Source organism: Pseudomonas sp. UMAB-08 (assembly GCF_900095225.1).
In the GTDB taxonomy this organism is placed as follows: Bacteria; Pseudomonadota; Gammaproteobacteria; order Pseudomonadales; family Pseudomonadaceae; genus Aquipseudomonas.
The window spans coordinates 82823-167990 of the sequence record NZ_LT607423.1; the positions used below are offsets into that span (position 1 = coordinate 82823).

General features: G+C 59.3%; 74 protein-coding genes and 1 pseudogene. 45 read left to right on the forward strand and 30 right to left on the reverse strand.

Features of this window, described 5'->3' with window-relative positions:
• The coding region (locus K0F75_RS17310) for a peptidoglycan binding protein CsiV (protein ID WP_257604420.1) at window positions 1–444 on the forward strand (444 nt) is incomplete at its 5' end.
• 67 nt (window positions 445–511) lie between these two features.
• Window positions 512–3211, forward strand: coding sequence for a DEAD/DEAH box helicase (locus tag K0F75_RS17315; RefSeq protein WP_219063177.1), 2700 nt, complete (start codon window positions 512–514; stop codon window positions 3209–3211).
• A gap of 104 nt (window positions 3212–3315) precedes the next feature.
• Here K0F75_RS17315 and K0F75_RS17320 read toward each other — a convergent pair whose 3' ends face one another.
• From K0F75_RS17320 to K0F75_RS17330, 3 genes are all read right to left on the reverse strand, one after another.
• Entirely contained in the window at window positions 3316–4056 is a 741-nt protein-coding gene (locus tag K0F75_RS17320) for an S-methyl-5'-thioinosine phosphorylase (RefSeq protein WP_219063178.1), read from the reverse strand.
• 11 nt (window positions 4057–4067) lie between these two features.
• Window positions 4068–5066 carry a beta-N-acetylhexosaminidase gene (gene nagZ, locus K0F75_RS17325; protein WP_219063248.1) on the reverse strand — a complete coding sequence of 333 codons (999 nt, stop codon included), beginning with the start codon at window positions 5064–5066 and terminating at the stop codon, window positions 4068–4070.
• A 212-nt stretch (window positions 5067–5278) separates the two neighbouring features.
• Complete coding sequence (locus K0F75_RS17330) at window positions 5279–5986, reverse strand: TetR/AcrR family transcriptional regulator (protein ID WP_219063179.1); 708 nt, start codon at window positions 5984–5986, stop codon at window positions 5279–5281.
• Window positions 5987–6250: 264 nt separating this feature from the next.
• On the opposite strand from K0F75_RS17330, the gene lexA reads away from it, so the two are divergent.
• Both lexA and sulA read left to right on the forward strand, forming a co-directional pair.
• Window positions 6251–6859, forward strand: coding sequence for a transcriptional repressor LexA (lexA, locus tag K0F75_RS17335; RefSeq protein ID WP_219063180.1), 609 nt, complete (start codon window positions 6251–6253; stop codon window positions 6857–6859).
• A gap of 10 nt (window positions 6860–6869) precedes the next feature.
• Window positions 6870–7343 (forward strand): SOS-induced cell division inhibitor SulA, encoded by a 474-nt coding sequence (sulA, locus tag K0F75_RS17340; protein WP_219063181.1) that lies wholly within the window; start codon window positions 6870–6872, stop codon window positions 7341–7343.
• A 14-nt stretch (window positions 7344–7357) separates the two neighbouring features.
• Here sulA and K0F75_RS17345 read toward each other — a convergent pair whose 3' ends face one another.
• From K0F75_RS17345 to K0F75_RS17375, 7 genes are all read right to left on the reverse strand, one after another.
• Window positions 7358–7591, reverse strand: a complete 234-nt coding sequence (locus K0F75_RS17345) for a hypothetical protein (RefSeq protein ID WP_219063182.1) — start codon at window positions 7589–7591, stop codon at window positions 7358–7360.
• Between the two features lie 69 nt (window positions 7592–7660).
• Window positions 7661–8182 carry a DUF6586 family protein gene (locus tag K0F75_RS17350; protein WP_219063183.1) on the reverse strand — a complete coding sequence of 174 codons (522 nt, stop codon included), beginning with the start codon at window positions 8180–8182 and terminating at the stop codon, window positions 7661–7663.
• Between the two features lie 140 nt (window positions 8183–8322).
• A complete protein-coding gene (gene topA, locus K0F75_RS17355) occupies window positions 8323–10935 on the reverse strand; it encodes a type I DNA topoisomerase (RefSeq protein WP_219063184.1) in 2613 nt (870 codons plus the stop codon).
• 113 nt (window positions 10936–11048) lie between these two features.
• Window positions 11049–11285 (reverse strand): DUF1653 domain-containing protein, encoded by a 237-nt coding sequence (locus K0F75_RS17360; protein WP_219063249.1) that lies wholly within the window; start codon window positions 11283–11285, stop codon window positions 11049–11051.
• A 105-nt stretch (window positions 11286–11390) separates the two neighbouring features.
• Complete coding sequence (fadA, locus tag K0F75_RS17365) at window positions 11391–12566, reverse strand: acetyl-CoA C-acyltransferase FadA (protein WP_219063185.1); 1176 nt, start codon at window positions 12564–12566, stop codon at window positions 11391–11393.
• A 24-nt stretch (window positions 12567–12590) separates the two neighbouring features.
• Window positions 12591–14738, reverse strand: coding sequence for a fatty acid oxidation complex subunit alpha FadB (fadB, locus tag K0F75_RS17370; protein WP_219063186.1), 2148 nt, complete (start codon window positions 14736–14738; stop codon window positions 12591–12593).
• 631 nt (window positions 14739–15369) lie between these two features.
• Entirely contained in the window at window positions 15370–15807 is a 438-nt protein-coding gene (locus K0F75_RS17375) for a hypothetical protein (protein ID WP_219063187.1), read from the reverse strand.
• Window positions 15808–15908: 101 nt separating this feature from the next.
• Here K0F75_RS17375 and K0F75_RS17380 point away from each other — a divergent pair, with 101 nt between their 5' ends.
• Complete coding sequence (locus K0F75_RS17380) at window positions 15909–16349, forward strand: universal stress protein (protein ID WP_219063188.1); 441 nt, start codon at window positions 15909–15911, stop codon at window positions 16347–16349.
• A gap of 104 nt (window positions 16350–16453) precedes the next feature.
• Here K0F75_RS17380 and K0F75_RS17385 read toward each other — a convergent pair whose 3' ends face one another.
• Entirely contained in the window at window positions 16454–18364 is a 1911-nt protein-coding gene (locus K0F75_RS17385) for an ATP-binding cassette domain-containing protein (protein ID WP_219063189.1), read from the reverse strand.
• A 228-nt stretch (window positions 18365–18592) separates the two neighbouring features.
• Between K0F75_RS17385 and K0F75_RS17390 the strand changes: the two genes are divergently transcribed.
• The gene (locus K0F75_RS17390) at window positions 18593–20521 is read left to right on the forward strand and encodes a transglycosylase SLT domain-containing protein (RefSeq protein ID WP_219063190.1); all 1929 of its coding nucleotides are present in this window, start codon (window positions 18593–18595) and stop codon (window positions 20519–20521) included.
• 92 nt (window positions 20522–20613) lie between these two features.
• Here K0F75_RS17390 and K0F75_RS17395 read toward each other — a convergent pair whose 3' ends face one another.
• Complete coding sequence (locus K0F75_RS17395; protein WP_219063191.1) at window positions 20614–21423, reverse strand: MOSC domain-containing protein; 810 nt, start codon at window positions 21421–21423, stop codon at window positions 20614–20616.
• 87 nt (window positions 21424–21510) lie between these two features.
• Window positions 21511–22440: a chemotaxis protein CheV gene (locus K0F75_RS17400; RefSeq protein ID WP_219063192.1), complete on the reverse strand. Its 930-nt coding sequence runs from the start codon at window positions 22438–22440 to the stop codon at window positions 21511–21513.
• Between the two features lie 347 nt (window positions 22441–22787).
• On the opposite strand from K0F75_RS17400, the gene K0F75_RS17405 reads away from it, so the two are divergent.
• A complete protein-coding gene (locus tag K0F75_RS17405) occupies window positions 22788–23255 on the forward strand; it encodes a hypothetical protein (protein ID WP_219063193.1) in 468 nt (155 codons plus the stop codon).
• Between the two features lie 49 nt (window positions 23256–23304).
• On the opposite strand, the gene yegS is transcribed toward K0F75_RS17405, so the two are convergent.
• Entirely contained in the window at window positions 23305–24228 is a 924-nt protein-coding gene (gene yegS, locus K0F75_RS17410; protein ID WP_219063194.1) for a lipid kinase YegS, read from the reverse strand.
• 399 nt (window positions 24229–24627) lie between these two features.
• Here yegS and K0F75_RS17415 point away from each other — a divergent pair, with 399 nt between their 5' ends.
• Complete coding sequence (locus K0F75_RS17415) at window positions 24628–26064, forward strand: undecaprenyl-phosphate glucose phosphotransferase (protein ID WP_219063195.1); 1437 nt, start codon at window positions 24628–24630, stop codon at window positions 26062–26064.
• A complete protein-coding gene (locus tag K0F75_RS17420; protein ID WP_219063196.1) occupies window positions 26064–27527 on the forward strand; it encodes a mannose-1-phosphate guanylyltransferase/mannose-6-phosphate isomerase in 1464 nt (487 codons plus the stop codon). Before K0F75_RS17415 ends, K0F75_RS17420 begins: the two co-directional genes overlap by 1 nt.
• Window positions 27528–27580: 53 nt before the next feature.
• On the opposite strand, the gene K0F75_RS17425 is transcribed toward K0F75_RS17420, so the two are convergent.
• The 3 genes from K0F75_RS17425 to K0F75_RS17435 all read right to left on the reverse strand — a co-directional run bounded on the left by K0F75_RS17425 (window position 27581) and on the right by K0F75_RS17435 (window position 30010).
• Window positions 27581–27958, reverse strand: a complete 378-nt coding sequence (locus K0F75_RS17425; protein ID WP_219063197.1) for a VOC family protein — start codon at window positions 27956–27958, stop codon at window positions 27581–27583.
• A 125-nt stretch (window positions 27959–28083) separates the two neighbouring features.
• On the reverse strand, window positions 28084–29097 hold the full coding sequence (locus K0F75_RS17430; protein ID WP_219063198.1) for a Fic family protein: 1014 nt from the start codon (window positions 29095–29097) through the stop codon (window positions 28084–28086).
• Between the two features lie 28 nt (window positions 29098–29125).
• On the reverse strand, window positions 29126–30010 hold the full coding sequence (locus K0F75_RS17435; protein WP_219063199.1) for a LysR family transcriptional regulator: 885 nt from the start codon (window positions 30008–30010) through the stop codon (window positions 29126–29128).
• 119 nt (window positions 30011–30129) lie between these two features.
• On the opposite strand from K0F75_RS17435, the gene K0F75_RS17440 reads away from it, so the two are divergent.
• Window positions 30130–31686 carry an MFS transporter gene (locus K0F75_RS17440; RefSeq protein WP_219063200.1) on the forward strand — a complete coding sequence of 519 codons (1557 nt, stop codon included), beginning with the start codon at window positions 30130–30132 and terminating at the stop codon, window positions 31684–31686.
• An 82-nt stretch (window positions 31687–31768) separates the two neighbouring features.
• Window positions 31769–32236, forward strand: a complete 468-nt coding sequence (locus K0F75_RS17445) for a GyrI-like domain-containing protein (RefSeq protein ID WP_219063201.1) — start codon at window positions 31769–31771, stop codon at window positions 32234–32236.
• A 512-nt stretch (window positions 32237–32748) separates the two neighbouring features.
• Here K0F75_RS17445 and K0F75_RS17450 read toward each other — a convergent pair.
• From K0F75_RS17450 to K0F75_RS17460, 3 genes are all read right to left on the reverse strand, one after another.
• On the reverse strand, window positions 32749–33906 hold the full coding sequence (locus tag K0F75_RS17450) for a glycerate kinase (RefSeq protein WP_219063202.1): 1158 nt from the start codon (window positions 33904–33906) through the stop codon (window positions 32749–32751).
• Window positions 33907–34024: 118 nt separating this feature from the next.
• Window positions 34025–35128, reverse strand: a complete 1104-nt coding sequence (locus K0F75_RS17455; protein ID WP_219063203.1) for a sugar diacid recognition domain-containing protein — start codon at window positions 35126–35128, stop codon at window positions 34025–34027.
• A gap of 85 nt (window positions 35129–35213) precedes the next feature.
• On the reverse strand, window positions 35214–35927 hold the full coding sequence (locus K0F75_RS17460) for a FadR/GntR family transcriptional regulator (protein WP_219063250.1): 714 nt from the start codon (window positions 35925–35927) through the stop codon (window positions 35214–35216).
• A 319-nt stretch (window positions 35928–36246) separates the two neighbouring features.
• On the opposite strand from K0F75_RS17460, the gene K0F75_RS17465 reads away from it, so the two are divergent.
• The 4 genes from K0F75_RS17465 (at window position 36247) to K0F75_RS17480 (ending at window position 40880) form a co-directional block, all read left to right on the forward strand.
• Window positions 36247–37593, forward strand: a complete 1347-nt coding sequence (locus K0F75_RS17465; protein ID WP_219063204.1) for an MFS transporter — start codon at window positions 36247–36249, stop codon at window positions 37591–37593.
• Window positions 37594–37680: 87 nt separating this feature from the next.
• Window positions 37681–39033: a glucarate dehydratase gene (gene gudD, locus K0F75_RS17470; protein ID WP_219063205.1), complete on the forward strand. Its 1353-nt coding sequence runs from the start codon at window positions 37681–37683 to the stop codon at window positions 39031–39033.
• Window positions 39034–39173: 140 nt separating this feature from the next.
• Entirely contained in the window at window positions 39174–39827 is a 654-nt protein-coding gene (locus tag K0F75_RS17475) for a DUF1345 domain-containing protein (RefSeq protein WP_219063206.1), read from the forward strand.
• An 87-nt stretch (window positions 39828–39914) separates the two neighbouring features.
• Entirely contained in the window at window positions 39915–40880 is a 966-nt protein-coding gene (locus tag K0F75_RS17480; RefSeq protein WP_219063207.1) for a D-2-hydroxyacid dehydrogenase family protein, read from the forward strand.
• A gap of 31 nt (window positions 40881–40911) precedes the next feature.
• On the opposite strand, the gene K0F75_RS17485 is transcribed toward K0F75_RS17480, so the two are convergent.
• Entirely contained in the window at window positions 40912–41394 is a 483-nt protein-coding gene (locus K0F75_RS17485) for a GNAT family N-acetyltransferase (RefSeq protein WP_219063208.1), read from the reverse strand.
• 151 nt (window positions 41395–41545) lie between these two features.
• On the opposite strand from K0F75_RS17485, the gene K0F75_RS17490 reads away from it, so the two are divergent.
• Entirely contained in the window at window positions 41546–42448 is a 903-nt protein-coding gene (locus K0F75_RS17490) for a formate/nitrite transporter family protein (RefSeq protein ID WP_219063209.1), read from the forward strand.
• Between the two features lie 324 nt (window positions 42449–42772).
• Window positions 42773–43990 (forward strand): MFS transporter, encoded by a 1218-nt coding sequence (locus K0F75_RS17495; RefSeq protein ID WP_257604421.1) that lies wholly within the window; start codon window positions 42773–42775, stop codon window positions 43988–43990.
• 96 nt (window positions 43991–44086) lie between these two features.
• Here the strand turns inward: K0F75_RS17495 and lpdA are convergent, their stop codons facing one another.
• Genes lpdA through K0F75_RS17515 form a run of 4 tightly spaced genes read right to left on the reverse strand, consistent with a single transcriptional unit; the run spans window position 44087 to window position 49063 of the window.
• On the reverse strand, window positions 44087–45478 hold the full coding sequence (lpdA, locus tag K0F75_RS17500; protein ID WP_219063210.1) for a dihydrolipoyl dehydrogenase: 1392 nt from the start codon (window positions 45476–45478) through the stop codon (window positions 44087–44089).
• A gap of 2 nt (window positions 45479–45480) precedes the next feature.
• On the reverse strand, window positions 45481–46770 hold the full coding sequence (locus tag K0F75_RS17505) for a dihydrolipoamide acetyltransferase family protein (protein ID WP_219063211.1): 1290 nt from the start codon (window positions 46768–46770) through the stop codon (window positions 45481–45483).
• Window positions 46771–47829 carry an alpha-ketoacid dehydrogenase subunit beta gene (locus K0F75_RS17510; protein ID WP_219063212.1) on the reverse strand — a complete coding sequence of 353 codons (1059 nt, stop codon included), beginning with the start codon at window positions 47827–47829 and terminating at the stop codon, window positions 46771–46773.
• Between the two features lies 1 nt (window position 47830).
• Window positions 47831–49063, reverse strand: coding sequence for a 3-methyl-2-oxobutanoate dehydrogenase (2-methylpropanoyl-transferring) subunit alpha (locus K0F75_RS17515; RefSeq protein ID WP_219063213.1), 1233 nt, complete (start codon window positions 49061–49063; stop codon window positions 47831–47833).
• A gap of 209 nt (window positions 49064–49272) precedes the next feature.
• Here K0F75_RS17515 and bkdR point away from each other — a divergent pair, with 209 nt between their 5' ends.
• The 25 genes from bkdR to K0F75_RS17640 all read left to right on the forward strand — a co-directional run bounded on the left by bkdR (window position 49273) and on the right by K0F75_RS17640 (window position 73805).
• Window positions 49273–49761 carry a Bkd operon transcriptional regulator BkdR gene (gene bkdR / locus K0F75_RS17520; protein WP_219063214.1) on the forward strand — a complete coding sequence of 163 codons (489 nt, stop codon included), beginning with the start codon at window positions 49273–49275 and terminating at the stop codon, window positions 49759–49761.
• 106 nt (window positions 49762–49867) lie between these two features.
• On the forward strand, window positions 49868–51331 hold the full coding sequence (locus tag K0F75_RS17525) for a sigma-54 dependent transcriptional regulator (RefSeq protein ID WP_219063215.1): 1464 nt from the start codon (window positions 49868–49870) through the stop codon (window positions 51329–51331).
• The gene (locus K0F75_RS17530) at window positions 51331–52338 is read left to right on the forward strand and encodes a HupU protein (RefSeq protein ID WP_219063216.1); all 1008 of its coding nucleotides are present in this window, start codon (window positions 51331–51333) and stop codon (window positions 52336–52338) included. Before K0F75_RS17525 ends, K0F75_RS17530 begins: the two co-directional genes overlap by 1 nt.
• A 9-nt stretch (window positions 52339–52347) precedes the next feature.
• Window positions 52348–53805 carry a nickel-dependent hydrogenase large subunit gene (locus K0F75_RS17535; RefSeq protein WP_219063217.1) on the forward strand — a complete coding sequence of 486 codons (1458 nt, stop codon included), beginning with the start codon at window positions 52348–52350 and terminating at the stop codon, window positions 53803–53805.
• Between the two features lie 14 nt (window positions 53806–53819).
• Window positions 53820–55145: an ATP-binding protein gene (locus tag K0F75_RS17540; RefSeq protein ID WP_219063218.1), complete on the forward strand. Its 1326-nt coding sequence runs from the start codon at window positions 53820–53822 to the stop codon at window positions 55143–55145.
• 180 nt (window positions 55146–55325) lie between these two features.
• A complete protein-coding gene (locus K0F75_RS17545) occupies window positions 55326–56396 on the forward strand; it encodes a HoxN/HupN/NixA family nickel/cobalt transporter (protein ID WP_219063219.1) in 1071 nt (356 codons plus the stop codon).
• 317 nt (window positions 56397–56713) lie between these two features.
• A complete protein-coding gene (locus tag K0F75_RS17550) occupies window positions 56714–57817 on the forward strand; it encodes a hydrogenase small subunit (protein WP_257604422.1) in 1104 nt (367 codons plus the stop codon).
• A 6-nt stretch (window positions 57818–57823) separates the two neighbouring features.
• The gene (locus K0F75_RS17555; protein WP_219063220.1) at window positions 57824–59680 is read left to right on the forward strand and encodes a nickel-dependent hydrogenase large subunit; all 1857 of its coding nucleotides are present in this window, start codon (window positions 57824–57826) and stop codon (window positions 59678–59680) included.
• A 56-nt stretch (window positions 59681–59736) separates the two neighbouring features.
• Window positions 59737–60420 carry a Ni/Fe-hydrogenase, b-type cytochrome subunit gene (gene cybH / locus K0F75_RS17560; protein ID WP_219063221.1) on the forward strand — a complete coding sequence of 228 codons (684 nt, stop codon included), beginning with the start codon at window positions 59737–59739 and terminating at the stop codon, window positions 60418–60420.
• Between the two features lie 20 nt (window positions 60421–60440).
• Window positions 60441–61076, forward strand: coding sequence for a HyaD/HybD family hydrogenase maturation endopeptidase (locus tag K0F75_RS17565; protein ID WP_219063222.1), 636 nt, complete (start codon window positions 60441–60443; stop codon window positions 61074–61076).
• A 1-nt stretch (window position 61077) separates the two neighbouring features.
• Window positions 61078–61437 (forward strand): HypC/HybG/HupF family hydrogenase formation chaperone, encoded by a 360-nt coding sequence (locus tag K0F75_RS17570; RefSeq protein ID WP_219063223.1) that lies wholly within the window; start codon window positions 61078–61080, stop codon window positions 61435–61437.
• Window positions 61434–61916, forward strand: a complete 483-nt coding sequence (locus tag K0F75_RS17575) for a hydrogenase (protein ID WP_219063224.1) — start codon at window positions 61434–61436, stop codon at window positions 61914–61916. The genes K0F75_RS17570 and K0F75_RS17575 overlap by 4 nt, the downstream gene beginning before the upstream one ends.
• Before the next feature lie 14 nt (window positions 61917–61930).
• Window positions 61931–62773, forward strand: coding sequence for a hydrogenase expression/formation protein (locus tag K0F75_RS17580; RefSeq protein ID WP_219063225.1), 843 nt, complete (start codon window positions 61931–61933; stop codon window positions 62771–62773).
• Window position 62774: 1 nt separating this feature from the next.
• Window positions 62775–63005, forward strand: a complete 231-nt coding sequence (locus K0F75_RS17585; RefSeq protein WP_219063226.1) for a rubredoxin — start codon at window positions 62775–62777, stop codon at window positions 63003–63005.
• Window positions 62992–63498 (forward strand): [NiFe]-hydrogenase assembly chaperone HybE, encoded by a 507-nt coding sequence (gene hybE / locus K0F75_RS17590; RefSeq protein ID WP_219063227.1) that lies wholly within the window; start codon window positions 62992–62994, stop codon window positions 63496–63498. Before K0F75_RS17585 ends, hybE begins: the two co-directional genes overlap by 14 nt.
• Window positions 63495–64604, forward strand: a complete 1110-nt coding sequence (locus K0F75_RS17595) for a HoxV (protein WP_219063228.1) — start codon at window positions 63495–63497, stop codon at window positions 64602–64604. Before hybE ends, K0F75_RS17595 begins: the two co-directional genes overlap by 4 nt.
• Complete coding sequence (locus K0F75_RS17600) at window positions 64597–64944, forward strand: hydrogenase maturation nickel metallochaperone HypA (protein ID WP_219063229.1); 348 nt, start codon at window positions 64597–64599, stop codon at window positions 64942–64944. The genes K0F75_RS17595 and K0F75_RS17600 overlap by 8 nt, the downstream gene beginning before the upstream one ends.
• Window positions 64945–64979: 35 nt before the next feature.
• Window positions 64980–65975: a hydrogenase nickel incorporation protein HypB gene (gene hypB, locus K0F75_RS17605; RefSeq protein WP_219063230.1), complete on the forward strand. Its 996-nt coding sequence runs from the start codon at window positions 64980–64982 to the stop codon at window positions 65973–65975.
• Window position 65976: 1 nt separating this feature from the next.
• Window positions 65977–67140 carry a carbamoyltransferase HypF gene (locus K0F75_RS17610; protein ID WP_219063231.1) on the forward strand — a complete coding sequence of 388 codons (1164 nt, stop codon included), beginning with the start codon at window positions 65977–65979 and terminating at the stop codon, window positions 67138–67140.
• Entirely contained in the window at window positions 67131–67364 is a 234-nt protein-coding gene (locus K0F75_RS17615) for a HypC/HybG/HupF family hydrogenase formation chaperone (RefSeq protein ID WP_219063232.1), read from the forward strand. The genes K0F75_RS17610 and K0F75_RS17615 overlap by 10 nt, the downstream gene beginning before the upstream one ends.
• Window positions 67361–68500, forward strand: coding sequence for a hydrogenase formation protein HypD (hypD, locus tag K0F75_RS17620; protein ID WP_219063233.1), 1140 nt, complete (start codon window positions 67361–67363; stop codon window positions 68498–68500). Before K0F75_RS17615 ends, hypD begins: the two co-directional genes overlap by 4 nt.
• A complete protein-coding gene (gene hypE, locus K0F75_RS17625) occupies window positions 68497–69564 on the forward strand; it encodes a hydrogenase expression/formation protein HypE (protein WP_219063234.1) in 1068 nt (355 codons plus the stop codon). Before hypD ends, hypE begins: the two co-directional genes overlap by 4 nt.
• A 74-nt stretch (window positions 69565–69638) precedes the next feature.
• A complete protein-coding gene (locus K0F75_RS17630; RefSeq protein ID WP_219063235.1) occupies window positions 69639–70718 on the forward strand; it encodes an FUSC family protein in 1080 nt (359 codons plus the stop codon).
• A 196-nt stretch (window positions 70719–70914) separates the two neighbouring features.
• Window positions 70915–73119: a M66 family metalloprotease gene (locus K0F75_RS17635; RefSeq protein WP_219063236.1), complete on the forward strand. Its 2205-nt coding sequence runs from the start codon at window positions 70915–70917 to the stop codon at window positions 73117–73119.
• Window positions 73120–73265: 146 nt separating this feature from the next.
• Complete coding sequence (locus K0F75_RS17640) at window positions 73266–73805, forward strand: DUF3087 domain-containing protein (RefSeq protein WP_219063237.1); 540 nt, start codon at window positions 73266–73268, stop codon at window positions 73803–73805.
• A gap of 140 nt (window positions 73806–73945) precedes the next feature.
• Here the strand turns inward: K0F75_RS17640 and ppnN are convergent, their stop codons facing one another.
• Complete coding sequence (gene ppnN / locus K0F75_RS17645) at window positions 73946–75319, reverse strand: nucleotide 5'-monophosphate nucleosidase PpnN (RefSeq protein WP_219063238.1); 1374 nt, start codon at window positions 75317–75319, stop codon at window positions 73946–73948.
• 481 nt (window positions 75320–75800) lie between these two features.
• Between ppnN and K0F75_RS17650 the strand changes: the two genes are divergently transcribed.
• Window positions 75801–76913 (forward strand): hypothetical protein, encoded by a 1113-nt coding sequence (locus K0F75_RS17650; RefSeq protein ID WP_257604423.1) that lies wholly within the window; start codon window positions 75801–75803, stop codon window positions 76911–76913.
• 41 nt (window positions 76914–76954) lie between these two features.
• On the opposite strand, the gene K0F75_RS17655 is transcribed toward K0F75_RS17650, so the two are convergent.
• The 4 genes and pseudogenes from K0F75_RS17655 to K0F75_RS17675 all read right to left on the reverse strand — a co-directional run bounded on the left by K0F75_RS17655 (window position 76955) and on the right by K0F75_RS17675 (window position 82632).
• On the reverse strand, window positions 76955–77647 hold the full coding sequence (locus tag K0F75_RS17655) for a sensor histidine kinase KdpD (protein WP_219063239.1): 693 nt from the start codon (window positions 77645–77647) through the stop codon (window positions 76955–76957).
• The gene (locus tag K0F75_RS17660; RefSeq protein WP_219063240.1) at window positions 77644–79248 is read right to left on the reverse strand and encodes a response regulator; all 1605 of its coding nucleotides are present in this window, start codon (window positions 79246–79248) and stop codon (window positions 77644–77646) included. The genes K0F75_RS17655 and K0F75_RS17660 overlap by 4 nt, the downstream gene beginning before the upstream one ends.
• Before the next feature lie 599 nt (window positions 79249–79847).
• Window positions 79848–81595: pseudogene (locus K0F75_RS17670) on the reverse strand (diguanylate cyclase domain-containing protein).
• Window positions 81592–82632: a PotD/PotF family extracellular solute-binding protein gene (locus tag K0F75_RS17675; protein ID WP_219063242.1), complete on the reverse strand. Its 1041-nt coding sequence runs from the start codon at window positions 82630–82632 to the stop codon at window positions 81592–81594. Before K0F75_RS17675 ends, K0F75_RS17670 begins: the two are co-directional and overlap by 4 nt.
• Before the next feature lie 1199 nt (window positions 82633–83831).
• On the opposite strand from K0F75_RS17675, the gene K0F75_RS26285 reads away from it, so the two are divergent.
• On the forward strand, window positions 83832–84398 hold the full coding sequence (locus K0F75_RS26285) for a methyl-accepting chemotaxis protein (protein ID WP_374028857.1): 567 nt from the start codon (window positions 83832–83834) through the stop codon (window positions 84396–84398).
• Window positions 84395–85027 (forward strand): hypothetical protein, encoded by a 633-nt coding sequence (locus K0F75_RS17685; RefSeq protein ID WP_257604425.1) that lies wholly within the window; start codon window positions 84395–84397, stop codon window positions 85025–85027. The genes K0F75_RS26285 and K0F75_RS17685 overlap by 4 nt, the downstream gene beginning before the upstream one ends.
• The last annotated feature ends 141 nt before the right edge of the window (window positions 85028–85168 follow it).

An 85168-nucleotide genomic window follows, 5' to 3' on the forward strand; every position in this document is an offset into this window, starting at 1 on the left:
ATGATCCTGTTCCGGCAGATTGGCCAACCCGCCACGACCAACCAGCCCTCCCCCGAAGCCTGGGCCGCCGGGGCACAGAAAATCAGCCCCGAGAATGAACGCAGCCCGGCGCTGACCGGAATGGCCGGTAAGCTGGACGCCAGCGGCAACTACAACGTGCTGCTGCATCGGGCCTGGCAGCAGAATCTGAGCGCTGACCCGAGCAAAATGGCGGTCAGCAGTGGTCAGGAGCAGTTCGGTCACTTTCCCATTGAGGGCACCGTCACCTTGAGCCTGGCGCGGTTTACCGATATCACGGCAGACTTTTGGGTCAATCAGCTCGATGCCTATGGCGTAGTGCGCACCAGCGAGCGAATGACCCAGACGACCCGGGTGAAGAATGGCGAATTGACCTATATGGACAATGGCAGCCTGGCCATGCTGATCAAGGTTTCACCTCTTTAAGCATCCAGGGAGCGCGTTGCGCTCCTTGCCCTTTGAGCATCGCTGCGGCGTCGGGCTGTACTGAACTGTGTCGTCCATTCTTGAAAAAGTTCTAGCCTCTTCGTGGGCACAAGTCTTCAAAGCTCAAAGCCTTGAGCGAGGGCGCGACTATGCCCAGCAGCAACGCATCAAGTTGCAGCACCTGAGTCCCGAGCTGGTCAGGACGGTGTGCAGAGGCTCGAGTCTGGAAATCTACACGCAAACCCTCACTTTCAAGGACCCGGCCGAGCATAAGCAATTCGTGGTGTGTAAATGCACCTGCCCCGTGCGCAACAATTGCAAACATTGCGCCGCTGCTCTTTTCTTTCTGCAGGACCCGGAAAACAAGGCCTCGATCCTCGCCGCGCTGGGTGCGCCAGACCGTACGCCTGCGCCAGCACGAGCCGAGCCCAAGCCCAAGCCCGCATTGCCTGAACGCTTGATAGACACCCAACCTGTGCCTCGGCTGATTCTTGCCAGCTTCGAGTTCAGCGCTTACGAACCCCGCAATGGCCGTATGCAACGTCATATCCAGCATCGCGCCGCGCTGGCGTTTGGCTACGGCGAGCATTACGCGACAGGGAGCAAAACCACCGACGTCCTGGAACACTTCGACACTGAAGCCGTGCGCATACGCCGCTATCCGGAGGCAGAAAAGCACTGGCGACAGGTTATTCAGGACCTCGGTTTCAGGCTGGCGACCCGGCAAAGCAAGGCCTTGCCCGACAGCGCCGGGGACATGTTCGAACTGCCGAGCGACAAGGCCTGGCTGAACTTCATGACCAACGACTTGCCACAGCTGCGTGAGCAAGGCTGGGAGATCGACGTCGCGGAAGATTTCGCGTTTGACGTCACGCCTGTAGACGACTGGTACGCGGTCATCAATGAGCAGCCAGAGCGCGACTGGTTCGACCTGGAACTGGGCATCATCGTCAATGGTGAGCGCCTGAGCCTGCTGCCGATTCTGATCAATCTACTGCGCAGCCACCCCGAACTGATGAGCCCGGCCGGGATCGCCAAGCGCCGGGACGATGAGCAACTCTTGGTCCAGCTCAATCACTTCACCCAGCGAGGTGGCGGCCCGATCCAGGTCGCCCTGCCCTACGGCCGTCTAAAACCCGTGCTGGCAACCCTGGGTGACTTCTATTGGCGCGACGACGGCAATAACGCCCTGCGCCTCAATACCGCAGACGCCGCACGCCTGACCCAACTGGACGATATGCCGCTGACCTGGGAAGGCGGCGAACGCCTGCGTCAATTCGGCGAGCGCCTGGCGGACATCAAAAATTTTTCAGTGACCGTACCCGACGGTTTGAATGCAACCCTGCGACCCTATCAGCTCGAAGGTTTGAGCTGGATGCAATCGCTGCGCGAGCTGGAAGTTGGCGGCATCCTGGCCGATGACATGGGCCTGGGCAAAACCCTGCAAACCCTGGCCCACCTGCTAGTGGAAAAGCAGGCCGGTCGCCTTGATCGCCCGTCCCTGGCCGTGATGCCCACCAGCCTGATTCCCAACTGGATGGATGAAGCCGAACGTTTCACCCCTCAACTACGTGTATTGGCGTTGTATGGGCCAGGCAGGCGCCAGGATTTCGCCAACCTGCAGGATTACGACCTGATCCTCACCACCTATGCGCTGCTGCCGCGTGACGTCGAGTTGTTGGCGCAGCAGCCGCTGCATGTGCTGATCCTCGACGAAGCGCAGTACATCAAGAACCCCAACAGCAAGGCCGCTGAGGCCGCGCGCAGCCTAAACGCCCGTCAGCGCCTGTGCCTGAGCGGTACGCCGTTGGAAAACCATCTGGGCGAACTCTGGTCGCTGTTCCACTTCCTGATGCCAGGCTGGCTGGGCGACAGCAAGCAGTTCAACAGCAACTACCGCACCGCCATCGAGAAGCTGGGCAACGAAGAACGCTTGCAGCACTTGAATGCGCGGATCAAGCCCTTCCTCCTGCGTCGCACCAAAGAGCAGGTCGCCACCGAACTGCCGCCCAAGACCGAAATCATCCATTGGGTCGAGCTCAACGACGCCCAGCGCGACGTGTATGAGACGGTACGCCTGGCCATGGACAAGAAGGTACGCGACGAAATCGCCCGCAAAGGCGTTGGTCGCAGTCAAATCATCGTTCTGGAAGCGTTGCTCAAACTGCGTCAGGTCTGCTGTGATTTACGGCTGGTCAACAGCGCACCTGCAACGGGGCGCCATGGCAGCTCGGCCAAGCTGCACAGCCTGATGGAAATGTTTGAAGAGTTGCTGGCCGAAGGTCGAAAAATCCTGTTGTTCTCGCAGTTCACCTCGATGCTGACCCTGATCGAAGCCGAGCTGAAACAGCGCGGCATCGAATACGCGCTGCTCACCGGGGCAACCAGAGACCGCCGGACACCGGTACAGGACTTCCAGAGTGGCAAGCTTCCGGTTTTCCTGATCAGCCTCAAGGCCGGCGGCACCGGCCTGAACCTGACCGCAGCCGACACGGTGATCCATTACGATCCCTGGTGGAACCCGGCAGCCGAAAATCAGGCCACCGACCGTGCGTACCGCATCGGCCAGGAGAAACCGGTCTTCGTCTACAAGATGATCGCGCGCGGCACGGTGGAAGAGAAAATCCAGCGTTTGCAGCAGGAAAAATCAGCGCTGGCGTCAGGCGTACTGGATGGCAGGACCGCAGGTGACTGGAAGTTGGGAAGCGAAGACATCGCCGCCCTGTTCGCGCCATTGCCAGCGCCGGTCAAAAAAATAAAGCATTGAGTCAGACACCCTAATGAAATGGTTGCCCCCAGGTACGCGGGGTAACCATTGATGCAGGAGCGGGCTTGCCCGCGATGGCTGCATGTCCGACTCAATCGCATTTTTCAGCCCGAAACAAGCACCCGCGCCAAAGTCGCCTTCACCTTGCCCATCCCGTCATGCAGTGCCTGTTCAATTTCGGCCATGGTAATCACTGCCGACGACTTGCCTGCCGCAGGGTTGACCACCAGCGCCAGACAGGCGTAATCCAGTTCTATTTCGCGGGCCAGTGCCGCTTCAGGCATACCGGTCATGCCGACGATATCGCAACCATCACGCTCCAGGCGAATGATCTCCGCCACGGTTTCAAGGCGCGGGCCCTGAGTGCAGGCATACACGCCCTGGTCGCTGTAAGCACAACCTTCAGCCGCCAGCGCTGCAATAAGTCGCGTGCGCAGCGCTTCGCTGTAGGGATAGCTGAAGTCGATGTGGGTCACCTGCTCCAGATCATCGGCAAAGTAGGTGTGCTCGCGACCGCTGGTGTAGTCGATCAACTGGTGCGGCACGCAGAAATGCCCGGTGCCCATGGCCGGATGAATCCCACCCACAGCATTCACGGCCAGGATCGCCTCGGCCCCGGCCTGCTTCAATGCCCACAGATTAGCCCGGTAGTTGACCTGATGTGGCGGTAGGCGATGGGGGTGACCGTGGCGCGCCAGAAACAGCACCTCACGCCCTGCATACTCGCCAATCTGAATCTCGGCCGACGGCGCACCATAAGGCGTATTCATCGGCAGGGACTGACGAATATTCAAGCCATCAAGTTGGGTCAGGCCAGTGCCGCCGATAATCGCATAAACAGTCATTAATACATCCTTCAGTCGATCAGTTGGGCGGCACGCAGTGCATCAAGGGCCGCCAGCCAGCGTGGGTGCTGACGATATTCAGTAGTGGCGTATGCCTGGCCTCGCATCCGCGCAATGCGTGGCGATGGTTTTACCTTCAGCCGTTGCGCGGCACTGAGTGCCAGCTCGGCAGCAGCCCGGTCGTTGCACACCAGGCCCATGTCACACCCGGCGCTCAAAGCAGCCTCGATACGACTTGCGGCATCACCGACCACATGGGCGCCGGCCATGGACAGGTCATCGCTGAAAATCACGCCATCGAACCGCAACTCGCCGCGCAGGATATCTTGCAGCCAACGCCGGGAGAAACCGGCAGGCTGGGCATCGACTTGCGGATAAATGACGTGGGCTGGCATCACGGCTGCCAGTTGCTTGCTCAGGCGAGCGAACGGCACAAGGTCCTTGGCGCGGATTTCGTCGAGGCTGCGCTCGTCTGTCGGAATCGCGACATGAGAATCGGCTTCAGCCCAGCCATGGCCAGGAAAATGTTTGCCGGTTGCCGCCATGCCTGCGGCGTTCATGCCACGAATAAAGGCACCCGCCAGCAACGCCGCACGTTCGGGATCACCCTCAAAAGCCCGGCTGCCGACCACCGCACTGCGCTGATAATCCAGGTCGAGAACCGGTGCGAAACTCAAATCCAGCCCGACCGCCAACACTTCAGTGGCCATCAGCCATCCGCAATGTTCAGCCAGCGATTCGGCATTCAGGTTGTCGGCAATCGCCCGCATCGCCGGTAATCGGACGAATCCCTGACGCAGACGCTGTACCCGCCCGCCCTCCTGATCCACCGCCAACAGCAACTCAGGTCGTATCGCACGGACAGCGGCACTGAGTTCACGAACCTGGCGCGGATGCTCAATATTGCGGGCGAAAATGATCAGACCACCGACTTCGGGCTGACGCAAAAACTGGCGGTCCTCAGCGGTCAGCCAAGTACCGGCGACATCCACCATCAACGAGCCTTGCAGGCCAGAACTCATATGCAATTCCTTAACTCAACGCAGCCGACACCCGATCCGGGCGTGGCATCAAAGCGCAGTGAAGACAGCCAGACGCACACACCGCTGCCGATCGGCGGAGCCGGACAAATACGGAGTGGCGTGGGAGACATGAATAAATCGAGGGTACGCATGGGCGGCTAGCTTAGCCGATGAAAGCTGCCACGCCCACCCATCAACGATCAAACCTTGGCGACGGCGACCGTACTTTTGCTGCGCGGTTTGAGTTGTGCAGAGACCATGGCCGCGTCGGTCACGCCGGTTTCGGCGCGCATGCCGGCTGCCAGGAACGGCACCATCAGACGCATCACCTGCTCAATGGAGGTATTGACCCCGAAATCAGTCTCGGCAATCGCCCGCAACGCTTTGATCCCGGACATGCTGAACGCTGCGGCGCCGAGCATGAAATGCACGCGCCAGAACAGTTCGATCGGTGGAATATTCGGGGCTGCTTCATTGACCAGTAACATGTAGCGGCGAAACACCTTGCCGTACATGTCTTCCAGGTAACGACGCAGGTGTCCTTGGCTCTGACTGAACGCCAAGCCCAGCAAGCGCATGAAAATCGACAGGTCGTTACCGCTCCGCGGCTGCACCACCAACGCTTGCTCGACGAGGATTTCCAGCAGCTCTTCAAGTGTCGGCTTGTGTTCAGGCTTGGCCTGACGGCGCTCCAGCTCTCGATCGAGGCTGATACAGAACGGACCGAGGAAGCGCGAGAAAACCGCCTGAATCAGGGCCTTCTTCGAACCAAAGTGATAATTCACCGCGGCCAGGTTGACCGAGGCTTTGCTGGTGATCAACCGCAACGATGTTTCGGCAAAGCCTTTTTCCGCGAACAACTGCTCAGCAGCATCGAGGATACGTTCAACTGTTTCCGACTGGGCCATGATTCTTCTGCCTGACAAACACTTGTTTGAAACATACGTTTCAGCCGGGCTATTTGTCAAGTCTGCCCGTTCGTTTTCTGGCTGACCAGTCATGCATTTAATCATATAACCCGGGGCCTGTAGCCACCGCGTGACTTATCGCCTCGGATCACCTGCCAGCAGCCCCCTGCACACCGTCCAGCGGCCTGAGTAAAAAGGACGATTGCCAAGACGCAATCACTGTATATAATCCCAGTCACTGTATAAAAAGACAGAGCGATCATCATGATAAAACTGACGCCACGCCAAGCTGAGATTCTGGGCTTCATCAAACGCTGCCTTGAAGACAACGGCTACCCACCGACCCGTGCGGAAATCGCTCAGGAACTGGGCTTCAAGTCGCCCAATGCGGCGGAAGAACACCTCAAGGCTCTGGCGCGCAAAGGCGCTATCGAAATGACGCCGGGCGCCTCGCGGGGTATTCGTATTCCTGGCTTCGAAGCCAAGTCCGAAGAACGCAGCCTGCCAATCATCGGTCGCGTCGCCGCTGGCGCACCGATTCTGGCGCAGCAACATGTCGAAGAGTCCTGCAACATCAACCCGTCTTTCTTCCATCCGAGCGCAGACTATTTGTTGCGCGTGCATGGCATGAGCATGAAGGACGTCGGCATCCTCGATGGCGACTTGATTGCCGTCCATACCTGCCGCGAAGCCCGCAATGGCCAGATCGTCGTGGCGCGAATTGGTGATGAAGTCACGGTTAAGCGCTTCAAGCGTGAAGGCAGCAAGGTTTGGCTACTTGCCGAGAACCCGGATTTCGCCCCTATTGAAGTGAACCTCAAAGATCAGGAATTGGTGATCGAAGGCTTGAGTGTCGGCGTCATTCGCCGCTAAAGGAGACGTTATGCAGTTCCCCCAAACACCACAGCAAGCACAACTACCACTGTTCGAGGCATTCATGGCACAGCCCATCGCCCCGCTCCTCAAAGAAGTAGTCGAAACGCCCTGGAACACAGCGCCAGACGCTTTTAGTGAACTGTCATTGCGCGGCGCAGCCGGGAACTGCCTGAACCTTCTGGCGCCGATTTTGCGGGAGCTGAGTCAGGACCAGGACGCACGCTGGCTGACATTGATCGCGCCACCTGCAAGTCTGACTCAGACCTGGTTGCGTGATGCGGGGCTTAATCGTGAACGGATTCTTCTATTGCAACCACGCGGTACACAAAGCGCGTTGCAATTGACCTGCGAGGCTCTGCGGCTGGGTCGCAGCCACACGGTTGTCAGCTGGCTCAACCCGATCAATGCCGGGGCACGCCAACAGCTAATCAGCGCTGCCAGGACGGGTGATGCGCAGAGTTTGAATATTCGGCTGGGCTGAAGATCAGCCCGTGATCAATGAAGAACGCGCGGGCCATCGTGTTTATCAAAGTCGCCTTCCGCAAGGCGCCCAGCCATCTGAACGCCGACGCTCAGCATGGCTTTAGCGATTTCTACGTGCTGACCTTGCAAAAAGGCTTTGGCATCAGCAGAAAAATCCAGGGTAACCAAGGAGCCCTCGTCCTCAGCACGGCGCAGTTCGATGCGGCCGTCGGGCAGCTCGACAATTTCTAAAAAGGACGTTGGCATAGGATCTGTTCTCCACGAAAGGGCAGCATTGTATCAGCCCGTCGACTCAGCCCCTAGCCCATCGATCAATCAGCACTCGCTCAGCCCTTCGCGAAAACGAATCGTCAGGCTCTTGAGCTGCTGACGCCAACTTTCCATTTCCTCACGGCCCAACTCAGGCTCAGGCTCGTCATCCAGGCTGACAGCAATAATCATTGGCTGCGTAACGTCGCCCTTGGCTTTCCTTGGCGCACGCGGCGGCAGGAACAACGCGTTGTAGGCCGCCAGCAACTGCGCCAGCCAGGTTTCCCGGTTCTGCGCGAGCTCGATCAGCTCGGCCATTTCCGGGATCGCGATAGCGTCCAGCACCTCTTTGGTCAACAGCAGTTCTGCGCGCGGCGCATTGGCCTGGGGCAAACGGTAAAACCCTGCGATCTCATGGCACAAACCGAGCAACGCGCCATACAGGTGAAACAGGACGGACTCACGCTCAGCCTGAACCAGCGCGATAGCATTCATCGCCCGGCTTTCCTGAGCCTTACCCAGCGCCTCAAGAGCGAGCCCTGCAAAATAAATCTTCTGGTTGGTACGGGTATAGAGTTCATGGGCCATGGTGGCACTCTCCATCACAAACAAAAAAGAACGGCTCTACTCAAAGCAAATCTGGCTCGCGCAACGCGCTTTGGGCGCACCGGGCGAGCCAGCATCAGACAACCGATGGGCGCCTGACGGGTGACGTCAGGCGCAATGTATCAACGTTTGTCTTCGACCTTCCAGGCCTTGCCATCGTAGAACGCGCGCCAGCCTGTCGGCTTGCCTTCCACTTCGGTCTGCACATATTGCTCTTTGGTTTTGCGGCTGTAACGAATCACCGCAGGGTGCCCGTCTGGATCTTTCTTCGGTGCTTCGCAGAGGAAGTGGTACTTCGGATCGATTTCGTCTTTGTGCGGCACAATCTCGATCACCAGCGGAGCACGGGTCTCGCGGTTTTTCGGGAACTGACTGGCCGCCAGAAACAACCCAGAGGCACCATCACGCAGGATGTACGTGTCGGTGACCTTCTCGCATTTGAGTTCGGGCATCTTCACCGGGTCCATTTTCGGCCCCGCCGCTTCACCGCTTTTCAGCAGCTTTCGGGTGTTCTTGCAGTCAGGGTTGGTGCAACCGAAGAACTTGCCGAAACGACCGGTCTTGAGCTGCATCTCGGAGCCACACTTGTCGCACTCCAGGCTCGGACCTTCATAACCCTTGATCCGGTAGGTGCCCTCTTCGATCTCATAACCCACGCAATCGGGGTTATTGCCGCAGATGTGCAGCTTATGCTTCTCGTCCAGCAAGTACGCATCCATGGCCGTACTGCAAATATGGCAACGGTGCTTGCCACGCAATACGCGTGACTCGGACTCACCCTCATCATCCTCGGCAATTTCGTCGCCGGGCGTGAGGTTGACGGTCGCCTTGCAGCGTTCTTTAGGCGGCAGGCTGTACCCGGAGCAACCGAGAAACACCCCGGTCGACGCCGTACGAATCTGCATCGGGCGACCGCAGAGCTTGCACGGGATGTCCGTCATCACCGGCTGGTTGGAACGCATGCCGCTGTCTGGCGCTTCGGCTACTTCGAGTTTCTTCTTGAAGTCACCGTAGAACTCGTCGAGCACGTTTTTCCAGTCGCGCTGACCTTGAGCGACGTCATCGAGATTCTCTTCCATACCGGCGGTGAAGCCGTAGTCCATCAGGTTCGAGAAGCTTTCGGACAAGCGCCCTGTAACGATATCGCCCATTTTTTCAGAGTAGAAACGGCGGTTATGCAGCGCGACGTAACCACGATCCTGAATGGTCGAAATAATCGCGGCGTACGTCGATGGACGACCAATACCGCGTTTTTCCATTTCCTTGACCAGGCTCGCTTCGGAGTAGCGCGCAGGCGGCTTGGTGAAGTGCTGGCTTGGATCAAGTTTGTTCAGCTTCAGGTTGTCGCCCTGAGCCATGTCCGGCAACACATCGTCGTCGCCCGGCTTGGCCATCTGCGGCATGACACGGGTGTAGCCGTCGAACTTGAGGATGCGGCCTTTGGCACGCAGCTCAAAGGTGCCAGCAGCGACGCTGACGGTGGTCGACAGGTATTGCGCCGGTGGCATCTGGCACGCGACGAATTGGCGCCAGATCAGCTCGTAGAGGCGCTCAGCGTCACGTTCCATACCCGTCAGCTTGCTCGGGTGGGTGTTGACATCGGACGGACGAATCGCTTCGTGCGCCTCTTGTGCACCTTCTTTGCTGCTGTAGACGTTTGGCGATTCAGGCAGGTACTTCTTGCCGAACTCGGTTTCGATGTAGCTGCGCGCCATGGTGACCGCGTCGACTGACAGGTTAGTCGAGTCGGTACGCATGTACGTGATGTAGCCCGCTTCATACAAACGCTGGGCCATCATCATGGTTTTTTTCACGCCAAAGCCCAGGCGGTTGCTTCCCGCCTGTTGCAGGGTCGACGTGATGAACGGCGCAGAAGGCTTGCTGCTGGTCGGCTTGTCTTCACGCTTGACGATGCTATAGCTGGAAGCTTTGAGCTTCTCCAGCGCAGCCATCGCGTGGGTTTCATTCAACGGTTTAAAGGCTTCGCCGTTTTCGCGAGCCACTTCAAAGCGTACGTTGGCGCCTTTGGTGGTGCCCAGATCAGCGTGAATTTCCCAATATTCTTCGGGGTTGAACGCACGAATCTCGCGCTCACGCTCCACCACCAGCTTCACGGCAACCGATTGCACACGGCCTGCAGACAAACCACGGGCGACCTTCTGCCAGAGCAGCGGTGACACCATGTAGCCAACGACACGATCGAGGAAGCGACGTGCCTGCTGGGCATTGACCCGATTAATATCCAGCTCGCCTGGCTTGGAGAAAGCTTCCTGAATCGCTTTCTTGGTGATTTCGTTGAACACCACGCGCTTGTAGCGGCTGTCGTCACCACCAATGGCTTCGCGCAGGTGCCAGGCAATGGCTTCCCCTTCGCGGTCCAAGTCGGTTGCGAGATAGATGATGTCAGCATCCTTGGCGAGCCGGCGCAGCTCCTCGACCACCTTCTCTTTACCGGGAAGGATTTCGTACTTGGCTTTCCAGCCGTGATCAGGATCGACACCCATGCGCGAGACGAGCTGGCGCTTGGCTTTTTCCTTCGGCGTAAGCACAGGCGCATCACCAGCGGCAGCCTTGCCACGCTTGGCAGCGGGCTCTTTGCTGGCGCTAGCGGAACCGCTAGTGGGCAAGTCTCGGATATGGCCGATACTCGACTTCACCACGTATTGGTTACCCAAGTACTTGTTGATGGTCTTGGCCTTAGCCGGGGATTCCACAATGACCAGCGATTTGCCCATGGATCAGAAAATTCCTGAATTCTAGAAATGAAAGGCGGTTGGTGCCTGTCGAGGCCCGCTATATATAGTGGCAATCAGGTGAGGTCAAGCACAGGTTACTGCGCGATCTCAGCTCAAGGCCTTGAAAACAGACTGGGTTCAACCTGAACCAAAGCAAAGCGAGGCACCTGTTCACCGTCAACTTCGACGGATTCAAGGAACATGCTCAAAGGGCGCACCCACAGGCCATAATCGCCATAGAGCGCTTGGTAGAACACCACTTCTTCTTCGGTTTCAGAATGTCGGGCAACGCTGAATACACGGTACTCAGGGCCCTTGTAATGGCGATAGAGTCCTGGCTGTAACTGCATGCTGCTGCCCTCGTAAAATAAATCCGAAATAAAAGGTTTCAAAAACAATTCTTCAGAAAAACAAAAGCCGGGGCACAAGGCCCCGGCGTCCATCACTCGAACCTTTTAGACGCGTTCGAAGACGGTGGCAATGCCCTGACCGAGGCCGATGCACATGGTAGCAACCCCAAGGTTACCGCCATTTTGCTTCATGACGTTCAGCAACGTGCCGGAGATACGCGCGCCAGAACACCCAAATGGATGACCCAGAGCGATCGCGCCGCCGTGCAGGTTAACCTTCTCGTTCATCTTGTCGAGAACTTTCAAATCTTTCAGCACTGGCAGGGCCTGTGCAGCGAAAGCTTCGTTGAGCTCGAAGAAGTCGATATCGGCAATACTCAGGCCGGCACGTTTCAACGCTTTTTGCGTTGCCGGCACTGGACCATAGCCCATGATCGCCGGGTCAACACCTGCCACTGCCATCGAGCGGATAACCGCCATAGGCTGGATGCCAAGGTCTTGAGCGCGCTGTGCGGACATGACAATCATGCACGATGCACCGTCGGTAATTTGCGAGGAAGTCCCCGCCGTCACGGTGCCGCCTTTCGGGTTGAAAGCAGGCTTCAAGGCGGCCAGGCTTTCCAATGTCGTTTCTGGACGAATGGTCTCGTCGTAGTCGAACATTTTCAGGAAGCCGTTCTCGTCATACCCTTGCATCGGGATGATTTCGTCCTTGAACTTGCCTTCAATCGTGGCCTTGTGTGCCAGCTGATGCGAGCGCACACCGAAAGCGTCTTGCGCTTCGCGGGTGATGCCGTGCATTTTGCCGAGCATTTCTGCAGTCAGGCCCATCATGCCGGAAGCCTTGGCCGCGTGCAGTGACATATGCGGGTTCGGATCCACGCCATGCATCATGCTGACGTGGCCCATGTGCTCGACACCACCGATCACGAACACATCACCGTTGCCGGTCATGATCGCTTGCGCAGCAGTGTGCAAAGCGCTCATGGACGAACCACACAGGCGGCTGACCGTCTGTGCTGCCGAGGTGTGCGGGATCGGCGTCAGCAGCGACACCATGCGAGCGATGTTCCAGCCCTGCTCCAGGGTCTGGTTCACACACCCCCAGATTACGTCTTCCACTTCCGCAGGATCGACCTTGACGTTACGTTCCAGCAGCTTGGTGATCAGGTGCGCGGACATATCTTCAGCGCGGGTATTGCGGTGCATGCCACCCTTGGAGCGGCCCATCGGAGTGCGACCGAAGTCAACAATCACGACATCTCTCGGATTCAAGCTCATAAATTCCTCTCAATCGTTGGGCGCTTAACCGAAGAAGCTCTGGCCATTCTTGGCCATCTCACGCAGCTTCGCGGTGGGTTGGTACAAGGCGCCCAGATCAGCGTATTTGTCAGCCAGCGCGACGAATTCAGCGACACCTACGGAGTCGATGTAACGCAGCGCACCGCCACGGAATGGAGGGAAACCGATGCCGTAGATCAAGCCCATATCAGCTTCAGCGGCTGTTTCAACAATGCCGTCTTCCAGGCAGCGTACGGTTTCCAGGCACAACGGAATCATCAACCAGTTAATGATGTCGTCGTCGGACACTTCGCGCTGCTCGTAGACAATCGGCTTGAGTACTTCAAGCACGGCGGCATCGGCGACTTTCTTCGGCTTGCCTTTCTTGTCCATTTCGTAGGCGTAGAAGCCCTTGCCGTTCTTCTGACCCAGACGATTGGCTTCGTAAAGCACGTCCACAGCCGAACGACGATCGTCCTTCATGCGATCCGGGAAACCTTCAGCCATCACGTCGCGGCCATGGTGGCCAGTGTCGATACCGACCACGTCCATCAGGTAGGCCGGGCCCATTGGCCAACCGAATTTTTCCATGACCTTGTCGATGCGAACGAAGTCCACACCCGCGCTGACCAATTTGGCAAAACCGCCGAAGTACGGGAACAGGACACGGTTGACCAGGAAGCCCGGGCAGTCATTGACCACGATCGGGTTCTTGCCGATTTTCTTGGCGTAAGCCACAGCCGTCGCAACCGCGACTTCACTGGACTTCTCACCACGAATGACTTCGACCAGCGGCATCATGTGCACAGGGTTGAAGAAGTGCATACCCACGAAGTCTTCCGGACGCTTGAGGGCCTTGGCCAACAAACTGATGGAAATGGTCGAGGTGTTGGACGCCAGAATGGTGCCTTCCTTGACCTGACCTTCGACTTCAGCAAGCACAGCCTGCTTGACCTTAGGGTTTTCGACCACGGCTTCGACGACGAAGTCGACGGTGCCGAAATCACCATAGGACAGGGTTGGACGAATTGCGTTGAGGGCCACAGCCATCTTCGCCGACGTCAGGCGACCTTTGTCGACACGGTTGCCCAGTAGCTTGGACGCTTCGTTAAGACCCAATTGAATGGCGTCTTCGCGGATGTCCTTCATCAGGATCGGCGTGCCTTTGACAGCCGACTGATAGGCAATGCCGCCGCCCATGATGCCTGCGCCGAGTACCGCCGCCTGCTTCACGTCTTTCGCGACTTCATCGTAGATCTTGGCTTTTTTCTTCAGTTCCTGATCGTTCAGAAACAGACCGATCAGACTATGCGCAGCCGAGGTTTTGGCCATTTTGACGAAACCGGCAGCTTCGATTTCAAGCGCTTTGTCCCGACCAAAGTTGGCGGCTTTCTGGATGGTCTTGATCGCTTCGACCGGCGCCGGGTAGTTCGGGCCAGCCTGGCCTGCAACGAAGCCCTTGGCGGTTTCGAATGCCATCATCTGTTCGATGGCATTGAGCTTGAGCTTGTCCAGTTTCGGTTGACGCTTGACCTTGAAATCGAACTCGCCGGAAATGGCGCGCTTGATCAGGTCCAGCGCTGCTTCACGCAGTTTTTCAGGGGCAACCACCGCATCGACAGCACCGACTTTCAGGGCATCTTCAGCACGGTTTTCCTTGCCCGATGCGATCCACTCGATGGCGTTGTCGGCACCGATGATGCGTGGCAGACGCACGGTGCCGCCGAAACCAGGGTAGAGGCCCAGTTTGACTTCAGGCAGACCGACCTTGGCGCTGCTGGACATCACGCGGAAATCCGCTGCCAGGCACATCTCGAAACCACCGCCCAGGGCGATGCCATTGATGGCCACGACGGTTGGAACGCTGAGGTCTTCAAAATCGCTGAAGATTTTGTTGGCTTCGAGGTTACCCGCCACCAGCTCTGCATCCGGCAACTTGAAGTTGTCGACGAACTCGGTGATGTCGGCGCCGACGATGAAGACGTCCTTGCCGCTGGTGACAATCACGCCCTTGATCGAACCATCTGCCTTGATGGTGTCAACGGCCTGACGCAGGTCGTTGAGGGTTAGACGGTTGAACTTGTTGACGGACTCACCCTTGAGATCGAAATTCAATTCGACGATGCCACTTTCAAGAGCCTTAACCGTGATGGCTTTACCTTCGTAAATCATCAACTGATCTCCACGATATGGAAGCTGAACAATACACGTCGGACACTGGAGGCCGGCGTGACTACGACGTTTCGTCAATGCTAACGCCAAACCGCCAGACACATCCGCCGACGTGTTAGCCGGGATTCTGTAGGAGCCTTCTGACAATGCAAACGCTCAATTCATACGACCGTTTGATTTGGGTAACACACCTTCACGGAAATCCTGGCAATTGTCAAATCAACAAAACGCCAATAAAAGCGGCGAATTATGGGGGTGCATGATCATTCATCAGCACCCATCACAGGTTTGATACACGATTGATGGGGAAGTATTCATGCACGTTATGACGAACAGACAGACGCAAAGTGTCAGGCAAACCCTGCACGGTTGAGGTGACGGGCAGCTTTTGCGAATAAAATGATGGGCGCGACAGCGACAAACGCTTCGGGAGCGACTACATTCAGCGCACTGAATGTTTCAGGCCGAACACGTCCGGCCGAAACATCGCGCAGCACAGTGCCTTCCCAGTCTCGTCACAGGGATCGCTACAAATTATCGGCCTGCCTGGCCACCCCGGCCCGATGTTGTTGTCGGGCTTTTTATTGCCTGGATTTTGAGGTGTGGCTGATTGCCAACACCGTCAGAATCGTCAAGCCAGCGCTTTAAGGACGGCGGAGATGCGTTGCAATATTTCGGGTTCGCCGCGCTCGCCCCAGTACAAGGCGATCATTTGCTGAGCTGCCTCGACCTTGAACACATTGGCTGGAAGCGTACTGAACTGGGCCATCAGTTGCGCATCCTCGCAGGGCTCGCGCCATTGGTTGAGCCAGACGCCCGGAGTGGTTTGCCAATAGACCCAGCACACGGCCCGTTCGCTACGGCGCGGTCGATGGTATTGCGCGCAGGGGCTTGGCGGCTCTTCTGGCAGCCAGTGCGGCCATTCCTGAGGCGCCAGTTGCATGCCAAGTCCAATACGCCGTGCTTCCATGCGCAGGGCCATCTTGCCGCTCTGGTGGCGCGAAGGTCGCAGCCACGCCAAAGGACTCAGGACCAGCGCAAGGATTGACAACACTATCCAGACCGTCATATTTCTTATTCCCAGAAGTAATTATCAATTTAACCGCGCACCCAGCCCTGGGTGAAAAGAGCCATACTTACAGCTATCGCAATCCTAAAGAGGAGCTCCTCATGCCATACGAACACATTTTGGTCGCTATAGACCTCACTGAAGAGTGCGATCCTGTTATCCGCCGCGCTCGCGAACTCGCCGTCAGCAATGGTGCCAAATTGTCCCTGGTGCATATCGTTGAACCCATGGCCATGGCCTTTGGTGGCGATGTACCGATGGATCTCTCCCAATTGCAACAGCAGCAGTTCGACCAGGCCAAAGAGAAACTCGAAGCCTTGAAGCTGAAATACCCGGAAGTCCGGATCGGCGACAGCCACCTCACCTATGGTCAGCCCCGACAGGAAATCCATCAACTGGCCAAGGCGCAGGGCTGCGACCTGATCGTTGTCGGCAGCCATGGCCGGCATGGCTTGGCGTTGCTGCTCGGTTCGACTGCCAACGACGTCCTCCACGGTGCGCCGTGCGACGTTCTTGCCGTGCGCCTGAAGCGCCCTGAGTAACCGGGATATAAATTGAAGGCAGGTGCGACCCGCCTTCAGTAAAAAGCCCGGGCCATTTGCAAATGGCCCGGGCTTTTTTATTCAGCTCAGCAAAGCAAAACGCATTACGCGTCCAGCTCGGCCCAGCGCTCCAACAATGCATCGAGTTGCGCTTGCTGGCTTTCCATTTGCGCCAGCACTGCAGCAGTCTGCTCGGCTGGGCGCTGATAGAAACCGGCATGAGCCATTTCAGCCGTCAGAGCAGCCATCTGCGCCTCGACATCGTCGATTTGTGCAGGCAGCCCTTCCAGCTCGCGTTGCAGCTTGTAGCTGAGCTTCTTCTTGGCCACTGGCATTTCCTGAGCCGCCACAGGCGTCGCAGCAACAACCGCAGTCGCCAGTTCGGCTTTACCGGATTTATTCTCGGTCACACCCAGCAGGCGCGGCGAGCCGCCCTGGCGCAGCCAGTCCTGATAACCACCGACGTATTCACGAACCTTGCCTTCGCCTTCAAACACCAAGGTGCTGGTCACAACGTTATCGAGGAATGCCCGGTCGTGACTGACCATCAACACGGTGCCTTTGAAGGTCAACAGCACTTCTTCAAGCAACTCGAGGGTTTCCACATCGAGGTCGTTGGTAGGTTCGTCGAGTACCAGCAGGTTGGCTGGCTTGCTGAACAGTTTGGCCAGCAACAGACGCGCACGCTCGCCACCGGACAATGCCTTCACTGGCGTACGAGCACGCTGCGGGCTGAACAGGAAGTCGCCCAGATAGCTCAGTACATGCCGGCTCTGACCGTCGATATCGATGAAATCCCGACCTTCGGCCACGTTGTCGATAACGGTTTTTTCCAGATCGAGCTGGTGACGCAACTGGTCGAAATAGGCCACTTCCAGACGCGTACCCACTTCCACGGTGCCGCTGGAGGGTTGCAGGTTATCAAGCATCAGCTTGAGCAAGGTGGTCTTGCCGGTACCGTTGGCGCCCAACAGACCGATACGGTCCTCGCGCTGCAGGACCATGGAGAAATCCTTGATCAGGAACGGACCGCCCGGGTGAGCGAAGCTGACGTTGTCCAGAACCATCACTTGCTTGCCCGACTTGTCGGATGTATCCAGCTGAATGTTGGCCTTGCCTGTGCGCTCACGACGCTCGCCACGCTCCACACGCAACTCTTTCAAGGCGCGTACGCGACCTTCGTTACGGGTACGACGAGCCTTGATGCCCTGACGAATCCAGACTTCTTCTTGCGCGAGGCGCTTGTCGAACAGCGCGTTGGCGGTTTCTTCCGCGGACAACTGGGCTTCTTTGTGGACCAGGAAGCTGGCGTAGTCGCCATCCCAGTCGATCAGACCGCCACGGTCCAGCTCAAGAATGCGGGTGGCCAGGTTCTGCAGAAAGGACCGGTCGTGGGTAATGAACAGAACCGCGCCCTGGAAGCCCATCAAGGCCTCTTCGAGCCAAGCGATCGCGCCGATATCCAAGTGGTTGGTCGGTTCGTCGAGCAGCAGCAGATCGGGCTCGGAGACCAACGCCTGGGCCAGCAAGACCCGACGACGCCAGCCACCGGACAGCTCAGCCAGGGTTTTGTCGGCCGGCAATTGCAGGCGGCTCAAGGTGCTGTCAACCAATTGCTGCAGACGCCAGCCGTCGCGGGACTCAAGGTCGTGCTGAACATGCATCAGCTTGTCCAGATCCTCGGCGGTGACGATGTTCTGGCTCAGGTGGTGGTACTCGGCAAGCAATGCGCCGACGCCATCCAGGCCTTCAGCGACCACGTCGAACACTGTCCGATCGTCGGCCACCGGTAATTCCTGCGGCAGCTCGCCGATTTTCAGGCCCGGGGCACGCCACACAGAACCGTCGTCAGGCTTTTGTACGCCCTTGACGAGTTTCAACATACTGGACTTGCCAGTGCCATTGCGGCCGATGATGCACACCCGCTCACCACGGGCGATCTGCCAGGACACCTTGTCCAACAACGGCATAGCGCCGAAAGCAAGGGACACATCGCTGAATTTGAGCAGGGTCATGAGTTTCTCCAAAAACTGGGCGCGCATTCTACCTGAGATACCCAGGCTATGTCGGCATTCAATGACGAACAACCCGCCGCGACTGAACGCAAATCCCTGATTTGCTCCCCATAAAAGAGGCGGATGAATATTTCTGTCACACGTCGCATAGTCGGCAATGCTTTCACCCGGAGCTGGCAAAGGGCTAAGCTAGTAGTACCTTTCACGGTTCATCTGCACGGAAGTCTCATGCGCAGTCGTTTGTTCAGTTTTTTATCCTGCCTGCTTCTCTCTGCGACCGCTGCGCAGTCGGCACAAGCAGCAGATCTCACCCTTCAGCGTCAGTATTACGACGAGGCAAAGCGCGCACTGGCCAAAGGTGATTCCGGCCCCTACGTGCGTTATAGCCAGGCGCTCGCCGATTATCCGCTGGAACCTTATCTGGCCTACGACGAACTGACCGCACGACTCAAGACCGCGACCAATCCGGAAATCGAACGGTTTCTCTCGGCTCACGGCGACCTGCCTCAGGCTAACTGGATGAAGCTGCGCTGGTTGCGCTGGCTGGCCGAACGTGGCGACTGGCAGACATTCGCCCAGTATTACGACCCCAAGCTCAACTTCACCGAACTCGACTGCCTCTACGGCCAATACCAGCTGAGCCACAACCTGCGCGCACAAGGCTATGCCAACGCCGAGAAGTTGTGGATGACCGGCAAAACTCAGCCTGCCGCGTGCGATGCTTTATTTTCGAGCTGGGCGGCCGAGGGCCAGTTACCGGAAGAGAAACGCTGGCAACGTGCCAAGCTGGCCGCACAAGCACGCAATTACAACCTGGCCAATTCCCTGGTCGACAGCCTCGTTACGCTGGCCCCGCAAGGCAAGCTGCTGATCGCGGTCGCGCAGAAACCTGAACTGCTCAACGACCCTTCGCGCTTCGCGCCGGTCGATGAAGCCATGTCCGACGTGGTCGGTCTTGGCCTGCGACGCCTGGCCAAGCTGGACCCGCAGAAAGCCATGGACATGCTCGACAGCTACTCGGCGAGAATGCATTTTTCACGCGATGAGCAAGTGGAAATCGCCAAGGAGATCGGCCTGACGCTGGCCCGCCGCTTCGATGGTCGAGCGCTGGAGGTCATGACCAAATATGACCCGGACTTGCGCGACAACACGGTCACCGAATGGCGTTTGCGCCTGCTGCTGCGCTTGGGCCGTTGGGACGACGCGTACCAGTTGACCCGCAAACTGCCGCAGGACCTGGCGATCACCAATCGCTGGCGCTACTGGCAAGCGCGCTCTCTGGAGCTGTCCCAACCGACTAGCCCGTTGGTGCCAACGCTCTACAAAGCGGTCGCCAAAGAGCGCGATTTCTATGGTTTCCTTGCCGCCGATCGTACGCAGACCGCTTATCAGCTGAACAACAAGCCGCTGATGCTCAGTCAGCAACTCATCAACAAGGTCCGCACCACGCCAGGCGTACGTCGGGCACTGGAGTTTCACGATCGTGGCCAGGTGGTGGACGGTCGGCGCGAGTGGTACCACGTCAGCCGCCTGTTCAGCCGCGATGAGATGGTCGCTCAGGCCAAACTGGCCTACGACATGCACTGGTACTTTCCGGCCATCCGCACCATCAGTCAGGCGCAATACTGGGACGACCTGGATATCCGTTTCCCGATGGCCCACCGCGATACGTTGGTACGTGAAGCCAATGTCCGTGGCCTGCACTCCAGCTGGGTGTTTGCCATTACGCGCCAGGAAAGCGCCTTCATGGACGACGCGCGTTCCGGCGTCGGTGCCAGTGGCCTGATGCAATTAATGCCGACCACTGCCAAGGAGACCGCTCGCAAATTCAGCATTCCGCTGGCATCGCCCCAGCAAGTGCTCGACCCGGATAAAAACATCCAGCTGGGCGCTGCCTACCTGAGCCAGGTACACAGCCAGTTCAACGGCAACCGCGTACTCGCATCGGCCGCCTATAACGCTGGCCCCGCCCGCGTTCGCCAATGGCTCAAGGGCGCGAACCACCTGGCATTCGATGTGTGGGTTGAAAGCATCCCCTTCGACGAAACACGTCAGTATGTGCAGAACGTACTGTCTTATTCGGTGATCTACGGCGAAAAACTCAACTCACCGCAGCCTCTGGTGGATTGGCACGAGCGGTTTTTCGACGACCAGTGAGGACTGAAGGTGTCAGGCAGCTCTTCGCTGCCTGACACCTTGCCTTATCGCGACTGAACTCGCTGACAGTCGATGTGTGTACCCGCTGCGACCTACTCCAGCACCGTCACCGGCATCCCGACGTCGAGAATGCCCGGGCCGTCGCTGACCATGTTTTGTCCAAACCAGACTTCCCCTTCGCGCTCGCGATAGGTCTTGAGGGTGGTCAATGGTTCGCGATCCTGGGTACGCTCACCGGTCTTTGGGTCGATGGTCGTGAGTATGCAGCGCGAGCAGCCCTTGAGCAGACGAAACTCGATGTCGCCGATACGGATGCGCTTCCAGCCGTCCTCGGCGAATGCTTCGCTGCCCTCGACCACCAGATTGGGCCTGAACCGGAGCATCTCCAGCGGCCAGCCGACCTTTGCCGACAAATCATCCAGCGAAGCCTGACCGATCAGCAGCAAGGGGAAGCCGTCGGCAAAACCCACCTTGTCTTCAACCGTGCCGTAACCGCTGGGCAACCAGCGAGCACGGTTGTCGGGCACATGAACCATGCGTGTCGGTTTACCCATGAACTCGCTGAGCCACTGCGCCGCCTCATCTCCCGCATCGGGTACACGCAGGGTGTCGCGCCACACGGTCACACCACGCAGCGACGCTTCAGTGTCTTCGGGCAGGGGCACATCGAGGGCCTGGAAGCCGGGGGCATTGAGGGTCACCCCGCCGCCGGCATTCCACAACACCGACAACTGTGACATGTGCGGCATGGCTCGCTGTGTGAAGAAGCGCCCGGAAGCCTCTTCCACCAACATCCAGCGTCGATCTCCAGCCAAGCCCAGCCCATCGAACCGGGCCTGCTGCAGAGGTTCGGCCATGCCAGATTTGAGTGGAAATCGATAAAGCGCGCTGAGACGCAACATGGTCAGCTCCGTAATGGGCAAAGCGTCAATCTATACGAATTACTACTCCGTACGACACCCCAAACCCACCCCGAAACCAAAAATCCGTCAGGCCTGATCCAGCATCAGACGCTCACGCACCACGTCGACCAATTTGTCCGGCTGGAACTTGGAGAGGAAGTTGTCGCAGCCGACCTTCTTCACCATTGATTCGTTGAAGCTGCCCGACAACGAGGTATGCAGCACCACATACAGACCGCGCAAGCGGGGATCGTTGCGGATCTCGGTGGTCAGGCGATAACCATCCATCTCCGGCATCTCGGCGTCGGTGAACACCATCAACAGCTTGTCAGTCATGACTTCGCCGGTATCAGCCCATGCCTTGAGCATATTCAACGCCTTGAGCCCGTCACGGGCGATGTGCATCTTCACCCCAAGCTGAGACAAGGTGTCACGCAGTTGCGCCAACGCCACATTCGAATCATCCACCAACAGCACTTCGCGACCACGGGCAAGTTCCAGGACGGGATCCTGAAGTTTTTCACGGGAGACTTTGGCGTTGTAGGGCACGATTTCAGCGAGGACTTTTTCGACGTCGATAATCTCCACCAACTGATCATCGACTTTGCTGATGGCGGTCAGGTAATGCTGGCGGCCAGCACTGACAGGCGGTGGCAGAATCGCTTCCCAGTTCATGTTGACGATGCGATCCACCCCCCCAACCAAAAACGCCTGCACCGACCGATTGTACTCGGTGACGATGATCGTACTGGTGGGCCCCGGTATCAGCGGACGCATACCAATCGCCTGGGAAAGATCGATGACCGGGAGCGTCTGACCACGCAGGTTGACCACACCACAGACAAAGGGATGACGTTGTGGCATCAGGGTCAGCTTGGGCAGCTGCAAAACCTCCTGAACCTTGAAAACGTTGATCGCGAACAGTTGTCGCCCGGCCAGGCGAAACATCAGAATTTCCAGGCGATTCTCACCCACCAGCTGCGTGCGTTGATCTACCGTGTCGAGAATGCCAGCCATTAATGACTCCTGGGGGATAGTTCGTATTGAGAGCGCTCAACCCGTTATCGGCCGAAGTGAGCGGGACCTTAATCGCAACAAAATGCCACGTAACGCCCTTGATGTCACATCAACATCACTGTTTGGGTCATTTGCCTTTCCGAAAATAGCCTCTGCCCGTTACGACGCGAAAGAGATTCGCCAAGCACATTGCAGAGCAGATGCAAATAGACGCTATGGACTCGCCGAGTGAACCCGAAAAAACATTCGGAAACGGACTACAGACATCCGTTTGATTTCAACATTAACTTGGAGCCACTCGCCGAGTGCGACCTACGATCGCTGTCCATGAGTTGCGGAGATAAAACATGTTGAACAGCAATGAGTGGCAACATTCGCTCCCTGATTTTCTGACTAAATCGCAAACACTTCTCGCCAAGGCGGAAGAGTGCCTGAGTCATCTGGAATGGTTCATCAACGACAGGGACGCCATCGAGTGCCTGCTCGATGCCCTGTCGACCATCACCGACGAGGCGGATGCCCTGTCGCTTGAGAGCATCGCTGATTTCTCCCGCCATATTCGTCACCTACTGGAGCTTGCCCATCCCCAGACTTGCCTTCAGGGCGATGCGCTGTCCAGCCTCAAGCGCTGCTTCATCCTCCTTGCCTGGCAGCTTGAACTGGTCGATACCGGCACGGGAATGCTGTTGCTTGATGACTGCGAGCAACAGGAGCTGCTGAACGCGTTCGCGGCCATCGTCGGACTTGAAAATCAACGCTCGCGGTTTATGCCCGACAAGCGTTGGTCGACCGCCCCGAATCACTCAAACATCTAGGCAAGATCGCCGCCCCTGCTGCCCCGTGCGCGAGCGCGACTCATCAACCTCAATCACCGACCTGCTCACCGGTGCCGAGCAGTGGCGAATGCGCGGGTAAATGCACGCGCAAGGCCGCAGGACGGACGACGAAGCGCATGCTTTCGCCAGCCATGGGTTCACCGTCGAGATTGATGTCCAGCCCCTGCGCCGACTTGATTTCGACCCAGGGCAGCCGTGCGCGTACAAACATGTTATCGATCCCCAGCCCCCCTTCAAGCAATCCCTTTAGCGTGCTCACTACGTCTTGCGGCGCAGGCAGAATACTGATGTCGAGCAGGCCGTCATCGGCCAAGGCTGTCGGGCACAGGACATGCCCGCCTCCGGCTTGACGACCGTTACCAATCCCCAAGGCCAGCAGATCGCCGCGCCAATGGAAGTCTGGCCCGGTCAGTTCACCGTAGGCTGCACTTAATTCACTAAAGCGCGACAGGCCTGTGAAGAGATAAGCCGCCCCCCCGAGGATTTTTTTCAAATCCTCTGACGTACTGGCTGTTACCTGACTGCCGAAGCCACCGGTGGCCATGTTCAAAAAAAGTTGGCCGCCGACTTCACCCATATCGACCCTGCGGGGTGGCACATCAAGCAAGTCCAGCGCCTCTTTCATTGTTAACGGGACGCCTGCAGCGCGCGCAAAATCATTGGCGGTCCCCATTGGTAACAACACCAGGCTGGCCTCATCGCTCAGTGGGTGACCGGCCAATGCCAGCGCCTCGGCGATTTCACGCAGCGTTCCGTCTCCACCGCCGGCGATAATTTTCCGATGACCCGCCGCCAGCGCTTCGGCGACCAGACGCTGAGCATCGCCAGCCTCCCACGTCACTCTCACTTCCAGCTGCCACCCCTCGTCACGCTTGGCGCCCACGGCCGAACGAACCTCTTCATTGAGGGCCTGCTTGCCGTGCAAAATCAAAAATGCCTTGCGCAGTGTCATTGCTGTCTTCTCCCTCTCGAAACTCAATACCAATGCGGCTTGTGAAGACTATTGACCATCCGGCAGGCAAAAAGACCCCATCAACCAGAAAAAATGATTACCCCCTTAACTCCACCACAAAACGACACCCTCTGTTTCACCTGACTCACACCACAAAATCAATTCAGTTGGATTGATCTCGGAGGTAAAAACAGAAAGGCCAGAAATATTTTGTAGAAAAAAACTGCCCAGCTGCAAATTGCCATTGAAATGCAATCAGGGCCTGTGTTTAATTCGACAGAATATTGGCTATCTCGAAAAATGAATGCGCATAAGTCATTTTATTGACTTTGCTAATGAATATCCGTCTCAGTACCGCGGGATTTGGCACTGAATTCATGGCTTGAGGGATGGACAGTTATGCGCCTGCAACCTGTTGACAGTCTTCTGCTTACGCGCTCCAGCCTGGTCGAATACTTTTTGTTCGGTATTCGCCTCGTGCACGGCGTGACCTGCATTCTCCCGGGATTATTGATTCTGGCGTTCTGGCAAACTGACCACCCCATTGCACTGAAGAGCTATTTAGCGGTGCTGATGTTCTTTGGTTTCATCAGCGTATTGATCTTTCAGGCCATCGGGGTCTATTCGGAATCCATCTTCAGCAACCTGTTGCGCTTTCGCCTGACCCTGTTCGCCTGGTCTTCGGCGTTCTGCCTGCTGCTGTTCATGCATCAGGCATTGTCTCTGTTCAACTACATCTCCGATGTGCAACTGATCCTCTGGTTCACGACTAGCTTTGTGCTGTTCGGCGTCGAGCGTCTTTTCCTGCTGATGATGTTCCAGCGCCTCATGCAAAAAGGCTTCTTCCTGCAGAACGCGATCATTCTCGGTGCAACTGAAAACGGTCAGCGCCTGGCCGAGTACCTGGAGCAGAACCAGGACATCCGTTCCGGGGTTTCCGGGTTTATCGACGACCGTATCGGGCGCATGCCTAAAACCGTGGCCAATCTGTCAGTGCTGGGCAACTCCGGCGATCTGGAAAGGCTGATTCGCGAAGAGAAGGTCACTCAGGTGCTGGTCGCCCTGCCCTGGACCGCAGAAAACCGTATGGATTACATCATTCGCGAGCTGCGCAGGTTGCCCGTCAACGTGCTGCTGGTCCCAGACATGGTTGCGTTCCGGCATGCTCACAACCGCCTCACCGAAGTGGCTAACCTGCCGATGTTCAACGCATCCGAAGTACCGCTGCGCGGTTGGTCGCCTTTTTTCAAACGACTGGAGGACATGGTGCTGGCAAGCTTTGCCCTGCTCCTGCTGTTACCGGTGATGGTGCTGGTCGCCATTGCGATCAAGCTCGACTCCCCAGGCCCGGTGCTGTTCAGGCAAAAGCGCTACGGCTACAACAACCGGCTGATCGAAGTCTGCAAATTCCGTTCGATGTACCAGCATCAAGCCGATGCGACCGCCGAGACGCAAACCACTCGCGGTGACGCCAGGATCACCCGGATTGGACGCTTTATCCGCAAGACCAGCCTTGACGAGTTGCCACAACTGTTCAACGTCTTCGCCGGCAGTATGTCCATGGTCGGGCCGCGTCCGCACGCCACTGCAACCAAGGCCGCAGGCATTCTTTTTGAAGAAGCGGTCAAAGAATACACGGCTCGCCATCGGGTCAAACCGGGCATTACTGGCCTTGCGCAAATCAACGGCTATCGTGGTGAAACGGACACGTTGGAAAAAATCGAAAAGCGCGTCGAATTCGACCTCGAATACATAGAAAACTGGTCGGTCTGGTTTGATCTGTACATCCTTTTCCGCACTGTTCCTGCAGTGCTATTCACTCGTGAGGCCTATTGATGAGCACTCTCATCCCTTGCATTATCGCTGGCGGCGCCGGCACCCGACTGTGGCCGGTTTCCCGCGAAGCCATGCCCAAGCCCTTCATGCGTCTTCCCGATGGCGAAAGCCTGCTGCAAAAAACCTTCGTTCGGGCCGTCGGATTGGCCGACGTCGACCGAATCCTGACCGTGACCAACCGTGACGTGTATTTCCGTACGGTGGACGACTACCGCCAACTCAATAAGGGCCACGTGAGCCTGGACTTCATCCTTGAACCGTTCGGGCGCAATACGGCCCCGGCCATCGCGGCGGCGGCGCTGCATGTCGCTCGTTTGTACGGCGACGATGCTCACTTGCTAATTCTTCCAGCCGATCATTTGATCAAGGATGTAGAGGCGTTCGCTCAAGCCGTGAACGCGGCTCGAACACTGGCTGACCAAGGCTGGATGGTGACATTTGGCATCGTACCGACCAAGGCTGAAACCGGGTTTGGTTATATCGAAAAAGGTCAGGCCTTGAATTCGACAGCCACAGCCTATCAAGTGGCCCGTTTTGTCGAAAAACCAGACGCTGACACCGCCCAGGGTTACCTCGACGGTGGATTGCACCTGTGGAACGGCGGCATGTTCTGCATGCGCGCCGACACGATCTTGCGCGAGCTGGAAGAGCACGCACCGCAAGTATTGGCCTCGGTCAAAGCTTGCCTGGAGCAAAGCACGAGCAAGGAAGGCAATCACGAATTGCAGCTGGAACTGGACAGTGAACTGTTCGCTCTGGCCCCGGACATTTCCATCGACTACGCCGTGATGGAGCCCTCGCAAAAAGTCGCGGTGGTGCCGTGCCAGCTAGGCTGGAGCGACATCGGCTCATGGCAGGCCATGCGTGAACTGAGCCCGGCCGATACCGATGGCAACCAATGCAACGGCCAGACCGTCTTGCATGACGTGACCAATTGCTACATCGACTCGCCACGACGACTGGTGGGCGGCGTCGGCCTGGATAACCTGATCATCATCGATACCCCCGACGCGCTGCTGATTGCCGACGCGAATCGTAGCCAGGACGTCAGAATCATTGCCAAGGAACTCAAGCGCCAGGGCCATGATGCTTATCGCCTGCACCGTACCGTCACCCGCCCGTGGGGGACCTACACCGTGCTTGAAGAAGGCAAGCGCTTCAAGATCAAACGCATCATGGTCCGCCCTCAGGCATCGTTGTCACTGCAAATGCACCATCACCGCAGCGAACACTGGATTGTGGTCAGCGGCATGGCGCGGGTAACCAACGGCGACAGTGAATTTCTACTCGACACCAATGAGTCGACGTTTATCAAACCTGGCCGCACTCATCGCCTGATCAACCCCGGCGTGGTCGATCTGGTCATGATTGAAGTACAGAGCGGCGAATACCTGGGTGAAGACGACATTGTTCGCTTCACCGACGTTTATGGTCGCGTGCCCGTGGAAACGCTCAAGGCCTAGCAGGTCGCATCACCCTCGAGAGAACAGCAGGCAGTAGCGGCAGCTGTACCCGCTCAGACCTGCTCGGAAATTTCGATCAGGTTCAGGTCCGGGTCGCGCACGTACACCGAGCGAATGGGCCCGGTGGCGCCCGTGCGCATGATCGGGCCTTCGACAATTGGCCAGCGGGCCTCAGCCAGGCGCTCAATCACCTGCTCCAGCGGAATCGACGCAATAAAGCACAGGTCCAGCGCGCCCGGAACCGGCAGATGCGCCTTGGGCTCGAATTCGTGCCCGCGTATGTGCAGGTTGATTTTCTGGTTGCCAAACGTGAACGCCATACGTCCGGCACCAAAGGTCTCCAGTTGCATGCCGAGCACGCGGGTATAGAAATCCCGAGTGGCATCGGCATTGCTGGCGGTCAGGACCAAATGGTCAAGATGGTCGATCATGGGTTGAGCTCCTTGAACAAGGTCGAAGGCACTTGCTGGTGCATTTTAATGACACGGAATGGAATTGGGTGCCCGAGCACAATGACCCGAATGCCTTGCAGAGGCTGACGAAGTCGACTGAGGCTTTAGGGATGTTTAAGCATTGAATGGCCACGCTCAGTCAACCGATACATCTGCACAGGGCTGCGGGGTGAGTCGGGATCGGTCATTTCTACCAGCCCTGCCGCCAATGCCGGGTTGAGGTACGTGCGACGAAATGATTGCCGATGCACGAGGCCCAATTGCTCCATCAGCTCGCCGGACTTGAACGAAGGATGGCTTGCGAGAACCTTGAGTAGTTTTTTTACCGGGTCGGTTACTTGTGCGGTTACTTGTGCGGTCTGATCCACGTCGCTCAGAGCCTGCTTCAAGGCACCCAACATGAACTCAACGAAAGGCGTCGCTTCGGCTAACTGATCTGCCGCGGATAGCGCACCGTAATACGCGTCCTGCTGATCACGAATGACCGTTTCTACCGGCAGATACGCCAGCACTGGACGCCACTGACTCAGGATCAGGGTTTGCCAGAGTCGACCCATTCGTCCATTGCCGTCCGCAAAGGGGTGGATGAATTCAAACTCGTAATGGAACACGCAACTGGCGATCAACGGGTGCAAATCGCCCCCCTCCAGCCAACCCAGCAAGTCATCCATGAGTGCCGCGACGCGACTGGCCGGAGGAGCCATATGCAGGAATCGGTCACCGCGATAAATCCCCACCCCGCCCCGACGAAACCGACCGGCGTCATCTATCAAGCCGTGCATCAATAGCGCGTGAGCCTGCAACAGGTCAGAGCGGACATCGGCTTTCCATCCGGGCATAGCTTCGTAAGTAGCGAAGGCATTGCGCACTTCCTGAATCTCACGAGGCAGACCAAGCACTCGCTGCCCGTCCAGCACCGCAGTCACCTGTTCCAGGCTCAACGTGTTGTTCTCGATAGCCAGCGACGCCTGAATGGTACGAATGCGATTGCCACGCCTCAGCATTGGGGTCTGCGTCGTTTCCCGCAACGACGACAAGCGACCGACCTGTTCGCTGATATCTGCGACGAGGGCGAGCATCCGTGGGGTCAGTGTCAACGGTGGCTGGTATTTCTTCATTTACTAAAGTCCATGATCAATCTTCATGTTACAGAGTGGGTCTCTCACTGAAATCCTTTACGTGTTCGATAAAACGCGCCACCGCCGGAGCCTTTTCAAAACGTCGATAGACCAGCGACAAGAATGACGAAGGTTGGCAGTCTTGAATACGCCGGTACACCACATTGGGCAACTTGATGTGGTCCACCATCGACTCCGGCACCACGGCCACACCCTGGCCGAGGGACACCAGCGCCACAACAGCGACCAACCCACCCGGTTGAGGCCCAAGCGTTGGCGCATAGCCGCCTTGCGCAGCGACCTGCAAGGTGCCGGATATCTGCTCGGGGAGAATGAAGATTTCATTCTGCAAATGCGCCGCATTGATTTCTTTCAGACGACACAGCCATGAGCTGCCTGGCAGCGCCAGCGCAAAGCCTTCTACCAACAGACTGATGGTGCTCAGGGCTTCGGGTAAATGCATGGGCGAGCGGATGTAACCGACATCCAACCGCCCTTCCTCGATCAATCCTGGCAAAACCGGCATCAGGTTCTCGCTGATGGTGAAGCCAATGTCCGGATAACGCAGGCGAAAGCTGCTGACCTGTTTTTGCAGCACCCCGGAAAACACCGCCGAAGCCACATAACCCAGCTCAATGTGGCCGGTCTCACCGCGCCCCGCTCGCTGCGCATTGAGCTGCGCGGCTTCGAACTGACGCACGGTCAGCTCCGCCTCTGCCTGCAAGGCCCTGCCCGCATCCGTCAGGCTGACCTCGCGTTGCAGGCGCAGGAACAAGCGCGTGCCCAAGGCGCTTTCCATGTCCTGAATCTGTCGCGTAAGCGTCGGCGGAGCAATGCCCAGTTGTGCTGCGGCACGGCTGAAATTCCTGTGCTTGGCGACGGCCAGAAAGTAACGAAAGTGGCGTATTTCCATGACTGCATTAGCTCAAAGGTAATGAAGTGCTCAAGCCCAGGTAACAAAGCGCCTAAGGCAGCGCAATAAGCTTGCTGGCACGTTACCCATAAAGCAATCGTGTATCTGCGAGGAATGACATGAAAACGCCCAGCCCGCGCATGACCCTGTTGACCGCCTCGGCGGTCTGCTCGCTTATCGTTCTGGACACCAATATTGTCGCCGTGACCTTGCCCAGTATTGCCCGTGACCTGGGGGCTAATTTCGCCGACATCGAATGGGTGGTCAGCGCCTACATGCTGGCCTTCGCCGCACTGCTATTGCCCGCCGGCAGCATTGCCGATCGTTTTGGCCGGAAGAAGACCCTGCTCTGCGGCCTGGCGCTGTTCATTCTGGCCTCACTGGGCTGTGGCGCGGCGCCAAACATCCTCTTCCTCGACATTGCCCGAGCGATCAAAGGTGTAGGGGCCGCGCTGTTGTTGACCTCGGCACTGGCGACTATCGGCCATGCGTTCCACGACGAGACTGAACGGGCCAAAGCCTGGGCGTTCTGGGGGGCCTGCATGGGCGTAGCCATGACCGCCGCGCCCACCGTGGGTGGTCTGATTGCCTCATTCGTGGGCTGGCGCTGGATTTTCTACCTGAACCTGCCGCTGGGCTTGCTGCTGGTGAGCATGGTATGGCGCAACATCGACGAGTCGCGCAACGAACAATCGGCGCGGCTCGACCCATGGGGCAGCCTGGCGTTTAGCAGCAGTCTGCTGTGTCTTATCTGGGGCCTGATCGAGGCCAATCGCATTGGCTGGGACAATTCATTGACCACCCTGCGCTTGCTGGCCGGCGTACTGTTGATGGTCCTGTTCGTGGTGGTTGAGCGGCTACAGCTTCGGCCTATGGTCGATCTGCAATTGTTCAAACACCCGCGGTTCGTTGGTGCGCTCCTGGGCATGTTCGCTTACGCAGGTTGTGCCCAAGTAATGATGACGCTACTACCGTTCTACTTGCAGAATGGCCTGGGGTTCACTGCCATCGCCTCCGGGCTGGGCATGTTGCCGTTCGCCCTGACCATGCTCATCTTCCCGAAGATCGGCACGCGGTTGTCTCGTCGGTTATCGCCAGCCAGCATGATGGCCCTCGGGCTGACTCTGGTCGGTTGCGGCAACCTGCTCAGCGCCTGGGCGGTGTCTATGGGCGGCTACCTGAGCGTTGCCTGCGCCATCGCCGTCACCGGGGCTGGCGCCGGACTACTCAATGGCGATACCCAGAAGAACATCATGGCGTGCGTACCGCGTGACCGTGCAGGCATGGCGTCCGGCATGAGCACCACGATGCGTTTCAGCGCGATCATGCTCGCCATCGGTGTGTTCGGCGCCTTGTTGGCCAGCCACTCGCAACAGGCCTTGACCCGTAGCCTGCGACTCAATGCTCCCGGCTGGCTGGCTCAGACTGATCACATCGTGTCCCGCGTGGTGGCCGGTGACATGGTCGCGGCGATGCAGCCGCTGACGGAGAATGCGCGGCTGATCGTCCAGCCGCTGGCGCAACAGGCATTTGTTTCAGGCTTCAGCACGGTCCTGTGGGTGGCCGGACTGATGGCGCTGCTTGGCGCCCTGCTGGTGGGCACCCTGATGCGCAACCCGATACCGGCGGTCGAGTCGTGGCGATCACCGCCCAACCGGCCATGGCCGAGTTCGTGAGTTTCACTCAAGCTCAGGACGTCAAACGGCTGTGGGCGACCTGATCTATCATCAGCCATCCAGCGAGATGAAGGAGATCACCATGGACGTCACGATCAAACAATTGCCGCCCGCACGGGTCGCCTACATGCGCCTTACGGGTCCGTACGGCCCGGCTATCGGCGTATTCTGGCGTGAAGTGTTCGGTGTTTGGATGGAGCAGAATGGCCTATTGCAACGCGTTCGCTATGGCATCGGCCTTGACGATCCCACCATCACGCCGCCCGCTGAATGCCGCTACGACGCCTGTGTCGAAGTACCTGAAACCTTCGACGCTACCTCGCAAGTCCTGGTTCGCACCCTGCCCGGCGGTCAGTTTTCCTGTACAAGATTCGTCGGTACCGGCGCGGAAATCGGTGAGGCCTGGAACCGACTCTTCCGTGAACTGCCCACCCTCGGCATGCGAGCGGACGGTGGACCTTATTTCGAACGCTACGCGCAAGACTCCCACTACGACCCGCTGACCGGGGTGATGGAGTGTGAGCTGTGCATTCCGGTCCAGCCGCTGTAGTTCATGTTGGCGTTACACAGAATCCCTGTAGGAGGCCTCGCCGCGTCTTCGACGCTGCGCTGTCGCGCAGCAAACCAGGTTGTGATTTGTGTGTCGTAATCAGTGGTGGCGTGTCAGATGAGACGCCTTCGCGAATAAATTCGCTCTCACCGGGATCTTGATTTGCCTTTGGTTTTTGAGTGAATTGACTGCCGAATTACGGCGAGGCCCCGTTTCCAGAAGGCCGAGCGCAGGCGTTGCGCAGGGGGTGACGAGGCAAGGACGCCGAGTAAGCCGCACGGGGCCAGGGACGGCCCCTTGCGGCGCCCCCCGGAGCAACGCCGGAGCGAGGGTAGTCGGAGCCATGGCGAGGACCCGTATGGAGGGGCAAGCGTTTTCGGTTACCTTTTAGTGGTCCGGCATTCCGGCGTTTGTAAAAGGTGACACGCTGTAAGAGCGGAACCGTAATTCCAGCACACCCAAATGCCGGATATACACATCAAGACCAGCGCCAACTCATTGTTTTTAAATAATTAAAAATTAGTTTGATGAGAGCGCGACGCAGCCAACCGCCAGACCCGCGCCAGATCACGGGCTCGATCATGCAACAAGCTCGCGGCGTTGCGACAGGCATAACCGAGCGTCATTGGACCGCTGGTCAACGCAAACGCCGCACTGATGCCATGCGCGTACAGGTCGGCATAGCCCTCCCCCAACGTCCCGGCCAACACGATCACTGGCACCCCCTTGCGTTGGGCAATGCGGGCGACACCGAACGGGGTTTTACCCCGCAGCGTCTGGGCATCAAAACAGCCTTCGCCGGTGATCACCAAATCGGCACCGTCCAGCGCGTAGGCCAGGCCCACAAGATCGGCCACCACTTCTACGCCTGGGCGGAAGGTCGCATTCAGGTAAGCCTTCGCAGCGAAGCCCATACCTCCTGCCGCCCCGCAACCGGGTTGGTCGCGCACGTCATGACCCAGCACCTGGGCCGAATGATCGGCGAAATGCTCCAGCGCGGCATCCAGTTCCAGCACTTGCTGGGGGGATGCCCCTTTTTGTGGGCCAAAAATATGAGAGGCACCCTGCGGACCGCACAGAGGGTTGTCGACATCCGCAGCAACCTCGAAGCACACGTCGCGCAAACGTGCATCAAGACCGTCCAGTTCGATCCGTTGTACCTGCGCCAAAGCCTGACCACTCGGTGTCAGCGGCTGATCATTACCGTCGAGAAAACGCGCACCCAACGCCGACAGCATGCCACTGCCCGCATCATTGGTCGCGCTGCCGCCAATCGCCAGGATGATCCGTTGCGCGCCAGCGTCCAGCGCCGCACGAATCAACTCGCCCGTGCCATGCGTGCTACTCAGGCAAGCGTCCCTTTGCTCTAGGGTCAGTAACTGCAAGCCGCTGGCCATGGCCATTTCAATGATTGCGGTCCGGGTCTGCTCCAGCCAGCCCCACTGTGCCTCGACCGCAACACCCAGCGGTCCACTCACAGAGGTGCTCATCCACTGCCCATCACAGGCGGCCAGAACCGCTTCGATGGTGCCCTCACCCCCATCAGCCATCGGGCATTGAACCAACTCGGCGTCAGGCCAGACTTCTGCCAGGCCCCCGGCAATAGCATTGGCGACAGCCTGAGCACTCAGGCTGTCCTTGAAAGAGTCGGGTGCGATGACGATTTTCATGGGGGTCTCCTATCCGTAATGAGTGGATGTTCTCACCCTCGCCGAGGTTTTCCGCCTGACCTTCGCACAAGGAACGTCGGCGGTTATTGGTCATTGGACCAAAACGCCGTACTGGATTTTAGTCCGTGACGATTCGAGGCGTCATTTGCACGCCCAGATACAAGCGCAACAAATCGTCGGTTTTGTAGGGATCGCAGCCGCTGAGTTCAGCAACCTTTTCCAGTCGATAGCGCAGGCTGTTGCGGTGAATACCCAGCGCGTCTGCACAGGCCTGACTTTCACCGCTGTAGTCGAACCAACTGCGCAGGGTTTCCAGCAACTGCCCGCTGTTGCTTTTTTGCAGCCGGATAATCGGGTCGGCCACGCCTTGGGCGAGCCAATCGTTGCGATAACGCCAGAACAACACGGCCAGAAGATGAACGGCCAGGCGTAATAGCCGCTGCTGCGGATGGACATGCCGGGCATAGTCGAGCAAATCACGCCCCGCGGCACAGGCCTGGCGCAACGTCACCAGATCAGCCGATTGCTCGACCGTGACCATTCGCACCACGGGCCAGCCCTGCTCGTCGAACTGCTCCAGCAGCAGCGTATCGTCGCGTTCGTTACCTGCGGCGCGGCACCAGTGCAACAATGTCGGCTCGCGCACCACACACCAACTGTGGGCATAACGGGCGTTCAACCAAGTGGCAATCTGGTTGGCCGCAGGCGTTTGCGCAGGCAGCTCGATCAATACCGACTGACGCGGCAATTGCGGTTGCAGCCCCAGATGCTCGGCTTCGTCGACCTGGCTGTCAGGGCAGTCGACCAGCAACAACCGCGACAGCAGGTCCTCGCTGCGCTGATGCCGCCACTGTTGATCCGCCTGCTGGCGACGGTGCTCCATGAGCATCTCGGCAGTCATTTTCACCAGTTCGCCATAGACCCGGACCTCGTCCGGCTCACCGGTAATCCCCAGTACGCCCACCAGTTTCTGGTCAAGCATCAACGGCAGATTGACCCCCGGACGCACACCATTCAGATGCTTGGCCGTGTGCGAATCAATCTCCACCACCCGGCAGTTGGCCAACACCAACTGCGCGCCTTCATGCCGTGTATACAACCGATCGGCCTCGCCACTGCCGATGATGATACCCAGATAGTCCATCACATTGACGTTGCACGGCAGAATCGCCATGGCACGGTCGACGATGTCCTGCGCAAGGTCGTGATCAAGAGCGAACATGGCGAGCTCCGGGGAGAGTGGGGTTGTGAAGAGCCTGCCTGAGATACCGCATTCGCGAATGGACCAACGCGACATCTCATCCCGCCTACTCAATCGGCGCCAGACGTTCGCGACTGTTGGTCAAGTGGGTCCACATGGCGGCGCGGGCGGCGTCCGGGTCCTGGCGGCGAATCGCGTTCAGTAGCGCTTCATGTTCGAGGTTGGCCAGATAACCATGGTGAGCGAGGGTGTTACCGGCACGTTCGCTCGACGCAATACGGCTGCGCGGAATCATGGCACTGCCCAGGTGCTGCATGATCTCAATGAAGCACGGATTGCCAGTCGCTTCGGCGATCAACAGGTGAAAACGTCTGTCCGCCTCGACGCAGCTGTCGTCCTTGGCCAACAGGTCCTGATAATCATCCAGAGCCTGACGCATGGCGACCAGTTGCTCATCCGTACGGCGCCGGGCAGCCAGCGCCACCGCCTGAGTTTCCAGACCGATGCGCAGTTCGATGATGTCACGCACGCTGGCGGCGGTTTCCACTTTCAGACGCAAACCGGTCTGACCTTGATGCTCAAGCACAAAGGTGCCGATGCCATGGCGGGTTTCAACCAGCCCTGACGCCTGCAACTTGGAAATCGCCTCACGAACCACGGTGCGACTGACGCCGTGCTCGCGCACAATTTCATTTTCCGAAGGCAGTTTTTCCCCCGGATTGATCTTGCCCAGCAGGATGCGCTGGCTCAGTTGCGTCACCAGATCGGTGGCCAGGCTGTGCGAACGCTGTTTGGGGGCGACACGGATTGGGTCGTGCATGCGGATGATGTCCAGATAAAACGTTGAACGCTGCGATAGCGGGATCATACCACCAGCCAAGGGGGCAAGAACCTGCAACAGAAAGCGCCGTCCACTCGCGAAAAACCTCACGCCAGCTTGTATGACAACCTGTTAAATACTTCCTGAATCTCTATCCACCCCCTTAAAGCACGACCCCTGGAAAAGCGCATAAAACAGCGCAATTACTCACCAACAACCTCTTGCAGAGTAAAATTTTACTTGTATGATGACTTCCAACCAGGCGCATGACCTTGGTGCAACTCAACCCGCATAAAAATAACGAGTGGGAGATCCAACTGTGACTACATCCAATTCCAGGGTGAACGAGGGCGCGAGCTCGGCGCTGCTTTCGGCCGTGTCGAAAGTGAAGCGCCATGTACTGCCGCTGTTCGTCATCATGTTCATCGTCAACTACATCGACCGAGTCAATATCGGCTTCGTTCGCACCTACATGGAACACGACCTGGGCATCGGCGCTGCCGCCTACGGTTTGGGCGCCGGCTTGTTCTTTATCGGCTACGCGCTGTTTGAAGTCCCCTCCAACATTCTGCTGCAAAAGGTCGGCGCGCGAATCTGGCTGACCCGCATCATGCTGACCTGGGGCCTGGTGGCTGCGGGAATGGCGTTTATCCAGAACGAAACCCACTTCTACATCCTGCGTTTTCTGCTCGGCGTCGCTGAAGCCGGCTTCTTCCCTGGCGTCATCTACTACTTCACCCGCTGGCTACCAGGGGTCGAGCGTGGCAAGGCCATTGCTATTTTCCTCAGCGGTTCGGCGATTGCATCCCTGATCTCTGGCCCGCTGTCGGGTGCGCTGCTCCAGGTGAGTGGCTTGGGTTTGCATGGTTGGCAGTGGATGTACTTCATTGAAGGCATGGTCTCGGTCTGCCTGTGCTTCTTCGTCTGGTTCTGGCTGGACTCCAAGCCCCACGATGCCAAGTGGCTGAGCCGCGACGAGCAAGATGCGCTGGTCAATGCCATCGACGCAGAGCAACTGGAGCGCGAAGCCGCCACACCGATCAAGCCGTCGCTGACCACCTTGCTCAAGGATCGGCAGATCATCCTCTTCTGTGTGATCTACTTCTTTATCCAGCTGACCATCTACGCCGCCACCTTCTGGCTGCCCAGCATCATCAAGAAGATGGGCGACCTCAGCGACATGCAGGTGGGGCTGTTCAACTCCATCCCGTGGTTGCTGTCGATTATCGGCATGTACGCCTTCGCCTCGTTCTCGGCGAAATGGAAACACCAGCAAGCGTGGGTTGCCGTAGCCCTACTGATCGCCGCTGCCGGGATGTTCATGTCCACCACTGGCGGGCCGGTCCTCGCCTTCGTCGCGATCTGCTTTGCGGCACTGGGTTTCAAATCGGCATCGTCGCTGTTCTGGCCCATTCCGCAGGCCTATCTGGATGCGCGGATCGCTGCCGGGGTCATCGCACTGATCAACTCGGTCGGCAACCTCGGCGGGTTCGTCGCCCCGACAACCTTCGGCTGGCTTGAAGAACACACAGGTTCAATTCAGGGCGGCCTGTACGGCCTGGCCGGGACCTCGATCATTGCCGCGATCATCGTTTTCGCCGCACGCAACACACCCAAGGGAGCACCCGCCACGATTGCAGGAAAAACGGCGCCGACCCACTCCTGATGCTAATGGCAGCGCGTCGAGACTGATCGATTCAGTGCTCGGCGCCGCCCCGAAACGACCGAATACCTATTTTTACAGGATCACACCATGACCACCTTGAACTCCGAAGTTGTGGGCAAAGCCCCCGTCATCACCAGCATGCAGATCGTTCCCGTGGCCGGCCACGACGGAATGCTCCTGAACCTGAGCGGCGCTCATGGGCCGTTTTTCACCCGCAACATCGTGATCCTCAAGGACAACGCAGGGCATACCGGCGTCGGCGAAGTACCGGGCGGCGAACGCATCCGCCAGACCCTGGAAGACGCCCGCTCGTTGGTCGTCGGCAACCCGATTGGCACGTACCAAAAGATTCTCAATCAGGTACGCCAGACGTTCGCCGAGCGTGACTCCGGCGGCCGAGGCCTGCAAACGTTCGACTTGCGCATCACCATCCATGCCGTCACTGGCCTGGAAGCCGCCATGCTGGACTTGCTCGGCCAGCACCTGGACGTGCCCGTCGCAGCCCTGCTTGGCGAAGGCCAGCAGCGCGACGAAGTGAAGATGCTTGGCTATCTGTTCTACGTTGGTGACCGCAACAAGACCGACCTGGCCTACCGCAGCGAACCTGACGCCGACAACGATTGGTTTCGCGTGCGCCATGAACACGCCATGACGGCTGAAGCCGTGGTGCGCCTGGCTGAAGCGGCCCACGCAAAATATGGCTTCAAAGACTTCAAACTCAAGGGCGGCGTGTTGCGCGGCGAAGAGGAGATCGAAGCGGTTACCGCCCTCGCCGAACGCTTCCCGGACGCACGCATCACCCTGGACCCCAACGGCGCCTGGTCGCTGAAAGAGGCGATCCGTCTATGCCGCGACCAGCATCATGTGCTGGCCTACGCCGAAGACCCCTGCGGCGCGGAAAACGGTTTTTCCGGTCGCGAAGTCATGGCCGAGTTTCGTCGCGCCACGGGCATGAAGACCGCCACCAACATGATCGCCACCGATTGGCGCGAAATGGGCCATGCGATCCAGTTGCAGTCAGTCGACATCCCGCTGGCCGACCCGCATTTCTGGACCATGCAAGGTTCCGTCCGCGTGGCGCAGATGTGCAACGAATGGGGCCTGACCTGGGGCTCGCATTCGAATAACCACTTCGACATCTCCCTGGCAATGTTCACCCACGTCGCAGCGGCGGCACCGGGCGACATCACTGCCATCGACACCCACTGGATCTGGCAGGACGGGCAACGCCTGACCAAAGCCCCGCTGCAGATCGTCGACGGCTGCGTGCAAGTACCGAAAAAACCGGGGCTGGGCGTTGAGTTGGACATGGACCAGCTCGCTCAGGCTCACGAGCTGTACAAGGGCATGGGGCTGGGCGCGAGGGATGACAGCGTGGCCATGCAGTTTCTGATTCCAGGCTGGTCGTTCAATAACAAGCGTCCGTGCCTTGTTCGTTAAGTTGCAGAGGCGATAAGTTGCACGTGCGGTAAGGCTATTGCCAACGTGGCGAACGGCGCGGAATCACTTCCGCGCCGTTTTTTCTTCTGGCGCAGAGGCCGTGCTAAGGTTCGCGCAGACCCTGACTGCGATGCCCTCCGATGCCCCATCTCGTCCATACCCACCCTCGCCTGACCGCTGCGGCACTGCTCGGTTGTGTCGGTGGTTTTCTTTCCAGCTACGTTGTTCCCGACCTCGCGCCCACCACTCAAATATTGATTGGCTGGAACGCTGGGGTCTGGACCTATCTGATCCTGATGATCTGGCTGACGTTTCGCGCACAGGCAGAGGATGTCAAACGCTTCGCTATTATTGAGGACGAAAATGCCGGGCTGGTGCTGGCGACGGTATGCGTGGCAGCGATTGCCAGCCTTGCCGCCATCGCTCTGGAGCTGGTCGGCAGCAAGGACTTGAGTGCCCATGACAAGGCTCTGCACTACGGTTTTACTGGCTTGACCGTCGTCGGCTCCTGGTTGCTCACCGGCGTGATTTTCAGCCTGCATTACGCGCGCCTATTCTACACCGCCACCACCAAGGAACCCCCTCTGCGCTTTGCCGATGGCGAGAAAAAACCGGACTATTGGGACTTTCTCTACTTCTCGTTCACCATCAGCGTCGCCGTACAAACAGCAGACGTTGGCGTCGCAAGCAGAGACATGCGCAAAACCGTGCTGGCTCAGTCACTGATCGGCTTTTTGTTCAACACCGCTATTCTGGGGTTCTCGATCAACATCGCAGCAGGGCTGTTTGGTTGAGTGGAGCCCTGTTTCGATCGCAGGCTACCCGGCGGCACGGCTAGTCCCGCGAATAATCCCACTGTGTTTTTGACGAGGAAAACCTCAATGACTGAACATTCCCTCTTACAGATCGCCGTGCTCGATGACTGGCAATCGGTGGCGAATAACGTGGTGGACTGGACCGTTCTCGACGCCATCGGCAAAGTCCGTTTCCTGCATGAGTTCCCGGCAGATACCGCCAGCATGGTGGCGCGCCTGGAGTCGTTTGACGTGGTGTGTGTCATGCGTGAACGCACCCTGTTCAACGAAGCCTTGTTGAGCCAGTTGCCGCGCCTGAAATTATTGGTCACTGGCGGCATGCGCAATGCCGCCATCGACCTCCCGGCGGCCGCACGATTGGGCATTCAGGTGTGTGGCACTGACAGCTACAAGAACGCCGCCCCGGAAATGACCTGGGCCCTGATCATGGGAATTACCCGCAACCTGGTGGGCGAAGCCAATTCGTTGCGCGAGGGCGGCTGGCAGATCGGCCTGGGCGGCGATTTGTACGGCAAAACCTTGGGGATTCTCGGCCTCGGCAGCATCGGCAAATGGATTGCACGCTATGGCCAGGCCTTTGGCATGCGGGTTATCGCCTGGAGCGAAAACCTCACGGCCGAGCGCGCAGCGGAATCGGGCGTGACGTACGTCAGCAAGCAAGCGCTGTTTGAACAGGCGGATGTATTGTCGGTGCACCTGGTGCTCAGCGACCGCAGTCGTGGGATAGTCGATGCACAGGCGCTGAGCTGGATGAAACCCACCGCGTACCTGATCAACACCGCACGCGGACCGATCATCGACGAAGCGGCATTGATCAACGCGCTGCAACACCGCCGAATCGCCGGGGCAGCGCTGGATGTGTATGAACCGGAACCCCTGCCCGCCGACCATCCATTCCGGCACATGGACAACGTGCTGGCGACCCCGCACATCGGCTATGTCACCGAGAACAATTACCGGACCTTCTTCAGTCAAATGATCGAAGACATCCAGGCCTGGCACGGTGGCAAACCGATTCGGGTGTTTGATTGATCATGACGGTCGGGACAAGCGTGCGCAGCACCTACTCGCCCAACGCAAAACTCTTCAGGGTTTCGCCATCCAGCCGGTAGCGAACCCACTCATCCTGCGATGCGGCGCCGATGGCTTTATAAAAATCGATAGCCGGCGTGTTCCAGTCCAGCACGCTCCATTCGAAACGACCACAACCGCTGTCGTACGCCAGTTTCGCCAGATACCGGAGCATTTTTTTGCCCGCCCCGCCACCACGATGGCTGGCCGAGATGAACAGGTCTTCCAGGTACAAGCCCTTGCGCCCCTGCCAAGTGGAATAGCTCAAGAAGTACACGGCGAAACCAATCGGCTGATCGTCTGACAGGCAGATCAAAGCCCGTGCTGGCGACGGCTCATCGAACAGGCTGCGCTCGATGTCCGCCACACTGGCCAATACTTCGTGCTCGGCCTTCTCGTAGATCGCCAGTTCAGTGATAAAACCCAGAATAACCCCGGCATCGGCCCTGGTCGCTTCGCGGATATGGATGCTCACGGTCACGCTCCTGAATTGAAAGGTTCTACTTAACGAAATGCTCTTACCCCGAAGGGCGAACGCTCAGCAGCGGATTGTGTCTTAACCCTCAGTGCCGTGCAGCATTCGATGCACGACTTAGCGATGTTATTGAACTCGACCCGAGGCGCTTATGGACCGTAAAGAAGATGGCAAGACCCCAGGTCTGTCCGCTGAAGAAGAAAGAGAGGTCGACAAGAACCAGCCCCCGCGTGCCGCCGTGCTGCACGAAACCATTCGCCTCCAGGGTGATCAGGAGCTGGAACGCAGCATCGCCGCCCTTTGGTGGTCGGCCCTTGCCGCCGGTCTGACCATGGGTTTGTCACTGATGGCCATGGGGCTGTTCAATGCACGGCTGCCCGCCAGCGAGGCCAGCAAAGTGATCGCCAGCCTGGGGTATTCGGCGGGGTTTCTTGCGGTAATTCTGGCGCGTCAGCAGTTGTTCACCGAAAACACCCTGACCGCCGTGCTCCCGGTGATGACCAAGCCAACACTGGGCAACTTCGGTCGGCTCTTGCGTTTGTGGGGCGTGGTGCTGGTCGGCAACCTGACCGGTACCCTGCTGGTGGCCTACGTCATGCTGCACTTGCCGATTTTCGATGCAAAAACCGATGCAGCGTTTCTCGATATTGGCCGCAAGGTCATGGAAAACAGCGCGAGCCAGATGTTTTCCAAAGGCATCATTTCCGGCTGGATGATCGCCACCATGGTCTGGATGATCCCGTCCATGGAGAGCGCGAAAATCTGGATCATCATCCTCATCACCTACCTGATGGCCTTGGGCGATTTCACCCACATCGTCGTCGGTTCGGCCGAGGTTTCATACCTGGTGTTCGCCGGTCAACTGCCGTGGAAAGACTTCTGGCTGATCTTTGCCGGGCCGACCCTGGCCGGCAACATTATCGGCGGCAGCTTTATTTTCGCCCTGATCAGCCATGCCCAAATCCGCAGTGAAAGCGGTCCGCCCAAACAACAAGGAAGCAAGGACCGGGGTCAGCCTGACAAACACAAGAATGAAGAGATCAAGCGCGGATAAGAACGCGCGCCTATCTGGAAACGGAACGTCGCGCCTCAACGCTGCTAACGGCAAATTGTTAGGCAAAGGCGGCGCGACCGAGCTGTTGGGGCTTAAACCGACGACATTGGCTTCGCGGTTAAAGCGGTTGGTTATTGAGTTGGAAAACGGAAATAAAGGGCAAGTACCCCATCATTATTTTCAGGAATAGTCGCTATCACCCTCGCACCCCTTCTTACTTCGCGGCAGAACAATTAGCCTGCGCGCAATCTATTACCAGACAGCCTTTCGCGCGCGTGTTGCAGGCGTGTTTGGCTCACTTGTCCGCCCGAGAACGCTTTTCTTATGAGTACCACGACCCAAACCCGCCACGCCGAGGCCCCCACGATGACGCGAGGCATGGTGATGCTGTTCGCGTTTTGCTGTGGCGCTATCGTCGGCAATATCTATTACGCCCAGCCCATCATCGAGCTGATTGCGCCGGACATCGGCCTGTCCAGCACCATGGCCAGCGTGATCGTGTCGCTGACCCAGATCGGCTATGCGCTTGGGCTGTTCTTCCTGGTGCCGCTGGGTGATTTGCTGGAGAACCGACGGTTGATGATCATGACTTCGCTGTTGGCCATCATCAGCTTGTTGGGCGCAGCGTTCAGTCAACAACCGAATGTGTTTTTGCTTGCGTCGTTGTTGGTGGGGTTCAGTTCAGTGTCGGTGCAAATCCTGATCCCGCTGGCAGCGCATCTGGCACCGGAGGAATCCCGAGGTCGGGTCGTTGGCGGGATCATGGGCGGGTTACTGCTGGGGATTCTGCTGGCGCGGCCACTGTCCAGCGTGATCGCCGACCACTTCGGCTGGCGAGCGGTGTTTGTCTCGGCATCGGTACTGATGATGATCATCAGTGTGGTGCTCGCCACCACCATGCCCAAACGCCAACCTGACCATAGCGCCTCGTACGGGCAACTGCTGTTTTCGCTGTGGACCTTGCTGCGTACGCAACCCGTGTTACGTCAGCGGGCGTTCTACCAAGGGTTGATGTTTGCTGCGTTCAGCCTGTTCTGGACCGCCGTGCCGCTGGAGCTGGCACGCAACCATGGCCTGTCGCAGACACAAATCGCCTTGTTCGCACTGGTCGGGGCCATCGGCGCGATCGCAGCGCCCATCAGTGGGCGTCTGGCCGATGCCGGCCACACCCGCGTTGCCAGCCTCGGGGCATTGGTCCTGGCGGCCTTGAGTTTCCTGCCGACGCTTATTCACCCTGTTTACAGCGTGATCGGGCTGGCTGTGACCGGTGTGGTCCTGGACTTCTGCGTGCAGATGAACATGGTACTAGGCCAGCGTGCGGTCTACGCCCTGGATGCCACCAGCCGCAGCCGCCTGAATGCGCTGTACATGACCAGTATTTTCATCGGCGGGGCCTTCGGCTCGGCGATTGCCAGTGTGCTGTATGACCACGGCGGCTGGCTGTGGATCGTCGTTGCCGGCAGCGCGTTCCCGGTGGTAGCGCTGCTCAGTTTCCTGAAAAACGCGTCAGGCGAACGGCGCGACGCTGTCATCGCTGGCTGATCAGCGCATTGACCCGTCCTGAAAATGAGGGGCGCCCGGCTCGAAGCCTTCGCGCACTAAACTGCGCGTACCGGGGCGCCCCACAGGTTCAGATCGTCAGAGATGCAACGCATGCCCCAACGCACGCAACGCCGCTTCCTGGACCGCTTCGCCGAGTGTCGGGTGAGCGTGGATGGTGCCTGCGATGTCTTCCAGGCGAGCGCCCATTTCCAGGGATTGGGCAAAGGCCGTGGACAGCTCTGACACGCCGACCCCAACTGCTTGCCAGCCGAGGATCAGGTGATTGTCACTTCGTGCGACCACTCGCACGAAACCGCTTTTCGATTCCAGAGTCATCGCCCGGCCATTGGCCGCGAACGGGAAGTTGGCGACCAGCACCTCCAACCCTTCGGCCTTGGCCTCCTGAGGCGTCTTGCCGACCACCACCAGTTCTGGATCGGTGAAGCACACGGCGGCAATCGCCACGGGATTGAATTCGCGCTGTTTGCCGGCGACCAGCTCTGCAACCATTTCGCCTTGAGCCATGGCGCGGTGAGCGAGCATCGGCTCCCCCGCCAGATCGCCGATGGCCCAGACATTGCGCATGCTGGTCTGGCAACGCTCGTCGATCTTGATTGCCGCGCCGTTCATGTCCAGCGCCAAGGCTTCGAGGCTCCAGCCTTGGGTATGCGGACGACGACCGACAGCGACCAACACCTGATCAGCTTCCAGCGCCAGCGTCTCGCCCTCTGGATTGCACACCTGCAAGGTCTGCGTGGCCGGGTCGAAACCTTCGACGCTGTGCTGCAGGTACAGCTTCACACCGAGGGTTTTCAGGGTCTCGGCAATCGGCTGGGTCAGTTCCTGATCGTAAGCCGGCAAGATCCGGTCGCGGGCCTCGACCACGCTGACGTCGGCGCCCAATTTGCTGTAGGCAATGCCCAGTTCCAGACCAATATAACCGGCACCGACCACGATCAAGCGCTTGGGGATGGCGCTGGGTGTCAGCGCTTCAGTGGACGAAATGATCGGCCCACCGAGGGGCAGCATCGGCAGATTGACCGAGGTCGACCCGGTGGCCAGCAGCAGGTGCTCGCACTGAATACGCATGCCAGCGCCTTCAACCTCGACGGTCTTGCCGTCAATGATGCGCGCCCAGCCGTGAATGACCTGAACCTTGTTTTTCTTCAGCAAGGCCGCGACGCCCGAGGTCAAGCGGTCAACGATGCCGTTCTTCCAGTTCACGCTTTGGCCAATGTCCAGCGTGGGCGGCTGGACACTGATGCCCAGCGACGAGCCTTGACTGAAGCGCGTGGTCTGATGGAACTGTTCAGCGACGTGGATCAGCGCCTTGGACGGTATGCAGCCGACGTTCAGGCAGGTGCCACCCAATGTCTGGCCTTCGATCAAAATAGTCGGTATGCCCAACTGCCCGGCACGAATCGCCGCGACATAACCGCCGGGGCCGCCGCCGATGATCAGCAAGGTGGTGCTCAGAGTCTGCTGCATGATTACTCCACAAACAGGGTGGCGGGTTGTTCGAGCAAGCCACAAATGGCCTGGATGAATTGCGCCGCGTCCATGCCATCGACCACGCGATGATCGAAGGAGCTGGAGAGGTTCATCATTTTTCGAATCACGATCTGGCCTTTAATCACCATCGGCCGCTCGACGATGCGATTGACGCCGACGATGGCCACTTCCGGCAGATTAAGTACCGGCGTACTGACGATGCCGCCCAATGCGCCGAGGCTGGTCAGGGTAATCGTGGAACCGGACATCTCCTCGCGACTGGCTTTGCCTGTACGTGCCGCGCTGGCCAGACGGGAGATTTCCTCAGCGTTGGCCCACAGGCTGCGGGCTTCGGCGTGACGGACCACGGGCACCATCAGGCCGTTATCGCTTTGGGTCGCGACACCGACATGCACCGCGCCGTGACGGGTGATGATTTGCGCCTCATCGTCGTAGCGGGCGTTGATCTGCGGGAAGTCGCGCAGGGCCACCACCATGGCGCGCACAAGGAACGGCAACAACGTCAGCTTGCCGCGACTGGCACCCCATTTTTCATTGAGGTGAACACGCAGTTCTTCGAGCGCAGTGACGTCCACTTCTTCGACATAACTGAAGTGCGCCGCGCGGCGTGTCGCGTCTTGCATGCGTTGGGCAATTTTGCGCCGCAGGCCGATCACCGGAATCTGCTGTTCATCATTGCGCTCTGCGTAAGCGGCTGCGGGGGCAGCGCTGGCCTGCTGGCTCTGCTCGATATACGCGTCCAGATCTTCATGCCGAATGATGCCGGCCGGACCGCTGCCCTGCACAAAACGCAATTCGATACCCGCATCCAGAGCCCGCTTGCGCACGGCTGGCGAGGCTAACGGACGATCATCGGCCTGACGGGTAGACCGGGCTTCAAGCGAGCGCTTTACACCGGGGACAGGCGCGGCTTGAGGTTTGGCTTCAGCCACGACGCTGACATCGACCTTGGGCGGAGCGACAGGCGTTGGCTGATGAGCAGGTTCAGCCACGGCAGTCGAGGCAGTCTCCTTGAGGTTACCGGCGCCTTCGACTTCGATCCGAATCAGCTCACTGCCTACAGCCATGACTTCACCGGGCTGCCCACCAAGAGCAATCACCTTGCCGTGTACCGGGGACGGGATATCGACCATCGCCTTGTCGGTCATGACATCGGCCAGCACCTGGTCTTCAACGACCATATCGCCGACCTTGACGTGCCACTGAGACAATTCGACTTCTGCAATGCCTTCACCAATGTCCGGCATTTTAATAACGTGCGTGCCCATTCAGACCTCCATGACCCGTTTCAAAGCCGCACCCACTCGGGATGGACCGGGGAAATACGCCCACTCTTGAGCATGAGGATAAGGGGTATCCCATCCGGTGACGCGCTCGATAGGCGCTTCCAGATAGTGGAAGCAGTGTTCTTGTACCAGCGCGACCAGTTCGGCGCCAAAGCCGCAGGTGCGCGTGGCTTCGTGAACCACCACACAGCGACCGGTTTTCTTCACCGAATTGACGATGGTTTCCAGGTCCAACGGCCATAGGCTGCGCAGGTCGATGACTTCAGCGTCGACGCCGGTCTCCTCGGCCGCCACTTGAGACACATACACGGTGGTGCCATAGGTCAGCACGGTGACGTCGTTGCCGGGACGGGCAATTGCCGCCACGTCCAGCGGCACTTTGTAATAACCGTCAGGCACAACGCTAGCCGGGTGTTTCGACCACGGCGTTACCGGCCGGTCGTGATGACCATCGAACGGGCCGTTATACAGGCGTTTGGGTTCAAGAAAAATAACCGGGTCATCATTCTCGATGGAGGCGATCAACAGGCCCTTGGCGTCATAGGGGTTGGACGGCATGACCGTGCGCAAACCGCAGACCTGGGTGAACATTGCCTCAATGCTTTGGCTGTGAGTCTGACCACCATAAATGCCGCCACCGCAGGGCATGCGCAGGGTCAATGGGGCGGTGAACTCGCCGGCCGAGCGATAACGCAAACGTGCGGCTTCAGAAATGATCTGATCCGACGCCGGGTAGACGTAATCGGCGAACTGAATCTCGACCACTGGCCGCAATCCGTAAGCCCCCATGCCCACCGCGACGCCGACGATCCCGCTTTCGGAGATCGGCGCATCGAACACTCGCGAGGTGCCGTATTTGCCTTGCAGGCCTTCGGTGCACCGAAAAACCCCACCGAAATAACCCACGTCCTGGCCAAACACGACCACTTTATTGTCGCGCTCAAGCATCACGTCCATGGCCGAGCGCAGCGCCTGGATCATGGTCATGTTGGTGGTGGTCATGGCGGTGTCCAACTGGATGTCGTTGTTGAAATCGTTCATGTCAAATCCCCAGTTCCTGACGTTGGCGACGGAGGTGCTCGGGCATCTCTTTGTAAACATCGTCGAACATCGTTGCGGCGCTAGGCATTTGCCCGCCAGCCAAGGTGCCGTAGCGTTCGGCTTCTTTCTGCGCGGCGATGATTTCGGCTTCGAGTTCAGCGCTGGTGGCCGCGTGTTCCTCTTCGGACCATTGGCCGATGCGGATCAGGTGTTGCTTGAGGCGCACAATCGGGTCGCCCAACGGGAAGTGACTCCAGTCATCGGCAGGACGGTATTTGGACGGATCATCCGACGTCGAGTGCGGGCCGGCGCGGTAGGTCACCCACTCGATCAGAGTCGGACCCAGGTTGCGCCGGGCGCGTTCAGCCGCCCAGGCCGAGGCCGCGTAGACCGCGATGAAATCGTTGCCATCCACCCGCAGCGAGGCAATCCCGCAGCCCACACCGCGACCGGCAAACGTCGTTGCTTCGCCGCCGGCAATGGCCTGGAAGGTAGAGATTGCCCATTGATTGTTGACCACGTTGAGGATCACCGGCGCGCGGTAGACGTGGGCGAACGTGAGGGCGGTGTGGAAATCCGATTCGGCGGTGGCGCCATCACCGATCCAGGCCGACGCAATTTTAGTATCGCCCTTGATCGCCGACGCCATGCCCCAGCCGACCGCCTGAACGAATTGAGTGGCCAGGTTGCCGGAGATGGAGAAAAAACCGAAGTCACGCACTGAGTACATGATCGGCAGTTGCCGTCCTTTGAGGGGGTCGCGTTCGTTGGACAACAGTTGGCAAATCAGATCCACCAACGGCACTTCGCGAGCCATCAGGATGCTTTGCTGACGATAGGTCGGAAAGCACATGTCGGTCACGTTCAACGCCAAGGCCTGGGCGCTGCCAATGGCCTCTTCACCAAGACTCTGCATATAGAACGACATTTTCTTCTGGCGCTGGGCGACGACCATGCGGTTGTCGAAAATCCGCGTCTTGAGCATGGCACGCATGCCTTTACGCAAGATTTCGACAGAAACGCCTTCAGCCCATGGGCCGAGTGCCTGACCTTGATCGTCGAGTACCCGAATCAGGCCTTTGGCGAGGTCAGCGGTATCGGACGGTTCGACATCTATCGGGGGCTTGCGGACGAGACCGGCATCGTTCAGATGCAGGTACGAGAAATCGGTTTTACAGCCTGGACGGCCAGAAGGTTCAGGAACGTGCAGGCGCAGGGGTTCGTATTCGTTCATGGGCTTTCTCTACGCTCGCTTTTGTCATGTGTTTTTGTTGGGCGCTGGAGCTTGTTCAATCACTGGACGCCGATATTCCCTTTGGAAAATCTTGTCCTACACAAATCATAGGCCTGAGCGTGGAGAATATTTTTCTCAACTTCGTTGCGTGCAGAGCCATTTAAAGATATTTATTCTGAATAAATAGAATAAACAGGCGTATTTGTCTCATGAGAAAGCTTGATCGTACTGACATAGGGATTCTCAACAGTCTTCAAGAGAATGCCCGGATCACCAATGCCGACCTCGCACGCTCCGTCAATCTCTCCCCTACCCCGTGCTTCAACCGGGTCAAGGCGATGGAAGACCTCGGGCTCATCCGTCAACAAGTCACCCTACTGGACCCGGAGCTATTAGGGCTGCACGTCAACGTGTTTATCCATGTCAGCCTGGAAAAGCAGGTCGAGGAAGCCTTGCACGAGTTCGAAGAGGCCATCGCCAATCGTCCCGAAGTGATGGAGTGCTATTTGATGGCGGGCGACCCGGATTACTTGATTCGGGTGCTGGTGCCGACCATTCAGGCGCTGGAACGGTTTCTGCTCGATTTTCTGACCAAAGTGCCAGGAGTGGCCAACATTCGCTCCAACTTCGCGCTCAAACAGGTGCGCTACAAAACGGCGTTGCCGTTGCCAGCCAACGGGATGAGTCTGGAGCGCTAGTGGGCCTGGTACGGACGCTTGTCAGCCATCGCCGTGTTACTATCGCCGCTCATTCGCAGCCGCCTGGCATCGTCGTGAAATCTTCTCTTCTCTTCTTTTTTTCCCCATGACCTCGACGTCCGATACCCAACCCGACTTGCCGACAATTCTTGTTGTCGATGACGAGTTACGCTCGCGGGAGTCGCTGTGTCGGGTGCTGAATCAAGAGTTTGAAGTGCTCCTCGCCGACTCGGCGATCGAGGCTCGCAAGCTGCTCGAAGAGCACCCGGTCTCGGTGATTATCTGCGACCAGCGCATGCCCGGCATGAGTGGCATCGAGTTCCTCCAGGAAGCGCGCGAGCGCTGGCCGGAAGTGGTGCGTATAGTCCTTTCCGGCTACACCGATTCGGAAGACATCATCAACGGCATCAACCTCGCCGGGATCTATCAGTATCTGCTCAAGCCCTGGTTACCGGAGCACTTACTGAGCACTGTACGCAACGCGGTGGAAAGCCAGGCCCTGCAAAATCATATGCAACGACTGGACCTGGAGTTGCGCGCTGGCACTCCGGTGCTGCGACGGCGCAACCAGGAAACCCTTTCCCGGGTCCGTGAAACCTTCGATTTTTCACGCATTGTGCGTGCCGTTGGCGGACCGCTGGATGCGCTCTGTGAAATGGCCGCGCGCGTTGCACGTTATGACCTTTCAGTGCTGCTGCTGGGTGAGTCGGGCACCGGCAAGGAACTGCTCGCTCGCGGCATTCACTATGCCAGCCCGCGAGCAGCCAACGCGTTTGTCATGGAGAACTGCGCGGCGCTGCCCGACACCTTGCTTGAGTCCGAGCTTTTCGGTCACAAGCGTGGCGCCTTCACCGGCGCCCACCAGGATCACATCGGCCTGTTCCAGCGGGCAAACGGCGGCACCCTGCTGCTCGACGAGATCGGTGACACCTCACCGGCGTTTCAGGTCAAGTTATTGCGGGTTCTGCAGGAAGGCGAGTTACGCCCGGTCGGCGCGTCCAGCACAGTACGAGTCGACGTTCGGGTCATTGCTGCGACCCACCGCGATCTCGAAGAAGACGTGCGCGCCGGGCGTTTCCGTAGCGACCTTTATTACCGGCTGGCGGGTGTCAGCCTGGCGCTGCCGCCCCTGCGCGAACGCAGCGCTGACGTATTACCGATTGCCAACAAGTTACTGGATGACGCCCGCCAGGAACTCGATCTACCCGAATTGAACTTCGCCAACGATGCCTTGGCCAGCCTGATCGGCTACTCCTGGCCCGGCAATATCCGCGAACTGCGCAATGAGATCTACCGCGCCGCTGCCTTGTCCGATGGCGCGCAAATCAACGCGCGGGCCTTCTCCTGGCGCGTTTTGCAAGGCCAGGCCAGACTTGCCCTGTCCACCAGTACACCGACCTCAAGCCCGACCGGAACACTGCAAGAGCAACTCGACGCCATCGAGGCAACCCTGTTAAAAGAGTCGTTGTTGCGCCATCGCTGGAACAAGACCCACGCGGCCCGTGAGTTGGGCCTGTCTCGCGTAGGCTTACGGCAGAAACTGCGCCGCTTCGGTTTGGAGGAGTCCTGATGAAAGACAACGCGTTCAACGTGCTTTGGCTCCAATCGGGTGGCTGTGGGGGCTGCACGATGTCGCTGCTGTGCGCCGATACTCAGGACTTCGCAGGCATGTGGCGCAGTGCCGGAATCGAACTGCTCTGGCACCCGTCGCTGTCGCTGGAAACCGGCGACGAAATGGTCAGCATCCTCAACGACTGCTTGCAAGGCCGTACCCGTCTCGACGCTCTGTGCATCGAAGGCTCCATGCTTCGCGGCCCCAACGGCACCGGGCGCTTTCACATGCTGGCCGGCACGGGTCGGGCAATGATCGACTGGGTTCGGGACCTGGCCGGGGTGGCCGAGTACACCCTGGGCATCGGTACCTGCGCCGCGTATGGTGGCATCACCGCTGCCGGCAACAACCCGACGGACGCCTGCGGCCTGCAATACGACGGCCATCGCCTGGGCGGCTTGCTGGGTGCCGATTACCGTTCACGTCGCGGCCTGCCGGTGATCAACGTCGCCGGATGCCCGACTCACCCTGGCTGGGTCACCGACACACTCATGTCGCTGGCCGCCGGCCTGTTCGCCGAGCCCGACCTGGATGTCCTGGGGCGGCCGCGCTTCTACGCCGATCAACTGGTTCACCACGGCTGCACGCGTAACGAGTTCTACGAATACAAGGCCAGCGCCGAGAAACCTTCGGACCTCGGCTGCATGATGGAGAACCTCGGCTGCAAGGGCACCCAGGCCCACGCCGATTGCAATACACGCTTGTGGAATGGCGAGGGTTCCTGCACCCGTGGCGGCTATGCCTGCATCAACTGCACCGCCCCTGGCTTCGAAGAACCGGGGCATGCGTTCAACCTCACGCCCAAGGTGGCAGGCATTCCCATCGGCCTGCCAACCGACATGCCCAAAGCCTGGTTTGTCGCCCTGTCAGCGCTGTCCAAATCGGCAACGCCCAAGCGGGTCAAGCAGAACGCCACGTCCGACCATCAACTCATCGCGCCCGTTGTGCTTATCCCACGGCGTTAGGAAAGCCTTATGTCACGTCTGGTGGTAGGTCCTTTCAATCGTGTCGAAGGTGACCTCGAAGTGCAACTTGAAGTGGAGGATGGCCGCGTGCGTTCGGCGCAGGTCAACGCCACCATGTTTCGCGGCTTCGAGCAGATACTGCTGCAACACGCCCCGCTTGATGCGCTGGTCTATGCCCCACGCATCTGTGGCATTTGCTCGGTATCCCAGTCGATTGCCGCCGCCCGTGCACTGGCCTCACTGGCCGGTGTGCAACCGCCTGACAACGGTCTGCTGACGATCAATCTCATGGCGGCGACAGAGAATCTCGCTGACCATCTGACTCATTTCTATTTATTTTTCATGCCCGACTTCGTGCGCCCGGCGTATGCAGGACGACCGTGGTACGCAGCCGCTCAGGCGCGCTTTACGCCGGGCCAGGGCAGCCAGCAACGTCTGGCGGTGTCCGCCCGCAAACGCTGGCTGGACCTGATCGGTACCTTGGGCGGAAAGTGGCCGCACACTGGCTCCATCCAGCCCGGCGGCTCGACCCGAGCCATTGATGCGGCCGAACGTCTGCGTTTGCTGACACGGGTTCGCGAGTTCCGCCAATTTCTCGAAACGGAGCTGTTCGCTACCCCACTGGAGCGCATCGTCGGGCTTGGCAGCGAAAACGAACTCTGGGCCTGGCAGGCAGAAGCGCCGGGCCAAGGCGATTTGCGCCAATTCCTCGACATCGCGCTGGACAGCGGACTGGAACATCTCGGTCCGGGACCGGGGCTCTACCTGTCTTATGGCGCCTATCCGCAGCCCGACGGGCACATGGTGTTCCCACAAGGTCTGTGGAACGCGGTCACGCAGCGAGTAGAAAGCCTGGACCTGGCTGATATCAGCGAGGACGCCGCCCACGCCTGGCTGGATGACAGCGGCGGCCCCCTGCATCCGGCCCAAGGCCAAACCGAACCGCTGGCTGAAAAACCTGCCGCCTATACCTGGAACAAAGCCCCACGACTGGCAGGCGCGGTACTCGAAACCGGGGCCTTGGCCCGTCAACTGATCGCTGGCCAACCGTTGCTGCGCGACGCCGTCGCCCGCTGCGGAGCAACCGTCTACACCCGCGTGCTGGCCAGGCTGATGGAGCTGGCCCGCGTGGTACCGCTGATGGAGCAGTGGCTGATGGCCCTGCGCCCCGGCGAACCCTATTATCGCGCCGCAGAACTGCCCGACAACGGCAGCGCCGTGGGCCTCACTGAAGCGGCGCGCGGCGCCCTCGGCCATTGGCTTCGGGTCGAGCACGGACGCATCGCCAGCTACCAGATCATCGCGCCGACCACCTGGAACTTTTCCCCGCGTGACGCCCAGGGTCGGCCCGGCGCACTGGAGCAAGCCCTTGAGGGCGCGCCCGTGCTGCCCGGCGAGAAAACACCGGTTGCGGTGCAGCATATCGTTCGTTCTTTCGACCCGTGCATGGTTTGCACGGTGCATTGAACCAGGAGAACGTCATGGCGCGCAAAGCAGCGCCCGGCAACCTCGACGAGGACGCCTGGCTGGAAGTGATCGGCAAGATGGATGAAGTCTATTCACAGCTGGTGCAGGACGAAATCGCCCTGGAAGAAAAAAATGCCGAGCTGGAGCAATCGCAGCAGTTCATCGCAGGGCTGCTGTCGTCCATGTCCGACGTGCTACTGGCCTGCGACCCGGACGGGCGCATCGAAGAATCCAACAATGCCCTGCGCACGCTGGTAGGACGCGACGAACAGACGCTGCTTGGCAGCCCGGTCTACGCCTTGCTGGCCGATGCGCGAAGTGACGAACAACTGCGCAAGACATTGGCCGGCCTGCGCAGACCCAATGCCAGCGCCAGCCTCGAACTGAACTTCAAGGACGCCCTTGGCGCGCCACTGCCCGTAGACATCAGCTGCACCGTGCGCAGTACTGGCAACGGACGCTGCATCGGTCACGTGCTCGTGGGGCGCCCGCTGGGTGAGCTGAAACACGCCTACCGCCAGTTGCACGAAGCCCACGAAGCCCTTAAGCGCACCCAGCAACAACTGCTGCATGCGGAGAAAATGGCCTCCCTCGGTCGGCTGGTCGCCGGGGTCGCCCACGAACTGAACAACCCGATCAGTTTCGTGCTCGCCAATGCCCATGTTCTGGGGGGTTACCGAGAGCGTCTTGAGCAGTATCTGGAGGCAGTCAACGCCGACGAACCACGGGAGATACGCGAAGCCCTGCGCCGACAGTTGCGCATCGACCCACTGCTGGCCGACCTGCCGTCGCTGATCGAGGGCACTCTGGAAGGCGCGCAACGGACCGCCGACATTGTCAGCGCGCTGAAGCGTTTTTCGGCGGTGGATCGCGAGACGCTGGGCGAGGTTGCGCTGAACGAAGTGGTCGAGCGAGCTATTCACTGGATCACCCGGGGCATCGCACCGGACCTGCGCGTGCACTGGCACCCCGACAGTGCACCCTGCGTGCACGGCAACAGCGGACAGTTGCTGCAAGTGCTGATGAACCTGATGCAAAACGCCTACGACGCCGCCCAGGCCGCCGAGCGCGAAACAGCGGAAGTGTGGATAAGCGTCGAACAGGAGCCCGGCTGGGTCACCCTGCGCCTGCGCGACAATGGCAGCGGCATTGCCGCAGAGCATCTGACCCAAGTGTTCGATCCCTTCTTCAGCACCAAGCCGGTCGGCAAGGGCACAGGCCTGGGGCTGTCGATCAGCTACAGCATTGTCGAACGCTGCGGTGGCCGCCTGATCGCAGGCAATCATCCTCAAGGCGGGGCCGAGTTCACCCTGATCATCCCCAGTCAGTTCGCTGACTAAGCGCAGACGCGCCGAGTGCCACTGCAAAGTGAGTGTCCATTTACCCACGAACAGTGCAAAAGCAGTGTCCAGCGCACGCCACACAAACACGGCTGCTACGCGGTCGAACGGGGCTGGCACAGGGTTTGTATGACATTCTCTTTGATTTCCAGCCTGCCCCCCCTTCCTTGCGGAGTACTCATGCCTGTATCCAACGCCGCCGGAACCGCCAAAAGCGTGGCACCTTTGATCTTCAAGCGCCACGTGGTGATGATTTTCGGCGGCCTGCTCGCCGTCAATCTTATGGCCTGGCTCTGGGCCTTCATTGCCTTTCGCGACTACCCGTTGCTGCTCGGCACCGCGTTCCTCGCCTACAGCTTCGGCCTGCGTCATGCCGTCGATGCGGACCATATCGCCGCCATCGACAACGTCACTCGCAAGCTGATTCAAGAGGGTCAACAGACCGCCACCGTAGGCCTGTTCTTTTCCCTGGGGCACAGCACCATCGTGATCCTCGCGACCTTGGTCATCGCCCTGACCGCCTCGACGTTCAAGGCGGACATTGAAGCGTTCCACGGTATCGGCGGCCTGATTGGCACCTCGGTTTCCGCCGTCTTCCTGCTATTGGTGGCGCTGATCAACCTGATCATCCTGCGCTCGGTGTACCTGGCTTTTCGCCGGGTCCGGCGCGGCGAGCGGGTCGGCGAACAAGAGATGAATGCACTGCTGGCGGGCGGTGGCCTGATTGCGCGGCTGGTACGCCCACTGTTCGGCCTGATCAGCCGCAGCTGGCACCTTTACCCACTGGGCTTTCTGTTTGGCCTGGGCTTCGATACCGCCACGGAAATCGGTTTGCTGGGCATTTCAGCGGCACAGGCTTCGCAGGACTTGCCCATCTGGTCGATCCTGGTCTTCCCCGCGCTGTTCACCGCAGGCATGGCGCTGGTCGATACCGCCGACAGCGTGATGATGACCGGCGCCTACCACTGGGCGCTGATCAAACCTGCGCGCAAGCTCTACTACAACCTGACCATCACCTCGGTCTCGGTGTTGGTGGCGCTGCTGGTGGGTGGCCTGGAAGTGCTGCACCTGATTGCCTCGCGCCTGGGCCTTGAAGGTGGCGCATGGGACGTTATCGCGTCCCTGAACGACGACTTCGGCTTGATCGGCTACCTGATCATCGGACTCTTCATCCTCACGTGGACCCTCTCCCTGCTGTTCTACCGCCTTAAAGGCTACGACCGGCTGGACCTGGATTACCCCGCGGCTTAAAGCGGGTCCCAGCCTGACAAACAGGTCGGAGCGTGAGGGGCAGCGCTGTCTGAGCGACAGCGCTGCCCCTCACCGATCAGCCCGTTACCAGTAAAGCAGACCAGTGGAAACCAAGTATCCACCGCTGCGCGTTCAACCCTAAAGCGCAATGCCCGAACACGAATAAAAACTCCTTAAAAAACAACCACATACATGAAATTAAGCGCTACCCGGCAAGACCGCGACGAAATGGCACAGGTCTTGTAGTTACCAGGTATTACTTTCAGTACGCGGCGTGCAACCCCACTCGAAGAATATTCCTGGGGAGGAGAAAACAGGTGACCGAAACATTTTATGAAGTGATGCGCAGACAGGGCATCTCACGTCGGAGCTTTCTCAAGTTCTGCTCCCTAACCGCGACGTCACTGGGGCTTGGCCCTGCGTTCATGCCAAAAATCGCCTGGGCGATGGAGAACAAGCCGCGCACGCCGGTGCTCTGGCTGCATGGCCTGGAATGCACCTGCTGTTCCGAGTCGTTCATCCGCTCCGCGCACCCGCTGGCCAAGGACGTGGTGCTGTCGATGATCTCCCTCGATTATGACGACACCCTGATGGCTGCTGCCGGGCACCAGGCCGAAGCCATCCTCGACGAGGTCATGACCAAATACAAAGGCAACTACATCCTCGCCGTTGAGGGCAACCCGCCGCTGAATCAGGACGGCATGAGCTGCATCATCGGCGGCAAGCCGTTCATCGAACAATTGAAGCGTGTTTCCCGCGATGCCAAGGCGATCATTTCCTGGGGCTCCTGCGCCAGTTGGGGCTGCGTGCAAGCGGCCAAACCCAACCCGACCCAAGCGGTGCCGATCCACAAGGTCATCACCGACAAACCGATTATCAAAGTACCGGGCTGTCCGCCGATTGCCGAAGTCATGACGGGTGTAATCACCTACATGCTGACCTTCGACCGCTTGCCTGAGCTGGATCGTCAGGGTCGGCCGAAAATGTTTTACAGCCAGCGTATCCACGACAAGTGCTATCGCCGTCCGAACTTCGACGCCGGTCAGTTTGTCGAGGCCTGGGACGATGACGCCGCACGCAAGGGCTACTGCCTTTACAAAGTTGGCTGCAAGGGCCCGACCACCTACAACGCTTGCTCGACCGTGCGCTGGAACGGCGGCACCAGCTTCCCGATTCAATCCGGGCACGGCTGTATTGGCTGTTCCGAGGAAGGGTTCTGGGACAAAGGTTCGTTCTATCAGCACCTGACCGACGTCAACGCTTTTGGTGTGGAGGCCAATGCCGATCAAATCGGCCTTGCCGCAGGTGTCACGGTCGGCGCTGCAGTCACTGCGCATGCCGCAGTGACCGCCCTCAAACGCGCCAGCAACGGCAAAACGCCCACTGCACCGCATGACGCCCCAGCGACAAGACAGGAATAACCATCGATGAGCAACTATTCGACCCAGGGTTTCGACCTGAACAACACTGGCCGACGCATCGTCGTTGACCCTGTCACTCGCATCGAAGGCCACATGCGCGTAGAGGTCAACCTCGACGCCAACAACATCATTCGCAACGCGGTCTCCACAGGCACCATGTGGCGCGGCCTCGAAGTGATTCTCAAGGGCCGCGACCCGCGTGACGCCTGGGCCTTCGTCGAGCGCATCTGTGGCGTGTGCACAGGCTGCCACGCGCTGGCCTCAGTGCGTTCGGTCGAAGATGCTCTGGGCATCCGCATTCCGCCGAACGCGCACCTGATCCGCGAAATGATGGCCAAAACCCTGCAGATCCATGACCACGCGGTGCACTTCTATCACCTGCATGCGCTGGACTGGGTGGACGTGGTGTCCGCACTCAAGGCCGACCCCAAGCGCACCTCGGAATTGCAGCAACAGGTCTCGCCGTCTCACCCGTTGTCGTCGCCTGGCTATTTCCGCGACGTGCAGAATCGGCTGAAGAAGTTTTTCGAAAGCGGCCAACTCGGACCGTTCATGAATGGTTATTGGGGCAACCCTGCCTACCAATTGCCGCCTGAAGCCAACCTGATGGCGGTCACCCATTACCTCGAAGCCCTCGACCTGCAAAAAGAATGGGTGAAGATCCACACCATTTTCGGTGGCAAGAACCCGCACCCGAACTACCTGGTGGGCGGCGTGCCCTGCGCGATCAATATCGACGGCGACCTGGCCGCCGGTGCCCCGCTGAACATGGAACGGCTGAACTTCGTCCGCGCCCGCATCGATGAAGCGCTGACCTTCTGCCGCAACGTTTATGTACCGGATGTGTTGGCCATCGGCACCATCTACAAACAGAAAGGCTGGCTTCATGGCGGCGGCCTGGCGGCGACCAACGTGATGGACTATGGCACTTACGCCAAGGTCAATTACGACGACAGCACCAACCAACTGCCGGGCGGCGCGATTCTCAATGGCAACTGGGACGAGATCCTTCCGGTTGACCCTCGCGATCCGGAGCAAGTGCAGGAGTTCGTCACCCACTCTTGGTACAACTACCCGGACAACGATAAAGGCCTGCACCCGTGGGACGGCATCACCGAGGCCAATTACGAGCTGGGGGCGAAGACCAAGGGCACCCGCACCGCCATCGAAGAAGTCGACGAAAGCGCGAAGTACTCTTGGGTCAAATCGCCTCGCTGGCGCGGGCATGCCATGGAGGTCGGGCCACTGGCTCGCTACATCCTGGGGTATGCCCACGCACTCAAAGGCAACCCGCACTGCCAGCGGGTCAAAGAGCAGCTTGAGGGCGCATTGCAGGCGGTCAACCACAGCCTGCCCAAGACCCTCGGCATGCCTGAGACCGACTACAGCGCCAAAATACTGCTGCCAAGCACCATCGGCCGCACCCTGACCCGCGCGCTGGAGGCCGAATACTGTGCGGAGATGATGGTCGACGACTGGAACGAGCTGATGACCAACATCCGCAACGGTGACCGCTCCACCGCCAACGTCGAGAAATGGGACCCTGCCACCTGGCCGTCCGAAGCCAAAGGTGTCGGCATCGTCGCCGCACCGCGTGGCGCGCTGGGCCACTGGATACGCATCAAAGACGGCCGCATCGAAAACTATCAGTGCGTCGTGCCGAGCACCTGGAACGGCAGCCCGCGTGACGCCAAGGGACAGATTGGGGCTTTCGAAGCCGCCTTGATGAACACCCCCGTGGCCATTCCTGATCAGCCGGTGGAAATCCTGCGCACCCTGCACTCCTTCGACCCTTGTATGGCCTGCGCCACCCACGTGATGAGCGAGGACGGCGCAGAGCTGAGCACCGTCAAGGTGAGCTGAGTAATCAAGGCATCCGGCAGGTGCGACAAGGCACCTGCCCTTCCAAAGGTGAAGATATGACCCTCCAGACCGAAACACCCATGGGCCTGCCGGAGTACGTTTACGAGGCACCGGTGCGCCTGTGGCATTGGATCAATGCCGCCTGCATTCTGGTGCTGGCGGTAACCGGGTATTTAATCGGCTCACCGCTGCCCTCCCAGCCAGGCGAGGCCAGCGCGCACTTCCTGATGGGCTACATCCGCTTCGCGCACTTCAGCGCAGGGTATGTGTTTGCCATTGGCATCTTGGGCCGCGCCTATTGGGCGCTGGTGGGCAACCATCACGCCCGCGAGTTGTTCTCGGTTCCGGTGTTTAGCAAAGCCTACTGGACCGATTTCCTCAGTTGGCTGCGCTACTACCTGTTCATCGGGCCTACCCCGGCGCCCACATTCGGGCACAACCCACTGTCGCGCTTCGCGATGTTTTTCGTCTTCCTGCTGAGCTCACTGTTCATGGTGCTGACCGGTTTCGCCCTATACGGCGAAGGTTCGCAAATGGGCTCATGGCAGGAACGGATGTTCGGCTGGGTACTGCCACTGCTCGGGCAATCCCAACAAGTCCACACCCTGCATCACTTGGGCATGTGGGTCATCGTGGTGTTCATCATCCTGCATGTGTACGCCGCTGTGCGCGAAGAAATCAGCGGTCGCCTCAGCCTGATCGGCGGGATGATCTCCGGCTACAAGACCTTCAAAAAATGAACACACCGACAGAGTCGCACATGAACACTTCAGAATCGCCCCGTCCGCGCATCACCGTATTGGGAATCGGCAACCTGCTGTGGGCCGATGAAGGCTTCGGCGTGCGCTGTGTCGAGGCCTTGCAACAACGCTATGAGTTCGCCGACAACGTCGCGCTGATCGATGGCGGTACCCAGGGCCTGTACCTGATCCAGCATGTGCAGGAAGCTGATTACCTGCTGATTTTCGACGCCGTCGATTACAACCTGGCCCCCGGCGAATTGAAATTCATCGCCGATGACGAAGTGCCCAAGTTTCTCGGGATCAAGAAGCTCAGCCTGCACCAGACCGGCTTTCAGGAAGTGCTGATGCTCGCCCAACTGACCGCTCACTATCCTCAACGAGTCCTGCTGATTGGTTGCCAGCCGGAGCAGATGATGGACTATGGCGGCAGCTTGCGGCCCAGCGTCAAGGCGGCCATGGAAGGCGCACTGGACGAAGCCGTTCGGGTGCTTGAAACCTGGGGTGCCGAGCCGCGCAAACGTGCTTCGCCGCTGACCGGGGACGAAGCCGTGACCCTGCCGCATCTGGAATTGCAACGCTACGAAGGTGAACGTCCGTCCGCGCAGACCGCCTGCCGGATCGGTGACGAACGCATCCTCGCCAGGCGCACCTGATATGTGCATCGGACTGCCCATGCAAGTGGTTGCCGTAAACCCTGGCTCAGCGCTGTGCCGGGACCGCCACGGCGAGGAACGGCTCATCGATACAGTGCTGGTCGATACCTGCACTGTGGGTGACTGGTTGCTGATCTTCCTCGACGCGGCGCGCGAACGCCTCGATGCACAGCGGGCGGCGGAGATCGATTCGACCCTCGCCATGCTCGAAGCCGCGATGTACGGCACCCCGCCAGCGCCCGACAGCGCGCCCGGATTCAGTCTGCCCTCCGCGATGAGCACCGAACAGCTCGCCGCTCTGCTGGGCCAGATGCCCCCCGTTGCTGCGCCTACGCGGCCTAACCTCAAGGAACCCACATGAGTGAATCCGCCGCCTTCATGGCGCCCATTCCCGTCACCCCTGCTATCCCGCCACTGATCACCCGTCTGGTAGAGCAATTCGATGCCACCTGGATTGGCAGCGACAACCTCGACGCCTGGCTCGCTGAAGGCGGTAACTGCCTGTTACTGCTGTGCGGTGACCCGGTGCGCCACCCTGAATCGCTGGATGTGGCAGTGGTGTTGCCCGAACTGCGCCAGGAAGTTGCCAGGCGCCATGGCTGCACCCTGCGGTTGGGCGTGGTCCATCGCGCCGAAGAAGAAGCCATCGCTGCACGCTTCGCCCTGCGCCGTTGGCCAACCCTGGTCTGGCTGCGCGACGGTGGCTACGTCACTACCATCGACGGCATGCATGACTGGGACGAATACCTCAGTCTGGCCGACAAGGCCTTGAACCTGAGCAATGCCCGCATCCCCTTGTTCGCCGAAACGCCCAGCGGCGCTACCGGCGGCTGCCAGTGAATAGAGGAACGCCCATGGCCCCGCAAATGTACATCCCGGTGGTCGATCTAGGCCCAGGCTCTCAAGTGGAAGACGAGGTCCTCGAATACATCAGCATGCCGCAAGGTATGTACACCCACAGCGCCCCGATACTGCCCGAACCGGAAGAACTGGACACGCTGCCCGGCGCCCGTCAGGCCTTGCAAGACCTGCTGCAAATGCTCCACGCCTGCAATCGCGGTGAAGTGACCCGGAGCCTCGACCTCAGTGGGCTTGAGGCTGGCGACCGCACGCTGCTCGATCAACTGCTCGGTGAGGGCGAAGTCAGCGTACGCGTTGTCGTGCAACCTCCGTTGCGCATCCAGGAATCGATCTTCGCCGGGGTCTGGCGAATTTACGGCGAGGGCCACGACTATGTCGAAGTCGGCGCCGCCCCTGTGCAACTGCGCACTACCGCCCATGCTGCGGCCCGACCCGCTGCGTTTGACCTGCCGCCACAACTACCGCCTGGCGTGATGAACGCTCCGGCGATTCTCACCGAGGTGGAAGACCAGACCCGGCGCTGGAAAACCGGTAGCCCCGCGCACGTGATCAACCTGACACTGCTGCCGCTGTCCGAACAAGACATTGCCTTCCTCGACGCTTATTTGCCGGTCGGCCCGGTGCGGGCGCTGGCTCGCGGTTACGGCAATTGCCGGATCAGCAGCACCCTGGTGCACAATTGCTGGCGCGTCACCTATTTCAATTCCCAGGACGCACAAATCCTCGACACCATTGAGATCACCGACTTGCCAGAAGTGATTTGTGCTGCGCCGGAAGACCTCAGCGATTCGCTGGAACGTTTCGAGGATGTCATTCAATGGTTCGAAGGACAGTGACATGAGCGACAGACCCAGCTTTGAAGGCAGCTACAGGGGCGACTCAGCCCGCATCAGCGATGCCACCCGCCTGGAGTGCAAAATCTGCTGGTGGGTGTACGACCCGAGCGAAGGCGACCCCGTCTGGCAAATCGAGCCTGGCACGCCGTTTTCAGCGCTGCCGGACCATTGGTGCTGCCCGAACTGCGACGGCGCCGCCGAGCAGTTCATGGTGCTCAATGACGCCGTCTGAATCGCCAGCCTCCCCGACGCTTCAGGGTGAGGAACTGGCTGCCCACTTTAGAGATATCGCCGACACCCGCATGCGCGGCCTGCCCTTTCTCAACCCAAGGCTGGACGTCGAGGCGGTAGGCTTCGCCGTGCAGGTTGCCGGTGAAGATGCGAGCTCTGGCGTACTCGGCATTCTGATCACGCCCTGGTTCATGAACCTGATGTGGCTGGCGCCAGCCCTGAGTGCGCCGCTGGCCCAAGGGGCCTCCCGTGAACACTTTTTCGGTGGACAGCGTCTGACATTCATAGGCGCAGTCGACGAGGCGTTCGGGGCTTACCAAAGCTGTTCGTTGTTTTCCCCGATGTTCGAGTTCGCCGATCAAGCGGCGGCCCGCGCTACCGCCGAACAGGTGCTTACTCTGTTGCGCGATCCCCCCAAAGAGGAAGAGCCGCAACAGCCGGCGCTCAGTCGCCGCGCCCTGCTCTTCGGGCGTCGGCCGGGTGCCCCGGAATGAATGCCTCAAGCAGTTTTTCGCAACTTGGCGGATCGCTGAGAGTGCGCCCCGGTCAGCAACCGGCGATCATTGGCAGTCGGCCATTGCTCGCCGCCCGGCTGTTGCGAGGCCAGCCACCCGAGGCCGCAGCCCAACGACTGCCTCTGCTCTACAGCCTGTGCGGTCAGGCCCATCGTTTGACTGCACAACTGGCCATCAGCGCAGCATTGCAGGGCCAGACGAACACCCACGTAGCCGCCAGCCAGGCGTTGCTGGCAGAAACTCGCCGTGAACACTTGCGACGCGTCTTGCTGGACTGGCCGCCGCTGCTCGACCCAGGCGCTCCGCGCCCCTCTCCAGGGGAACTGCGCGCGTGGGATCAGGCACCCGAAACGGCCATGACTTTCTGGCTTGGCGGCCCGATACGCGCCTGGCTACAGCAGTGGGAAGACGACCCTCATCACGCCTTGCTGGAATGGACCGAGCGCAACGAACACTGGCTGAGCCGCATGCTTGCCAACTGCCGCAAAGACGCAGACGCCTTGCAATTGCCGGTGCATGCACTGCAACTGATCACCGATACGCCGGCGCTGCACGCCGTGGCCGATCACCTGCGCCGTTCCACCGACTTCGCCCTGCGCCCTGAGCTGAATGGCCAGCCGTGCGAAACCGGCAGTTGGACCCGGTTCGGCGAAACACATCCGGAACGCTACACCAGCGCCTGGCTGAGGCTGGGTGCGCGGGTCGCCGAGCTGGCACGACTGTCTCTGCCCGATGCTCGCCCACCGGCGCTCGGGGTGATGGCATTGGGTCAGGACGAAGCCCTGGCCTGGAGCGAAACCGCTCGCGGTCTGTTGCTGCATCGGGTATGTCTGGAACGTAGCGGCAGCAACGTGCTGATAGCCGACTATCAGATCGTCGCCCCCACCGAGTGGAATCTTCATCCGCAGGGCGTTCTGGCCCTGGCGCTGTCATCGCTGTCGAGCGCCGATCCACGCAGCCAGCGCCAGGCTGAACTGTTGATGGCGGCCTTCGATCCCTGCATCGCTTTTACGCTGGAAACAGGCCCGAAAACAGCGCTGGAAACAGACAAAGACAACCACCAAGGACAATCAAGTCATGCATGAACTGAGTCTGGCGGGCGGCATTCTCAGCGCCGTGGAAGCAGCGGCTGCCGCTGATCCGTTCGTGCGCGTCAGCCGTTTGCGCCTGGAAGCCGGAAAGTTGGCAGGGGTCGAGGTACACGCGTTGCGTTTCGCCCTGGAGGCACTGGCACCGGGCACCTTGCTGGCCGGTGCGCAGATCGACATCGAGGAGCCGCACGGTCAGGCCTGGTGCCTGGATTGCGCCGCCACTGTGCCATTGGTCGAGCGCGGCGCACCGTGCCCGACCTGTGGCGGTTTCTGGCTGCAACCTACCGGCGGCACCGAATTACGCATCCTCGACCTGCAGGTCGAGGATCACTGATAGTTGATTTCTGATTTGAAATCTGGAGGAACGCCATGTGTGTCGTTTGCGGCTGCGGTACCGGCCATTCACACGAGCAACACCCAAGCAACGAGTCAACCACCGATAGCGACGTGCGGGTCGACGCCACGGGCGATCTGCATTACGGCGCGGGCGAAGCGCGGGTCTCGGTACCCGGTTTGAGCCAGGCAAGGACGATCCGCATCGAGCAAGATGTGCTCGGCGAGAACGACCGCCATGCCGCGCGTAACCGAGAGAATTTCATCGCCCACGGCGTGCTGGCCCTCAATCTGGTGTCCAGCCCCGGCTCCGGTAAAACCACCCTGTTGTGTGCCACCCTCCTTGCCCTGCGCGAGCGCCGCGCCGGACTGCCAATTGCGGTGATTGAAGGCGACCAGCAGACCCGCAACGACGCCGAGCGCATTCGCGCTACGGGGGTTCCTGCGATCCAGATCAACACCGGCAAGGGTTGCCACCTGGACGCACGGATGATCACCGAGGCCTACGCGCGCCTGCCACTGCACGACGCACTGCATGCCGCAGGGCATGGACATCACCACCCAAAGGCCCCGCTGCTCTCCAACCATCATCACCACGCCGCCCACGATCATCACGCTCAAGGCGCAGGCGAACCGGCGGGCATTCTGTTCATCGAGAATGTCGGCAACCTGGTGTGCCCGGCAATTTGGGACCTCGGCGAGGCCGGTAAAGTGGCGATCCTGTCGGTCACCGAGGGCGAGGACAAGCCGCTCAAATACCCGGACATGTTCGCCGCTGCAAAGCTGATGATCCTCAACAAGATCGACCTGCTGCCTCATCTGGACTTCGACGTGCAGCGCTGCCTGGACTATGCCCACCAGGTCAATCCGCAGTTGCAGATCATTCAGCTCAGTGCCCGTGACGGCACCGGCCTGGACGCCTGGCTCGACTGGCTGCTGGCCGGTGCGCCGGAGAGTGATCGCAAGGCCGCACGCATCGCCGCACTCGAAGCCGAACTGGCAGCGCTGAAGGCGCCGGTCAAGGAGGCCTGACGTGCATAGCCAGAAACTCCCCAATGCTAATGTCTGGCCGCCCGTACTGGCCTGCGGTGCCTGGCTGAAAAACGCAGCCTGTCTGCTGCAACGCGATCAAGTGCTGTGGTCGCCGGTGCATGGCGATTTGGGCGATCCACAAAGTTGTCTGGACCTCGAAGCCTCGCTGGAACGTTTGCTCGCGCATGCCGACGCTACCCCGCAGGCTATCGCCCATGACCTGCACCCGGACTTCTACAGTTCCCAACTGGCCGTGAGCCTGGCCGCTCGGCTGGACGTGCCCGCGCTGGCGGTCCAGCACCACCATGCGCATATCGGCGCACTCATGGCCGAACATGGGCTCGACGGCCCGGTGCTGGGTCTGGCGCTGGACGGCGTCGGCCTCGGCAGTGACGGCGCGGCATGGGGGGGTGAGTTGCTATGGGTCGCGCCCGACGCCTGGCGCCGACTCGGGCATCTGCTGCCACTGCCACTGCCGGGCGGCGACATTGCCGCCCGTGAGCCTTGGCGTCTGGCCGCAGCCGCGCTGCATCTACTGGGCCGCAATGAAGAAATCATCACTCGCCTCGGCGCGCTGGTCGGCGAGCAAAGTGCTGGCACCGTTGCAGGCATGCTCCGCCGTAACCTCAACTGCCCACCCAGCAGTGGCGCGGGACGCTGGTTCGATGCCGCCGCCGGTATTCTCGGGATCAGTGTGCGCCAGCAAGCCGAGGCAGAAGCCGCCATTGCCCTGGAACGTCTGGCCAGCGACTATCTGGCAGCGAATGCCGAGCCAACGGTCGAAGGCCTGTGGCGCATCCGCGCTGACGGCGTGCTTGATCTACGGCCGCTGCTCACACGTCTATTCGATCTGGCCGATCATGGCCGTAGCGCCGAAGGTGCCGCACTGTTCCACCTGACACTCGCGGCGGCCCTGACCGACTGGGTGCTGCAACAGCCCGCAAAACTGCCGGTACTGCTCGGCGGTGGCTGCTTCGCCAACCGACTGCTCAGTGCGCGCCTCAGCCACCTGCTCGGCACCCACGGCGTGCCGGTCTTCAGCGCACAGAGCGTGTCCTGCGGCGATGCCGGACTGGCCCTCGGCCAAGGCTGGATCGCCGCCCACTGGCCCGAACTTGAAAGCCAAGCGGCGTTGCCGCTGGAGGAACCCCTGTCATGTGCCTAGCTATTCCCGCCCGTGTGGTCGAACTGCGCAGTGGCGACACCGCGCTGGTCGATCTCGGCGGCATCCGCAAAGAAATCTCTATAGCGCTAGTGCCCGAGGCACAGGTTGGCGATTACGTGGTTATCCACGTCGGCTATGCCTTGGGCCTGATTGATCCAGAAGAAGCCCAGCGCACGCTGGACATGTTCGACGAGTTGAACCGCACGCAACGGGAAGCCTCATGAAGTACATCGATGAATACCGCGACGGCGAGCTGGCTCAACGCATCGCCGCACGCATCCGCGAAGAAGCCCATCCCGACCGCTCTTACCGTTTCATGGAGTTCTGCGGCGGCCACACCCATGCGATATCCCGCTATGGGGTCAGCGAGCTGCTGCCCGACAACGTGCGCATGATCCACGGTCCCGGCTGCCCGGTCTGCGTGCTGCCGATTGGACGCATCGACCTGGCGGTGAAGCTGGCCCTGGAACACGGAGCAATCCTGTGCAGCTACGGCGACACCTTGCGCGTGCCTGCGTCTGAAGGGCTTTCCTTGCTCCGCGCAAAGGCCCATGGCGCCGACATCCGCATGATTTATTCGCCGCTGGACGCACTGAAAATCGCCGAAGCGAACCCGGAACGGCAGGTGGTGTTCTTCGCCATCGGTTTCGAAACCACCACACCGCCCACGGCACTGATTATTCGCGAAGCGGCGGCACGCGGCCTGGATAATTTCAGCGTGCTCTGCTGCCATGTCCTGACTCCGGCTGCGATTTCGCACATCCTCGCCGCGCCGGAAAAGGACGCCGCGTCGGCGGTGGAACTGGATGGTTTTGTCGGCCCGGCGCATGTCAGCATCGTCATCGGATCGGCGCCTTACGAAGCCTTCGCCCGCCAATACCACAAGCCAGTGGTCATCGCCGGTTTCGAGCCGCTGGACGTGATGCAGGCGATCTTGATGCTGGTGCGCCAGGTCAATGAAGGTCGGGCCGAAGTCGAGAACGAATTCATCCGCGCTGTCGGACGCTATGGCAATACGGGCGCCCAGGCATTGATGGACGAGGTCTTCGAGTTACGCCCCAGCTTCGAATGGCGCGGGCTCGGTGAAGTCCCCCTCAGCGCCCTGCGCATTCGCCCGGCTTTCGCCCGCTACGACGCCGAAGTGCGCTTCGACCTGGAGTACCAGGCAGTGCCGGATCACAAGGCCTGCGAATGTGGCGCCATCCTCCGGGGGCAGAAAAAGCCCACGGATTGCCGCCTGTTCGGCACCGTGTGTACGCCCGAAAATCCAATGGGTTCGTGCATGGTGTCCAACGAAGGCGCTTGCGCCGCGCATTACGCCTACGGGCGCTACAAAGACATTGAGGTAGTGGCTTTATGAACGCTGGTTCCCCCGTCAAGCGCGGCTATGTCCGCCCCCTGAACCTGCGAGACGGACGCATCGACATGAGTCACGGCGCTGGCGGCCGTGCTTCGGCGCAATTGATCGAAGAACTGTTCGTCGCCGCCTTCGACAACGCCTGGCTGCGCGAGGGCAACGACGGCGCGGTCTTCACTCCCGAACTCGCCCCCGGCGAACGCATGGTTATGGCGACGGACGCGCATGTGGTTTCGCCGCTGTTCTTCCCCGGCGGCGACATCGGCAGCCTGTCCGTGCACGGCACCGTCAACGACGTCGCCATGACCGGTGCGCGGCCGCTGTACCTCGCCGCCAGCTTCATTATTGAGGAAGGTTTCCCACTCGCAGACCTGAAACGCATCGTCGAGTCCATGGCCCGCGCCTCCCGCGAGGCGGGCGTACCCATCGTCACCGGCGACACCAAGGTGGTCGAGCGCGGCAAGGGCGACGGCGTGTTCATCAGCACCACCGGAATAGGTGTGGTCGCAGCCGGGGTGAATACCGGCGGCCACCGAGCTCGCCCTGGCGATGCCATTTTGCTGTCCGGGAGCATTGGCGAACACGGCGTGGCAATCATGTCCAAGCGCGAGGCGCTGGAATTCGACACCGAGATCCTCTCCGACAGCATCGCCCTGCACGAACTGGTTGCCCATATGCTCGCGACCGCTCCCGGTGTGCGCGTGCTCCGCGACCCGACACGTGGTGGCCTCGCGACAACGCTGAACGAGATTGCCGGTCAATCCGGGGTTGGCATGCTCCTCGACGAAGCCATGATCCCGGTGCTGCCACAGGTCGAAGCCGCGTGCGAACTGCTAGGCCTCGACCCGCTGTACATCGCCAACGAAGGCAAATTGGTCGCCATCTGCTCCGAGGCCGACGCTGAACCGCTGCTGCACGCCATGCGCCAGCACCCCCTGGGGAAAGACGCGGTGCGCATCGGCACCGTGTTGGATGACTCGCACGGTTTCGTGCAAATGCAGACCCGCTTCGGTGGGCGCAGGATAGTAGACTGGCTGACCGGAGAGCAGTTGCCTAGAATCTGTTGATCATAGGGTTCGAGCTGCCGGACAGCCCATGACTGAACGGCCTCGACCCACAGACCAAGAGCATCATTGAACCGATGTATGACCTCCGATCATCGCGACTCCCTCCGCTTTTACGCAAACTCCTGCGACCGCTGCTGGATCCCTATCGACGCTACCGCAACGCCCGGCTTATCCACGCTGTGCGCGTATCGCTGGGGTTGCTCGCGTCGATCTTGTTGACCACCGGCATCAACCTGCCCCACGGGGAATGGGCCTCGGTCACCATGCTGGTGGTGATCGGCGGGCTGCAACACCACGGCAATATCGGCAAAAAAGCGGCGGAACGGGCCTATGGCACGCTGATCGGTGCCGCCGTCGGCCTGTTGCTGGTCGCCCAGCAAGCGTACTTGGGCATACCGTTGCTCACGTACCTGGGCATGTCCACGGTGTGCGGCTTTTTTGCTTATCACGCGATCGGCAAAGGCGGCTACACGGCGCTGCTGTCGGCGATCACCGTGTTCATCGTCGCCGGTCATGGCGATAACCCGATATCTGATGGCCTTTGGCGCACCGTCGATATTCTCATCGGCATCGTCCTGGCCTTGGCGTTCTCCTTCGCCCTGCCGCTGTATGCGGTGTTTTCCTGGCGCTACAACCTGGCGAGCGCACTGCGTGATTGTGCCGCGATCCACAGCCGCATCATCAGTGGCCAATCGGTCAGCGACGACGACTACCTCAAGCTGATGAACCGCCTGACCGGCGCCATGGTGCAACTGCGTTCGTTGATGCCATCCGTGTCCAAGGAGGTGCGGATATCACTCCATAAACTCGACGCCATCCAGCGCAATCTGCGGCTGTGCATCAGCACCCTGGAGATCCTCGCCAACACCCGGCCCGCCGCCAACGACGAACAGGCCATGGCCTTGTTGCAACTGTCCCTCAAAGCCGAACACAAACAGATACGCGTACAGCTGATTGCGATGGCGCGCGCACTGCAAACCGGTGTCTCGGAGAGGATCGAGCGCCCTGTCGGCGGGCACGACAATACGGCCGCGTTGAGTGCCCCAGTCTACTCGGCGCTGGACGGCTACCGACTGTTGACCCTGCAACTTGCCGCCACCGTCGACGACCTGCGCCAGCAACTGGCGAACACCGCAGGTAAATGGAAGATCTGACGGTTGCTCGTTGGGCCGCGAAAACGCTCTCCACGATGAATCAATACACCTGCGACTCTAAAAAGGTGCCCGCACTAATCCGACAGAATGAGCCGTGTTTTTCAGGGCCCCTCCTATACTCCACTGCGCACGCCATCTAACAGCAACACCATGCACGCCTTGTTTTTCATCTATTGAATAACGAAGGGAGCAGACTGTGCGACCCACTCTCCTTGATCAGATTCGCGCAGGGGCCTCGCGCTGGTGGCAAGAGTCCTTTATTGATCGCTATCGTCTTTGGCGCGCCCGCGTTAACGGCATTGAAGTGACACAGTCGATCCAGTATTACCGAGCTGCCGAACACTTAACCGACAGCGCCGACCGTGGACCGGATAACGCGGTCCAGTTGGTGGCGTACAAAGCCGCCTGGGTTCGGGTTTATGTACGTTCCGGGTTATTAAGCGCCGTTGCCAATGTCACTGGTTCGCTGGACCTAGCGCGCCGTAACCACGCCTTGAACTATGACGCCGTCGCGACTTACGCCGCTCAAGGTGCGGCGACTGTCACGGCTGAGCAAACCGTTGATTACGCGACCGAGCGCAACAACATAAACCGTACCTTGAACTTTCTGATTCCTGCCCAGGAGTGTCATGGCACGTTACGGCTGACGGCGCGCCTGCAAGGCATTGAAGGTTCAGACAGCAGCGTTATCATCAATACGAACCTGGTTCAGACCCTGCGTGTGCGTGCGATTCTCGTCGCGTACAACGGCCCCAGTTCCGCCAATACACCCGCACCCGGTCAACCGGCCATTACCCAACTCACGCTTCCCGCGCCGACACTCGCGGATTTGCAAACCAATGCATCGATGGCGTTCGCTGCCATGCCCGTGCAGGCCACCGGATCGTTCGCCAGTTGCGGCACCTTGAACTGGGCAACCCCACTGGACGACGCGCGCTCCGGGCCGGGAGGCTGTTCAACCAATTGGGGCACCCTGCTCAACTGGCTTGCGCTGCTGCGAGACAACGATGGCAACCGCGCGGACGTTGTGTATTACGGGTTACTTCCCGCTGGCATCCCGCTCAACGTGCCAGGTTGTGGACAGGATGGCCTGGGCGCCGGAGCCGTGGGTAATCAACTGACGTTCCTGCATGAAATCGGCCATGGCTATGGTTTCCAGCACACCCCGTGCGGTGCGGCGGGTGCGACCGATCCAAACTACCCCACTTACGAACCCTATGCCTCGGCGTCCATTGGCGAATTCGGGCTCGATATTCGCAACGGCGCGGTATACGACCCGACGACGGCGCGGGACTACATGTCCTATTGCAATCCACGCTGGATGTCGCTGTACCAACACGACCGCTTGCTTCAGCACCCGCGACTTGAGCCCCGGTGGTTGAGAGAGCGTTCGATTTTCGATGATTACCCTTTGGAAAGGGCTTTTGACGTCGAGCACCTCTGGTGGCCCGATCCACCATGGCTACAGGACGAACTGCAGGGTCGAACGATGAATCCGGTCATTTCCATCGTGGGTCATGTCGAGGAAAACGGTGAGATCCAGGTTCAATCTGTCGCACGTATCCCTGTAACCGCGTTGCCCACGGGCGTGCAGACCCGCTGGGTTGCGCAACTCATGGACGAGCAGGGCCACGTGATTGCAAGTGGATCGCTGGTGCGCTCCGACTTCCAGGGTGGATGCGGCTGTTGCCAAGGCCACGGACACCCTAACCAAGACCCCGACCGCCCACCGTTCATGTTCAAAGTCTACCTGCCTGACAGGGCGCCCGGCTCATCGCTGCGCATCGCAGGTCCGGCAGAGCACATCTGGACACGCCAGGCGCCTGCGCGTCCTCCGCAGTTCGTCAGCGCCACAGCCGACGTGACATCGACACAGCAACTGGCGCTGAGGTGGCAGGTCGACGCCGAAAGCGATGTCGACGTCTGGGTGCAATGGACTGTCGATAAAGGCGAGCGATGGCACGGCTTGGCCGTTGGCCTGCGGGGTGGTGAAGCTGAGCTGCCGCTGACCGGTTTACCCGCAGGACAGGTCCAGTTGCGCTTACTCGGACATGATGGATTTTTCACCGCACAATCGCCAGCACTGGTCGTCGACTTGCCCGAACGTGCGCCTGAGGTGGCGATTCTTTACCCGCAGAACGGGCAGATGCTGCGAGCCGATCAACCGATACAGGCGTCGGGCAATGCGACCGACTCCGCAGGGTATCCACTGTCCGATGAGCGACTCACCTGGATGCTCGACGACAAGGTTGTAGGGCGGGGGCGCGAAGTGTGGATCTCCCCTGCTGCCGGTCGTCATGAACTGGTACTCGACGTCGACTGGAGCCAAGGCCGGGTTCAAACGGTCGTGGTTTTTAATACGGCAAAAGATCAGGGCCGAACGGGTCCTCACGCCCAGTGAGAAAGGCCCCTGCTCAGGACTGTATTCGACCGAAAAAGCACCTACACACGTGGGCCGACTCATTAAGCGTGTCTGTGCCCACCGCTTACAGGCGATAATGCCCCGCAATCTTGTTATCCACTCAACAAAGGGGCGCTGCAGCAGTGATGTTTGAGATCAAGCAATTCAATCCTGAAACCTATCGACGGCAAACACGACGCAGTACGCTGATCATTATTGTGATCTTTGCGCTGCTGTCCATGGTGCTGTCCAGCGTTGCCGTGAAGCTGTTTGGCGAACCCGGTGGCGATAATTTTCGCTTGAATGCGGCGGGCGTTATTGCCGCGTTGGCACTGACCGTGACAGTGGTGCGGTTCCAGTTCTGGTCGCAGGCATGGATGGCACCGGCCGTTTATGGCTGGCAGCTGAAACGCAGCCTAATGAGCATTACCAACGTCATGCATTACGTCACCGAGGGCGTACAGGCCAGTGACCCGACGGCCATGAAACTGCTGCGCTTTTATCACCTGGGGCTCACGCAGATGCACCAGTTGGATGGCAACTCCGGCGCTGCAAGCCAGACGGTGCGAGAGGCCGACCTGCACAAGGCGCGCATGGAAGCTCTCGGCATTGATACCGACCAGCATCGACTGGATCCTGCCTGGCTTGCGGCGGCGAAGAAAGCCAGTGTGGCGAAGGCGAAGTAACACCCTCGCGATACAGCCATCGCCCCAACGACACGTTGATACCTGAGCGTTGGGGCCAGGCCCGGAGCAATGACAGCCCCGAGCCTTTCAGGCTGTTCTTGACGCCCAGACAGTCACTACGGACAGGTCACATCCGGTTTTTACGTGACCACCTGATAACAAGGCACATAGGCTGCGCCGCCTGGCAGCTTCATGCGGTGCTGCTCGACGAACGATTTCAACAAGCGGTCCAGAGGCTGCATCACCGCCGCGTCGCCACGGATCTGGTAAGGGCCATGCTGCTCGATCAGGCGAATGCCCTTGTCTTTCACATTGCCCGCAACGATGCCGGAAAAGGCACGCCGCAGATTGGCCGCCAGCTCATGAGGAGGCAGGTCAAGACTCAGCTTGAGGCTGGCCATGTTGGCGTGGGTGGGGTCGAACGGGCGCTGAAAGCCTTCCTCGATCCTTAGCATCCAGTTGAAATGGAAGGCGTCATTCCGGTCTCGGCGGAACTGCTTAACCGCTTTTAGCCCCGCTGTCATTTGCCTTGCCACTTGAACGGGGTCATCGATGATGATCTCGTAACGCGTCTGCGCGACCTCCCCCAGCGTAGCGCCGACGAACGCGTGCAACTGATGCAGGTAGGGCGCGGCACTCTTTGGCCCGGTCAGGATGACAGGGAGCGGCAGGTCCTTGTTGTCAGGGTGCATCAGGATCCCGAGCAGGTAGAGGAACTCCTCGGCTGTGCCGGCGCCGCCTGGAAAAATGATCACGCCGTGACCGACGCGCACGAAGGCCTCAAGGCGTTTTTCTATGTCAGGAAGGATCACCAGCTCGTTGACAATCGGGTTAGGCGCCTCGGCAGCGATGATTCCCGGTTCGGTCAGGCCCAGGTAGCGGCCGCCAATGATTCGCTGCTTGGCGTGAGCAATGGTGGCGCCCTTCATCGGCCCTTTCATTACGCCAGGACCGCAACCGGTGCAGATGTCCAGGCTGCGCAGGCCCAGTTCGTGGCCGACCTTCTTGGTGTACTTGTATTCCTCGGTGTTGATCGAATGGCCGCCCCAACACACCACCATCTTCGGTTCCAGACCAGGACGCAGGGTGCGAGCGTTGCGCAGCAGGTGGAAGACGTAATCAGTAATCCCCTGGGAGCTGCTCAGGTCGATGCGCTGGCTGTCCAGCTCACTCTCGGTATAGACGATGTCGCGCAGGGCGCTGAACAGCATTTCGCGGGTGCTGGCGATCATCTCGCCGTCGACGAAGGCATCCGCCGGCGCGTTGAGCAGTTCGAGGCGCACGCCACGATCCTGCTGGTGAATGCGCACCTCGAAGCTCTGGTAGGCCTCAAGAATAGTCTTGGCGTTATCTATGTGGGCGCCTGTGTTGAGGATTGCCAGGGCGCACTGGCGGAACAGTTTGTAGATGCTGCCTGCCCCGGCTTCGCTCAGTTGCTGTACTTCGCGTTGGGACAGAGTCTCCAGGCTGCCCCTTGGGCTTACCGAAGCGTTAATTACATGTCTTGGGGCCATTCTAGGTTCCTGAGAGCGATGCCACCGACCCCGTCAGGGTCAGTGGCATCAGGAGGGTGAGTGCCAAATACAGTCGCGCGTTACGAGTATTTTCTCCGGCGACCGGACTGAAAAGCAAACGTTGCGGTGAGACCCTCCGGGTTCGAGCGCCTTCACCACAACAGAGAAAGCGGCAGCTAAAGGCCAATGAGCAGTTTCGTCATCTTACCCCGGCCTCGCATGGAACGGCGCGAACTCATGGGATCGCTGGGTTTTCTTGCCCTCCTTTTCACCACCTATACTCAAAAGACCATGATCTGAGGCGCTGAACGCCCCCTTCCGATGAGGAAAGGACAAAGCAGCAAAAGCCCCCCACACCGTGTGTCAGAAGGATAGCCGCGCACTGAAGCTTGCGATGCAAAAAAGGCGTGGAGTGTTTGCTTGAAGCTCATCCGATGCCGGGTGAATCAACGCGGTCGAATCTATTTAGAGGACTGCGACCTTGAACCTGCGTTCCTTGATCGTCGCCTTGATCGTCGCCTTGATGATGGCGTTGGCAGGGTGCGCCACGAAAGATCGCGCCCCCGACCAGACCCCGCCGGTTCTGGTTTCGGAGGATACCTGGCGGCAGGTCGACTGGGATATTGTCACGGCGTCGGTGGCTGCGAAAGAATCGGTCAAGGACTATGCGCGCCGCTCCATGGCGAACTGGAGGGACCTCGCCTACCAGCGCACCGAGGCAGACTTCATTCCGTGGTTTACCGGCTACTGGACCCAGCAATGGCTGACGCTCAAGGTGGCCTGGTACAAGGTGAGCACAGGGAAAGAGACAGATCCGGCCAAACGAATGGCTAACTATCTGCAGGAGCAATACCACGATCGCGTGCTGGGCCCTGTCGCCAAACAGATCAATCCCGGCGTAGTCATGGAGCAGGCGACAAAACTGTACGTCCAGCTCCTCGGCACGCAACTTCAGGGCATTGCGCCACGCTACGGTGTACCTCTAGACCAATTCGACCGGCGACTCAAAGACATTCCAGCAATCGCGCTGGCGCCACCTCCCGCACGCAACGCTTCGCTCTACCAGATCATCCACACCGATCCTGTCGCCAAGCTGCCGGCGTATGTGGCCCTGGTCAATCAGATCCACACTACCGCACGGGATGTGGGAGCCGGGCCATCGGACGCAAGCATATCGTCAGTGGCAAAACGGACCAGCGAAAAACTGGAGGCCACGCTCCCCACCCGAGGTGTCGCAAGCGCTGTCGCAGCGGCGGTTGGCCGGGTAGCAGGCACGATGATTTCCCTTGCTGTGTCGGGTTTCGGCGCCATGGCGCACGAGAGCGAACGGTCCGAAATGGTGGAGCAGCTTCGGGTAATCCTGAACGTCGCCCTGGATGATGAACGACGCAGTTTGATGGACAATCCCACCACCGGGGTAATGGCAGGGGTTTATCACTTGTCAGGACATATCGAGGGAAGCCTCGTCAAAACCTTTACGCCGCCAGTCGAATTGGAACCGATACCCCAAGACCTTCCCTCGCCAGGCGAGCAACCGCTCCTGGACGACAAACATGATGAGCAAGCGACCGACAACGGGAACGCGACTGAATAACCCCGCAAGGGTCGTGTCGCGTCATTTCATTGCGGTGGCACTCAAGGAAGATAAATAATGAATTGACCGCCGCCCAACTTGCCGCCGTTGGCCAGTTCGATATGCCCATGCACGCCATTGCGCTCATGCCGTTTGGCAATGTGCGCAGCGAAATAGAGGCCCAGACCCGTGCTGCCGCTGCTTTGATTGATGCCCTGCACATAGTCTGACTGACGTTCGATCATCTGTGCTGGATACCCGGGGCCGTCGTCATTGATCGTCAATACGAGTTGATCGCCCTCCTCGTGGGCGCTGATCAATACCGCATGGCGCGCATAGCGGATGGCATTGATAATAATGTTCGCCACCACCGAGCCTATGAGTTCACGGTCGAAGAAGCCGAGCACATTAACGCCCTCGAGTTCGTAACTCGCGACGATCCCATGACTGTTCAAGACATCCTGATGGCACGCCAGTTGTGCTTCGATGAAATCATCGAGTTCATGATAGTCAGGGCGCAGGGGCAACTGATTGACGCCCAGCTTGTACAGCCCGAGCAGTTGCACCAGCATCCCGTTGAGGTGGGCGAACTCGTACTCGATCGCCCCATGCTCGGGGGTGCCTTGCTGCACGTCGGGCAGCCGCATCAGCCACTGACTGTGAGCGTGCATCAACGTCGCCAGGGAGTTCTTCATGTCATGCACGATGGAGGCGATCACCATCGAGAAGTCGAGGCCCTCATCGGTAGTACTCATGCGCCAAACGCCCTGCTCTGCAACTTCTGATAACGCTCATAACGGGGATCCGTGTCAGGCATCATGCCGATCATGTTCAGGCACACTCGACATTCTTCAAGCCGTGCAGCATCTGGAGCCACGCCCTTCGCTGGCAACAACGATTGCACCATGTTCAGCGCGATACTGATGTTCTTCGATTGCAACGCCAACGCGCGACGGAAGAAATCCTGCGCTTCGGCGAGATTACCGGCCTTGTAACTGCGTACGCCTTGAAGGTTGAGGTCAGCGGCGGCCTTGCCCGCACCAAGGATCGCCGGATCGTCGGTCAGACGGGAGATGCCCTGCATGACTGCGGGGTCATCGCCGTAGATTTCTGCGCAGTTTTTCAATACCCCTGCTCCAGCGTCCTCATGACCCAAGCGCTGAAGCTGGGCGGCAACCGCCAGTGCCGCGTCGGCACCCAGAAAGTTCTCCATCCCCTTAAGAACTTCCAACGCCTGCTCGGTCAGCTTCGCAGCGGCCTCAGGATCCGACTGCTGCAGGCTGGTTGCTTTCATCAGACGAGTGCGCAATTGCAGCCCCTGATCGTTGCCGTATTCCTTAGCGACTTCACCCAGCGTCTGGTTGATCTCCACCCGGGCCCTGGCATCCAGGCCCTTATCACCATTCTTGCTGATCAGTGCTTGTGCCAGGCCGAGGTTGCTCTCTGGATCCTTGAAGCGAGAATACTGCCCTTGGGACACGGCATGACGATAAGCCTTGGAGGCGCTTTCAAAATCATCGTTACCCATCGCCAGCTTGCCCAGCAACCTTTGCCGACGCACAGCCAATGGCGATAAACGCACGGCATCCTCGAGCACGCTTTGAGCGCGTCGGGCGTCACCACGGGCAACCAATACATCAGCCAGACCATCGTAGAGCGTCGGGATCATCGGGAAAGCAATCATTGCCCGCTCGTAAATCGCCTGAGCCTCGCTGGCCTTGCCGCGTTTGAACAGTAATTTGCCAAGCGCCGCATAAGCCCAAGGCGTGGCGCGGTCGGCCAGGATCATCTTGAGAAAGCTTTCCAGCGCATCATGCTGATTAAGATCGCGCAGCGCATCAGCCTTGTAGCGTTGGCAGAGGGGCGCAAAGCGCTGGTCCTTCTCGGTAAGGCTGGTACAGGCAGCCAATACTTCGGCAGGCTTGCCGCGATCAAGCGCCTGGAGAATCGGTTTGAGCAACGTCTTACGCTGGTCAAGCTTTTCAAGGCGCTGGGCCAGGCCCGCACGGTTGAACGGTTTGGTCAGATAGGCATCCGGCTCCCATTCCAGGGCGCTCATCACCATGGCCTGGCTGTTCTCGGCGGTGACCATGACGAAAACACTTTCATGGCTTATCAGCTTGTCGGTCATCAGGTCTTCAAGCACCTGCTGACCATTTTTCTTACCGTCACCGAAATTGAAATCATGCAGGATAAAGTCGTAGCGCTTCTGCGCGCACATGAGTAGCGCCTGCTCACCCGTATCGGCGGTATCTACTTCCACAACGCCCAGTTCCCGCAGCATGGACCTGACCGAACTGCGAAAGTCGGAGAAATCATCGACGATAAGAAACTTTTTTTTGTTGTACGCCAGCATCGAGATTCCTGTCATGGGAAGTAAGAGTAGGAGCCCAAAAGCAAATACCAATGCAAGGACGGGTTGAGCTTTGCTGCCCATTTCGGCGCGCACATAATAGCCAAGCGTAATAGGTCATCAAGCGACTTTACATAACAATGCTATCCTTCTTGCTTGCCGCATCGCAATGGCCATGATCCAAGCGTTTTCAGACGTTCAGGCGAACGCTATAAGGGCTTAAGCGGCAACCGGATTTTTGGTCAATTCGGATAGTCGAAAGATAGTCTGCTATCGACCCAAAACAAGGAGTCGCAGCAGGCAGAAATCGGCAAGGACGAGACGATGGACAAGAACCGTAATCAGGCGACAAACAGGGCAGAAAGATTACGCATATTTGTCGTCTACTTAGGGTGAGTGGCGAACAGGAAACTTTTGCCTTAATACACTAAACGCAATGAGTATTCTTTACCGCGAGAAGTGTTATCTGACCTGCGCCTTTGGAGAATATTTAAATAGCCGGGTTAAGTATCATCTCTGATCAATAGCCGAGGCATTTGTTTGATCGTCCAAGGACACTGACCATGGCAAACATGTTGCCAGCAGTGATCAGCGATGTTCAATCAGGAGGGCGACTCGCAGCGGTTTTCACCCGCGTCCGACAGGTCGAATGAGTAGGTATTGCGACCCGACTTCTTGGCTGCGTACATCGCGTGGTCAGCGTGCTGGACCAAGGCTTCGATATCGTTGCCATCGCGCGGGAACATGCTGACACCCATGCTCGCATTGACTCTCACTTCATGACCATCAATGAACAGGGGAAGCTGGAAGCGGTTATGCAGCTTCTCCAGAATGGTGACAATATGCTGGGTATCCTCAACCGCCTCGAAGAAGATGACGAATTCATCCCCCCCAAACGCGCCACCGAATCGTTTTCGCTGGTGGCAGAACGTAGCAGGTTGGCCACCGCCTTGAGCACATGATCACCGAGGCTGTGGCCGTACCGGTCATTAATGCTCTTGAAGTGATCGAGATCGACAAACAGCACCGCCAAGTGCTTGCCGCTACTCTGTGAATTGATCAAGGCACGCTCAAGGCGATCAAAGAACACCCGACGGTTCGGTAGACCGGTCAGTGGATCATGTCGAGACAGGTGTTCGAAGGCCGTGCGGCTGTGCGTGAGATCCTCCAGTTGACTGAGGATTTCCTCCTGCATTTCGCGAAAACTCTGGGCCAGTTGGCCCAATTCGTCCTGACGCGAGGGCAGTTCGCTGATCTTGCGTTCACGGGAAAATAGTTGCACGGCTTGGGTCATGCTTTTCAGCGGACGGATGACCGCACGCGAGGTGATGATCGCCGTGAGCAGGGCCAGCAGACTGAACAGCAGGACGATCTGGACGATCTTCTGGCCCACCCGCGAGGCCTCGGCGAGTACGAGGCTTTGTGACTGACCGAGACCGAGGACGATGAAAGGTTCCGAGGTCTGCGCATTGTTTGAGATGCGCACGAACGCTGCAACCAGCCCATCTTGCTGCTCCTGCGCGACGCTACGGCTGATCAAATGGTCCTTATGCTTCTCACCAAGCAGTCTGGCGACTTCCGGGAACTCGTCCTGGATGAACAAACGGCGCCCTTGGTCAAATCCGAAAGTGCGTTGGTGGTCTGGGTGGACCAGCAGGTCGCCCCAGCGATTGCTCAGATACACCTGGTATTGCGCGGGCAAATCCCCCTGCAGTTGATTAAAGAGCTGGTCGAGGTCGACGTTGATCACCAGCAGGGCGAATACTTTACCGCTGGCATCCGCCACTGGCGTGGACACATGCAGGGTCGGCTTGCCCAACCCGGAGTGAGCGCCCTGCTCATGGTTAATCACGATCGGGGACAAGCGTGTTTCACCGGGCGCCAGGCGCAAGGTGTCGAACACGTAGGCGTAATGAGCCTTCTCCTGCAGATCGGCACCGCTGACGCGTAACAGGCGCTCACCGTCGCGATCAACCCGCACCAGTTCGAGGCCATGGTCGACAGCGCTGATCAGGCGGATCTGCATATAGTCGGGGTGCACTTGCAACATGGCGCGGAACAACTCGGCAAGGTTGTCTTGGGCATGTAAACGCACGCTCTGGCTACTGGCGCCCGGAAGCTCGCGCACCTCCGGGCCGTTGGCCAACAGTTGCGCATCGAGACCGATGTCGTCGAGATTGCCGTGCAGGTTGCGCCCGAGCACCTGGACGGAAGTGAGCAGGTCGCGCTCTGCGGCTTTAAGCAGAATGTCGCGACTACTGGTGTAGGAATAGTATCCGGCCAGACCGGTGGGCAGGATGCCGAACAGAGCCATCAGGCACCCGAGTTTGAGGGCAATACTGAACCTCATCGCGCCTCCTGCAGGGGCGAACGGTCGCCAGACATGATGCGCTGCCACAGCGCAGTACGATGTGCATCGTCCTCGACAGGACGCAGCCAAATCAGTTGTGCCGATGGGTCCATGCCAACCGGCTCTACCAAGGTGTTGGACAAGCCCTGGCGCTCGCTCAGAGCGCGACTGACATGGGGCTCAAGAGTAAAGTTGATCCAGGCTTCGGCCAACACTGGATCGCGCGCGTTGCGACTGATCGCCCAACAGTCGAGCCAAGCCAAAGCACCTTCTCGCGGAATCACATAGCCGACATCGGCGCCAGCGTCCTGCAACTGCTTGAGCTGCTGCCGGCCATAGTTGGCGAAGAGCAGAGCCACCGAGTGTTCACGGAATAGTTCGGCAGCTTCCTCGGGCAGAGAATAGAAGGTCAGCACGTTGCGGCGCAGCGCGACCAGCTGATCAGCGACCAAGGGGAAATCAGCGGCGGCGATGTGGAACGGGTCGCCACCGCGCGCCAGGCTGGCCAGAGAGAAGTTATGGCTGCTGGTGTTGAAAGCCAATACACGGCCTTGGAATTTGGGGTCCCACATGCTGGTGATCGACTGCGGTGGCTGACTGAACTGCTGTCGGTCATAGATCAGCCCCATGTCCGAATAGGTGTAGGGGATCGCGTAGACATTGCCGCCGGCCATAATCCCGGGGATCTTCGAGTAGTCGCGAAAGCGCAAGAGTTGGCGCGAGGTGTTAGTTATACGCGCAGGTTGCAATGGCTGTAGCAGTTGCTGACCTATGTAGTACTCGACTTCCGCGGTGTTGGCAGCGATCAAGTCGTAGTTGCCACCCTGATTTTCCGCCAGCTTGCTGCGCAGCACTTCGTCGCTACCAACCAGGGTTACTTCGACCTTCACTTCGTAACGCGCCTCAAACTCCGCGACCAGGTCGCTGTCGGCATAGCCAGGCCAGGCAAGCAGACGTAGCGTTTGGACGCCAGCCTGCGCCAGCGTCGGGGCCAGGGTGGAGAGCAGGACGAGCAAAAATGGGTAGAAATGCTTCATCGACAAGGCCAAAAAAAGCGAGATTTTGAGTATATAGATGGCTATATGCCTTAGTCTTTAATACCACGCCTAACTTTCGCCGTTGGTCGGAAACAGTCTATTGCGGAGATCGATGAGAGCGACCCGCCTGTGTCGAAACCGAAAAGCTGCTCACCAGAACCCGATCGTGTTTAATTCGAACCATAACAGAGCATTGTGGCTCAGCAATTCCCACGGCTGGTGCGTTAATCGCGCTTTCTGCCTTCGCCGTAAACATCGGAATAAAGCCTGAGAAGAAAATAGGTAAGCCCGTTCCTCTCCTTGACCTGTTTTTTCCTGCAAGCGCGTTCCGTGCCTGGCCCATCGCTCATCAATAGCAATTGAACAGAGTCACCCTTCTCACTGCGTGGGCGACACGCTTGCTTGTGGCCGACGGCAAAGACTGGCAAGCAACTTGCTTGGCCTGATCACACTTGAGCCATCAACGACGATGGTTTCACAACTATTACGGGCAACGGCGTCCGCTCACCTCCGCATTTCGGCAGGTGAGCGTGCGCCGTTTTTGCGTTCACCCCGGTAAAAAGGAAATCCTATTGCCCGCTCAAGGAATCCTCCCAATGGGTCATGCCACCACAACGCTGCACAGGGACGCAGGCAAGCGCCGTCCTACTGGCACATCGTTTGGGAAAGCATTATTCAAACCAGGCATGGTCCTACTGGAACGCAGCGGGATCAACCTCTGGTTACCGCTCGGTCTTGCCCTTGGCGCCTGCGGTCTCGCGCTAGCCGAACAGCCTGCCAGCGCACTGGCCCTCATCCCTGGCGTTCTCTATCTAGGCTGTGCCTGGCAATTGCGCGAGCGCGATCAACGCCATCTACAGACATTCTGGAACACCGAACTGGCACGACTGCTGCGCAGCTCCCGGGATGCCGACCCCGCGACGCTGCTAGTGACCACAAGCACTTCGCTGCGCAACAGCGAACGCATGCGCAGCGAAGTGCAGTTCGCCAGCCGCGCGTTGGAACAGATGGCCCAGCAGGCCAGCGACCAGGGTGAGGAACAGAGCCAACGGATCGCCATGATCGCCGCTGCCAGCGAGCAGATCGACCAGACCCTGCACAGCATCGACGCCTTGGCCCAGGATGCATTGGCGGCCTTCGCCGACGCCCATGCACGGAGTGACGCCGGTTGCCTGGAGGCTCGTGCCGTGGGCGGCAGCATGCTCGCCATCCAGCACAGTCTGGGCAATACCGCGCAGGCTGTGGAAGCTTTGCTGCAGCGCACCGCAGCAGTCGAAAAAACAGTGAATAGCATCCAGGCGCTGGCCAAGCAGACCCAGTTGCTGGCACTCAATGCGTCCATCGAGGCAGCCCGCGCAGGCGAGCATGGCCGCGGTTTCGCCGTGGTGGCAGATGAAGTCCGCAGCCTGGCTCAGGCTACCGACCAGGCGACCCACGAAATCACCAAGGTCGCGACGGCGATCGCCATGGCAGTCCGCCAGGTAGATGGCGAGGTCAAAGAACACCGCCACCTGCTGGAAGCCGGCAACCAGCAGAGCGAGCACCTTGCCACCAACCTCGATGACCTGGCTCAACGGAGCCAGACCAATCTGCAACAACTCGGCGCCATGCAACAGGCGCTCAGCGAACACCAACAAGCCAATCATGCTCTCAGCGAACAGCTGCAACAGGTCAATGGGGCCGTACAGGTGCAGAGCACACAGACTCATGCGCTGCACGACCTGACTCGCTATCTCAACCAGCTCACCGCCGGAAGCCGCACATGAACCTACAACCCGCCATGGCATTCGATCTGATCCAGCCGCCGCAGGGCGACCCGGCACTGCTGCGGGCACTGTTGCAGGGCATCGACCTGCTGCAAGGCCTGCAGCAGCATCGCGGTCTCGGCGGACAAACCACCAGTGAAGCACGGCAGCGATGCCAAGCGCTGGGCTCCTCGCTCGACCACCGCTGGAAGGAATGGCCCTATGCTGAACAGCGGCAGAACTGGCAAGCGTTACGCCGTGCTCCCGCAGATTTCGATGGCCATTGCCGTTTGCTGCAAGACCTGCTCGGCACTATCCAGCACCTCGAACTGCACCGCTGCGCGCTCAATCTTGAGCCCCCAAGCATCGCCGAACGCTGTTGGGAACTGGAAGACCTTGGCCGGCTGCGGGGTCTGTCAGTACGCGCAGCCGCCCACCGAACCTGCCCTTTGGAAATGCTTATCCAGTTGCAGTATTTGCATGAACGCTTACTCAGGCATGCCCCCCGCTCGCTGCACAGTGCTCTCGATCAGTTGCAACGCTGCCTCATCGGTACGCAAATAGTGTCCATCGCCCCTGCGGAGTGCTACGCCCTGCTCACCCCATTGCTCGACGAGCGTCTGGACGCAATCCGACGAGATCTGGATTAAGTCGGATCTCCGCCCGAGTTAGCAACGGAACGTTGCAGTCGTATGCGAGCAACTCTTGAGCCCTTTTTTCTGCGCACAAACAAAACCCCTGTCTGCATAAGCAGACAGGGGTTTCGGAATTTAATCTTGACGATGACCTAC

Coding starts and splice junctions, on each gene's coding strand:
- K0F75_RS17320 (WP_219063178.1), bottom strand. CDS start 4,056: ATGACTGTTTATGCGATTATCGGCGGCACTGGCCTGACCCAACTTGAT.
- K0F75_RS17330 (WP_219063179.1), bottom strand. CDS start 5,986: ATGGCCCAGTCGGAAACAGTTGAACGTATCCTCGATGCTGCTGAGCAG.
- lexA (WP_219063180.1), top strand. CDS start 6,251: ATGATAAAACTGACGCCACGCCAAGCTGAGATTCTGGGCTTCATCAAA.
- sulA (WP_219063181.1), top strand. CDS start 6,870: ATGCAGTTCCCCCAAACACCACAGCAAGCACAACTACCACTGTTCGAG.
- K0F75_RS17345 (WP_219063182.1), bottom strand. CDS start 7,591: ATGCCAACGTCCTTTTTAGAAATTGTCGAGCTGCCCGACGGCCGCATC.
- K0F75_RS17350 (WP_219063183.1), bottom strand. CDS start 8,182: ATGGCCCATGAACTCTATACCCGTACCAACCAGAAGATTTATTTTGCA.
- topA (WP_219063184.1), bottom strand. CDS start 10,935: ATGGGCAAATCGCTGGTCATTGTGGAATCCCCGGCTAAGGCCAAGACC.
- K0F75_RS17360 (WP_219063249.1), bottom strand. CDS start 11,285: ATGCAGTTACAGCCAGGACTCTATCGCCATTACAAGGGCCCTGAGTAC.
- fadA (WP_219063185.1), bottom strand. CDS start 12,566: ATGAGCTTGAATCCGAGAGATGTCGTGATTGTTGACTTCGGTCGCACT.
- fadB (WP_219063186.1), bottom strand. CDS start 14,738: ATGATTTACGAAGGTAAAGCCATCACGGTTAAGGCTCTTGAAAGTGGC.
- K0F75_RS17375 (WP_219063187.1), bottom strand. CDS start 15,807: ATGACGGTCTGGATAGTGTTGTCAATCCTTGCGCTGGTCCTGAGTCCT.
- K0F75_RS17380 (WP_219063188.1), top strand. CDS start 15,909: ATGCCATACGAACACATTTTGGTCGCTATAGACCTCACTGAAGAGTGC.
- K0F75_RS17385 (WP_219063189.1), bottom strand. CDS start 18,364: ATGACCCTGCTCAAATTCAGCGATGTGTCCCTTGCTTTCGGCGCTATG.
- K0F75_RS17390 (WP_219063190.1), top strand. CDS start 18,593: ATGCGCAGTCGTTTGTTCAGTTTTTTATCCTGCCTGCTTCTCTCTGCG.
- K0F75_RS17395 (WP_219063191.1), bottom strand. CDS start 21,423: ATGTTGCGTCTCAGCGCGCTTTATCGATTTCCACTCAAATCTGGCATG.
- K0F75_RS17400 (WP_219063192.1), bottom strand. CDS start 22,440: ATGGCTGGCATTCTCGACACGGTAGATCAACGCACGCAGCTGGTGGGT.
- K0F75_RS17405 (WP_219063193.1), top strand. CDS start 22,788: ATGTTGAACAGCAATGAGTGGCAACATTCGCTCCCTGATTTTCTGACT.
- yegS (WP_219063194.1), bottom strand. CDS start 24,228: ATGACACTGCGCAAGGCATTTTTGATTTTGCACGGCAAGCAGGCCCTC.
- K0F75_RS17415 (WP_219063195.1), top strand. CDS start 24,628: ATGCGCCTGCAACCTGTTGACAGTCTTCTGCTTACGCGCTCCAGCCTG.
- K0F75_RS17420 (WP_219063196.1), top strand. CDS start 26,064: ATGAGCACTCTCATCCCTTGCATTATCGCTGGCGGCGCCGGCACCCGA.
- K0F75_RS17425 (WP_219063197.1), bottom strand. CDS start 27,958: ATGATCGACCATCTTGACCATTTGGTCCTGACCGCCAGCAATGCCGAT.
- K0F75_RS17430 (WP_219063198.1), bottom strand. CDS start 29,097: ATGAAGAAATACCAGCCACCGTTGACACTGACCCCACGGATGCTCGCC.
- K0F75_RS17435 (WP_219063199.1), bottom strand. CDS start 30,010: ATGGAAATACGCCACTTTCGTTACTTTCTGGCCGTCGCCAAGCACAGG.
- K0F75_RS17440 (WP_219063200.1), top strand. CDS start 30,130: ATGAAAACGCCCAGCCCGCGCATGACCCTGTTGACCGCCTCGGCGGTC.
- K0F75_RS17445 (WP_219063201.1), top strand. CDS start 31,769: ATGGACGTCACGATCAAACAATTGCCGCCCGCACGGGTCGCCTACATG.
- K0F75_RS17450 (WP_219063202.1), bottom strand. CDS start 33,906: ATGAAAATCGTCATCGCACCCGACTCTTTCAAGGACAGCCTGAGTGCT.
- K0F75_RS17455 (WP_219063203.1), bottom strand. CDS start 35,128: ATGTTCGCTCTTGATCACGACCTTGCGCAGGACATCGTCGACCGTGCC.
- K0F75_RS17460 (WP_219063250.1), bottom strand. CDS start 35,927: ATGCACGACCCAATCCGTGTCGCCCCCAAACAGCGTTCGCACAGCCTG.
- gudD (WP_219063205.1), top strand. CDS start 37,681: ATGACCACCTTGAACTCCGAAGTTGTGGGCAAAGCCCCCGTCATCACC.
- K0F75_RS17475 (WP_219063206.1), top strand. CDS start 39,174: ATGCCCCATCTCGTCCATACCCACCCTCGCCTGACCGCTGCGGCACTG.
- K0F75_RS17480 (WP_219063207.1), top strand. CDS start 39,915: ATGACTGAACATTCCCTCTTACAGATCGCCGTGCTCGATGACTGGCAA.
- K0F75_RS17490 (WP_219063209.1), top strand. CDS start 41,546: ATGGACCGTAAAGAAGATGGCAAGACCCCAGGTCTGTCCGCTGAAGAA.
- K0F75_RS17495 (WP_257604421.1), top strand. CDS start 42,773: ATGAGTACCACGACCCAAACCCGCCACGCCGAGGCCCCCACGATGACG.
- lpdA (WP_219063210.1), bottom strand. CDS start 45,478: ATGCAGCAGACTCTGAGCACCACCTTGCTGATCATCGGCGGCGGCCCC.
- K0F75_RS17505 (WP_219063211.1), bottom strand. CDS start 46,770: ATGGGCACGCACGTTATTAAAATGCCGGACATTGGTGAAGGCATTGCA.
- K0F75_RS17510 (WP_219063212.1), bottom strand. CDS start 47,829: ATGAACGATTTCAACAACGACATCCAGTTGGACACCGCCATGACCACC.
- K0F75_RS17515 (WP_219063213.1), bottom strand. CDS start 49,063: ATGAACGAATACGAACCCCTGCGCCTGCACGTTCCTGAACCTTCTGGC.
- bkdR (WP_219063214.1), top strand. CDS start 49,273: ATGAGAAAGCTTGATCGTACTGACATAGGGATTCTCAACAGTCTTCAA.
- K0F75_RS17525 (WP_219063215.1), top strand. CDS start 49,868: ATGACCTCGACGTCCGATACCCAACCCGACTTGCCGACAATTCTTGTT.
- K0F75_RS17530 (WP_219063216.1), top strand. CDS start 51,331: ATGAAAGACAACGCGTTCAACGTGCTTTGGCTCCAATCGGGTGGCTGT.
- K0F75_RS17535 (WP_219063217.1), top strand. CDS start 52,348: ATGTCACGTCTGGTGGTAGGTCCTTTCAATCGTGTCGAAGGTGACCTC.
- K0F75_RS17540 (WP_219063218.1), top strand. CDS start 53,820: ATGGCGCGCAAAGCAGCGCCCGGCAACCTCGACGAGGACGCCTGGCTG.
- K0F75_RS17545 (WP_219063219.1), top strand. CDS start 55,326: ATGCCTGTATCCAACGCCGCCGGAACCGCCAAAAGCGTGGCACCTTTG.
- K0F75_RS17555 (WP_219063220.1), top strand. CDS start 57,824: ATGAGCAACTATTCGACCCAGGGTTTCGACCTGAACAACACTGGCCGA.
- cybH (WP_219063221.1), top strand. CDS start 59,737: ATGACCCTCCAGACCGAAACACCCATGGGCCTGCCGGAGTACGTTTAC.
- K0F75_RS17565 (WP_219063222.1), top strand. CDS start 60,441: ATGAACACTTCAGAATCGCCCCGTCCGCGCATCACCGTATTGGGAATC.
- K0F75_RS17570 (WP_219063223.1), top strand. CDS start 61,078: ATGTGCATCGGACTGCCCATGCAAGTGGTTGCCGTAAACCCTGGCTCA.
- K0F75_RS17575 (WP_219063224.1), top strand. CDS start 61,434: ATGAGTGAATCCGCCGCCTTCATGGCGCCCATTCCCGTCACCCCTGCT.
- K0F75_RS17580 (WP_219063225.1), top strand. CDS start 61,931: ATGGCCCCGCAAATGTACATCCCGGTGGTCGATCTAGGCCCAGGCTCT.
- K0F75_RS17585 (WP_219063226.1), top strand. CDS start 62,775: ATGAGCGACAGACCCAGCTTTGAAGGCAGCTACAGGGGCGACTCAGCC.
- hybE (WP_219063227.1), top strand. CDS start 62,992: ATGACGCCGTCTGAATCGCCAGCCTCCCCGACGCTTCAGGGTGAGGAA.
- K0F75_RS17595 (WP_219063228.1), top strand. CDS start 63,495: ATGAATGCCTCAAGCAGTTTTTCGCAACTTGGCGGATCGCTGAGAGTG.
- K0F75_RS17600 (WP_219063229.1), top strand. CDS start 64,597: ATGCATGAACTGAGTCTGGCGGGCGGCATTCTCAGCGCCGTGGAAGCA.
- hypB (WP_219063230.1), top strand. CDS start 64,980: ATGTGTGTCGTTTGCGGCTGCGGTACCGGCCATTCACACGAGCAACAC.
- K0F75_RS17615 (WP_219063232.1), top strand. CDS start 67,131: ATGTGCCTAGCTATTCCCGCCCGTGTGGTCGAACTGCGCAGTGGCGAC.
- hypD (WP_219063233.1), top strand. CDS start 67,361: ATGAAGTACATCGATGAATACCGCGACGGCGAGCTGGCTCAACGCATC.
- hypE (WP_219063234.1), top strand. CDS start 68,497: ATGAACGCTGGTTCCCCCGTCAAGCGCGGCTATGTCCGCCCCCTGAAC.
- K0F75_RS17630 (WP_219063235.1), top strand. CDS start 69,639: ATGTATGACCTCCGATCATCGCGACTCCCTCCGCTTTTACGCAAACTC.
- K0F75_RS17640 (WP_219063237.1), top strand. CDS start 73,266: ATGTTTGAGATCAAGCAATTCAATCCTGAAACCTATCGACGGCAAACA.
- ppnN (WP_219063238.1), bottom strand. CDS start 75,319: ATGGCCCCAAGACATGTAATTAACGCTTCGGTAAGCCCAAGGGGCAGC.
- K0F75_RS17655 (WP_219063239.1), bottom strand. CDS start 77,647: ATGAGTACTACCGATGAGGGCCTCGACTTCTCGATGGTGATCGCCTCC.
- K0F75_RS17660 (WP_219063240.1), bottom strand. CDS start 79,248: ATGCTGGCGTACAACAAAAAAAAGTTTCTTATCGTCGATGATTTCTCC.
- K0F75_RS17675 (WP_219063242.1), bottom strand. CDS start 82,632: ATGAAGCATTTCTACCCATTTTTGCTCGTCCTGCTCTCCACCCTGGCC.
- K0F75_RS26285 (WP_374028857.1), top strand. CDS start 83,832: ATGCTCGCCATCCAGCACAGTCTGGGCAATACCGCGCAGGCTGTGGAA.
- K0F75_RS17685 (WP_257604425.1), top strand. CDS start 84,395: ATGAACCTACAACCCGCCATGGCATTCGATCTGATCCAGCCGCCGCAG.